The organism is Pseudomonas sp. PDM25 (assembly GCF_019219045.1).
GTDB lineage: Bacteria > Pseudomonadota > Gammaproteobacteria > Pseudomonadales > Pseudomonadaceae > Aquipseudomonas.
In genome coordinates this window covers 397,758-484,854 of record NZ_JAHUWL010000004.1, presented here as the reverse complement: position 1 = coordinate 484,854, position 87,097 = coordinate 397,758, and the positions used below count along the sequence as shown (strand labels likewise).

The 87,097-nt window shown below is 60.0% G+C and carries 76 protein-coding genes and 1 riboswitch (1 of these 77 running past the window's edge); of the genes, 33 read left to right on the top strand and 43 right to left on the bottom strand.

Annotation, left to right across the window (positions count from 1 at the left end; genetic code table 11):
• Window positions 1-156: 156 nt before the first annotated feature.
• Together KW848_RS10395 and KW848_RS10390 are read right to left on the bottom strand one after the other, a co-directional pair.
• Entirely contained in the window at window positions 157-1,260 is a 1,104-nt protein-coding gene (locus tag KW848_RS10395) for a GlxA family transcriptional regulator (protein ID WP_008151925.1), read from the bottom strand.
• A 557-nt stretch (window positions 1,261-1,817) separates the two neighbouring features.
• Entirely contained in the window at window positions 1,818-3,194 is a 1,377-nt protein-coding gene (locus KW848_RS10390; RefSeq protein ID WP_218536741.1) for an L-serine ammonia-lyase, read from the bottom strand.
• A 435-nt stretch (window positions 3,195-3,629) separates the two neighbouring features.
• Between KW848_RS10390 and KW848_RS10385 the strand changes: the two genes are divergently transcribed.
• The 3 genes from KW848_RS10385 to choV all read left to right on the top strand — a co-directional run bounded on the left by KW848_RS10385 (window position 3,630) and on the right by choV (window position 6,664).
• A complete protein-coding gene (locus KW848_RS10385; RefSeq protein ID WP_111448518.1) occupies window positions 3,630-4,577 on the top strand; it encodes a choline ABC transporter substrate-binding protein in 948 nt (315 codons plus the stop codon).
• A 66-nt stretch (window positions 4,578-4,643) separates the two neighbouring features.
• Window positions 4,644-5,489 (top strand): choline ABC transporter permease subunit, encoded by an 846-nt coding sequence (gene choW, locus KW848_RS10380; RefSeq protein ID WP_033060358.1) that lies wholly within the window; start codon window positions 4,644-4,646, stop codon window positions 5,487-5,489.
• Entirely contained in the window at window positions 5,486-6,664 is a 1,179-nt protein-coding gene (gene choV / locus KW848_RS10375; RefSeq protein WP_008151934.1) for a choline ABC transporter ATP-binding protein, read from the top strand. Before choW ends, choV begins: the two co-directional genes overlap by 4 nt.
• A gap of 211 nt (window positions 6,665-6,875) precedes the next feature.
• On the opposite strand, the gene KW848_RS10370 is transcribed toward choV, so the two are convergent.
• Window positions 6,876-8,825 carry a BCCT family transporter gene (locus tag KW848_RS10370; RefSeq protein ID WP_223527611.1) on the bottom strand — a complete coding sequence of 650 codons (1,950 nt, stop codon included), beginning with the start codon at window positions 8,823-8,825 and terminating at the stop codon, window positions 6,876-6,878.
• Between the two features lie 379 nt (window positions 8,826-9,204).
• On the opposite strand from KW848_RS10370, the gene betI reads away from it, so the two are divergent.
• The 9 genes from betI (at window position 9,205) to yccS (ending at window position 23,162) form a co-directional block, all read left to right on the top strand.
• Window positions 9,205-9,798 carry a transcriptional regulator BetI gene (betI, locus tag KW848_RS10365; RefSeq protein WP_018928769.1) on the top strand — a complete coding sequence of 198 codons (594 nt, stop codon included), beginning with the start codon at window positions 9,205-9,207 and terminating at the stop codon, window positions 9,796-9,798.
• Window positions 9,799-9,906: 108 nt separating this feature from the next.
• Window positions 9,907-11,379, top strand: a complete 1,473-nt coding sequence (gene betB / locus KW848_RS10360; RefSeq protein WP_218536740.1) for a betaine-aldehyde dehydrogenase — start codon at window positions 9,907-9,909, stop codon at window positions 11,377-11,379.
• A 218-nt stretch (window positions 11,380-11,597) separates the two neighbouring features.
• Window positions 11,598-13,301 (top strand): choline dehydrogenase, encoded by a 1,704-nt coding sequence (betA, locus tag KW848_RS10355; RefSeq protein ID WP_218536739.1) that lies wholly within the window; start codon window positions 11,598-11,600, stop codon window positions 13,299-13,301.
• Window positions 13,302-13,556: 255 nt separating this feature from the next.
• Entirely contained in the window at window positions 13,557-14,999 is a 1,443-nt protein-coding gene (locus KW848_RS10350; RefSeq protein ID WP_192409219.1) for a TldD/PmbA family protein, read from the top strand.
• Window positions 14,999-16,336 (top strand): TldD/PmbA family protein, encoded by a 1,338-nt coding sequence (locus tag KW848_RS10345; protein ID WP_218536738.1) that lies wholly within the window; start codon window positions 14,999-15,001, stop codon window positions 16,334-16,336. The genes KW848_RS10350 and KW848_RS10345 overlap by 1 nt, the downstream gene beginning before the upstream one ends.
• A gap of 203 nt (window positions 16,337-16,539) precedes the next feature.
• On the top strand, window positions 16,540-17,967 hold the full coding sequence (gene mdtD, locus KW848_RS10340; RefSeq protein ID WP_192409217.1) for a multidrug transporter subunit MdtD: 1,428 nt from the start codon (window positions 16,540-16,542) through the stop codon (window positions 17,965-17,967).
• A 105-nt stretch (window positions 17,968-18,072) separates the two neighbouring features.
• Window positions 18,073-19,410 carry an ATP-dependent RNA helicase DbpA gene (gene dbpA, locus KW848_RS10335; protein ID WP_232252256.1) on the top strand — a complete coding sequence of 446 codons (1,338 nt, stop codon included), beginning with the start codon at window positions 18,073-18,075 and terminating at the stop codon, window positions 19,408-19,410.
• 158 nt (window positions 19,411-19,568) lie between these two features.
• Window positions 19,569-20,747 carry an NAD(P)/FAD-dependent oxidoreductase gene (locus KW848_RS10330; protein WP_192409216.1) on the top strand — a complete coding sequence of 393 codons (1,179 nt, stop codon included), beginning with the start codon at window positions 19,569-19,571 and terminating at the stop codon, window positions 20,745-20,747.
• Between the two features lie 231 nt (window positions 20,748-20,978).
• The gene (yccS, locus tag KW848_RS10325; RefSeq protein WP_111448511.1) at window positions 20,979-23,162 is read left to right on the top strand and encodes a YccS family putative transporter; all 2,184 of its coding nucleotides are present in this window, start codon (window positions 20,979-20,981) and stop codon (window positions 23,160-23,162) included.
• A gap of 143 nt (window positions 23,163-23,305) precedes the next feature.
• Here the strand turns inward: yccS and KW848_RS10320 are convergent, their stop codons facing one another.
• The gene (locus KW848_RS10320; protein ID WP_218536737.1) at window positions 23,306-24,043 is read right to left on the bottom strand and encodes an ABC transporter substrate-binding protein; all 738 of its coding nucleotides are present in this window, start codon (window positions 24,041-24,043) and stop codon (window positions 23,306-23,308) included.
• Between the two features lie 257 nt (window positions 24,044-24,300).
• Between KW848_RS10320 and KW848_RS10315 the strand changes: the two genes are divergently transcribed.
• Window positions 24,301-24,753 (top strand): GNAT family N-acetyltransferase, encoded by a 453-nt coding sequence (locus KW848_RS10315; RefSeq protein ID WP_218536736.1) that lies wholly within the window; start codon window positions 24,301-24,303, stop codon window positions 24,751-24,753.
• Window positions 24,754-24,861: 108 nt separating this feature from the next.
• Here KW848_RS10315 and KW848_RS10310 read toward each other — a convergent pair whose 3' ends face one another.
• Genes KW848_RS10310 through KW848_RS10300 form a run of 3 tightly spaced genes read right to left on the bottom strand, consistent with a single transcriptional unit; the run spans window position 24,862 to window position 27,850 of the window.
• The gene (locus KW848_RS10310; RefSeq protein WP_008151963.1) at window positions 24,862-25,158 is read right to left on the bottom strand and encodes a helix-turn-helix domain-containing protein; all 297 of its coding nucleotides are present in this window, start codon (window positions 25,156-25,158) and stop codon (window positions 24,862-24,864) included.
• 31 nt (window positions 25,159-25,189) lie between these two features.
• Window positions 25,190-25,681 (bottom strand): M48 family metallopeptidase, encoded by a 492-nt coding sequence (locus tag KW848_RS10305; RefSeq protein WP_150658417.1) that lies wholly within the window; start codon window positions 25,679-25,681, stop codon window positions 25,190-25,192.
• Between the two features lie 45 nt (window positions 25,682-25,726).
• Window positions 25,727-27,850, bottom strand: coding sequence for a bifunctional diguanylate cyclase/phosphodiesterase (locus KW848_RS10300; protein WP_218536735.1), 2,124 nt, complete (start codon window positions 27,848-27,850; stop codon window positions 25,727-25,729).
• A 323-nt stretch (window positions 27,851-28,173) separates the two neighbouring features.
• Between KW848_RS10300 and KW848_RS10295 the strand changes: the two genes are divergently transcribed.
• From KW848_RS10295 to KW848_RS10285, 3 genes are all read left to right on the top strand, one after another.
• Window positions 28,174-28,842 carry a polysaccharide lyase family 7 protein gene (locus tag KW848_RS10295; protein ID WP_192409208.1) on the top strand — a complete coding sequence of 223 codons (669 nt, stop codon included), beginning with the start codon at window positions 28,174-28,176 and terminating at the stop codon, window positions 28,840-28,842.
• A 556-nt stretch (window positions 28,843-29,398) separates the two neighbouring features.
• Window positions 29,399-29,692, top strand: a complete 294-nt coding sequence (locus KW848_RS10290) for a fructose-bisphosphate aldolase (protein WP_218536734.1) — start codon at window positions 29,399-29,401, stop codon at window positions 29,690-29,692.
• 241 nt (window positions 29,693-29,933) lie between these two features.
• On the top strand, window positions 29,934-30,248 hold the full coding sequence (locus KW848_RS10285) for a hypothetical protein (protein WP_218536733.1): 315 nt from the start codon (window positions 29,934-29,936) through the stop codon (window positions 30,246-30,248).
• A gap of 208 nt (window positions 30,249-30,456) precedes the next feature.
• Here the strand turns inward: KW848_RS10285 and fba are convergent, their stop codons facing one another.
• From fba to tkt, 6 genes are all read right to left on the bottom strand, one after another.
• Window positions 30,457-31,521, bottom strand: a complete 1,065-nt coding sequence (gene fba / locus KW848_RS10280) for a class II fructose-bisphosphate aldolase (protein ID WP_008151974.1) — start codon at window positions 31,519-31,521, stop codon at window positions 30,457-30,459.
• A gap of 277 nt (window positions 31,522-31,798) precedes the next feature.
• Entirely contained in the window at window positions 31,799-32,131 is a 333-nt protein-coding gene (locus tag KW848_RS10275) for an MliC family protein (RefSeq protein WP_218536732.1), read from the bottom strand.
• Window positions 32,132-32,187: 56 nt separating this feature from the next.
• Window positions 32,188-32,409, bottom strand: coding sequence for a hypothetical protein (locus tag KW848_RS10270; RefSeq protein WP_218536731.1), 222 nt, complete (start codon window positions 32,407-32,409; stop codon window positions 32,188-32,190).
• A gap of 34 nt (window positions 32,410-32,443) precedes the next feature.
• Window positions 32,444-33,607, bottom strand: coding sequence for a phosphoglycerate kinase (locus KW848_RS10265; protein ID WP_218536730.1), 1,164 nt, complete (start codon window positions 33,605-33,607; stop codon window positions 32,444-32,446).
• Between the two features lie 12 nt (window positions 33,608-33,619).
• On the bottom strand, window positions 33,620-34,672 hold the full coding sequence (epd, locus tag KW848_RS10260) for an erythrose-4-phosphate dehydrogenase (protein WP_111448501.1): 1,053 nt from the start codon (window positions 34,670-34,672) through the stop codon (window positions 33,620-33,622).
• A 151-nt stretch (window positions 34,673-34,823) separates the two neighbouring features.
• The gene (tkt, locus tag KW848_RS10255; RefSeq protein WP_218536729.1) at window positions 34,824-36,821 is read right to left on the bottom strand and encodes a transketolase; all 1,998 of its coding nucleotides are present in this window, start codon (window positions 36,819-36,821) and stop codon (window positions 34,824-34,826) included.
• A 273-nt stretch (window positions 36,822-37,094) separates the two neighbouring features.
• Between tkt and KW848_RS10250 the strand changes: the two genes are divergently transcribed.
• The 4 genes from KW848_RS10250 (at window position 37,095) to KW848_RS10235 (ending at window position 41,751) form a co-directional block, all read left to right on the top strand.
• Entirely contained in the window at window positions 37,095-38,090 is a 996-nt protein-coding gene (locus KW848_RS10250; protein WP_218536728.1) for a metalloregulator ArsR/SmtB family transcription factor, read from the top strand.
• 18 nt (window positions 38,091-38,108) lie between these two features.
• Complete coding sequence (gene metK, locus KW848_RS10245) at window positions 38,109-39,299, top strand: methionine adenosyltransferase (RefSeq protein WP_218536727.1); 1,191 nt, start codon at window positions 38,109-38,111, stop codon at window positions 39,297-39,299.
• A gap of 282 nt (window positions 39,300-39,581) precedes the next feature.
• Window positions 39,582-41,255 (top strand): NAD-dependent DNA ligase LigB, encoded by a 1,674-nt coding sequence (gene ligB / locus KW848_RS10240; RefSeq protein WP_218536726.1) that lies wholly within the window; start codon window positions 39,582-39,584, stop codon window positions 41,253-41,255.
• Window positions 41,256-41,355: 100 nt separating this feature from the next.
• A complete protein-coding gene (locus tag KW848_RS10235; RefSeq protein WP_111448497.1) occupies window positions 41,356-41,751 on the top strand; it encodes a DUF1090 domain-containing protein in 396 nt (131 codons plus the stop codon).
• Window positions 41,752-41,754: 3 nt separating this feature from the next.
• On the opposite strand, the gene KW848_RS10230 is transcribed toward KW848_RS10235, so the two are convergent.
• Window positions 41,755-42,204, bottom strand: a complete 450-nt coding sequence (locus tag KW848_RS10230; RefSeq protein WP_218536725.1) for a cytochrome c — start codon at window positions 42,202-42,204, stop codon at window positions 41,755-41,757.
• 127 nt (window positions 42,205-42,331) lie between these two features.
• Between KW848_RS10230 and KW848_RS10225 the strand changes: the two genes are divergently transcribed.
• Window positions 42,332-43,516, top strand: a complete 1,185-nt coding sequence (locus KW848_RS10225; protein ID WP_218536724.1) for a murein transglycosylase A — start codon at window positions 42,332-42,334, stop codon at window positions 43,514-43,516.
• Window positions 43,517-43,662: 146 nt separating this feature from the next.
• Here the strand turns inward: KW848_RS10225 and KW848_RS10220 are convergent, their stop codons facing one another.
• Together KW848_RS10220 and KW848_RS10215 are read right to left on the bottom strand one after the other, a co-directional pair.
• Window positions 43,663-44,046: an MAPEG family protein gene (locus KW848_RS10220; protein WP_111448494.1), complete on the bottom strand. Its 384-nt coding sequence runs from the start codon at window positions 44,044-44,046 to the stop codon at window positions 43,663-43,665.
• Between the two features lie 40 nt (window positions 44,047-44,086).
• Window positions 44,087-44,920 (bottom strand): EamA family transporter, encoded by an 834-nt coding sequence (locus tag KW848_RS10215; RefSeq protein ID WP_008152002.1) that lies wholly within the window; start codon window positions 44,918-44,920, stop codon window positions 44,087-44,089.
• Window positions 44,921-45,206: 286 nt separating this feature from the next.
• On the opposite strand from KW848_RS10215, the gene KW848_RS10210 reads away from it, so the two are divergent.
• Entirely contained in the window at window positions 45,207-46,376 is a 1,170-nt protein-coding gene (locus tag KW848_RS10210) for an MFS transporter (RefSeq protein ID WP_218536723.1), read from the top strand.
• A gap of 111 nt (window positions 46,377-46,487) precedes the next feature.
• Here the strand turns inward: KW848_RS10210 and KW848_RS10205 are convergent, their stop codons facing one another.
• Window positions 46,488-47,372: a formate/nitrite transporter family protein gene (locus KW848_RS10205; RefSeq protein WP_218536722.1), complete on the bottom strand. Its 885-nt coding sequence runs from the start codon at window positions 47,370-47,372 to the stop codon at window positions 46,488-46,490.
• Between the two features lie 205 nt (window positions 47,373-47,577).
• Window positions 47,578-47,982, bottom strand: coding sequence for an acyl-CoA thioesterase (locus KW848_RS10200; RefSeq protein WP_218536721.1), 405 nt, complete (start codon window positions 47,980-47,982; stop codon window positions 47,578-47,580).
• 198 nt (window positions 47,983-48,180) lie between these two features.
• Window positions 48,181-48,283: riboswitch (S-adenosyl-L-homocysteine riboswitch) on the top strand.
• 23 nt (window positions 48,284-48,306) lie between these two features.
• Between KW848_RS10200 and ahcY the strand changes: the two genes are divergently transcribed.
• The 4 genes from ahcY to KW848_RS10180 all read left to right on the top strand — a co-directional run bounded on the left by ahcY (window position 48,307) and on the right by KW848_RS10180 (window position 53,834).
• Complete coding sequence (ahcY, locus tag KW848_RS10195) at window positions 48,307-49,716, top strand: adenosylhomocysteinase (RefSeq protein WP_218536720.1); 1,410 nt, start codon at window positions 48,307-48,309, stop codon at window positions 49,714-49,716.
• A 160-nt stretch (window positions 49,717-49,876) separates the two neighbouring features.
• On the top strand, window positions 49,877-50,722 hold the full coding sequence (gene metF / locus KW848_RS10190; RefSeq protein WP_111448488.1) for a methylenetetrahydrofolate reductase [NAD(P)H]: 846 nt from the start codon (window positions 49,877-49,879) through the stop codon (window positions 50,720-50,722).
• Between the two features lie 193 nt (window positions 50,723-50,915).
• On the top strand, window positions 50,916-51,731 hold the full coding sequence (locus KW848_RS10185; protein ID WP_111448487.1) for an ABC transporter substrate-binding protein: 816 nt from the start codon (window positions 50,916-50,918) through the stop codon (window positions 51,729-51,731).
• Window positions 51,732-51,953: 222 nt separating this feature from the next.
• Entirely contained in the window at window positions 51,954-53,834 is a 1,881-nt protein-coding gene (locus KW848_RS10180) for a DEAD/DEAH box helicase (protein ID WP_218536719.1), read from the top strand.
• Between the two features lie 86 nt (window positions 53,835-53,920).
• Here KW848_RS10180 and KW848_RS10175 read toward each other — a convergent pair whose 3' ends face one another.
• Window positions 53,921-54,292, bottom strand: coding sequence for a nuclear transport factor 2 family protein (locus tag KW848_RS10175; RefSeq protein WP_218536718.1), 372 nt, complete (start codon window positions 54,290-54,292; stop codon window positions 53,921-53,923).
• A 127-nt stretch (window positions 54,293-54,419) separates the two neighbouring features.
• Here KW848_RS10175 and KW848_RS10170 point away from each other — a divergent pair, with 127 nt between their 5' ends.
• A complete protein-coding gene (locus KW848_RS10170) occupies window positions 54,420-55,307 on the top strand; it encodes a LysR substrate-binding domain-containing protein (RefSeq protein WP_218536717.1) in 888 nt (295 codons plus the stop codon).
• Between the two features lie 55 nt (window positions 55,308-55,362).
• Here the strand turns inward: KW848_RS10170 and KW848_RS10165 are convergent, their stop codons facing one another.
• From KW848_RS10165 to KW848_RS10155, 3 genes are all read right to left on the bottom strand, one after another.
• Window positions 55,363-55,956 (bottom strand): YceI family protein, encoded by a 594-nt coding sequence (locus tag KW848_RS10165; RefSeq protein ID WP_223528882.1) that lies wholly within the window; start codon window positions 55,954-55,956, stop codon window positions 55,363-55,365.
• A 32-nt stretch (window positions 55,957-55,988) separates the two neighbouring features.
• A complete protein-coding gene (locus KW848_RS10160) occupies window positions 55,989-56,540 on the bottom strand; it encodes a cytochrome b (RefSeq protein WP_218536715.1) in 552 nt (183 codons plus the stop codon).
• Between the two features lie 263 nt (window positions 56,541-56,803).
• Window positions 56,804-58,561 (bottom strand): flavin monoamine oxidase family protein, encoded by a 1,758-nt coding sequence (locus tag KW848_RS10155; protein ID WP_218536714.1) that lies wholly within the window; start codon window positions 58,559-58,561, stop codon window positions 56,804-56,806.
• 223 nt (window positions 58,562-58,784) lie between these two features.
• Between KW848_RS10155 and KW848_RS10150 the strand changes: the two genes are divergently transcribed.
• A complete protein-coding gene (locus tag KW848_RS10150; protein ID WP_192409178.1) occupies window positions 58,785-60,191 on the top strand; it encodes an adenosylmethionine--8-amino-7-oxononanoate transaminase in 1,407 nt (468 codons plus the stop codon).
• Window positions 60,192-60,337: 146 nt separating this feature from the next.
• Window positions 60,338-61,057, top strand: a complete 720-nt coding sequence (locus KW848_RS10145; RefSeq protein WP_111448480.1) for a 16S rRNA (uracil(1498)-N(3))-methyltransferase — start codon at window positions 60,338-60,340, stop codon at window positions 61,055-61,057.
• A 132-nt stretch (window positions 61,058-61,189) separates the two neighbouring features.
• On the opposite strand, the gene KW848_RS10140 is transcribed toward KW848_RS10145, so the two are convergent.
• From KW848_RS10140 to KW848_RS10130, 3 genes are read right to left on the bottom strand one after another with little or no spacing between them, the layout of a single operon-like run.
• Window positions 61,190-62,092, bottom strand: a complete 903-nt coding sequence (locus KW848_RS10140; RefSeq protein WP_111448479.1) for a transporter substrate-binding domain-containing protein — start codon at window positions 62,090-62,092, stop codon at window positions 61,190-61,192.
• A gap of 28 nt (window positions 62,093-62,120) precedes the next feature.
• Window positions 62,121-62,471 carry a RidA family protein gene (locus KW848_RS10135; protein ID WP_218536713.1) on the bottom strand — a complete coding sequence of 117 codons (351 nt, stop codon included), beginning with the start codon at window positions 62,469-62,471 and terminating at the stop codon, window positions 62,121-62,123.
• A gap of 18 nt (window positions 62,472-62,489) precedes the next feature.
• Window positions 62,490-63,731: a D-amino acid dehydrogenase gene (locus KW848_RS10130; RefSeq protein WP_218536712.1), complete on the bottom strand. Its 1,242-nt coding sequence runs from the start codon at window positions 63,729-63,731 to the stop codon at window positions 62,490-62,492.
• A gap of 107 nt (window positions 63,732-63,838) precedes the next feature.
• On the opposite strand from KW848_RS10130, the gene KW848_RS10125 reads away from it, so the two are divergent.
• Window positions 63,839-64,801, top strand: a complete 963-nt coding sequence (locus tag KW848_RS10125) for a LysR family transcriptional regulator (RefSeq protein ID WP_218536711.1) — start codon at window positions 63,839-63,841, stop codon at window positions 64,799-64,801.
• Between the two features lie 59 nt (window positions 64,802-64,860).
• On the opposite strand, the gene KW848_RS10120 is transcribed toward KW848_RS10125, so the two are convergent.
• Window positions 64,861-65,478 carry a hemolysin III family protein gene (locus tag KW848_RS10120; RefSeq protein WP_111448475.1) on the bottom strand — a complete coding sequence of 206 codons (618 nt, stop codon included), beginning with the start codon at window positions 65,476-65,478 and terminating at the stop codon, window positions 64,861-64,863.
• Between the two features lie 131 nt (window positions 65,479-65,609).
• Here KW848_RS10120 and KW848_RS10115 point away from each other — a divergent pair, with 131 nt between their 5' ends.
• The gene (locus KW848_RS10115) at window positions 65,610-66,524 is read left to right on the top strand and encodes a LysR substrate-binding domain-containing protein (RefSeq protein ID WP_008033325.1); all 915 of its coding nucleotides are present in this window, start codon (window positions 65,610-65,612) and stop codon (window positions 66,522-66,524) included.
• 119 nt (window positions 66,525-66,643) lie between these two features.
• Here the strand turns inward: KW848_RS10115 and madM are convergent, their stop codons facing one another.
• The 11 genes from madM to KW848_RS10060 form a co-directional block, all read right to left on the bottom strand.
• On the bottom strand, window positions 66,644-67,408 hold the full coding sequence (gene madM, locus KW848_RS10110; protein WP_218536710.1) for a malonate transporter subunit MadM: 765 nt from the start codon (window positions 67,406-67,408) through the stop codon (window positions 66,644-66,646).
• A gap of 1 nt (window position 67,409) precedes the next feature.
• On the bottom strand, window positions 67,410-67,826 hold the full coding sequence (madL, locus tag KW848_RS10105) for a malonate transporter subunit MadL (RefSeq protein ID WP_123369130.1): 417 nt from the start codon (window positions 67,824-67,826) through the stop codon (window positions 67,410-67,412).
• A 65-nt stretch (window positions 67,827-67,891) separates the two neighbouring features.
• Complete coding sequence (mdcH, locus tag KW848_RS10100; RefSeq protein WP_218536709.1) at window positions 67,892-68,803, bottom strand: malonate decarboxylase subunit epsilon; 912 nt, start codon at window positions 68,801-68,803, stop codon at window positions 67,892-67,894.
• Complete coding sequence (locus tag KW848_RS10095; RefSeq protein WP_218536708.1) at window positions 68,800-69,420, bottom strand: malonate decarboxylase holo-ACP synthase; 621 nt, start codon at window positions 69,418-69,420, stop codon at window positions 68,800-68,802. The genes mdcH and KW848_RS10095 overlap by 4 nt, the downstream gene beginning before the upstream one ends.
• Entirely contained in the window at window positions 69,414-70,217 is an 804-nt protein-coding gene (gene mdcE / locus KW848_RS10090; RefSeq protein WP_218536707.1) for a biotin-independent malonate decarboxylase subunit gamma, read from the bottom strand. The genes KW848_RS10095 and mdcE overlap by 7 nt, the downstream gene beginning before the upstream one ends.
• Complete coding sequence (locus KW848_RS10085; protein WP_218536706.1) at window positions 70,214-71,056, bottom strand: biotin-independent malonate decarboxylase subunit beta; 843 nt, start codon at window positions 71,054-71,056, stop codon at window positions 70,214-70,216. Before KW848_RS10085 ends, mdcE begins: the two co-directional genes overlap by 4 nt.
• Window positions 71,049-71,348, bottom strand: coding sequence for a malonate decarboxylase subunit delta (locus KW848_RS10080; RefSeq protein ID WP_008026217.1), 300 nt, complete (start codon window positions 71,346-71,348; stop codon window positions 71,049-71,051). Before KW848_RS10080 ends, KW848_RS10085 begins: the two co-directional genes overlap by 8 nt.
• Window positions 71,348-72,205 carry a triphosphoribosyl-dephospho-CoA synthase gene (locus KW848_RS10075; protein ID WP_218536705.1) on the bottom strand — a complete coding sequence of 286 codons (858 nt, stop codon included), beginning with the start codon at window positions 72,203-72,205 and terminating at the stop codon, window positions 71,348-71,350. Before KW848_RS10075 ends, KW848_RS10080 begins: the two co-directional genes overlap by 1 nt.
• Window positions 72,205-73,875, bottom strand: a complete 1,671-nt coding sequence (gene mdcA, locus KW848_RS10070) for a malonate decarboxylase subunit alpha (protein WP_008152587.1) — start codon at window positions 73,873-73,875, stop codon at window positions 72,205-72,207. Before mdcA ends, KW848_RS10075 begins: the two co-directional genes overlap by 1 nt.
• 261 nt (window positions 73,876-74,136) lie before the next feature.
• On the bottom strand, window positions 74,137-74,562 hold the full coding sequence (locus KW848_RS10065; protein WP_076029438.1) for a hypothetical protein: 426 nt from the start codon (window positions 74,560-74,562) through the stop codon (window positions 74,137-74,139).
• Complete coding sequence (locus tag KW848_RS10060; RefSeq protein WP_218536704.1) at window positions 74,525-75,154, bottom strand: nucleotidyltransferase domain-containing protein; 630 nt, start codon at window positions 75,152-75,154, stop codon at window positions 74,525-74,527. Before KW848_RS10060 ends, KW848_RS10065 begins: the two co-directional genes overlap by 38 nt.
• Before the next feature lie 477 nt (window positions 75,155-75,631).
• On the opposite strand from KW848_RS10060, the gene KW848_RS10055 reads away from it, so the two are divergent.
• On the top strand, window positions 75,632-76,006 hold the full coding sequence (locus KW848_RS10055) for a DUF6124 family protein (RefSeq protein ID WP_218536703.1): 375 nt from the start codon (window positions 75,632-75,634) through the stop codon (window positions 76,004-76,006).
• A 114-nt stretch (window positions 76,007-76,120) separates the two neighbouring features.
• Here KW848_RS10055 and KW848_RS10050 read toward each other — a convergent pair whose 3' ends face one another.
• From KW848_RS10050 to pilG, 6 genes are all read right to left on the bottom strand, one after another.
• Entirely contained in the window at window positions 76,121-76,576 is a 456-nt protein-coding gene (locus KW848_RS10050) for a chemotaxis protein CheW (protein ID WP_111448464.1), read from the bottom strand.
• Window positions 76,569-82,580: an Hpt domain-containing protein gene (locus tag KW848_RS10045; RefSeq protein WP_218536702.1), complete on the bottom strand. Its 6,012-nt coding sequence runs from the start codon at window positions 82,578-82,580 to the stop codon at window positions 76,569-76,571. Before KW848_RS10045 ends, KW848_RS10050 begins: the two co-directional genes overlap by 8 nt.
• Before the next feature lie 52 nt (window positions 82,581-82,632).
• A complete protein-coding gene (locus tag KW848_RS10040; protein ID WP_218536701.1) occupies window positions 82,633-84,690 on the bottom strand; it encodes a methyl-accepting chemotaxis protein in 2,058 nt (685 codons plus the stop codon).
• A 156-nt stretch (window positions 84,691-84,846) separates the two neighbouring features.
• Window positions 84,847-85,380 (bottom strand): chemotaxis protein CheW, encoded by a 534-nt coding sequence (locus KW848_RS10035; protein WP_192409141.1) that lies wholly within the window; start codon window positions 85,378-85,380, stop codon window positions 84,847-84,849.
• A 10-nt stretch (window positions 85,381-85,390) separates the two neighbouring features.
• Window positions 85,391-85,756: a twitching motility response regulator PilH gene (gene pilH, locus KW848_RS10030; protein WP_008068134.1), complete on the bottom strand. Its 366-nt coding sequence runs from the start codon at window positions 85,754-85,756 to the stop codon at window positions 85,391-85,393.
• A 57-nt stretch (window positions 85,757-85,813) separates the two neighbouring features.
• Window positions 85,814-86,218, bottom strand: coding sequence for a twitching motility response regulator PilG (gene pilG / locus KW848_RS10025; RefSeq protein WP_008152601.1), 405 nt, complete (start codon window positions 86,216-86,218; stop codon window positions 85,814-85,816).
• Window positions 86,219-86,452: 234 nt separating this feature from the next.
• Here pilG and gshB point away from each other — a divergent pair, with 234 nt between their 5' ends.
• On the top strand, window positions 86,453-87,097 hold the 5' portion of the coding sequence (gene gshB, locus KW848_RS10020) for a glutathione synthase (protein ID WP_056738965.1). Its footprint extends 309 nt past the window's final position; the window shows 645 of its 954 coding nt (coding positions 1-645); the start codon lies at window positions 86,453-86,455; its stop codon lies off the right edge, out of view.

The following is an 87,097-nucleotide window of genomic DNA, read 5'->3' as shown; positions in this document are numbered from 1 at the left end:
CAGATGCATTCTTTATCGGCGCTTGGGTGAAAGGAGGAGGGGCGAAATCTCCCACGGTCTGTACTGCGTCAACAGTCGGAATCGAGCCTTGTCCCTCCTCCTCCCTTCAAGTCCTACCATACAAGCGAGCCTGCTCGCGAATGAAGGCGCCGCGGTTTAGAGCCTTACGCTAGCGAACGTCGACTCATTGCGCGCCTGGCTCAACGCCGACAGCGGCCCGGACAACGGTGACAACACCAGCGCTTGCGGTAGCGGCATCATCGCCACTTGTTGGGTGGTGTTGGAACCTACGCGTTCGTCACGCGGCGGAATGCCGAAGTATTCGCGGTAGCACTTGGAGAAGTGCGGCGTAGACACGAAGCCACACACCGACGCCACTTCGATGATCGACATCGGCGTTTGCTTGAGCAACTGCCGGGCGCGGATCAAGCGCAGTTTCAGGTAGTAACGCGATGGCGAGCAGTGCAGGTATTTCTGGAACAGGCGCTCCAGCTGACGACGCGACACGGCGACGTACACCGCCAGCTCGTCGAGGTCGATCGGCTCTTCCAGGTTGGCCTCCATCAGCGCGACGATTTCCTGCAATTTCGGCTGGTTGGTGCCAAGCATGTGCTTGAGCGGCACACGCTGGTGATCCTGCTCGTTGCGGATGCGTTCGTAGACAAACATCTCCGAGATCGCGGCGGACAGTTCACGACCATGATCGCGGCTGATCAGGTGCAGCATCATGTCCAGCGGCGCGGTGCCGCCGGAACTGGTGAAACGGTTACGGTCGAGGGTGAACAGACGCGTACTCATGGCCACACGTGGAAACGCTTCTTGCATAGCGGCCAGGCATTCCCAGTGCACGCTGCAATCGAAACCGTCCAGCAAACCGGCGCAGGCCAGGGCCCAGCTACCGGTGCAGACCGCGCCCAGACGCTTGGACTGACGCGCCTGGCTTTGCAGCCATGACACGTGTTCACGGGTAACAGTGCGCTGGATGCCGATACCGCCGCAGACAATGATGGTGTCCAGGGCCGGTGCTTTGTGCATGGAGCAGTCGGGGGTGATCTGCAGACCGTCACTGGCCCAGACCTGACCACCGTCGACAGTCATTGTGGTCCAGCGATACAGCTCGCGGCCGGACAGTTGGTTAGCCATGCGCAGGGGTTCTACTGCAGAGGCCAGAGAAATAAGCGTGAAATTGTCCAGCAGCAGAAAGCCGATGGATTGAGGCGCACGGTTCTGGGGTTGGGCCCCGGAGTTGAACGTCGTCATCGCGGTATCTCCTCACACAAAGCGGATGATGGCCTCAGGCGGAGGCTCTTGTTATTGCCATCGTTCTCGCGTGGGAGACGGGCTTTGTAATGACAGAGCAAATGCCATGCCTAAAGTTGAATGGCTGTTCAATAACTCCTGAAAACGACGTCGCGCCGCGTCTAAATAAGCCGCGCCGGGAGTGGGGGTTATAAGTGCCATTATCGGCAGGAGGCGCTCTACCCCGTTGGGCTTGAGCAAATCGGTAGCACTTGTGGGAACAGGGCTACAGCGACCTGGTGAAGAGTGTCACCGCAAGCACAGGTGACAGGCGGTAATGGCCAACCTGGATCCCGGATCTGGGGCAAGGGGCTTATCTGTAAGCGACGCGCCAAAACGTGGCGCGTTTTGATTTCGGTGTTCACTTTGTGCGCAGTTTTGACTGGTCTTCTCTGGCAAATGACCTTTCTGTGGCGAGGGAGCTTGCTCCCGCTGGGGCGCGAAGCGGCCCTAAAATCTTTACGACTGCTACGCAGCCGAGCGGGAGCAAGCTCCCTCACCACAAGATCAACTCGGTCTCAGCACTCAACCGCGCTAACCGCCAACCCACCGCGCGAGGTCTCTTTATATTTGTCATGCATATCGGCACCGGTATCACGCATCGTGCGGATCACCCGATCCAGCGAGATAAAGTGCTGGCCGTCGCCACGCAGCGCCATCTGCGCCGCGTTGATGGCTTTCACCGCAGCAATCGCATTGCGCTCGATGCACGGTACTTGCACCAGCCCGCCCACCGGGTCGCAGGTCAGGCCGAGGTTGTGTTCCAGACCGATTTCCGCCGCGTTACACAGCTGCTCCGGTGTCGCCCCCAGAATCTCCGCCAGCCCGGCCGCCGCCATCGCGCAGGCCGAACCGACTTCGCCCTGGCAACCGACTTCGGCACCGGAAATCGAAGCGTTCTTCTTGCACAGAATCCCGACCGCCGCCGCACTGAGGAAATAGTCGACTACGTTGGCTTCAGTCACCACTTCGCTGAACTTCATAAAGTAGTGCAGCACCGCCGGAATGATCCCCGCCGCGCCATTGGTCGGCGCCGTAACCATGCGTCCGCCAGCGGCGTTTTCTTCATTGACCGCCAGGGCGAACAGGTTGACCCATTCCATGGCGCTCAAGGTCGAGCCGATCACATTGGGCTTGTTCAATTCTTGCAGGCTGCGGTGCAATTTGGCCGCGCGACGGCGCACATTCAGGCCGCCGGGCAAGATGCCTTCGTGCTTGAGGCCTTGCTCCACGCAATCCTGCATGGCGCGCCAGAGTGTCATCAGGCCGGCGCGAATTTCCTCTTCGCTGCGCCAGACCTTCTCGTTGGCCAACATCAATTCGGCAACGCGCAGGTTGTGCTGCTTGCAGAGGCTGAGCAACTCGACGGCACTGGAGAAATCGTACGGCAACACGGTGCGATCCAGATCGACCACGCCGCTGGAAGCCTGTGCCTCATCGACGACAAAACCGCCGCCAATGGAATAGTAGGTATCGCGATGCAGCTCACCGTCATCACCTTCGACAATCAGCGTCATGGCGTTGGGGTGGAACGGCAGGTTCTCGTCGATCAGGCGCATATCCCGGGCCCAGATGAACGGGACCGACAAGCGACCGTCGAGCAATAGCGTGTGGGTTTCGCGCAGGGTTTCAATGCGGATGCCGATTTGCGACGGATCGATCGCGTCCGGCCACTCGCCCATCAGGCCCATGATCACCGCGTTGTCGCTGCCGTGACCGATGCCGGTGGCCGACAACGAACCATAAAGCTGAACTTCGACGCGCCGTACTTGTTCCAAAACTCCCCGCTCACGCAAACCTTGCACGAACAACGCCGCGGCGCGCATCGGCCCCACGGTGTGCGAACTGGAAGGACCGATGCCGATTTTGAACAGGTCGAAAACACTGATAGCCATTACTGCCGAACTCCTGGATGTGCCAACTCCAGACGCAAAAGCGCCCAGTGACGGAGCTGCTACGCTCAAGCTGCAATCCGCCGAGATGGCCGCATCATCAGGCTTTTGTCATGTCGTTCGACGTCTCACACCGACGCACTCATGCCCACCAACGCCGCGAGGCTTTGACGCTGCGTTTTCGCCGTTTTTTTGCAGATCAGAGGGGCAAAAGGGGCTGAAAAAAGCTGTAAACGACGTCACCGACACTGGATGCGACCATCCCTGTACTGGTTACGACGCACCCTGTAGGCGTCAGATTTTCACTGGTACATGATCGTATCGACTCGATTGCAAGGCGCCGTGGTAGAGATGTCTCCAAAACGCCATCCAACCGCAACCTATAAGTGCGGTGGTCCAGTCGGAACACTGCCAAAAAAAACACCAAGGAGTCCATCCATGAAAGGTTCCCCGTCGTTGTTGTTGGCCGCCATGCTGAGTCTGCCGTTTCTGGCTCAAGCCGCAGAACCGGCTCAGTGCAACACCGTAAACTTCTCCGATGTCGGCTGGACTGACATTACCGTCACCACAGCCACCACCAGCGTCGTTCTCGATGCCCTCGGCTACAAGACCAAAACCACGATGATTTCCGTGCCGGTGACCTACAAGTCCCTGGCCGACGGCAAGAACATGGACGTATTCCTCGGTAACTGGATGCCGACCATGGAAAACGACATCAAGGCTTATCGCGATGCCGGCACCGTGGACGTCGTGCGCACCAACCTCACCGGCGCCAAGTACACCCTCGCCGTACCTCAAGCGCTGTATGACAAAGGTCTTCACGACTTCTCTGATATTCCGAAATTCAAGAAAGAGCTCGACGGCAAGATCTACGGCATCGAGCCGGGTAACGATGGCAACCGTCTGATTCAGAGTATGATCGACAAGAACGCCTTCGGCTTGAAAGACGCCGGATTCAAGATCGTCGAGTCCAGCGAAGCGGGCATGTTGTCGCAAGTCGACCGCGCCCAGAAACGCGACACCGCCGTAGTGTTCCTCGGCTGGGCGCCGCATCCGATGAACAAGCGCTTCAAGATCCAATATCTCACCGGTGGTGACGATTTCTTCGGCCCGGACTTCGGTGCCGCCACCGTGGCGACCAACACCCGCAAGGGTTATGTCCAGGAATGCAGCAACGTCGGTCAGTTGCTGAAAAACCTGGAGTTCACCGTCGACATGGAAAGCACCCTGATGGGCAACGTCCTGGACGACAAAATGAAGCCTGACGCGGCCGCCAAGGCCTGGCTGAAAAAGAATCCACAGGTCCTCGATACCTGGCTCGCTGGCGTGACCACCATTGACGGTAAACCAGGCCTGGAGGCCGTGAAAGCCAAGCTCGCGCAGTAATCGCTTACGCCGGGCGAGTTCGCTCGCCCGGGCTGTTTATTTCCTTGCATGCGGACGTTCACTACCATGCTGATTGATCAGAAAATACCCTTAGGCCAGTACATCGCGGGCTTCGTTGAATGGTTGACGCAACACGGCGCCAGCACCTTCGACGCAATCGCCGTGTCACTGGAAACGATGATCCACGGCGTGACTTTTGCGCTGACCTGGTTCAACCCGCTGGCATTGATCGGCCTTATCGCGCTACTGGCACATTTCATTCAACGAAAGTGGGGCCTGACCGTTTTTGTCATCGCCTCCTTCCTGCTGATCCTCAATCTGGGGTACTGGCAGGAAACCATGGAAACCCTTGCCCAGGTGTTGTTCGCCACCCTGGTCTGCGTGGTCATCGGCGTGCCGTTGGGCATCGTCGCCGCGCATAAACCGATGTTTTACACACTGATGCGTCCGGTGCTCGATCTGATGCAGACCGTACCGACCTTCGTGTACCTCATTCCTACCCTGACCCTCTTCGGTCTGGGTGTGGTCCCGGGTCTGATTTCTACGGTGGTGTTCGCGATTGCCGCACCTATCCGCCTGACTTACCTGGGTATTCGCGATGTCCCGGAAGAATTGATGGACGCTGGCAAGGCCTTTGGCTGCTCGCGACGTCAGCTGCTCTCGCGAATCGAACTGCCCCACGCCATGCCAAGCATCGCGGCCGGTATCACCCAGTGCATCATGCTGTCGCTGTCGATGGTGGTGATCGCGGCACTGGTGGGCGCCGATGGCCTGGGCAAACCCGTGGTCAACGCACTGAACACTGCTGATATCGCCCTGGGCTTCGAAGCAGGCCTGGCGATCGTACTGCTGGCGATCATGCTCGACCGTATCTGCAAACAACCCGAAGCTAAAGTAGGGGGTGACGCATGAGCATTATTCGCTTCGAAGACGTCGACGTAATCTTCTCCAAGGATCCACGCGAGGCACTCAAGCTGCTGGATCAAGGCATGACCCGTAACGAGATCCTGAAAAAGACCGGGCAGATCGTTGGGGTCGAAAAGGCCAGCCTGGACGTCGAAAAAGGTGAAATCTGCGTACTGATGGGCCTTTCCGGCTCCGGCAAGTCCAGTCTGCTGCGCTGCATCAACGGCCTTAACACAGTCAGCCGCGGCAAGCTGTTCGTCGAGCACGAAGGCAAGCAGATCGACATCGCCTCCTGCACTCCGGCAGAACTGAAAATGATGCGCACCAAGCGCATTGCGATGGTGTTCCAGAAGTTCGCCCTGATGCCTTGGTTGACGGTGCGCGAGAACATCAGTTTCGGTCTGGAAATGCAGGGTCGCCCTGAGAAAGAACGCCGCAAACTGGTGGATGAAAAGCTTGAGCTGGTGGGCCTGACCCAATGGCGCAACAAGAAACCCAACGAGCTGTCCGGTGGTATGCAACAACGCGTGGGCCTGGCCCGTGCCCTGGCGATGGACGCCGACATCCTGCTGATGGACGAACCGTTCTCGGCACTCGACCCACTGATCCGCCAAGGCCTGCAAGACGAACTGCTGGAACTGCAACGCAAGCTGAGCAAGACCATCGTTTTCGTGAGCCACGACCTCGATGAAGCCCTGAAGCTCGGCAGCCGTATTGCAATCATGAAAGACGGTCGGATCATTCAGTACAGCAAACCTGAAGAGATCGTGTTGAACCCTGCGGACGATTACGTGCGGACCTTCGTCGCCCACACCAATCCGCTGAACGTGCTGTGCGGTCGCAGCCTGATGCGCACCCTGGACAACTGCAAACGCATCAACGGTTCGGTATGCCTCGATCCGGGCGGTGATTCCTGGCTGGACCTGGCCGAAGGCAACACCATCAAAGGCGCACGCCAGAATGGCGCGAGCCTGGACCTGCAGAACTGGATCCCTGGGCAAGCAGTTGAAGGTTTGGGTCGTCGGCCGACGCTGGTGGACTCGAACATCGGCATGCGCGACGCGCTGCAGATTCGATATCAGACAGGCAACAAGCTGGTATTGCACGACAACAACAAGGTGGTCGGGATTCTGGGTGACAGCGAGCTGTATCACGCACTGCTCGGCAAGAACCTGGGGTAAGGCAACACACACAAAAACGCCGCGAGAGATCGCGGCGTTTTTGTTTAAGGGGATATCAGGTCACGCAGCTTTGCGGTTGATGACCTCTTCGCGAGCAAGCCCGCTCCCACATTCGACCGCATGTCCCTGATAGAACTCGGTTACCTGTGGGAGCGGGCTTGCTCGCGAAGAATACAACGCGATGTCACTGGAACATCGCGCTACTCACAACTCAGCTATAGACCCGGCCAAGGAGCTGCCGATGGCTTTCAAACTGATCGAGCACGTCACGGGTGATCTGATCCTGAGTGAAGCCCATCAAATCGTAGTCCTGGCTGCCGTTGTGCAGGTACACCTCGGCGCGGTAATAACGTGCACGCGGTTCATCAGCACTTTCAGCCGACACCGTGTCGCTCGCCGCTGCCAGATAGCCGTCCAGGCTTACTTCGTAGACAAAAGGGTTGCCCTCTTCCATCTCGATCCGCAGGCCCATGCAGCGTTTCGATTTGCCCAGCAACGTCTGCACATCCAGACCCTGAGCGCGCAATTGCACTGCCGCATCTTCCAGCGCCGGGCTGACTTGCTTGTCCATGAAACGCTGAACAATCGACTGATTCGGCTGCAAGTCCAGCTGCGTCAAACGCTCGCTGAAACCACGACGACCACGGGCTGCTAGCTCCGCTTGCTCCTGTTCGATCTGCACGTCCTGGCGCATCGCCTTGTGCAAGCCGAACATGAAGAACACCAGCACCACCGAGAACGGCAGACCGGCCAGCACCACCATGGTTTGCATGGCTTCGAAGTTACCGGCGAACAGCAGGCCGATGGTCACCAGCGTGATCACCGCCGACCAGAAGATCCGCAGCCAGTGCGGGGCGTCTTCGTCGACGTTGCCGCCCTTGCAGGAAAGGTTGGCCATCATCACCGCGCCGGAGTCCGCCGGGGTCAGGAACAGCACGAAACCAACAAAGATCGACACGCCGATTACGATTTTCGACGCTGGGTAGTGCTCAAGCAGTTGGTAAATCGCCATCGACGGCTGTTCCAGCGCCGTCTTGCCAAGTTCCACCGCCCCATGGTTCATCACCAGGTCCAGGGCCGAGTTACCGAAGATCGACAACCATGCCAGGGTGAACCCCAGTGGAATCAGCAGCACGCCAGCGACCAGTTCACGCACCGTGCGGCCACGGGAAATACGCGCGATGAACATGCCGACGAATGGGGCCCAGGAAATCCACCAGGCCCAGTAGAACAGGGTCCACAGGCCCAACCAGCGGTCAGACTTCTCGCTGTCGCCTTCGTACACATAGAGGTCGAAGGTCTTCAGCACCACGCCGTTCAGGTAGTCGCCGATGTTTTGCACGAAGCCGTTGAGCAGGTGCAGGGTCGGGCCGAACAGCAGCACGAAAATCAGCAGGCCACTGAACAGCACGATGTTCAGGTTGGACAGACGGCGGATACCGTTTTCCACACCCGAGACAGCCGCGATGGTCGCCACGGTGCTCATCACGATGATCACGATCAGCAGGTTGGTGTTGCTGTGTTCCATGCCGAACAGGTTTTCAAGCCCCGACGACACTTGCAGCGAACCAATCCCCAGGTTCGTCACCAGACCCAGCAGGGTCACGAACATGCCGAAGCCGTCCACTGCATGACCGGCCGCGCCTTTGACCCAACGCTCACCCACCAGCGGATACAGCGCCGAACGCAACGCCAGCGGCTGGTTATGACGGTAAGCAAAATAAGCAACGGCCAGGCCGACCAAGGCGTAGATCGCCCAGCCGTGCAGGCCCCAGTGCAGGAATGTCAGCTGCACTGCCTGACGGGCGGCCATGTTGCTGGCGGCCACGCCTTCCGGCGGATTGAAGTAGTGGTCCAGCGGTTCGGAAGCACCAAAGTACAGCAGCGAGATGCCGATACCCGACGAGAACAACATCCCCGCCCAGGCGCCGTAGCTGAAGTCCGGGGTGTCGTCCTTGCTGCCCAGCTTGAGCTTGCCGTAGGACGAAAACGCCAGGCCGACCACGAACACCAGGTAAGCGGCGATCACCACCATGTAGTACCAGCCGAAGCTGCGGGACAACCACGCCTGGGCAATACCGAGCAATCTGCCGGCCTCTTGCGGGGCGACGATCAGAATGGCGGTCAACAACAGGATCAACGCGGTAGAGGTGTAGAACACCCAACCGTTGACCGTCACCTTCTCGGGTGGGGTCTTTATTAGAGAGGCAGAACTCATGGCACAGATGCTCCAGGCAGTGCGAGAGAAAAACACAAGGCAACGCGTTACCCGACCATTCGGTTAGTTGGCAGCCGACCAGCGGGTGATATAAAGACAGCCCGAAAAAAGCCCGAAACCCCTGAACGCCTGAGCGTGTGGGTTTCGAGCATTTTCAGATGTCGTTTTTCCGCCAACTACATGTAGGAAAAACCTGTAGGTAGCGACGAATTGTCGCAGATCTTATTCTTTGTTGATTGAACGTTCAATCAAAACAAAATAGACTGGCCCTCAATCCGCTAGACGTTTTACGTCCGCCGGAAGGCCTAAGGAGATATGCACGATGCCCAAGGTCGGTATGCAACCCATCCGCCGTCAGCAGTTGATCGAAGCCACATTGCAGGCGGTAGATCAGGTCGGAATGGGGGACGCCAGCATTGCGCTGATCGCCCGTTTGGCCGGTGTCTCGAATGGCATCATCAGTCACTATTTTCAGGACAAGAATGGCCTGATCGCCGCCACGATGCGGTATCTGATGAGCGTCCTCAGCGAGAACGTCACCGCGCGCCGTCAGGCGATGGCAGATGACAGCCCACGGGCGCATCTGCAGGTGATTATCGAAGGCAACTTCGACGCCAGCCAGGTCAATGGCCCGGCAATGAAAACCTGGTTGGCCTTCTGGGCCACCAGCATGCACCAGCCGTCTTTGCACAGGTTGCAGCGGATCAACGATCACCGTCTGTATTCCAACCTGTGCTGCCAGTTCCGTCGTGCGTTGCCGCTTGATCAAGCGCGCAGCGCCGCCCGTGGCCTGGCAGCCCTCATTGACGGTTTGTGGTTGCGCGGCGCGCTGTCGGGAGATGCTTTCGACACCGAGCAGGCGCAACGAATCGCTTACGAATACATGGATATCCAACTGGCCAAGCAGGTGAGTTAGAGCACACAGAACCGCTCAGCACCTGAACCGCCACTGACCAGCGTTGCCAAGGCTTTACGGCACGCCCGGTGGTTAACGCCAACTAACTTATGCACTTGCGAGGACTTTATGGCCCGTTTCGAACTGCAAAAACTCTACATCGACGGCGGTTACACCGACGCCAGCAGCGACGCCACCTTCGAAGCCATCAACCCGGCTAACGGTGAAGTCCTCGCAACCGTACAACGTGCGACCAAGGAAGACGTCGAGCGCGCTGTAGTCAGCGCCGAAAAGGGCCAGAAAATCTGGGCTGCGATGACCGCCATGGAGCGTTCGCGCATCCTGCGTCGTGCCGTCGACATCCTGCGCGAGCGCAACGATGAACTGGCCGCCCTGGAAACCCTGGACACCGGTAAGTCGTTCTCCGAAACCAAGTACGTCGACATCGTCACCGGCGCTGATGTGCTGGAGTACTACGCAGGCCTGGTGCCGGCCATCGAAGGCGAGCAGATTCCACTGCGCACCACTTCCTTCGTCTACACCCGTCGCGAGCCGCTGGGCATCGTGGCCGGTATCGGCGCGTGGAACTACCCGATCCAGATCGCCCTGTGGAAATCCGCACCTGCCCTGGCGGCCGGCAACGCGATGATCTTCAAGCCAAGCGAAGTCACTTCCCTGACCACGCTGAAACTGGCCGAGATCTACACCGAAGCCGGCGTTCCGGCTGGCGTGTTCAACGTGCTGACCGGCAGCGGCCGTGAAGTCGGTACCTGGCTGACCGAGCACCCACGCATCGAAAAAATCTCCTTCACCGGTGGCACCGACACCGGCAAGAAAGTCATGGCCAGCGCTTCCGCCTCGTCGCTGAAAGACGTGACCATGGAACTGGGCGGCAAATCCCCGCTGATCATTTTCGACGACGCCGACCTCGACCGCGCCGCCGACACCGCCATGATGGCCAACTTCTACAGCTCCGGTCAGGTCTGCACCAACGGCACTCGCGTGTTCGTACCGAGCCACCTGAAAGCCGCTTTCGAAGCCAAGATCGTTGAACGCGTTGCGCGCATCCGCGTCGGCAACCCGCAAGACGAGAACACCAACTTCGGCCCGCTGGTCAGCTTCGCACACATGGAAAGCGTGCTGGGTTACATCGCCAAAGGTAAGGAAGAAGGCGCTCGCGTTCTGTGCGGCGGCAGCCGTCTGACCGAAGGCGAATTCGCCAAAGGCGCGTTCGTGGCACCGACCGTGTTCACCGACTGCACCGACGAGATGACCATCGTTCGCGAAGAAATCTTCGGCCCGGTGATGAGCATCCTGACCTACGAAACCGAAGAAGAAGTGATCCGTCGTGCCAACGACACCGAGTTCGGCCTGGCCGCTGGCGTCGTCACCAAGGACCTGAACCGCGCTCACCGTGTGATTCATCAACTGGAAGCCGGTATCTGCTGGATCAACGCCTGGGGCGAGTCCGACGCCAAGATGCCAGTCGGCGGCTACAAGCAGTCGGGTGTGGGCCGTGAGAACGGCATCAGCTCGCTGAACAACTTCACACGCATCAAATCGGTACAGGTCGAACTGGGCGATTACGCCTCGGTTTTCTGATCTGACGCGGAACCTGAGGCTGGGGCCTTTTGTGGCGAGGGAGCTTGCTCCCGCTGGGCTGCGAAGCGGCCCCAACTTCAGACACCGCGCTCATTCAGACAGAACACGGTCGCTGCCTTGCGACTGCTGCGCAGCCGAGCGGGAGCAAGCTCCCTCGCCACAAATCAAGTGGTGCATCGGCGACCGCGACCTGACCAACTTCAAAGAGGGTGCATTCAATGTCCCAAGAATTCGATTACATCATCATCGGTGCCGGCTCGGCCGGTAACACCCTGGCGACCCGTCTGACTGAAGACGAAGGCGTCACCGTCCTGCTGCTCGAAGCAGGCGGCCCGGACTACCGTTTAGACTTCCGTACGCAAATGCCGGCCGCTTTGGCGTTCCCGCTGCAAGGTCGTCGCTACAACTGGGCCTACGAAACCGATCCAGAACCACACATGAACGGTCGCCGGATGGAATGCGGTCGCGGCAAGGGCCTGGGTGGTTCTTCGCTGATCAACGGCATGTGCTACATCCGCGGCAACGCGATGGACTACGACAACTGGGCCAAACTGCCAGGTCTGGAAGACTGGGACTACCTGAACTGCCTGCCGTATTTCCGCAAGGCTGAAACCCGTGACATCGGCCCGAACGACTACCACGGTGGCGACGGTCCGGTCAGCGTGACCACGCCAAAAGCCGGCAATAACCCGCTGTTCAACGCGATGGTTGAAGCCGGTGTGCAAGCCGGTTACCCGCGCACCGAAGACCTGAACGGCTACCAGCAAGAAGGCTTCGGTCCGATGGACCGCACCGTGACGCCGAACGGCCGTCGCGCCAGCACCGCTCGCGGTTACCTGGACATCGCCAAGAAGCGCTCGACCCTGACCATCGTCACCCACGCCCTGACCGACAAGATTCTGTTTGAAGGCAAGCGTGCGGTCGGCGTGCGTTACCTGATCGGCGCAGCTGAAGAGCGCGTTGAAGCCCGTGCCCGCAAAGAAGTGCTGCTGTGCTCCGGCGCCATCGCTTCGCCGCAGATTCTGCAACGCTCCGGCGTCGGCCCGGCCGAACTGCTGAAAAAACTCGACATCCCGGTGGTCCACGACCTGCCGGGCGTGGGTGAAAACCTGCAGGATCACCTCGAGCTGTACCTGCAATACGCGTGCACCCAACCGGTCTCGCTGTACCCGTCGCTGCTGCTGCACAACCAGCCGGCCATCGGTGCCGAGTGGCTGTTCAAAGGCACCGGCATCGGCGCCAGCAACCAGTTCGAAGCCGGCGGTTTCATTCGTACCCGTCCGGAATTCGATTGGCCGAACATCCAGTACCACTTCCTGCCGGTCGCGATTAACTACAACGGCAGCAACGGTGTGAAAGAGCACGGTTTCCAGGCGCACATGGGTTCCATGCGTTCGCCGAGCCGTGGTCGCATCCAGGCCAAGTCGAAGGATCCGCGCGAGTACCCGAGCATCCTGTTCAACTACATGGCCACCGAGCAGGACTGGCAGGAATTCCGCGACGGCATCCGCCTGACCCGTGAAATCATGCAACAGCCTGCACTGGACGCTTTCCGTGGCCGCGAAATCAGCCCGGGCATCGACGTGCAAACCGATGAGCAGCTCGACAAGTTCATCCGCGAACACGCCGAAACCGCGTTCCACCCGTCCTGCTCGTGCAAGATGGGCACCGACGACATGGCCGTGGTTGACGCTGAAGGTCGTGTGCACGGCATGCAGAGCCTGCGTGTGGTCGATGCCTCGATCATGCCGATCATCACCACCGGCAACCTGAACGCGCCGACGATCATGATCGCCGAGAAAATCGCCGACAAGATCCGTGGTCGCAAGCCGTTGCCGCGTAGCAAGGCTGCCTATTTCGTGGCTGGCGATGCGCCGGTGCGTGGCAAGCCGTTGCGGGATGTGAGCCTGACCGCTCAGTAAGTCGTAACACCGCGGTGCTGCCTTCGCGAGCAAGCCCGCTCCCACATTGGATTTGTGAACGACACAGATCCAATGTGGGAGCGGGCTTGCTCGCGAAGGGGCCCGACCAAACACTACACCTCTCCTGGTAAACCTTTCCTACACCTCTCCAAGCTTGATCCTACCCCCCACGCAGGCCTAATCTAGCGCCACGCAAACGTTTCACCCCCCTCGCGACATCGATACACCGCCACTCCATACCAAGGAGGTTCCCGAATGTTCGATTTCCATCCCCAGCTCAAGCAGCGCTTCGCTGCCTTGCGCACGGGCGCTGAATTCTTTTCGCTGCGTTATGTGCGCGAGTCCGGCCAGTACCTGTCAGTGCGCAAGAATGTCGCCGAACCTCCGAGCCTGAGCCGTGACGAAGGCGCGATGCTGACCGTTCGGGTCAACGGCGTCGAAGCCTACGCCGCGACCAACGACCTGTCGCAACAAGGCCTGCAAGCCGCACTGGAGAAGGCCGAGCAACAAGCCCGCCGACTCAAGCCCCACGCCCTGCTCGACCTGAGCGCGCAAGGGGTCTCCAGCGACCGCGCCGACTACTTTTCGCCGAACCTCGACCAGCCCTTCCCGTCCTTGAGCGATTGCTACCAACTGCTCGGCGCTGAATCCGCCGCCGTGCCCAAGGACGAGCGACTGGTGAACTGGGAAGTGAGCATCGGCATCACTAACGTCGAACAGATCTACCTCAGCAACGCCGGCGCCGAACTGCGCCAGGCTCAGCGGTTCGTCTACCCGAGCCTGGAAGTCACCGCCTACGACGGCAACGACAGCCAGACCCGAACCCTGGGCCGCGAGAACTTCGGTCAACAGGGCGGTTTTGATGTGATCAGCCGCTGTGGCCTGGTCGGCGCTGGTCCGAAAATCGCCGATCAGGCGCTGCAATTGCTGCTGGCGCCGAACACCCCGAAAGGCCCGCGTGACCTGCTGTTGATGCCGGACCAGATGATGCTGCAGATCCACGAGTCCATCGGTCACCCGCTGGAACTGGACCGCATCCTCGGTGACGAGCGCAATTACGCCGGCACCAGTTTCGTCAAGGCCGAAGACTTTGGCAGCCTGCAATACGGCTCCAAACTGCTCAACGTGACCTTCGATCCGGACATCCCCGAGCAGCTCGCCAGCTATGGCCATGACGACGACGGTACTGCCGCGAGCAAACAATTCCTGATTAAAGAAGGCCTGCTGCTGCGCCCATTGGGCGGCGCGCTGTCGCAGTTTCGCGCGGGCATGGAGGGCGTGGCCAACAGCCGCGCCTGCAGCTGGAACCGTCCGCCGATCGATCGCATGGCCAACCTGAACATCGAGGCCGGCGATCAACCGCTGGAGCAGATGATCGGCAACATCGAGCACGGCATCTTGATGAGCACCAACCGGTCCTGGTCCATCGACGATGCCCGCAACAAGTTCCAGTTCGGCTGTGAATGGGGCCAGTTGATCGAAAACGGCGAACTCAAAGGCGTGGTCAAGAACCCGAACTACCGGGCGATTTCCGCGCAGTTCTGGAAAAGCCTCAGCGCCGTTGGCGATGCCAACTCCGTCAAGGTACTGGGCACGCCGAACTGCGGCAAAGGCGAACCGAACCAGGTGATCCGCGTCGGCCATGCCTCGCCGGCCTGTGTGTTCAGCAACGTTGATGTGTTTGGGGGAGATGCCTGATGAGTACGTCGAAAAATCAGGCCGAGTCATTCAAAGTCTTGGTCAACTGGCTGCGCGATGCGATTCGCGAGCCGGAACAATTCACCCTCAGCTACGCCGCCGAATCCTCGGCCTTCGTGCGCTTCAACCATGCCAAGGTCCGTCAGGCCGGGCAGGTGCAGCAGGCGAGCGTCGGCTTCAAACTGATCAACGAGGGGCGCCACGCCGACCTGAACATCACGCTGTCGGGTGATGCCGCCGTCGATATGCAGCGCCTGGCCGAAGGTCTGCAACAGCTGCGCGAAACCTTGCCGTTGCTGCCGCAGGATCCGTACCTGCTGCTCAACCACAACGGCTGGCAGAGCAAGAATGTGCAGGAGCATCCGCTGCCGGACACCGAGCAAGTGGTCGCCGAAATCACCCAGGCCGCCGAAGGGCTGGACCTGGTGGGTTTCTACGCCGCCGGCCCGATCAGTCGCGGTTTCGCCAGTTCTTCGGGCGCGTTCGGCTGGCACCAGGCCAACAGCTTCAACTTTGATTTCAGTCTGGTCCATGAAAACGGCCAGGCGGTGAAAGCCAGTTACGCCGGGCACGACTGGAACAGCGAAGGGTTTGCCAAGCGCTTTGCGCAGGCACGCGAGCAGTTGGCGTTTCTGGGCAGACCGCAACACACCCTGGCGCCGGGTCAGTACCGCGCCTATCTCGCACCGGCAGCCCTGGGAGAAATCATGGACATGCTGGGCTGGGGCGGTTTCTCGGCGCAGTCGATTGCCAGCAAAAACAGCCCGCTGCAGAAGCTTTACGCGGGCGACAGTGCGTTCAGCCCGCTGGTGTCGGTGGATGAAAAGGTCAGTGGTTCGTTGAGCCCGGCATTCTCCGGCGAAGGTTATCCGCGCAGCGATCTGGGGTTGATCGTCAACGGCAAGGCCGGCGCGCAGATGGTCAGCTCACGCAGTGCGGCCGAGTACGGCCTGACCGCCAACGGCGCCAGCGGCGGTGAAATGCCAAGCGCAGTGAACATGGCCGCCGGTACGTTGCCTGATGCAGAGATTCTCAAGCAATTGGGCACGGGCTTGTACATCAGCAACCTGTGGTACCTGAACTACTCCGATCAGCCGGCGGCACGCCTGACCGGCATGACGCGGTTTGCGACCTTCTGGGTCGAGAACGGCGAGATTCAGGCGCCGGTGAGCACCATGCGGTTTGATGACAGTGCCTACAGTTTGTTGGGATCGCAGCTGGAAGCATTGACCGAGGAGCGCGAGTTGCTGCTGTCGGCGAGCACTTACAGCCAGCGGGCCACAGCGTCAGCGTTGTTGCCGGGGGCGCTGATCAGCCGCCTTACGTTGACGCTGTAGAAAGTTTCGTCGGAACGCCGCCCGGAGCCGGCTCGCGCCCCCCAGGATGATCGCCGTCCATGTGGGAGCGGGCTTGCTCGCGAAGAGGTCATTACATTCAACATCAATGCTGACTGATCGAACGCTTTCGCGAGCAAGCCCGCTCCCACATGAATTGCGACCCACCATGACATTGCATTAACACTTCTCCCACAAGAGGTCCCATGCCCAACCGCCCGCCTCTCGACGCTGTCACCGCCCGCTGGGTGCCGTGGGTTGTCGCCATCGCGTTCTTCATGCAATCCCTCGACGGGACCATCCTCAACACCGCCCTGCCCGCCATGGCCCGAGACCTGGCCGAAGACCCCTTGCGCATGCAGGGCGTGATCATCGCCTACATGCTCACCGTCGCCTTGCTGATCCCTGCCTCAGGCTGGATCGCCGACCGTTTCGGTACCAGGAAAATCTTCTTCAGCGCGATTCTGTTGTTCAGCCTCGGCTCGTTGCTCTGCGCACTGTCGAACACCCTGAGCCTGCTGATTGGCGCACGGGTGATCCAGGGCCTGGGCGGTGCGCTGATGTTGCCGGTCGGGCGACTTGTGGTATTGCGCGCCTACCCGCGTTCGGAGCTGGTGCGAATCATGGGTTTCATTACCATTCCCGGCCTGCTCGGCCCGTTGATCGGCCCGACCATGGGCGGCTGGATGGTGGAATACCTGACCTGGCACTGGATCTTCCTGATCAACCTGCCGGTCGGCGCCGTCGGTTGTTACGCCGTGTGGAAATTCATCCCCGACCTGCGTGGCACCGAGCGCACCCGCTTCGACAGCCTGGGCTTTTTACTGTTCGGCGCGGCGATGGTGCTGATCACGATCGCCATGGAAGGCCTCGGCGAACTGCACCTGCCGCACTTGCGGGTGATGTTGCTGCTGTTCGCCGGCATGGCCTGTCTGGCGGCGTATTGGTTGCGGGCCGGGCACATCGATAATCCGCTGTTCGCGCCGTCATTGTTCAAGACCCGGACGTTTGCCGTGGGCATCCTCGGCAACCTGTTCGCCCGACTGGGCAGCGGCGCCCTGCCGTTTCTCGTGCCGTTGCTGCTGCAAGTGGCGCTGGGTTACTCGCCGTCCCAGGCCGGGATGAGCATGCTGCCGTTGGCGGCGGCAGCGATGGTCGCCAAGTCGGTGGCGCGACCGCTGATCGAACGTTTGGGCTATCGCATCGTGCTCACCGGCAATACGTTAGCGCTGGGGCTGATGTTGGCGAGCATGGGGCTGGTCAGCGAGCAAACGCCGTACTGGTTGCTGTTGGTGATGCTATCGATACTGGGGGCGATCAACTCCTTGCAGTTCACCGCAATGAACACCGTCACCCTGATCGACCTCGACGACGCCAGCGCCAGTAGCGGCAACAGCCTGCTGTCGGTGGTCGCGCAATTGTCCCTGAGCCTTGGCGTTGCCTGTGCCGGCGCCTTGCTCGGCGGGTTCACCGCGGAGATCGGCAACGATGGCGTGGACACGGTTTTGGGCGCGTTCCAGCTGACCTTCGTGACGGTCGGGATCATGGCGATGCTGGCCGCAACGATCTTTTCTCAGCTCTCAAAGGAAGACGGACGGCGCGTCAAGCGTCCGGAAGAGCACATAGAGCCTTAGGGCGAATGGCCACCGGGCTGGTACACTGCGCGACATTTTGTTTTGCAGGCCAGTCCCGTGACCACCATCGCCACCGCTTTTAATACTTTGCCGCTGTCCGCCGCCATGCTGGCTAACCTCGACTCTTTGGGTTATGCCGAGATGACGCCGATCCAGGCGCAAAGCTTGCCGGTGATCCTCAAGGGGATGGACCTGATCGCCCAGGCCAAGACCGGCAGCGGCAAGACCGCCGCCTTCGGTATCGGCCTGCTGAACCCGATCAATCCGCGCTTCTTCGGTTGCCAGGCGCTGGTCATCTGCCCGACTCGCGAACTGGCCGACCAGGTCGCCAAGGAAATCCGTCGCCTGGCCCGTGCCGAAGACAACATCAAGGTCCTGACCCTGTGTGGCGGCGTGTCCTTCGGCCCGCAGATCGGTTCTCTGGAGCATGGCGCGCACATCATCGTCGGCACCCCGGGCCGCCTTCAGCAGCATTTGCGCAAAGGTTCGCTGGTGCTCCATGGCCTGAACACGCTGATCCTCGACGAAGCCGACCGCATGCTCGACATGGGTTTCTACGACTCCATCGAAGAAATCATTGCCCAGACCCCAGCGCGTCGCCAGACCCTGCTGTTCTCCGCCACGTACCCGACGGGTATCAAGCAGTTGGCGGCGAAATTCATGCGCACGCCTCAGATCGTGAAGGCCGAGGCGTTCCACGACGACACGCAGATCGAGCAGCGCTTCTACGAGATTTCCCCGGAAGAGCGCATGGACGCCGTGGTCAAAGTCCTCGCGCATCATCGTCCGGCATCGTGTGTCGCCTTCTGCTTCACCAAGCAGCAGGTTCAGGAAACCGTCGATCACCTGACCTCCAAAGGCATCTCCGCCGTCGGCCTGCACGGCGATCTGGAACAGCGTGACCGCGACCAGGTGCTCGCCATGTTCGCCAACCGCAGTACCTCGGTGCTGGTTGCTACCGACGTCGCCGCTCGCGGTCTGGACATCGATGCGCTGGACATGGTGATCAACGTCGAACTGGCCCGTGATTCGGAAATCCACATCCACCGTGTTGGCCGTACCGGTCGCGCCGGTGAGAAAGGGATTGCGATCAGCCTGGTCGCACCGTCCGAAGCGCACCGCGCCCAAGCCATCGAGCTACTGCAGAAGTCGCCGTTGAGCTGGGATCAGCTGGACAACCTCAAATCCCAGGGCGGCGCACCGCTGCTGCCGGTGATGAGCACGCTGGTCATTGGCGCTGGCCGTAAAGACAAGGTGCGTCCGGGTGACATTCTGGGCGCGCTGACTGGCGATGCAGGTATTCCGGGCGCTCAGGTTGGCAAGATCGCGATTTTCGACTTCCAGGCCTATGTGGCGGTGGAACGAGGGATCGCCAAGCAAGCCTTGCAGCGCCTGAATGACGGCAAGATCAAAGGCCGTTCGCTGCGCGTGCGTATCCTGTAAGAGATCTTCTGGCTGGCAGAGATCAAATGTGGGAGCGGGCTTGCTCGCGAAGAGGGAGTGTCAGTTGGCATTAAGCTGCCTGACACACCGCTTTCGCGAGCAAGCCCGCTCCCACATTGGTTTATCAGTGAATTTGAATTTTGTATGAGGACACCGTTTTGCGCTCTACCGAAGTCGTGATCATTGGCGCTGGCGCCGCAGGTTTGATGTGTGCGCTGACCGCCGCCGGGCGCGGGCGCAAGGTGATGTTGCTCGACCATGCGAACAAGGCCGGCAAGAAAATCCTGATGTCGGGCGGTGGCCGCTGTAATTTCACCAACATGTACACCGAACCGAGCAATTTCCTCTCGCAGAACGAACACTTCTGCAAATCCGCCCTGGCGCGCTACACCCAGTGGGATTTCATCGGCATGGTCGCCAAACACGGCGTGCCGTACCACGAGAAGAAACTCGGCCAGCTGTTCTGCGATAACAAATCCAGCGACATCCTTGAGATGCTGCTCGAGGAGTGCAATCAGGTCGGCGTCAGCCTGCACCTGGACACCTCGATCCAGCACATCGAGAAAATGGAAAGCGGCTACCTGCTGCAAACCACCCTCGATCAGATCACCTGCGAATCCCTGGTGATCGCCACGGGCGGCTTGTCGATCCCGACACTGGGCGCCACCGGTTTCGGCTATCAGGTGGCCAAGCAGTTCGGCCACGACTTGCTGCCGACCCGCGCCGGACTGGTGCCGTTCACCATCACCGATCAGCTCAAAGAGCTGTGCACCGAGCTGTCCGGTACGTCGGTGGATTGCCTGGTGAGCTGCAACGACCAGAGTTTCCGCGAGAACATCCTGTTCACTCACCGCGGCCTCAGTGGTCCGGCGATTTTGCAGATTTCTTCGTTCTGGGAATCCGGCGATACGGTTGAGATCAATCTGATGCCGGACCACGACGTGCCGAGCTGGCTGCAACAGCAGCAAGCCGAACGTCCGAACAGCGAGCTGAAAACCCTGCTGGGGGAAATCTTCACCAAGAAGATGGCCAACCTGCTGGCGGATAACTGGTTCGTCTCCAAACCAATGAAGCAGTACACCCACGCGGAAATCGCCGACATCGCCGAAAAACTGGCGAGCTGGAAAGTGGTGCCGGCCGGCACTGAAGGCTATCGCACCGCTGAAGTGACATTGGGCGGCGTCGATACCAACGAGGTGTCATCCAAGACCATGGAATCGCTGAAAAGCCCCGGCCTGTATTTCATCGGCGAAGTGCTCGACGTCACCGGGCATCTGGGCGGTTTCAACTTCCAGTGGGCCTGGGCCTCCGGCTACGCTGCTGCGCAATACGCCTGACCCAAGGGTGTACACAAATAAAATGTGGGAGCGGGCTTGCTCGCGAAGGGGCCATAACATTCAACATCTCTGTTGACTGATACACCGCCTTCGCGAGCAAGCCCGCTCCCACATGGGTGATGTGGTGATCTTTAAGGAACAGATTTTGCTGTCAGATGTGATCGGCGCCATTGCGTCGACGTCATTACTGGCTCAATTTAGCGTCATCGCCTCGGAAGGCCCTCGCACTTCATGTCATCGACCCCCTTTAGTCAGTCTCTGCGTCGCCTCTGGGCGCTGGATAAATTCAGCTACAGCGTACGGGTGTTCATCGCCCTGACCGGCAGCATGGCGCTGTGTTGGTACAAGGATGAAATGGGGCTGCTGATCCCGCTGTTCCTCGGGATCATCGCCAGCGCCCTGGCCGAGACCGACGACAGTTGGCAAGGCCGCCTTAACGCACTGGCCGTGACGCTGGTGTGCTTCAGCGTCGCCGCCCTCTCCGTCGAACTGCTCTTCCCCTACCCCGTCGTTTTTGTCATCGCCCTGGCCCTGGCCAGTTTCGGCCTGACCATGCTCGGCGCCTTGGGTGAACGCTATGGCGCGATTGCCTCGGCGACGTTGATTCTGTCGGTCTACACCATGATCGGCGTGGACCAGCGCGGCGGCGAAGTCATCGATTTCTGGCACGAGCCGATGCTGCTGGTGGCCGGTGCAGCGTGGTACGGTTTGCTCTCAGTGCTGTGGCAGGCGATGTTTTCCAATCAGCCGGTGCAACAAAGCCTGGCGCGATTGTTCCGCGAACTGGGTTTTTACCTGAAGCTGAAATCGTCGCTGTTCGAGCCGATCCGCCAGATGGACGTGGAAGCGCGTCGACTGGAACTGGCGCAGCAAAACGGTCGTGTCGTGGCCGCACTGAACGCCGCCAAGGAAATCATCCTGCACCGGGTCGGCAACGGTCGGCCGGGCTCGAAACTCAGCCGTTACCTGAAGCTGTACTTCCTCGCTCAGGACATTCACGAGCGCGCCAGTTCCTCGCACTACCCTTACAACGCTCTCGCCGATGCCTTCTTTCACAGCGACGTGATGTTCCGCTGCCAGCGCCTGCTGCGCCAGCAAGGCAAGGCCTGCCGGGCGCTGGCCGAGTCGATCCAGATGCGCCAGCCGTTCATCTATGACGCCAGCTTCGCTGAAGCCCTGAGCGACCTGCACGCCTCCCTCGAACACCTGCGCATTCAGAGCAACCCGGCGTGGCGCGGACTGTTGCGGTCATTGCGGGCACTGGCGGCCAACCTCGGCACGCTCGATCGTTTGCTCAGCGACGCCAGCAACCCCGATGCCCTGGCCGACGCCACCGACAGCAGCCTGCTCGACCGTTCGCCACGCAACCTCAAAGATGTTTGGATACGCTTGCGCACCCAGTTGACGCCGACCTCGCTACTGTTCCGTCACGCACTGCGTTTGCCCCTGGCTTTGAGCATCGGCTACGGGATGGTGCATTTGATCCACCCGTCCCAGGGTTACTGGATCATCCTCACCACGCTGTTTGTCTGCCAACCGAACTACGGCGCCACCCGCCGCAAACTCGGCCAGCGGATCATCGGCACCGCCATCGGCCTGACCTTGGCCTGGGCGCTGTTCGATCTGTTTCCGAACCCCTTGATCCAATCCTGCTTCGCGATCGCCGCCGGGGTGGTGTTCTTTATCAACCGCACCACCCGCTACACCCTGGCGACAGCCGCGATCACCTTGATGGTGCTCTTCTGCTTCAACCAGGTCGGGGATGGTTACGGGCTGTTCCTGCCACGGCTGTTCGATACCTTGCTGGGCAGCCTGATCGCCGGACTCGCCGTGTTCCTGTTCCTGCCGGACTGGCAGGGCCGACGCCTGAACAAAGTGCTGGCCAACACCCTCACGTGCAACAGCATTTACCTGCGCCAGATCATGCAGCAATACGCCGCCGGCAAAAGCGACGACCTGGCGTATCGCCTGGCCCGACGCAATGCGCACAACGCCGACGCGGCACTGTCGACGACGCTCGCCAACATGCTGATGGAACCGGGGCATTTTCGTAAGGAAGCGGATGTCGGGTTCCGCTTCCTGGTGCTGTCACACACCTTGCTCAGTTATTTGTCCGGACTGGGCGCACACCGGGAAACCCAGCTACCGCCCGACGTGCGCGAGCATTTGATCGACGGTGCCGGGGTGAGACTGGCCGCCAGCATCGATGAAATTGCCCAAGGGTTGGCGAGCAAACTGCCGATTGCGATTCAGAGCGATGAGGAAGAGGCACTGGCCAATGAGCTTGAGCAGATGCCGGATGAAATCGATGAAGGGCAGCGGTTGGTGCAGACGCAGTTGGCGTTGATCTGCCGTCAGCTTGGGCCATTGCGCACGTTGGCGGCGCACCTCATCAAGGAAACGAGCGAGGATTGAGATCTGCGGTGGCTGAGCCGGCCTCATCGCGAGCAGGCTCGCTCCCACATTTGATCTGCTGTGGGTACAGATTTTGTGTACGACAGAGATCTAATGTGGGAGCGGGCTTGCTCGCGAAGGGGCCATCAGCCACACCACAAAACTCACATCCCATGCTGCTTCATCAACCGCTGATAACTCCCATCCACTTTCATCGCCGCGATCTCGCGGTCGAAACCGGCGACGATCTGTTCATGCCTGGGGTTCTTCAGGCTGACCAGGATGTGCAGGCTGTTCTCGCTCAATGCCTTGGGCAAAAACTCCACGGCATTGCGCACCTTGGTTGACTCCCGGGCCAGGAAGTAACGCGCGACGTATTCGTCTTCCAGCGTCAACTTGACCCGGTCGGCGGCGACCATGCGCACAGCCATGGAGAAGTTGTGCACCGGGACTTTCTGCAGCGATACGTCGTCATCGAACGCTGGCGAGTAGGCGTAACCACGAACCACCGCTATCGGGTAGGTATGCAGTTGTTGCAGGTTGTCGTATTCGATTGGTGTGTCTTTGCGCTTGAGAAAGCGCACCCGGTTGAGCAGGTATTCGCCAGAAAACTGGCCAAGCTTCGTACGATCGTCGGTGTACCAGGCGTTGACCAGCACGTCGTATCGACCCTCGCCAACCCCCAGCAAGGCCCGCGCCCATGGCACTTGTTCAAAGTCACTGGCATAACCGGCCCGGGCCAGCGCTGTGCTGACGATGTCCGTGGCCAACCCACCGTTGACCAGCGTGGAGTCAGTAAAGGGCGGCCAGGCATCGGCTACCAAGCGCAGCTTTTCCGCTGCCGCGCTTTGAGTCAGCAACAGCAATCCAATCAAAGCAAAAGCTCGATGCAATCGCGGCATGCTAGAAAATCCTTAGCGGGCGAGACGCCCGACGTGTTTTCAGCCAAAACTCCAAGGCCCCCATACTGCCAAACCCAAGTACTCACATTAGCTCATCGAAGCCACTGCACAGCGCTTCATCCCAGATTACACAAACAAGACAAGGCCGCGCGAAATGAATGATGGCATTTTGGCCCTTGTCACAGATTTCTCTGCCATAAAGACATCTTTCGCCTGGGCGCTTAGTATCGGAGCGACGATGTTCAAGGAGTGTGAAGATGACAATCGATTGGGTCTGCAAACACCACAGCGATCTGGGTAAAGAACAGCTGTATGCCATTCTGCAGCTGCGTGCAGAGGTGTTTGTCGTTGAGCAGAAATGCGTCTATCAGGACGTCGACGGCCAGGATCTGGAAGGTGACACCTGCCATTTAATGGCGTGGGACGGGGATCGGCTGGTGGCGTACCTGCGGTTGCTCGACCCGGAGTTACAGGGTGGTGACGTGGTCATCGGGCGAGTGATCATTGCCCCTCAAGCGCGCGGCATCGGGCTTGGGCATGAGTTGATGGCACAGGCGTTGAAACAGGCTGAAAAGCGCTGGCCTGAAGTACCGATCTATCTCTCCGCCCAGGCGCATTTACAGGGGTATTACGGGCGGTACGGTTTTGTAGTGGCGGGCGAGGAATTTCTCGAGGATGACATTCCGCATATCGGGATGCGCCGTCAGTAAGGGCCCCTTCGCGAGCAAGCCCGCTCCCACATTGATCTGCGGCGGCAATGAGATCTAATGTGGGAGCGGGCTTGCTCGCGAAGGCGTCAGTTCATTCACCGCAAAACCTCAGGGATACTCCAGCACCGCTTTGATCTGCCGAAGATTGCGCTCGATCCACCCCCGATCTATCGCCCCCCACTCGCGAATCCGATAACGCCCGGCATGATTGCGCGCGCCTTCTTCCTGCTGGAACTCGCACACAATGTCCAGATCCGCCAATGCCGCGATAGTGTCCTGAGCCGTGCGCCGGGGCATGCCGGTCACTTCGGTCAGCGCCGGGACACTACTGGCCAACCCGCTATCAATCAGGTACGCCACGTACAACCGACGATAGAAGCTGCTCTTGGTCTTGCTTACATCCATCTAAACACTCCCGGCTGCGATATTTTGATTTCTACTGCATATCCCGCCACGTCAGGTACACCCGCACATCGAACTCCACCTGGTGATACCCCGGCAACATGTGTTCGCAAAGCTTGTAGAACGCCTTGTTGTGATCCGACTCTTTGAAGTGTGCCAGTTCATGCACCACGATCATTTTCAGAAACCCGGCAGGTGCATCCTTGAACAATGAAGCGACACGAATTTCTTTCTTGGCCTTGAGCTTGCCGCCTTGCACCCGGGATATCGCGGTGTGCAATCCGAGGGCGCGGTGAGTCAGGTCCAGGCGGTTGTCGAACAACACCTTATCGATGGCCGGGGCGTTACGCAGGTATTCCTGCTTGAGGTCCAGCGTATAGGTGTACAACGCCTTGTCGCTCTGTACCCGGTGTTTTTCCGGGTAACGCTGGCTCAGGTAGTCGCCCAGCCGACCGTCGGCGATCAGCTGGCGCACTTGGTCCTGCAGTGCTGCAGGATAGGCCTGGAGGTATTTCAACGCGGTCATTGGGGCGGCAACACGATTCACGAAAAGGTCGCCAGTGTAGCGAATTCAGCCGGTCAGCGTGTTCCAGTCGAACGGCCGCACAAAGTCGCCGACATCCTCGGCCATCATCGGCCGTGCGACCAGAAACCCTTGCACGTACTCGCAACCATTGGCTTGCAGCCACCGATACTGCGCAGCGGTTTCCACCCCCTCGGCAATCACCAGCATCCCGTACTCCTTGCACAGCTCGATCACATTGCGCACCAGCGCCGCATCGCGTGAGGACTCCAGAAGCCGGGCAATCAAATGCCGGTCGAACTTGAGCGTGTCCAACTCCAGATCCCGCAGGTGAGACAGCGAACACGGCCCGCAACCAAAGTCATCCAGGGCCACTCGCACACCCAGGTTACGCAGCAGGCGCAGCTGTTTACGGGTTTCCTCGGGGTTTTGCATCAGGGCCTCTTCAGTGACCTCGACTTCCAGATGGTGCGCCTGTAAACCATGGCGCTCCAGTAACTGGCGCAACTCGGTGACCAGATTGGGCATGCCGAATTGTGTATTGCTCAAACTGACGCCCAGCACCAGATCGTCGGCAAACAAGGTTTCCCAGGCTTTTCGCTGGCTCGCCCCTTGTTGATAGATCCAGCTGCCCAGGCGGCTGATCAACCGCGCCTCTTCCAGCAATGGCAAAAACAGCCCCGGTGGTACATCGCCGACGCTCGGGTGCTGCCAGCGGATCAGCGCTTCGAACCCGCGAATCTGCCCGCTGGCAATGGCCACCTGAGGTTGATACACCAAATTGAAATCACGGTTCTCGATCGCCGCGTGCACACTTTCTTCGAGCATCCGCCGCGAGCGTGCCCGGCCGTTCATTTCGTGATCGTAGAAACGATATTGCTGACGACCGGCGCGCTTGGCTTCGTACATGGCGATGTCCGACGCACGCAGCAAGCCGTCCAGATTGGAACCGCAATCGGGGTACGTCGCAATGCCGATGCTGGCGCCCAACGCGATATCCAGACCATCGATCTGCTGACAGATCGACACCCGCTCAATCAGCTTCTCGGCAATCTTTGCCGCTTGCTCGGGGAATTCCAGATCCAGCAACGCCGTGAACTCATCACCGCCCATGCGCGCCAGAATGTCGAAGGGCCGCAAACAGGCCTTCAACTGCTCGGACACCCACCGCAGCACCCGGTCGCCGGCATCGTGACCGAGGGAATCATTAACCCGTTTGAAGCCGTCGAGGTCCAGATACAGCAGCACCCAGGCGCTGTCGGAGCGGTCGCCACGCAACAACAGGTTTTCCGCCGTCTGGTAAAAACCGCGGCGATTGAGCAGCCCGGTCAAGGGGTCAGTGACGGCCTGGAACTCCAGTTGCTGATGCAGATGGCGCACCACCGACATGTCCAGCACCGTCACCACCATTGCATGTTGTTCGCTGGGCAACGGTGCGCAGGACAGCGCCACGGGCACCTGCTGACCGGGCGCCGTACGCAGCAGTGCATCGTGCAGGCGCAGGGTTTCACCGCGTTTGTAACCGGCGAACAACTCGGAGTCGGCCCAGATCGGAATGTGCGGCTTTTGCAGGAAATCCAGAAACTCTTTGCCTTGCAGGTCTTGCACCGTGGCATTGAGCAGTCGCGACATCGCCGGATTGGCAAAGCGGATCAGACCGTCCTCACCGACCACCAGGATGCCTTCGGCGGCATTGTCGAGCACCGAGGCATTAAATGCGCGTGCGACCTCCAGATCGTGGCTCAGGCGCTGCAACGCACGGCGATTGCGCTGATGCTCGAGCAGGGCCTGGACTTTGGGCTTGAGAATTTGCGGGTCGAACGGTTTGAACAGGTAATCCACCGCACCGCTGGCATAGCCCTTGATCACGGCGTCCTGGGACTGTTCGTTGGCGGTAAGGAAAATGATCGGCGTGAGGCGGGTTCGTTGGCTGCCGCGCATCAGGCGCGCCACTTCAAAACCGTCCATGCCCGGCATCTGCACATCCAGCAGCACCAGGTCGACATCGTGTTCGAGTAACAGACTGAGCGCCTCGAAGCCCGAGGCGGCGGTCATGACCTGCCAGTCCTGGCGCTGCAACAACGCGCGCATGCTGATCAGGTTTTCAGGGTAATCATCGACGATTAAAAGAATTGAGTTGCCTTCAGCTGGCGTGGGTTGCGCGCATTCCATGCTGCTTCTCTTATGCGGGACGTCAGGCCGGTTTCTCGTGAAAACCGGACAAATACTAAGCCTTCACTCTAGACCGGGTTCCGCAAAAGCAGAAGCTATCAGTACGCCATCATTTAACTAAAGCGTCCATTTGCCGACTAACGGTCGGCGCCACAGCCCCCTGAAACCGGGAAAGATGGCCTTTTAACAGGATTTTGACGCCACCCGTTTGTCATTTACGCATTAACAAATTGAACTTCTGCGATTATAAGGATGGCCCCCAAGGCGCGTGCCAGAGCTTCTGGAACGTACGTGCAGTAAAAAAACCGTGGAAGCTTTTGTCTATGATCGATCTTGCAACCTGGAACCTCAGCGTTCCCGTCGGCAGTCCGCCGTACACCGTTGAAACGTCAAAACTGGTGGATGGCTTCAAGGACCAATACTTCCACTCCGACACCGGCACGCTGTTTTTCTGGTCCCCGGTCACCGGTTCTACAACTGATAATGCAAAGTATCCCCGCACCGAACTTCGCGAAACCTACAGCAATGGCACGCTGAAAAACTGGCTCTACCCGGACGCCGACAATACCCTGCGCGCCACCCTGGCGGTGAATCAGGTACCGAGTTCGGGGAAGATCGTCATTGGCCAGATCCACGCCTATGAAAGCCAGAAACCGATGGTGAAGCTCGAGTATCAGTACTCGACCAGCACTCAGTCGGGCAACCTCGTCGCCAAGGTTCGTATGCACCCTGATGACGATACTGCCCGGATAATCACCATCGCTACCGGAGTGAAACTGGATCGGGAGTTTTCCTACCTCATCCACCTGAGCCCGGGCGGCGCGCTGGGCATCAGTGCGGCGGGCTACCAGTGGGACACCGACATCAGCAAGACCTGGAGCGTCAAGCCGCTGTACTTCAAGGCCGGGGTTTATGTGCAGGACAACACCGGGTACACCAGCGAAGGCGGGCAAGTGACGTTCAGCAAGCTGGATATTGATCACGATAGGTAATCTCCCTCACCCTGATCGTTTCCCACGCGCAGCAAAGGAATGCAGCTCGGGACGCTCCGAAGAACAACTCCATCTCGGCAGCGGCTACAAATCCCAGCGTCCGCAAAATTCGTAGGACTCCTCCGACCGTGGCGAGGGAGCTTGCTCCCGCCGGGATGCGAAGAGCCCCAAACCCTGCTACGCAATTTCCTCAGACACACCGTAGTGCTCGGTTTTACGACAGCTGCGCTGCCGAACGGGAGCAAGCTCCCTCGCCACAATGCCCGTGCGCGCTCCTACACCCCGGTTGCAGCCACCCAAGTCGCCGCTTATAGTTCGCCCCGTCGCTGACAGCAGTCGGCGATAGGGTTTCGCAGCCCTACCGAGTTAGAACCACAACAGTCAAAATACGACACGGGCAGCGTTTGCCCGTACTCGTTCTTTATGGCGGCTGTGCGTGGGAGACTTTCGGGTCTGCCGGGTCTTAACTCCTCGGTCTGCGAACCCGCGCACAGCTGCCACCCCATTTGTTTCGCAGCAAACGGTGGCGAATTCTTTCTTGAGTTAAGGATTTTCCATGAGCAATCAACAACCGCCTCGCCGCTTCACCCCCATGTCCCAATTCGCCACCGACTACCCCGTCCTGCTCATCGACAGTGACGCTCCACTCCGCGAACTCCACAACTGCGTCAGCGAACGCCTCAACGCCGTTCTCAAATACCTCAACCTTATGGCCTGCACCAGCCTGCCGGACTACGCCGAGAACGACATCAACACCGTCACCAACATCGCCCGGATAATGGTCCAGGATGTAAGCGATGTGTTTCGGGTAATTGAGCAACGCGGGTTTGATATACCAACAAATAGCTAAGCTCTTTGAGAAAAAGGGGGGCGATTAAATAAATCTGCCCCCCTCCCCTCACGTTCCCCGCAATAAACCTGTCTTCCTATAGCAAAAAGATATTAAAAACTGTCACTTATTACAGGTGACCGCGCACACTCACAGAACTAGCCTTATCTACGAAACACAAAAAAACAAGAACAGGACACATAAACAAATACCCCCTGTTCTTTTTTAATTTTTTATCTTCAACATCATAAGGATATAAAGTATGGGCGCTTTAGTAGGAACTTTTTATGGTGCATTTGCCGAGTATCACGTCTATTTGACGGTCCATAGCAGTGATGACTATGCAGGTCCTGTTAATGCGACCGTCAATGTTAATGGAAAAACCGGAACAATCAACGGGACGCAGAGCATCTGGGCAAATTACACAAATATTACGCTCAGCGGGATGGTGGGTGGAAACACAGAAAACTGGACACTTACAACTTCCGACTTTAACACTCTGAATGGGACCCGAAGTTTCACTGAAGCTACCGGAATTTCGTACTCTCAACAAGTAGGGCTTGGTCGGATTGGGTGAGCGCAAAACATATAAAACAGGGAATATCAGCCATAAACACTTGGGATAAAGATGTCACCTATTACGGACTTTTTCCAGATTGAGTAGAAACATGTCCGCTATAGGTTACATTCCATCCGCCTTATGTCGGCGCATTTCATGCAAAACGTCCCACCCACAAAAAACCCGCCTCACGGCGGGTTTTTAATGCAACTCAAACGCTTACGGCTTAGTTAACCTTAGCGTTCAACTCACCCTTCAAATAACGCTGATACATCCCTTCCAACGAGATCGGCTTGATCTTCGAAGCATTACCTGCAGTACCAAACGCTTCATAACGTGCGATACACACATCACGCATGGCAGTCACAGTCGCGCCGAAGAATTTACGCGGATCAAACTCGCTCGGGTTGGTGGCCATCAGGCGACGCATCGCACCGGTGGATGCCAGGCGCAGGTCGGTGTCGATGTTGACCTTGCGCACGCCGTGCTTGATGCCTTCGACGATTTCTTCAACCGGTACGCCGTAGGTTTCTTTGATGTCGCCGCCGTACTGGTTGATGATCGCCAGCCAGTCTTGCGGAACCGACGACGAACCGTGCATCACCAGGTGGGTGTTCGGGATGCGTTTGTGGATTTCTTTGATGCGGTCGATGGCCAGCACGTCGCCGGTAGGCGGCTTGGTGAACTTGTACGCGCCGTGGCTGGTGCCGATGGCGATGGCCAGGGCGTCGACCTGGGTGCGTTTGACGAAGTCAGCGGCTTCTTCCGGGTCGGTCAGCATTTGGCTGTGATCCAGAACGCCTTCGGCGCCGATGCCGTCTTCTTCACCGGCCATGCCGGTTTCCAGCGAACCCAGGCAGCCCAACTCGCCTTCTACCGATACGCCGCAGGCGTGAGCCATGGCCACGGTTTGTTGGGTAACACGGATGTTGTAGTCGTAGTCGGTCGGGGTCTTGCCGTCTTCGCCCAGGGAACCGTCCATCATCACCGAGCTGAAGCCCAGTTGGATGGAGCGCTGGCAGACGTCAGGGCTGGTGCCGTGGTCCTGGTGCATGCACACCGGGATGTGCGGGAATTCTTCGATGGCGGCGAGGATCAGGTGACGCAGGAACGGTGCGCCGGCGTATTTGCGAGCACCGGCCGAAGCCTGGACGATCACCGGGGAGTCAGTCTTGTCAGCGGCTTCCATGATGGCGCGCATCTGCTCAAGGTTGTTGACGTTGAAGGCTGGAACGCCGTAGCCGAACTCGGCTGCGTGGTCCAGCATCTGGCGCATGCTGATAAGTGCCATTGTGTGTGTATCTCCCGGTTGAGGGTCGTTAATCGTGCCAGCCTGCCGTAGCGGCGGCGGCTATTCAAGTTATTGCAGATCGGGGGTTGCCCCGGCCTGCCAATTCGGTGTTGAAAAATCTCAAGAACCTACAGAGAACCACTGTGGGAGCGAGCTTGCTCGCGAATGCGGTTATACATTCAACATCTATGCAAGCTGATCCACCGCCTTCGCGAGCAAGTCGGATCGCCGCACCGCCGCTCCCACATTTGGATCTCTGTGAATCAAATCAATCGTCTTACTCGGCTTTACAACCGCGGCCGATCAAATCATTGGTGGCGACCCAGTACACCAGGCCTTCCTCACCTTTTATGTGAAACGCCAGCATGTCGTTGCTGTACAGCGAACCTTCGGCGCCCGGCTCATGCTTCAAGCGGTAGACCTGATCAGCACCGCCCAGGCGAACGTCGACTTCCTTGCGGCTGTCGTCGGCGTAGCGCCAGAGCACTTTGGCCTGACTGTCGCAGGTCCAGGTGGTCCAGCTGTCCGTCGATTCGGCAGGCTTGAACAGGTTCAAATTGGAGCAACCTGCCAGCAGAGCCAGCGCCGTAACGGCGATAAAACCTTTCATCCATGTTCCTCGACTGACGGCGCACGCCGCCAGCCCTGAGTAAAGTGTCAGACCCTTCAAGGGCAACCATGTTCCTTGGCCGGGGTCTGTGTCTCGTATTTGTCCAGGCCATCAGGCCCGGAACGCTTGTTGATCACCGGGTTGGTTTCGGCCTGCCAGTCGGCCTGGTAGCAGCCTTTATCCTGTTCAGGCGTCTCGGGCACCTTGGGGGCTTTCGGGTTACTCCCGCAAGCCGCCAGCGACCCCGCGATAACCAACAGCGCTAATGTTTTGACCATCTGAACACTCCTTTGCCTGGTCAAATGGGCGGCCTCAGGCCTTCGCCCGGCTTTCCAGGACTTCAACGGCCGGCAGCACCTTGCCTTCGACGAACTCGAGAAACGCGCCGCCACCGGTAGAAATGTAGGAGATCTGATCGGCAACGCCATATTTATCGATGGCGGCCAGGGTGTCGCCGCCGCCAGCGATGGAGAATGCCGAGCTTTCTGCGATGGCCTGGGCCAGGACTTTGGTGCCGTTACCGAACTGGTCGAATTCGAACACGCCCACCGGGCCGTTCCACAGAATGGTTTTGGACGACTTCAACAGCTCGGCGAAATTCGCCGCGGTCTGTGGGCCGATGTCCAGAATCATGTCGTCGGCGGCCACATCAGCGATCAGCTTCACGGTAGCAGTGGCGCTTTCAGCGAACTCCTTGGCAACCACGACGTCGACCGGCAGCGGCACGCTGACCTTGGCGGCGATGGCGCGAGCGGTGTCCAGCAAGTCTGGCTCGTACAGGGACTTGCCGACCGGGTAACCGGCAGCAGCCAGGAAGGTGTTGGCAATGCCGCCGCCGACGATCAGCTGGTTGCAGATCTGGCTCAGGCTGTTCAGCACGTCGAGTTTGGTCGAGACCTTGGAGCCAGCAACAATCGCCGCCATTGGCTGGGCCGGGGCACCAAGGGCTTTGCCCAGTGCGTCCAGTTCAGCGGCCAGCAACGGGCCAGCAGCGGCGACTTTGGCGAACTTGGCCACGCCATGGGTCGAACCCTCGGCGCGGTGAGCGGTGCCGAAGGCGTCCATCACGAACACGTCGCACAAGGCGGCGTATTGCTGGGCCAGTTCGTCAGCGTTCTTTTTCTCGCCTTTGTTGAAGCGCACGTTTTCGAACAGCACGATGTCGCCGGCCTTCACGTCAACGCCGCCCAGGTAATCGGCCACCAGCGGCACTTCACGCCCCAGAGCCTTGCTCAGGTAGTCAGCGACTGGCTTGAGGCTGTTCTCGGCCGAGAACTCGCCTTCGGTCGGACGGCCAAGGTGCGAGCAGACCATCACGGCCGCGCCTTTTTCCAGGGCCAGCTTGATGGTCGGCAGCGAGGCCAGGATTCGCGCATCGCTGGTGACTACACCGTCCTTGACTGGGACGTTGAGGTCTTCGCGGATCAGTACGCGCTTACCTTGCAGATCGAGGTCGGTCATCTTCAACACGGTCATGGGTCGCATTTCCTACTGTTTTGGAGAGGCAGATGTATGCAGATAGTGTTCCGCAACATCCAGCATTCGATTGGCAAAACCCCATTCGTTGTCGAACCAGGCCAGGATGTTCACCAGCCGCGGGCCGGAAACTCGAGTCTGACTGGCATCGACGATGGCCGAATGTGGGTCATGGTTGAAATCACAACTGGCGTGAGGCAACTCGGTGTAGGCCAGAAGGCCTTTGAGCGGGCCATGGGTGGCGGCCTCGCGCAAAATCCGGTTGACCTCGGTGGCGTCGGTGTCGCTCACGGTCTGCATCGTAATGTCGAGGCAAGACACGTTAACCGTCGGCACCCGCACGGCTTTGGCCTGAATTCTCCCGGCAAGTTCCGGCAGCAGGCGTTCAATGCCTCGCGCCAGACCAGTGGACACCGGAATCACCGACTGAAACGCCGAACGGGTGCGGCGCAAGTCTTCGTGATGGTAGGCGTCGATCACTGGCTGATCGTTCATCGCCGAGTGAATGGTGGTGATCGACACGTATTCCAGACCAATGGCCTGATCCAGCAGGCGCAACAGCGGCACGCCGCAGTTGGTGGTGCAGGACGCGTTGGACACCAGCAGCTCATCACCGGTCAGGCAATCCTGGTTCACGCCGTAGACGATGGTGGCGTCGACATCCGCTTCGCTGGCCATCGGCTGGGAAAACAGCACGCGCGGCGCACCGGCGTCGAGGAAACGCTGGCCGTCTTCACGAGTGTGGTAAGCGCCGGAGCACTCCAGCACCAGATCGACGCCCAGCGACGCCCAATCGATGCCTTCGGGGGTGGCACTGCGCAGGACCTTCACGCAGTCGCCATTAATATGCAGACAATCGCCCTCGACCCTCACTTCTCCGGGAAACCGCCCGTGAGTGGAATCGAAACGTGTCAGGTATTCGATGCTGGCCATGTCCGCCAGATCGTTGATCGCAACAATTTCAAACCCGGCCTTATCGCCTCGCTCAAACAACGCACGCAAGACGCAACGACCAATCCGGCCGTAGCCGTTGAGTGCAACTTTGTAAGGACGCGGTTGAGGCATGGGGTTCTCGATTACCGTGGTGAATCCGTCATTGCAGCGTTGAATGCTCCATCGTCATCGCGAGCAGGCTCGCTCCCACATGGACGGTGTAGATCCCTGTGGGAGCGAGCCTGCTCGCGATAGCGTCAGATCAGACGATACATTTTCTGGATCAGTCTTCCAGCAGCTCTTCAGCCTGACCCAGGATGTTTTCCAGGGTGAAGCCGAACTCTTCGAACAAGGCTGGCGCAGGCGCCGACTCGCCATAGGTGGTCATGCCGATCACGCGGCCTTCCAGGCCCACGTATTTGTACCAGTAGTCCGCGTGGGCGGCTTCGATGGCGATACGGGCGCTGACCTGCAACGGCAGAACGGCTTGCTTGTAACCGGCGTCCTGAGCATCGAACACGCTGGTGCAAGGCATCGAAACAACCCGCACTTTGCGACCTTGTTCGGTCAGCTTGTCGTAGGCCTGAACGGCCAGACCGACTTCCGAACCGGTAGAGATCAGGATCAGCTCAGGCTCGCCGTCGCAATCCTTCAGCACGTAACCGCCACGGGCGATGTCGGCGATCTGGAATGCATTGCGGGTTTGGTGCTGCAGGTTCTGACGCGAGAAGATCAGCGCCGAAGGGCCGTCCTTGCGTTCCAGAGCCATTTTCCAGCACACCGCCGATTCAACGGCATCGGCTGGGCGCCAGGTGTCGAGGTTCGGCGTGCTGCGCAAGCTGGTCAGTTGCTCGATCGGCTGGTGAGTCGGGCCGTCTTCGCCCAGACCGATGGAGTCGTGGGTGTAGACGAACACGACACGCTGCTTCATCAGCGAGGCCATGCGCACGGCGTTGCGGGCGTATTCCATGAACATCAGGAAGGTCGCGCCGTAAGGCACCAGACCGCCGTGCAGGGTCACGCCGTTCATGATCGCGCTCATGCCGAACTCGCGAACGCCGTAGTACATGTAGTTGCCGCTGGCGTCTTCAGCCGTAACACCTTTGCAACCTTTCCACAGGGTCAGGTTGGAACCGGCCAGGTCAGCGGAGCCGCCCAGCAGTTCAGGCAGTAGCGGGCCGTAGGCATTCAATGCGTTCTGGCTGGCTTTACGGCTGGCGATGGTTTCGCCCTTGGCGGCGACTTCAGCAATATAAGCAGAGGCTTTTTCAGCGAAATCTTCCGGCAGTTCGCCGCTCAGACGACGAATCAGCTCGTTGGCCAACTCAGGGAAGGCAGCAGAGTAGGCAGCGAAACGCTGATCCCATTCGGCTTCAGCCGCGCGACCGGTTTCCTTGGCGTCCCACTCGGCGTAGATGTCGGCCGGGATTTCGAACGGACCGTGATTCCATTTCAGCGCAGCACGGGTCAGAGCGATTTCCGCGTCACCCAGTGGGGCGCCGTGGCAGTCTTCCTTGCCTTGCTTGTTCGGCGAACCGAAACCGATGGTGGTCTTGCAGCAGATCAGGGTTGGCTGATCGCTTTTGCGCGCAGTTTCGATCGCGATCTTGATCTCTTCAGGATCGTGACCGTCGACGTTGCGGATCACCAGCCAGTTATAGGCTTCGAAACGCTTAGGCGTGTCATCGGTGAACCAGCCTTCGACTTCGCCGTCGATGGAGATGCCGTTGTCGTCGTAGAAGGCGATCAGCTTGTTCAGGCCCAAAGTACCGGCCAGGGAGCCGACTTCGTGGGAAATGCCTTCCATCATGCAGCCATCACCCAGGAACACATAGGTGTGGTGGTCGACAATGTTATGGCCCGGACGGTTGAACTGCGCCGCCAGGACTTTTTCTGCCAGGGCAAAACCAACGGCGTTGGCCAGGCCTTGGCCCAGTGGACCGGTGGTGGTTTCAACGCCCGGTGTGTAGCCGAATTCCGGGTGACCCGGGGTACGGCTGTGCAGCTGGCGGAAGTTCTTCAGGTCTTCGATCGACAGATCGTAGCCGGTCAGGTGCAGCAGCGAGTAGATCAACATCGAGCCGTGACCGTTGGACAGCACGAAGCGGTCACGGTCAGCGAACGATGGATTGCTCGGGTTGTGCTTCAGGTAGTCACGCCAAAGTACTTCGGCGATATCCGCCATACCCATAGGGGCACCGGGATGGCCGCTGTTGGCTTTTTGCACGGCATCCATGCTGAGGGCACGAATGGCGTTGGCACGCTCACGACGGCTGGGCATCGCTGTTCTCCTGCGGATATTGAATCGAGAGTGAATAAAACGAAACGGAAAAAAGGCGAGCATTTTCCCTCACCCACCCGCCTCGGGGCAATGACAGATAGTCATCTGAAGGCGTTTTTCCGGTGGATAAAGTCGCATTCGCCTGGTGAAACCTTTCCGCTGACGATTTGTAGAGTGACCCTTTCCCCGAGAAGTGCCATCTATCGAGCAATATCAAAACTTTTTGATATTGCTCTTGCGGTGTTTTCTGACCGTCACTAGACTGCTGGCCTTATGAATTTACGTGCGCCTTCCATTCGACCTGACGATTGCGATGAGCTGGCGGCCCTGTGCAAGGCCGGCGGCGATCCTCTGCGACTGAATGTATTGCGCGCGCTGGCCAACGATTCGTTTGGCGTACTGGAGCTGGCGCAGATCTTTGGCATCGGCCAGTCCGGCATGAGTCATCACCTCAAGGTATTGGCCCAGGCCGATCTGGTGGCGACGCGCCGTGAAGGCAATGCGATTTTCTACCGTCGCGCCCTGCCCCACACCGACCTGCTGGGCGGCAAGTTGCATGCAGCCTTGCTGGAAGAAGTGGACAACCTGACTCTGCCTGCCGAGGTGCAGTCGCGGATCGGTCAGGTCCATGGGCAACGAGCGGCGGCCAGCCAGGACTTTTTCTCACGGGTCGCGGAGAAGTTTCGCGCCCAGCAAGACTTGATCGCCGGCCTGCCGCAGTACCGCGAAAGCGTGGTGGCATTGCTCGACAAGCTGAGTTTCAGCGAAGGCGCCACAGCCATCGAAGTCGGCCCCGGAGATGGCGCATTTCTGCCGGAACTGGCGCGCCGCTTCACCCAGGTCACGGCGCTGGACAACAGCCCGGCGATGCTCGAACTGGCGCGCCAGGTTTGCGAACGTGAAACGCTGGCTAACGTCAGCCTGCAACTGGCCGATGCATTGAACGGTGTCCGCCTCAAGGCTGACTGCGTTGTACTGAACATGGTGCTGCACCATTTCGCCGCGCCGGCCGAAGCACTCAAGCACATGGCCGGCTTGCTGCAACCGGGCGGCAGCCTGCTCGTGACAGAGTTATGTAGCCACAACCAGAGTTGGGCCAGGGAGGCCTGCGGTGATCTATGGTTGGGGTTTGAACAGGACGATTTGGCCCGTTGGGCCACCGCTGCGGGACTCGTTCCCGGGGAAAGCCTCTATGTAGGCTTACGTAATGGTTTCCAGATCCAGGTCCGCCATTTTCAGCGACCGGCTGGCGACACTCACCATCGGTAAATTCAGGAAAAAATCGAGATGAGCGAATACTCCCTCTTCACCTCCGAGTCCGTGTCCGAAGGGCATCCGGACAAAATCGCCGACCAGATTTCCGATGCGGTGCTGGACGCCATCATTGCTGAAGACAAGTTCGCCCGTGTAGCGGTCGAGACCCTGGTAAAAACCGGCGTTGCCATCATCGCAGGTGAAGTCACCACGTCGGCCTGGGTCGACCTGGAAGAGATCGTGCGTAACGTGATTCTGGACATCGGCTACAACAGCTCCGATGTCGGCTTCGACGGCGCCACTTGCGGCGTGATGAACATCATTGGCAAGCAGTCTCCTGACATCAACCAGGGTGTCGACCGTGCCAAGCCTGAAGATCAAGGCGCCGGCGATCAGGGCCTGATGTTCGGCTACGCCAGCAACGAAACCGACGTGCTGATGCCAGCACCGATCACCTTCTCGCACCAGCTGGTTCAGCGTCAGGCCGAAGCCCGTAAATCCGGCCTGCTGCCTTGGCTGCGCCCGGACGCCAAGTCGCAAGTGACTTGCCGTTACGAAGGCGGCAAGGTTGTCGGTATCGACGCCGTTGTACTGTCGACTCAGCACAACCCTGACGTGTCCTACAAAGACCTGCGCGAAGGCGTGATGGAGCTGATCGTCAAGCACGTACTGCCTGCCGAGCTGCTGTCCAAGGACACCCAGTTCCACATCAACCCGACTGGCCAGTTCATCATCGGTGGCCCGGTTGGCGATTGCGGCCTGACCGGTCGCAAGATCATCGTTGACAGCTACGGCGGCATGGCCCGTCACGGCGGCGGTGCGTTCTCCGGTAAAGATCCATCGAAGGTTGACCGTTCGGCCGCCTACGCCGGTCGTTACGTGGCCAAGAACATCGTGGCGGCCGGCCTGGCCGAGCGTTGCGAGATTCAGGTTTCCTACGCGATCGGTGTTGCTCAGCCGACGTCGATCTCGTTGAACACCTTCGGCACCGGCAAAATCAGCGACGACAAAATCGTCAAACTGGTTCGCGAAGTGTTCGACCTGCGTCCATACGCAATCACCACCATGCTCGACCTGCTGCACCCGATGTACCAGGAAACCGCTGCGTACGGCCACTTCGGTCGCACTCCGGCTACCAAGACTGTGGGCGATGACACTTTCACCACCTTCACTTGGGAAAAGACCGACCGCGCCGAATCCTTGCGCGCTGCTGCCGGCCTGTAAGATTTCCCGGCGGTACCAAAAGCCCTGCACGGTTTGCCGTGCGGGGCTTTTTATTGCCTTGCCCTTGGGACCGTGTCGCAGCCTTCGCGAGCAAGCCCGCTCCCACACTGGATCTCCAGTGAACACACTATTTGTGAACGTTGTAGATCTAGATGTGGGAGCGGGCTTGCTCGCGAAGGTGCCAGACCAGCCACCATCGGAAACACCAGGCAAAACACCCACCTGTCTCGCCCGTAAATACTGACTAGCCTTGAAGCATCTCCCCGAGCAAGGACGCTCACGATGCTTCTGCGCCTGTTTTTCTGTTTTCTCCTGACCTTTGTTTGCCTGAGTTCAAACGCAACCGAGTGCCCCGACTGGTCACCCGCACGCGCCCTGGACGAAATCACGTCACTGCAGAAACAAATCGACCTCTGGGACGACAGCTATCACCGGCGCGGCCGCTCATTGGTCGCCGATGAACTCTACGATCAGTCCCGCGCACGACTGACCGAATGGCGCACGTGTTTCGACCTGGCCCAATCCGCGGAGCCGCTACGTACCGCGGGCGGCACGATGCCTCATCCCATCGCCCACACCGGCCTTGAAAAACTTCACGATGGTCGCGCCGTTGAAGCCTGGCTAAAAGGACGGAGCGATGTCTGGATTCAGCCCAAGATCGACGGCGTGGCGGTGACGCTGATCTACCGCAAAGGCCTGCTGACTCAAGCTATCAGCCGCGGTGACGGAGTAAATGGCCAGGACTGGACAGCTTCGGCGCGCCAGATCGCCGCTATCCCACAACAATTGCCAGAGCCGCTGGACCTGCTGCTGCAAGGTGAACTCTATTGGCGCCTGACCGACCACGTACAGGCCCGGGCCGGCAGCCTCAATGCACGCGCCACAGTGGCCGGCTTGATGGCCCGCAAAAAGTTAAGCACTGAGCAAGCCGCGGGGATCGGCCTATTTATCTGGGACTGGCCCCAAGGCCCGGCCAGTTTGCCCGCGCGCGTCGCAGCCCTGGATGAGTTGGGCTTTCCGAGCACCGCCCCTTACAGCCACTCGATCGAAGTATTTGCCGACGCTGAACGCTGGCGCGATCACTGGTATCGCTCGCCCCTGCCCTTCGCCAGTGATGGCATCGTCCTGCGCCAGGATCAGCGCCCACCCGCCGAGCGCTGGCAGGCTAAACCGCCTTATTGGAGCGTCGCCTGGAAGTACCCTTTTGCCCAGGCCCTGGCCGAGGTGCGCAAGGTCCACTTCAAGATTGGACGGACCGGACGGATCACCCCGGTACTGGAACTGACACCGGTCATGCTCGATGACCGGCAGATCAAGCGAGTCAGTGTGAGTTCACTGCAACGCTGGGAAACACTGGATATCCGCCCCGGAGATCAGGTCGCCATCAGTCTGGCGGGCCTGACCATTCCCCGGCTTGACGGGGTCATGCTGCGCAGCACCCAACGCACTGAATTGAGCGTACCGCTGGCGGAGGACTTTCATCATTTGAGCTGCTGGCAGCCGACACCGGGGTGCGAAAGCCAATTCCTCGCCCGACTGTCCTGGCTCAGCGGCAAGCAGGGCCTGGCGTTGCCGCATGTCGGTCCTGGCACATGGGAGAAACTTTTAGAAACAGGCCGTCTGAATGGCCTGCTGGATTGGTTGACCCTCGATGCTCAAGAGCTTGCTAACATTGACGGCTTCGGCGAACGCAGCAGCGCTCGTCTTTTGAACAGTTTCAACAGTGCCCGACAGCGCCCTTTCGCTCGTTGGCTCAAAGCCCTGGGTTTACCGCCGACCGGCCAGGCGCGGCTTGCCAATTCATGGCAGGAACTGGCACAACGAAATATCGAACAATGGCAGGCAGAAGCCGGCATCGGCCCGGGACGCGCAGCGCAATTGAGCGCATTTTTCCGCGACCCGCAGGTCCTCGCCTTGAGTGAAACATTACGTGTTGCGGGAATTGACGGTTTTTAGCGGCCGGCGATGCCGGCCAATCCGGGAACCCAATGGTGCCGCGCGGGCTCAAACACCCCATCGCCACCTCGACCCGATCGCTTTTTCACATGGAGCTTTTATGAAACTTCTTTCACCGCTCGCCCTGTTGACCCTTTGCAGCGTGCTGGCCGCTCCACTGATGGCCGCCGAAGAAGCTCCAGGCCTGACCGGCTGCGCCGCAAAGAAGCAGGGCATCATCAATCAGATTGAACTGGCCAAGTCTCACGGTAACGCCGATCAGCAAGCAGGCCTTGAAACGGCCCTGAGCGAAGTCACTGCTCATTGCACCGATGCTTCCCTGAAAAAAGAACGGGAGAACAAGGTGCTCGACGCCAAGCACGAAGTCAGTCAGCGTCAGGCTGACCTCGACAAGGCCATGAAGAAAGGCGATGCCGAGAAGATCAACAAGCGCAAAGACAAACTCGCCGAGTCCCGCAAGGAATTGCAGGACGCACTCGATGAGCTGGATAAGTAAGGATCAGTGATCCCGAAACTCTTTATGGCAAGCACTGCAGGCATCTTCGACCTTCTGCACTGCCGGCCCAAGGTTACTGACCTTGTAAGGCTGAACCTTGCTGGCAATCACCAATTCACCAGTGGCGGCTTCAAGGGTGCGCGCCATGTCCTGGAAGTGTTCCTGTTTCTGCCAGACATCGCTCTTGGCGCTGGTGTGATCTTCTTCGCGCACCTGCGGAAAATGTTTCCAGGGTTCACGGGACAACGCATCGAGCTTCACGGCACCGTCAGCGAATGTCGGACCGTCAAACGGGATGCGACCACGCAACATGCCGCCCAGGTCTTCGCCGGTCTTGAGCATTTGCTTGAAGATCGCCTTGCGCTGGCCCAGCGGTGAATTGGGGTCGACACCACCGCAGGCGGACAACGTCAGGCAGGCCAGCAATACAACAGAAAGTCTTTTAAGAGTCATGGTGGCTTCAGGTCACGGGAACGGCGGCCAGTATCCTCGCGTCAACGGCAAAGACCAATAGCCCTATTATCAATACGGGTTGCTTGAGCGCATGGAGCACTCAGGCAACCGACAAAGGAATTACTCCATGAACAGCCGTTTCAAGGCATGGCGTCACAACCTCGCCTGGACCCTTCCGATGGTGGCCGTGCTTGCGGGCTGCACCGGTGGCGACAACAACACACCGAAAACCCACGCCCTGGCGACCTACTCCAGCGCCACGTGGGAAGCACTTCCAACAGTGTCCGACAACGACCTGGTCGCCGGCTTCGGTTCGTGGCGCAGCGCCTGCACCCGACTCAAAGCCGACCCGGTATGGGGCTCGACGTGTGCGGCTGCCGCCAACGTGCCGCAAACCGCCAGCGACATTCGTGGCTTCCTCAAGCAGAACCTCGACGTCTACGGCCTGCGCGCCGCCAATGACAATCCCAACGGCTTGATCACCGGCTATTACGAGCCGGTCTACCCCGGCAGCCTGACCCAGACCGAAGTGGCAAGCATCCCGGTGTACGGTGTGCCCGAGGACATGATCATCGTCTCTCTGGACAGCATTTACCCGGAACTCAAAGGCAAACGCCTGCGCGGACGACTCGAAGGTCGCGTGCTCAAGCCTTACGACGATGCGGCCACCATTGAAACCAAAGGGGTCAAGGCACCGGTTGTTGCCTGGCTGACCGATCCGATGAACCTGCAATTCCTGCAAATCCAGGGTTCGGGTCGTATCCAGCTCGATGATGGCCGCCAGTTGCGCATTGCGTATGCCGACCAGAACGGTCACCCGTATCGGCCGATTGGCCGCTGGCTGGTGGACCAGGGCGAGCTGAAAAAAGAAGAAGTGACCATGGGCGCCATCAGCCATTGGGCCAAGGCCAATCCGACGCGCATTCCGGAACTGCTGGGCAGCAACCCCAGCTACGTATTCTTCACCCGCAATCCGGACAGCAACGAAGGACCTCGCGGCTCGTTGAACGTACCGCTGACCGCCGGCTACAGCGCGGCGGTGGATCGCAAAGTGATTCCGCTGGGCAGTCTGTTGTGGTTATCGACCACTAAACCGGACGGCACCGCACTGGTACGCCCGGTTGCCGCTCAGGACACCGGCGGCGCAATTGCCGGCGAAGTCCGTGCAGACCTGTTCTGGGGCACCGGCGAGGCGGCCGGGCAATTGGCCGGCGACATGAAACAGCAGGGGCAGATCTGGATGCTCTGGCCTAAAGGCGCAGCGTTGCCGCAAGTGCCGCAGGTGGCTGATGCGGTGAAGACCAGCCCCTGATATCTGTATCGGCGGTTAAATAGCAATCGCGAGCCGCCTCGCTCCCACATTTGGATCTCCAGTGAACACAGCATACGTGTACGACCGAGATTCAATGTGGGAGCGAGCCTGCTCGCGATGAGGCCCTCACGAACACCAATGTATTTTCAGACAGACACCACAAAGAAACTGACGATCAACCCCAGCCCCACCAACCACATCAGCGACCGCAAAATCGCCCAGTCCGCCAAGTAGCAAATGATGTACAGCAGCCGACTGGTGATGAACAACACCGCCAGCACATTGATCGTCACCAGTTCGGCATTGCCGGCCAGGTGCGCAACGATCACCGCCGCCGCGAACGCGGGAGTCACTTCAAAACTGTTCAGGTGCGCCGCATACGCGCGTCGGCCCAAACCATTCAGCGACTCGAGAAAGTCACGGGGGTCATGGTTGTCTTTCAGCCGGAACCCGCCACAGGCCCTGGCGATGCCCGTGCAGATATAGGGCAGGATAATCGCGATCAAAATGCACCACAGAGCAACCGTCATAACGCAATCCCTTCTTCAGGTTTCAAGAGTCGAGTTCCAGTCAAAACTTCATCACCAGCATGCCGATCAGCACCAGCCCACAGGCTAAGAGCCGGGGCCTGCCGAAAGGTTCTTTCAGGTAACGCATGCCGAACAGCACCACCAGAATCACGCTGATCTCGCGCAATGCCGCCGCTTCGGCAATCGAGCCCAGCTGCATGGCCCACAGCACCAGAGCGTAGCTGAACAACACGCAAAACCCGACCGCCAACCCCAGTCGCCACTGTTCACGCCAGAACAACATGAAGGCCGGTCGTTTACGCACCAGCGCCAGCAACGGGAACGGCCAGGCGCTGAGCAACGTGACCCACACCAGGTAATCCAGCGGATGCGACCAACGCCGCAACGCCTGGCCATCGATAAAGGTGTAGCAGCCGATGCACAGGCCGATCAACGCCACCACCGGCAGCATCGACCACGGCAATCGCGCACCGCCGCCGCCCTGCCAGAGCAGGCAAAGCATGCCGAACGGGATCAGCAGAATCCCGAAGATCTGCTGGTTCGTCAGCACTTCTCCGGCAAAAATCAGCGTCAGTGCCAGCACCACCAGCGGCGACAAGCCACGCATCAGTGGGTAGACCAACCCCAGATCGCCGACCCGATAGGCCTGGATCAGCAAATAGCGATAGAGCAATTCAAACGCCGCCGACGCCAGAATCCACGGCCAGATGTCCAGGGGCGGCAACGCCACGAACGGCAGCATCAGCGCGACAAACAGCATTGCCACGCTGTCCATGCAGGCCACCACCAGCAGCCGTTCCGCACTGAATTTGATCAGGGTATTCCACGCTGCATGCAACAGCGCCGCTACCAACACCAGTGCTGTTGCAAGCACGGCACACTCCTTTTTTGACCGCCCCCTCCCCTGTAGGAGCACGGCTTGCCGGCGATGGCGTACCTGAGATCGCCATCGCCGGCAAGCCGTGCTCCTACAGGAAGCGGGGGAGATAATTGATTCGCCATATGTCAGCAGCTGTTTATACTGCAAGCGACCACGCCGCACTCAGTTGCGCACAGACTAATTCCAATAAATTTTTGCCACCGCCCGCTCTCGTCGAGAACGGGCGTCGGCATGCGTATGCCTGATCACAGCGTCAAGACTACCGACAGAGACCTTGCGCATGCCCCTCGCCTTGCTTGCCCTCGCTGTTGCCGCGTTCGGCATCGGCACCACTGAATTCGTCATCATGGGTTTGTTGCCCGACGTCGCCCGCGACCTCGCCGTGAGCATCCCCCACGCCGGCCTGCTGATCACCGGCTACGCCCTCGGCGTGGTGTTCGGTGCGCCGATCCTCGCGGTCGGCACCGCCAACATGCCGCGCAAAGCCACGCTGCTGGGCATGACCCTGATGTTCATCCTCGGCAACATTCTCTGCGCCCTGGCGCCGAACTACGCCACGCTGATGGCCGCACGCGTGGTCACCGCGCTCTGCCACGGTGCGTTCTTCGGCATCGGTTCGGTGGTTGCCGCCGGTTTGGTGGCACCGAACAAACGCGCCCAGGCGATTGCGATGATGTTCACCGGCCTGACCCTGGCCAACGTGCTGGGCGTGCCTTTGGGCACCGCGCTCGGGCAATACGCCGGCTGGCGCTCGACGTTCTGGGCGGTGTCGGTGATCGGCGTGATCGCGGCTATCGCGCAATGGGTCTGGTTGCCGAAGGACATTGCGATGGACAAGGCCAACCTCGCCAGCGAGTTCAAAGTGCTGGGCAAAGTCAACGTGTTGCTGGCGCTGGGCATGAGCGTGCTGGCGTCGACCAGCCTGTTCAGCGTCTTCACTTACATTGCCCCTATCCTGCAAGACATCACCGGCGTCAGCCCCCATGGCGTGACCATCATGCTGCTGCTATTCGGGGTCGGTTTGACTGCAGGCAGCATGCTCGGCGGCCGTCTGGCTGACAGTCGATTGCTGCCGTCGCTGGTGGGCATGGCGCTGGCCGTGCTGGTCGTGCTGGCCGCGTTCACACAGACCAGCCACTCGGTGATTCCAGCCGCAATCACCCTGGTGTTGTGGGGCATCTTCGCCTTTGCCCTGTGCCCGATTTTGCAATTGCTGATCATCGATCAGGCCCATGAAGCGCCGAATCTGGGTTCAACGTTGAACCAGAGCGCGTTCAACCTCGGCAACGCGGCCGGTGCGTGGATTGGTGGGCTCGTCGTCGCCAGTGGTGCGGATCTGGCGGACTTACCGTGGACCGGCGCGCTGGTCAGCGGTCTGACGGTACTGACCGCGTTGTTCTTTATTTACCTGCAGCGTCGCAGTTCGGCTGCGGTCAACGTGTCCGGTTGAATAGCTGCATCGCCCATGACATTGCTTTCGCGAGCAGGCTCCCACATGAACCGCGCCCCTCACTGTAGGAGTGAGCCTGCTCGCGATGAAGTTGATACGGTGCACCTGTCTTTACTTCTCTTCGCGCTTGCGTGAATCCGACGCCTGATCCGCACTCTTCTTCGGCGGGCCACTCTCGCTGCGAATTTGTGCATGGCTGATCAGCGCGAAGATGAAGCTGCCGCCGACGATGTTCCCCGCCAGCGTCGGCCCGGCGAACACCAGCCAGAAATCCTTCCACGGCAACTCGCCGGCAAACACCAGATACGAGACCTCGGCGGACCCGACCACGATGTGGGTGAAATCCCCCAGCGCCATGAGGTAGGTGATAAGGATGATGATCCACATCTTTGCGCTCTCCATGGACGGAATCATCCAGACCATGGTGGCGATCATCCAGCCCGACACAATGCCTTTGGCGAACATCTGGCTGGCGTCGTTCTCCATGATTTTGCGCCCGATATCAAGGAAGGCCAGGTCGGTCTTGCTGTCGAAAATCGGCAGATTCAGCATCACATACGCCACCAGCAATGTGCCGCAGAGGTTGCCCACCAGCACCACCGACCACAGGCGTAGCAATCGACCGAAATTGCTCAGCGTGGGTTTGGTCATGATCGGCAGCACCGCCGTCAGGGTGTTCTCGGTGAACAATTGCTGACGGGCGAGGATCACCGCGAGAAAGCCTGCGCAGTAACCGAAACTGGCGATCACCTTGAAGCCTTCGCCGTCCGGCAGACGGGAATTGAGCAGCCCCATGGCCATCAGCGACAGGCCCATGGTCAGGCCGGCGGCCAGTGCCGACCACCACAAGGCGGCGACACTGCGCTCGAGTTCCTGATCTCCCTGGGTGCGGATGATCTCGTGCAGCACCGCCGCCCGCGGTGGCTGGCTCTTGTCGACGTCGTGCTGTTCTTCAGGGGAGAGGTTCGGGGTCTTGCCGTCTTTTTGCGCGTCCATAAAGCTCCGGAACCCGTGGTGTGTGATGTAGGTACGACACGCAGGGTTCGGAGCTGTTCACTGCCCCGCTAAATCATCGCTGACCGGTACACCGCCTTCGCGAGCAAGCCCGCTCCCACATTAGATCTTCAGCGAACACAGCTTCTGTGAACGACTTAGATTTAGTGTGGGAGCGGGCTTGCTCGCGAAGGGCGCACCGCCGGCTTCACACGTTGACGACATCATCCTTGAACTGGTCTTTGACGTACGTGATCTCGGTCCGGCCGTGCGGTGCAGGCAAGCCGTCTTCACCCAGATTGACGAAAACAATCTTCTCCACCGTCAGGATGCTTTTGCGGGTGATCTTGTTACGCACTTCACACTTGAGGGTGATGGAGGTGCGACCGAATTCGGTGGCGGTGATGCCCAGTTCAATGATGTCGCCCTGGCGCGAGGCGCTGACGAAGTTGATCTCGGAAATGTACTTGGTGACCACACGCTGATTGCCCAGCTGGACGATGGCGTAGATCGCCGCTTCTTCGTCGAGCCAGCGCAACAGGCTGCCGCCGAACAGCGTGCCGTTGGGGTTGAGGTCTTCGGGTTTTACCCATTTGCGGGTGTGGAAATTCATATTCACTCCTGAGCGTCTTGCCGAATGATGGTGGGCATCATGGCAGAGCCCGACCTGGAGCTCTATCAAGCATCGACTATGGTCTCGATTACCGTTCAGACATTGACCAACAGAAACGCTTTGGAAGTATCGCTCACACGGCTATAATCGCCACCGTTTCAAAACGGTAACGTTCCATTGATACCGTTTTCCCGCCACCTGTCCGAGGGGCGCTGCAGCAGGTTCGACCTGTCAGGCTCGGATGGGGCGTTGCTTGACCGTTATCGGTCAGACACTAAACGCACAACGGCGCCCATTCGCATACATTACGAATGGAGGCTCATCATGAGCGCTGTTATCACGCCTGCAGATTTTAACGATTACAAAGTTGCCGACATGTCCCTGGCTGCCTGGGGCCGTCGCGAAACCATCATCGCCGAATCCGAAATGCCTGCCCTGATGGGTCTGCGCCGCAAGTACGCCGGTGAGCAGCCGCTCAAAGGCGCGAAAATCCTCGGCTGCATCCACATGACCATTCAGACTGCCGTGCTGATCGAAACCCTGGTTGCCCTGGGTGCCGAAGTACGCTGGTCGTCCTGCAACATTTTCTCGACTCAGGACCAGGCCGCTGCCGCTATCGCCGCTGCCGGTATCCCGGTTTTCGCCTGGAAAGGCGAAACTGAAGAAGAGTACGAGTGGTGCCTGGAGCAAACCATCCTTAAAGATGGCGCGCCTTGGGATGCCAACATGATCCTCGACGACGGCGGCGACCTGACCGAGCTGCTGCACAAGAAATACCCGGCGATCCTGGACCGCGTCCACGGCGTTACCGAAGAAACCACCACTGGCGTTCACCGCCTGCTGGACATGCTGGCCAAGGGCGAGCTGAAAATCCCGGCCATCAACGTCAATGACTCGGTCACCAAGAGCAAGAACGACAACAAGTACGGCTGCCGTCACAGCCTGAACGATGCGATCAAGCGCGGTACCGACCACCTGCTGTCCGGCAAGCAAGCGCTGGTCATCGGTTACGGTGACGTGGGCAAGGGCTCCGCTCAGTCCCTGCGTCAGGAAGGCATGATCGTTAAAGTCTCCGAAGTTGACCCGATCTGCGCCATGCAAGCCTGCATGGACGGTTACGAGCTGGTTTCGCCGTTCATCGACGGTATCAACAACGGTACTGAAGCAAGCATCGACAAAGCGCTGCTGGGCAAGATCGACCTGATCGTGACCACCACCGGTAACGTCAACGTTTGCGACTCGAACATGCTCAAAGCCCTGAAGAAGCGCGCTGTTGTCTGCAACATCGGCCACTTCGACAACGAAATCGACACCGCTTTCATGCGCAAGAGCTGGGCATGGGAAGAAGTGAAGCCACAGGTTCACAAGATCCACCGTACCGGCCCTGGCGCATTCGACGCGCAGAACGACGACTACCTGATCCTGCTGGCCGAAGGCCGTCTGGTTAACCTGGGCAACGCCACCGGCCACCCAAGCCGCATCATGGACGGTTCGTTCGCCAACCAGGTTCTGGCTCAGATCTTCCTGTTCGGCCAGAAGTACGCCGACCTGTCGCCAGCCCAGAAAGCCGAGCGCCTGACTGTTGAAGTACTGCCGAAGAAACTCGACGAAGAAGTGGCCCTGGAAATGGTCCGCGGTTTCGGCGGCGTTGTGACCCAACTGACCAAGACCCAGGCCGACTACATCGGCGTGACCGTTGAAGGTCCGTTCAAGCCGCACGCTTACCGCTACTGATTGGTTCTGCTGGCTGCTCTCCCTGTGGGAGCGGGCTTGCTCGCGAATGCGGTTTAACATTCAACATTAATGTTGACTGATCCACCGCTTTCGCGAGCAAGCCCGCTCCCACATGGGTTGTGCAAGCCTCACAGGCTCTCGTGCTTCCAAGGATATGACCATGTCCCAAGAACGTCGCTACAGCTTCGAGTTCTTCCCTACGAAGACCGACGCTGGGCATGAAAAACTGATCGCCACTGCCCGTCATCTGGCGACCTACAATCCTGACTTCTTCTCCTGCACCTACGGCGCTGGCGGTTCGACCCGTGATCGCACCCTCAACACCGTGTTGCAGCTCGAAAGCGAAGTCAAAGTCCCTGCCGCACCGCATTTGTCCTGCGTTGGCGACAGCAAGGACGACTTGCGCGGCCTGCTGGCCCAATACAAGGCAGCCGGTATCACCCGTATCGTTGCCCTGCGCGGTGACCTGCCTTCCGGCATGGGCATGGCCAGTGGTGAAATGCGCCACGCCAATGACCTGGTTGAATTCATTCGTGAAGAAACCGGCGATCATTTCCACATCGAAGTCGCCGCCTACCCGGAAATGCACCCGCAAGCGCGCAATTTCGAAGACGATCTGACCAACTTCGTGCGCAAGGCCAACGCTGGCGCCAACAGTGCAATCACCCAGTACTTCTTCAACGCCGACAGCTACTTCTACTTCGTCGAGCGTGTACGGGCGAAGGGCGTGAACATCCCGATCGTTCCGGGAATCATGCCGATCACCAACTACAGCAAGCTGGCGCGTTTCTCTGATGCCTGTGGCGCGGAAATCCCGCGCTGGATCCGCAAGCAGCTGGAAGCCTACGGCGACGACACCCAGAGCATTCAAGGCTTTGGTGAGCAAGTCATCACCGAGATGTGCGAACGCCTGCTGCAAGGTGGCGCGCCAGGGCTGCACTTCTACACGCTGAACCAGGCCGAACCGAGCCTGGCGGTGTGGAACAATCTGAAGTTGCCGCGCTAAAAGCCGTCAAAGCAAGATCAAGAGATCGCAGCCTGCGGCAGCTCCTACATCGGGCGTGTTTAATCCCTGTAGGAACTGCCGCAGGCTGCGATCTTTTGCTTTTAACGCCCTTTTTTTGTGCAACAACACTCTGAGTTAGAGCTTCTGGATCCCGTTTCTGGCTCTTTCCGGTTTCTCGTCGTAATCTCAAGCCATGCCTCTGATCGCGCAATTACTGACCGTGTTTCTTTTTACTTGCCTGAGCTTCGCCGCTCGGGGCGAGAAACTGCGCATTGTCACTGAACCCTGGGCGCCGTACGTGTACGAAGAAAACGGCAAATCCCTGGGGCTGGACTACGAAACCACCGCCATCGTCTTCAAACGCCTGGGCATCGAAGTGGAATGGCAGTTCCTGCCGTGGAAACGCTGCCTGTCGATGCTCGAAACGGGCCAGGCAGACGGCGCGCTGGACATCTTTCACAGCGATGAGCGCGACGCCACCCTGCTCTACCCCGGCGAGCCGCTCTCGGAAGTGGAGTTCGTGATGTTCTACGCCAATGAGCGGCCCCACCCTTTCCACACCCTGGCCGACCTGAAAGGGCTGACCATCGGCACTTCCCCGGGCTATCTGTACAGCCAGGACTTCAGCGAATCGACCCTGTTCACTCGCGAACCGGCGCCCACCCATGAAGCCAACTTCGGCAAACTGGTGCGCGGGCGGATCGACCTGCTGATCACTGATCGCAGGGTTGGCCAGCACTTGCTCGACCAATTGGGCATCCGCGACAAGATTACCGAGAACCCGACCGTCATCAGTCACCAGAGCCAATTCCTGGCCGTACGCCGCAACGCCGGCATGGACTTGTTGGTGCAGCGTTTCGGCGCCGAACTCAAACGCTTCAAGCGCGAGCCTGCGTACGCTGAATTGAGCGCCCGTTATGGCGCCGAACCGGCGGCCGAGGTCAAAGCCACCAGAGCCACCGCCGCCAGCGGAAAAACCGTTGAGCAGCAGGAAAGCGGCGCGCAGTGATTGCTCTGTTATACTCCGGCCTTCCCGCCAGGCTCACGCCCGGACGCTCGGACTTGTTCAAGGCATCTCGATCCCGCTACAGCGCAGCTTTTCAGCCCGCGCGAGCACTCCAGATGAGCCTTCTTGGCCCAGCAGGACCGGACGGGATTGCGTTCCTCTAAACGCCATTCGCGCCAGGCAAGACTCCCATTGGGCCAAGCCCTAACTAAAACAGGATTACTCATGTCCTTTGCTTCCCTCGGTCTCTCCGAGGCTTTAGTCCGCGCCATCGAGGCAGCGGGCTATACCGAGCCTACTCCGGTGCAACAGCGGGCCATTCCCGCCGTGTTGCAAGGTCGCGACCTGATGGTCGCGGCTCAGACAGGTACTGGTAAAACCGGCGGCTTCGCCCTTCCGATTCTGGAGCGGTTGTTCCCCAACGGTCACCCGGACAAATCCCAGCGTCACGGCCCGCGCCAACCGCGCGTACTGGTCCTGACCCCTACCCGCGAACTCGCGGCTCAAGTACACGAGAGCTTCAAGGTCTATGCCCGTGACCTGAAGTTCGTCAGCGCCTGCATCTTCGGCGGCGTCGGCATGAACCCGCAGGTTCAGGCCATGTCCCGCGGTGTTGACGTGCTGGTGGCCTGCCCCGGCCGCCTGCTCGACCTCGCCGGTCAAGGCAGCGTCGATTTGTCCCACGTGGAAATCCTCGTGCTGGACGAAGCCGACCGCATGCTCGACATGGGCTTTGTCCATGACGTGAAAAAGGTCCTGGCCCGTCTGCCGAGCAAACGTCAGAACCTGCTGTTCTCGGCGACCTTCTCCAAAGACATCACCGACCTCGCCGGCAAGCTGCTGCACAACCCGGAACGCATCGAAGTCACGCCGCCGAACACCACGGTCGAGCGCATCGAACAGCGTGTTTTCCGTCTGCCAGCCAACCACAAGCGTTCGCTGCTGGCGCACTTGATCACCGCAGGCGCCTGGGAACAGGTGCTGGTGTTCACCCGCACCAAGCACGGCGCCAACCGCCTGGCCGAGTACCTGGACAAACACGGCCTCAGCGCCGTTGCGATCCACGGTAACAAGAGCCAGAACGCTCGCACCAAAGCCCTGGCCGACTTCAAGGCCGGCGAAGTGCGCATCCTCGTCGCCACCGACATCGCCGCTCGCGGCCTGGACATCGACCAGTTGCCACACGTGGTCAACTTCGAACTGCCGAACGTCGACGAAGATTACGTTCACCGTATCGGCCGTACTGGCCGTGCCGGTCGTTCGGGCGAAGCGATCTCGCTGGTCGCTCCGGACGAAGAAAAGCTGCTGAAAAGCATCGAGCGCATGACCAAGCAGAAGATTGCCGACGGCAACCTGATGGGCTTCGATTCCAGCGCTGTAGAAGCCGAGAAACCCGAAGTTCGCGAGCGTCCGGATGTGCGTAACCCGCGTAACCCACGTGGCCCGCGCGGCGACGGTCCGAACGGCACCGGTGGTGGTGGCGGTCGTAAAGACAAAGGCAAGGACAAGGGCGGCAAGGAAAAACCTGCAGCCACTGGCCGTGGTGATCGCCCGGCGCGTGAACACAAGCCACGCGAAGGCACTCCGGCTCGCGAACAACAGCGTCCGGCGCCACGCGCTGCTGCTGCAGACCGTGCTCCGGACGAGTTCCTGGACGACGACATCGATAACTTCGGTAACCGCGTCGACTACGTTCCTCAAGCCAAACCGGCCCAGGGCCGTGGTCGTCGTCCGGGTGCTCCGGCACAAGGCGCCGCAGCTGGCGCAGGTGCTCCGCGCACTGGCGGCAAGCCTCAGGGTCGTCAAAGTGGCCCACGCAGCAGTGACGGCGCGACCACCGGCACGCCGCCGGCCAAGCGCAGCGGCCCACGCAACGGTGCTCCACGTGACGGTCAGGCCCGTCGCGAAGAGTCCCGCAACCGTCGCCCGGCTCGCACCGACGACCAGCCGCGTTCGGAACCGGCCGTGCAAAACCCGCGCGGCCCGGCACCGAAGATCATCCATAAAGAGTCGAAAACCGATCGGTTCCCGACTCCTGAGCAACTGGATCAACTGCCAGGCCGTCCGCGCGGCGAGAAACCAGCGTTGCTGACCCGCAATCGCTGAGTGTCACTCACAAAAACGCCCCGACTGGTTCGGGGCGTTTTTATTTGTACCGATCATCACGATCGTTTTTGGTCAAACCGCCGCACTCACACAACGCTTCCTTCTTTATGAAAGAGTTTGGCAACGATCATCCAGCGGCCATCGACTTTCATCACGTTCAGATAATCAACCATGACATTGTCGAACAGTCGCAGACGCACCTTGACCATTGCCATTTCCGGAGACATGACGTCAATCATCAAAATCTCATCCAGGCTCGCAAACCCGCGCTCCTGCGGCGACTGACGTCCTTGTACGATGGCACGGTATTCTGCGTAAGGACGCACCGTTACCGCCCCGTCCTGAGCGCTATAGAGGACACAGCCGGGATGGAAAACCTCGTCAAACCGGTTCAAATCCTGGTTTTGCAACACGCTGAAGTAGTTCTCCAACATTCTCTGAATTTCATTGATTAGCATGTACGAATCCTTGTCGAGCGGAAATGAAGTCACCAACGCTCACTGAGCGTGAGACGGATTATCCGTAGCCTCGTCAATTCATGTATAGCGGCGATTTCTGCCCGGTTCAGTGAATGGAATTCACCTATTGAAACTACCTCCGCTAGCGGCTCTCCGGGCCTTTGAAGCCTTGGCACGATTGGGCAAGGTCAACCTCGCGGCATTGGAACTGCACGTCACCCACAGCGCTGTCAGCCACCAGATACGCTCGCTGGAGGAATACCTGGACGTTAGACTGACTGAACGTAATGGCCGCGGTGTGGTGCTGACAGAAGAGGGGCGTGTGTACGCCTATCAGATCCGGCAAACCCTGGGTGAAATTGCCGGGGTAACGGAAAGATTCCTGTCCAAAACCCGACACCCGCAACTCACCCTTTCGGTGCTGCCATCCTTTGGAATGTTTTGGCTATTGCCACGCTTGCAAGGGTTTATCGACGCGCAGCCCGGATTGCGCCTCAAGCTGGCAGCCAGTATGGAGTTTTCAAGTTTCGAGGGCGGCCTGATCGATGCGGCGATCCGGTTCGGCCACGGACAATGGCCAGATGTGCACTGTGAGCCGTTGATGCAGGACTCCTTGTTGGTCGTCGCCGCGCCAGGATTCAATCTAGGATGCTTGCCTGTCGATGCCGAGTCCGTTCTGGGACATCCATTACTCCACGCCAGTGAAAGCTGGTCGACCTGGCTTGCTGCCGCTGGCGTTGAACAGATGCGTCCACTCGCGGCACTAGAGTTCACTGACTCGACTTTGATGCTTGAAGCGGCGCGCCTGGGTTATGGAATCGCGCTAACCCGTCGCTCGATTGCTCACGCCATGATCCAGTGCGGGCAACTGGTTAAACTGACCGACGTTGAACCGCTGCACGCATCCCGTTATTTCATGCTTTGGCCGACCCACACACAACGCTCGGCGCAGTTGGCGAGCCTGCTGACTTGGCTACGCAATGAAATCGCCGACTACCAAAGCAGCCTCTCCTGAACACCAGGCAGCAAAACGCCGACCCTGAGGTCGGCGTTTTGATGACGCAAACAGCTTACTTCGCTTTCACACCTTCAAACGTTACATACAACTCAACCGCGTCGGACGCTGGGCCCAGGTCTTTCTGCTTGCCGAAATCGGAACGCTTGATGCTGGTGGTGCCTTCGAAGCCGGCACGGTAGCCGCCCCATGGGTCCTTGCCTTCACCCAGGAAAGTAGCCTTGACCACGACTGGCTTGGTCACGCCTGCAATGGTCAGGTCGCCGGTCACATCAGCAGTGTCTTTGCCAGCGGCGTTTTTGCCGGTGGATTTGACGCTGGTGGAAACAAACGTCGCTTTAGCGAATTTGCTCACATTCAGGAAGTCAGCGCTGGCGATGTGCTTGTCGCGCTCGGCATGGTTGGTGAACACGCTGGCGGTGTTCACGTTGAACTCGATCTTGCTGGCTTCAGGCTTGGCAGCGTCGAAGCTGAACTTGCCGTCGATGTCCTTGAAGGTACCGGTGATGAAGCTGTAGCCCAGGTGGCTGATCTTGAAGTCAACGAAGGCGTGCTGGCCTTCCTTGTCGACAACATAGTCAGCTGCCATCACGTTGGCGGACAGCAAGGCAGAACCGATTGCCAGAGCAGCGAGCGTCTTTTTCAACATACTTTCTATTCCTTTGGAGTCGAGATTGAACATCAGGCTTTGCGTCCCAGCATTCGCGTCAGGGTCGCATCACGATCAATAAAGTGGTGTTTCAGTGCTGCCAACGCATGGAGACCGGAAAAAATGACCAGCGCCCAGGCCAGGTACAAATGAATCACACCGGCTGTATCTGCCTGATCCGGTAGTCCGGATATCAGTGCAGGAACTTCAAACAGGCCAAACACCGGAATCCCGACACCGTCTGCGGTGGAAATCAGGTAACCGGCAATCATCACAGCAAACAGACTGAGGTACAGGAACGAATGGCCGAACGTGGCGCCGATACGCGTCATGCGGCTATAGCTTTGGAGTGCGGGTGGTGGCGGACTGATAAAACGCCACAGCACCCGTACAACCATAACGGCCAACAACACCAGGCCAATGCTCTTGTGCAAGTCCGGCGCGTCTTTGCGCCAGGTGCTGTAGTAGTCGAGACCGACCATCCACAAGCCCAACGCAAACAGACCGAAGACTGCCAACGCCACGCCCCAGTGCATGAAAATGCTGACCCAACCGTAGCGCGAAGAAGAATTACGTAGCTGCATTGCCCAAATCCTGTGAGAACTGCGACCAAGACTATCGAGTTATCTATCGAGTAAAAGCGGAAAATTTCGCTTTGAAATATCGAGAAATACGATCAAGAGTCTGAAATGGGTGAGTTAAGGAAAGATTAAAGATCCGCATGTAAGAAAAAATGCAGTCCAACTAAAGAACACCTGCGCCCTGATATTTATTCGATTCTTTATGTTGGTTTTCTTCAGGCATAAAAAAACGCGGCATTTCTGCCGCGTTTTTTTAATCCCAAAGCTTACTGCGCTTTGGTATCCGCCACCGGAGTCGCAGCGGGCTTGGCCGCTACTTTCTTCGCCGGTTCAGCTTTCTTCACCGGGGCCTTTTTGGCCTCGGCTTTGGCCGCAGGTTTTTTCGCTGCAGCTTTGGCCGGGGCTTTTTTGGCCGGTTCGGCTTTCACCGGGGCCACTGCTTTCGGCGCTTCGACCGGTGCTGGCGCTGGGGCCGGCGCAGGTGTTGGGGCCGGTGCCGGAGCAACCGGAGCCACTGGCTCTGGCGCCTTGACGGGTGCCGGTTTGTCGTCAGAACCACCGAACAGGTTGGTGAAGAAGTTACCTTTCTTCGCCGCCACCGCGCCGGCCGCTGCAACGGTCGCTGCCGGAACAACTTTCGCCGGTTCAAACGACTTGCCGGCCGCCAGGTCTTCTACCTGACTGGCTGCACGTTGACCGGTGCGAAGTGCGCCTTCCAGAGTGCCCGGGTACAAGGTGTCAGTGTGTTCGCCGGCAAAGGCTACACGCTGAATCGGACGTTCCCACAGGCGCCAGTACTTGCTGATCTGGCCAGGGCCAAAGGCCAGGTAAGCGCCGCCCATCGATGGATCGGTGCTGTAGCGGCGGATTTCGTAACCAGTGAACGAACCGCGTGCCTGTGGATAAAAGGCGTGCAGACGGATCAGCACCTGATCGACCATCTGCTTGTCGCCGAAGACCTGCATGACGCGCGCGTTGTCGCCGGACAGGTTGATCACCACGTTGGCGCCGCCCTTCAGTGCCGGCTCAACCCACAACATGCCCAGACCGGCGTTGCTGTAGATCTCACCGGTCATCCGCGCCTTGCTTTCCCACACGGGCGTCTTGAACTTCAGCATGATCTGGTCGCGCCAACCGTAGTTGGTGCCTTTGATCGCGCCCATGTGCTGGGCATCCAGCGACGGAGTCATCTGGATCTTGTTCAGGGCGCGCAATGGCACGGCCACAACGACGTAGTCAGCCTGATAGCCAACGCTGCCGACCTTGACGGTCACGCCGTCCTTGTCCTGGGTGATCGCCGAGACCGGGGAGCTGGTCTTGATGGTTTTCAGTTGTTTGACGAACGCCTGGGCCAGCACCGGGCTACCGCCGGGCAGGCGTGAAGCGCGCAGGTCACGGTCAGCAACGCCACGATAAACGCGGCTTTGCTGTGCGAAGTACAGCAGCGACAGGCGCGACGGTTCGTCATAACGGGTACGAATCTGCTGATTCACCAACTGACGTGCCGTGGTCGGCAGATTCAGACGGTCGAGCCAGTTGGACACGTTGATCTGGTCCAGGGCGAACAGTGTGCTGTTGGCCGCCGGGTTCTGCGGGTCTTCGATCGAGCGCGCCAGATCGTCCAGGGTCTTTTCGTAACGCTTGAGCGCGTCGCTGGTGGCCGGTTGCTTGGTGGCCAGATCGGCGGCAGTGAAATACTCACCGTCAATCAGGTAGCCCGGGGTCCGCACGAACTCAGGGGCTGGCGTGGTGCTCAGCTTGAAGGTCGATACGTATTTGTTCAGAACCGGCTGGGTCTTGTCGTTGCCGATCCACTCACTGGTGGCCATGCCCGAGCGACCGCCCAGGCTCGGTTTGGCTTCCAGCAGGGTGACCTGCCAGCCCTTGTTTTGCAGTTCGTAAGCCGCGGTGAGGCCAGACAGCCCTCCGCCGATCACGATCGCCGTTTTATCCTTGGCCAGCGCAGACACGCTGAACAGCCCCAACATCACCAGCGCACAGGCGCGCAGCCAACCAGCAGACATTCAGCGAACTCCGGAAATACACGTAGGAAATAGCGGTTTTACGAGCCAGACGGCTCAAAGAACCGCGAAGAATACGTCAGCCATCAAAAGGCCGCCAGCGACGTCTATCCACCTATACAAAGTAGCTCAATTGAGACAATGGGTTGTCCCCACGTCACGCATTGCATAGGCTTGCGCGATTGTTTGCCCGCGCACGTCGCGAGCCGCCTCGAGGAGACTGAAAATGGGCCTGAATAATCAGTGGATGCAACGCGATCTCGCGGTGTTGTGGCATCCCTGCACCCAGATGAAAGACCACGAACAACTGCCACTGATCCCGATCAAACGCGGTGAAGGCGTCTGGCTGGAAGACTTCGAAGGCAAACGCTACCTCGATGCCGTCAGCTCCTGGTGGGTCAACGTGTTTGGTCACGCCAACCCACGGATCAACCAACGCATCAAGGATCAGGTCGATCAGCTGGAGCACGTCATCCTTGCCGGTTTCAGTCATCAACCAGTGATCGAGTTGTCCGAGCGCCTGGTAAAAATGACGCCGGAAGGCCTGACCCGGTGCTTCTACGCCGATAACGGTTCGTCCTGCATCGAAGTCGCGCTGAAAATGAGCTTTCACTATTGGCTCAACCGCGGCCAGCCGAACAAGAAGCGCTTCGTCACCCTGACCAACAGCTACCACGGCGAGACCATGGCGGCGATGTCGGTGGGCGACGTGCCGCTGTTCACCGAAACCTACAAGGCGCTGTTGCTGGACACCATCAAGGTGCCGAGCCCCGATTGCTACCATCGCCCCGAGGGTATGAGCTGGGAAGAACACTCGCGCAACCTGTTCGCTGCCATGGAACAGACCCTGGCCGAAAACCACGACACCGTCGCGGCCGTCATCGTCGAGCCGCTGATCCAGGGCGCCGGCGGCATGCGCATGTACCACCCGGTGTACCTGAAACTGCTGCGCGAAGCCTGCGACCGCTATGGCGTGCACCTGATCCATGACGAAATCGCCGTCGGCTTCGGCCGCACCGGGACGATGTTCGCCTGTGAACAGGCCGGCATCCGCCCGGACTTCCTCTGCCTGTCCAAGGCCCTGACCGGCGGTTACCTGCCGTTGGCGGCCTGCGTGACCACCGAAGATGTCTACAGCGCTTTCTACGACGACTACCCGACCCTGCGCGCCTTCCTGCATTCCCACAGCTACACCGGCAATCCGCTGGCGTGCGCGGCGGCATTGGCGACGCTGGATATCTTCGAAGAAGACAACGTCATCGAGAACAACAAGGCGCTGGCTCAGCGCATGGCGAGCGCCACCGCGCACCTGGCCGATCACCCGAACGTTTCGGAAGTACGCCAGACCGGCATGGTGCTGGCCATCGAGATGGTCAAGGACAAGGCCACCAAGGAAGCTTATCCATGGCAGGAACGTCGCGGCTTGAAAGTGTTCCAGCATGCGTTGGAGCGTGGTGCTTTACTTCGACCGTTGGGCAGCGTGGTGTACTTCCTGCCGCCGTACGTGATCACGCCTGAACAGATCGACTTTCTGGCTGAAGTGGCAAGTGAAGGCATCGACATCGCGACCCGCGACAGCGTCAGTGTTTCGGTGCCGAAAGACTTCCACCCGGGCTTCCGCGATCCGGGCTAGGTTATTTGGGATTCTGTGGTGTCCGGGCCGCCGCCTTCGCGAGCAAGCCCGCTCCCACAGTTGACCGTATTCCAATGTGGGAGCGGGCTTGCTCGCGAATGAAGTCGACACCGATTCAGATGATTAATACTTTCCAGAGACCCAGCATGAGACTGTCCCGCTTCTTTATCGACGCCCCCTTGAGCACCGGCGAACACGAGTTGCCCGAGGCCCAGGCCCATTACATCAGCCGCGTGCTGCGCATGGCCGAGGGTGATGCGCTGCAACTGTTCGACGGCTCGGGCCACGAGTTTCGCGCCACGCTGGTGGAGGTCGGCAAGAAGCGCGTTGTCGTGCAGATCGATGAAAGCTTCGCCGGGCAGGTCGAGTCGCCCTTGTCGATCCATCTCGGCCAGGGCTTGTCCCGTGGCGAGCGGATGGATTGGGCGATTCAGAAAGCCACCGAGCTGGGCGTCACGGAAATCACCCCGATTTTTAGCGACCGCTGTGAAGTCCGGTTGAAAGATGAGCGCGCCGACAAACGCCTGATGCACTGGCGCCAGGTTGCGATCAGCGCGTGCGAGCAATGCGGGCGTTCACGGGTGCCGGTGATTCATCCGCCGCTGCTGTTGGCCGATTGGCTGAAGCAGACGCAGGCCGAATTGAAACTGGTCCTGCATCCGGTGGCTGAGCCGTTGGTGAGCCATGCGAAACCGGCGACGCTGGCGTTTTTGATTGGCCCGGAAGGTGGGTTGTCCGATGCGGAAGTCGAGCAGGCCAAGGCTGGCGGTTTTCACGCCGCCCGCCTCGGCCCCCGCGTGTTGCGCACCGAAACCGCGCCCGTCGTGGCGTTGGCGGTGGCGCAACAACTGTGGGGCGACTTCTAGGGCCTCTTCGCGAGCAAGCCCGCTCCCACATTTGATCTCTGAACGACACAGATCAAATGTGGGAGCGGGCTTGCTCGCGAAGGCCGGCGACGCGATCTACAAGACACAAAACAGAATCTGATCGTTCAGGAACTACTGCACCGGATCACTCACCGGCTTGGCGATAATCGCTTTCAACTCGCTGGTCATCGGGAATTCAAGGTTCAGGCCTTTGGGTGGAATCGGTTGCTGGAACCAGCGTTGGTAGATGCCGTTGATCTCGCCCGAGCTGTACAGATCAGCGAGGGTCGAGTTCACCAATTCGAGAAACTGCGGGTCGCCCTTGCGCACCATGCAGCTGTAGATTTCCCGCGACTGCTCCTCGCCCACCACCACCCAATTATGCGGATCGCGGGCCTTGGCGCGTTCGCCGTAAAGCAACGCGTCATCCATATAGAACGCCGCCGCCCGACCGGACTGCAACATCTGGAACGCTTCGCCGTGGTCCTTGGCGCTGATCACGAACATATCGATCTTGTGATCGACGTTGTAGCTCTTCAGAAACCGCTCGTTGGTGGTGCCGGCGGTGGTCACGACGTTCTTGCCGCGCAGGTCGGCGAAGCTTTTGATGCCGCTGTCCTTCGCCGTGAGCAACTGCCCCTTCACGTAGATAAACCCGTAGGAAAACGCCACTTGCTGCATGCGCTCGGCGGTCACGCCGGTGGAGCCGCACTCAAGGTCGACCGTGCCGTTCTGCACCAGTGGTATGCGCGTTTGCGAGGTCACCAGGTTGTACTTCACCTGCAGATCCGGCAGTTCAAGCTTTTGCTTGATGCGCTCGACAATCTTGCTCGCCAGGTCTACCGAATAGCCCATCGGCTGCCCGGTGTGATCGCCCACGTAGGAGAACGGCACCGACGCGTCGCGATAGCCCAGCGTGATGCTCTTGGCATTGGCGACCTTGTTCAGCGTGCCGGTCAGTGGCGCTTCGTTGGCCTGGACCTGACTGGCGAGCAGCAGGCCGAGGGTGCAGCCGATCAACGTGATTTTTTGCATTGTTATTCTCCGTTGTGGGTTTAAACGATTAGCGGCGGGCGGCGATCACGGTGATTTCCACCAGGACCTCTGGACGAGCCAGTTGCGCCTGCAAAGTCGTGCGGGTCGGCGCCATGCCCGGCGACAACCACTGCGACCAGACCTCGTTCATGGCGGCGAAATCGCGGCCAATGTCGTTCAGGTAAATGGTCGCGTTGAGCAGATGATCCTTGTCGCTGCCAGCCTCGGCCAGCAACGCGTCGATCTTCGCCAGCACCTCGGCGGTTTGGCCGGTGACGTCGGTGCTGTCACCCGGGACCTGTCCCGAGAGAAACACCAGATCGCCAAAGGTCACCGCGCCAGAGAGTCGGCTGTTGCTGTGGATACGGTTGATGCTCATCGGTTTTTCCTTTTCAAGTCAGGCGACGCGGGGGGCGAGGCCCTGCATTTCGATTGAAGGTGCGCGCCGGGCGATCAACTCGCTGAGCAACTGGGCGCTGCCACAGGCCAGGGTAAAACCCAGGGCGCCATGGCCGAGGTTGAGCCACAGGTTGCGGTACGCCGTGGCCCCGATCAACGGCACGCCGCTGGGGGTGGCCGGGCGCATACCGGCCCACTCGATGGCGGCGTCGTAATCACCGGCGTTGGGCAAGGTTTCCTGTGCCTGGCGCTTGATCAGCGCCAGGCGTTTGGGGTCGAGCGCCGGGTCGAAACCGACAATGTCGACCATCGCCGCCACGCGCAATTGGTCACCGAGGCGGGCGTAAACGATCTTGCGGTTGTAATCGGTGATGCTCAGCTCCGGCGCACGATGTTCGGCGCGGATGGGCAAGGTCAGGCTGTAACCCTTGAGCGGATACAGCGGCAGGTTCATGCCGGGCAGCGCCAGCGCCGGACTGCGATGGCCGGCGGCAATCACCAGTTGCTCGACCGGCAGCACCTGCGAACCCATTTCGACGGCCTGTACCGCGCCGTCCATGTGGCGAATGCCAGTGACCTTGCGCCCGAGCAAAAACTCGCAACGCCCCGAGGCCTGGAGCCGAGCCATCAATCGCTGGCAGAACGCATGGCAATCGGCGACCTCTTCGTCGGGGGTATAAATCGCGCCCACAAACGGCGCCTCGGCGAGTGCTGGCTCCAGTTGGGCGCATTCGGCCCGCGACAGCACGTGCTGCTGTTGCGGATCGGCCAGGCCATGGCGCGCATGCTCAAAACTGGCGGCTTCACGGAACGTCACCAGTTTGCCGTTGCGCCGCCAGTCGAAACCGTCGAGGCGGTCTTCTTCGCGCCAGGCTTGCAGCGTGGACTGGCTCAGCAGCGCCAGACGCAGCAGGTGCGCGCCGTTACGCTGATTCACCGAACGACGGCAGGCCGCCAGGAAGGACGCCATCCAGCGCCATTGCGCCGGGTCCAGGCGCGGACGCAGCTTCAACGGCGAGTCACCGCGCAGCATCCAGCCAAGCGCCTGAAGCGGTACGCCGGCATCGGCCAGCGGCGCGACGTAACGGTAGGACAACTGGCCGCCGTTGGCGAAACTGGTCTCGCTGCCCAGCGAGTCCCGGGCCTCGATCAACGTCACGTCGATGCCGTCGCGCACCAGTGCGTATGCCGTCGTCAGCCCGATGACGCCGCCACCGATAATGCAAACCCGCTGAGCCATGTCTGTCCTTAACCGTTGTTGAAACAGGCTTCAGATTAGGACCAGGTGACAGGCGTTGAACAATGCATAAAGATGCCTGACCCATAAACAAAGGTTATGGACTTGCCATGCGACTGCGACACATCGAGATTTTCCAGGCCATTCGCCAGACCGGCTCGGTCAGTGGCGCCGCGCAGTTGCTGCACGTGTCGCAGCCAGCGGTGAGCAAAGTGCTGCAACACGCCGAGCAGCAACTGGGCTTCCCGTTATTCCTGCGGGTGCGCGGTAAATTGCAGGCCACGCCCGAAGCGCTAGAGCTTGAGCGCGAAGTCGACAAGGTCACCGAAAGCCTGCAAGGCGTGCGACGCCTGGCCCAGAGCCTGCGGCGCGAGCCGGGTCACAGCGTACGGATCGGCGCGATTCCTGCGCTGGCCCTGTCGCTGCTGCCGCCAGCCATCAACGAGTGGACGCAACGCTACCCGGACATCGTCTGCGAACTGTCCAGCGCCCACAGCCGTGAGCTGATGCAGAACTTGTTGATGCGCGAAGTGGATGTCGCGCTGACCTTACAGCCGCCGGATCACCCGGGCCTGAAGGCGCAGGTGTTGGCCTGCGGGGTTTTAGTGGCGCTGGCGCCGTTGGGTTATTGGGCCGACGACGCCTTGGGCCAACCGTTGCCATTGATCGAACTGGCCGGTGCGCCGCTGATCGGCCTGTCCAGCGCCGACCCGCTGGCGGCCAGGCTCGACAGCTACCTTGAGGCGGTCGAGCCGCCGCCACGGGTTCGCATCGCCGTGCAGACCTATTCGCTGGCGCGGGCGATGGTTGAATCCGGTGCCGGGCTGGCGGTGATCGACCCGTTTACCGCGCTCGGCGCGTCCCCCGCCACCACAGCGATTCGACCTTTGGCGCCAGCGTTACCGATCACCCTGTACGCGGTGACCCGCGCCGACGAACCGCCGCCCCACACCCTGAGCGACTTGTTGCAGGTGTTCAGCCGACGAGCGCAGGCGCAGCTGGATCACCTGTATCCCTGTGGGAGCGGGCTTGCTCGCGAATGCGGTGGATCAGTCAGCGATGATGTCGACTGACCTGACGCTTTCGCGAGCAAGCCCGCTCCCACAGGTTTTGCAGGTAGCAGCAGTGCGGTCTACACGACGTAAAACATAATCGCCACGAAGTGCAGCAGACTCCCGGCGATCACGAACAGATGCCAGATCCCGTGGGCATGGCGCAGACGATGATCGAGGGCAAAAAAGATAATGCCCACGGTGTACAACACCCCGCCCGACGCCAACCAGGTAAAACCGACAGGGCCCAACGCTGCCAGTAACGGCTTGACTGCCACCAGCACGATCCAGCCCATCACCGCGTAGATCACGATCGACAAAATCCGCGCTTCGGAACGCGGTTTAATCTCTTGCAGGATGCCGATCAGCGCCAATCCCCAGACAATTCCGAACAGGGTCCAGCCCCACGGCCCGCGTAGCGTCACGAGACAGAATGGCGTATAGCTGCCGGCAATCAACAGGTAGATCGAAAAGTGATCGACCTTCTGCATGATCGCTTTCTTGCGCCCACGCACGCTGTGGTAAACGGTCGACGCGCTGTAAAGCACCAACAAGGTGAACCCGTAAATCGCCACGCTGACGATCTTCCACGGGCTGCCGTCCATACTGGCGATCACCAGCATCCACACCACCCCGACAACCGCTGCCACCGCCCCGACCAGATGCGTCCAGGCGTTCAATCTTTCCCCGTGATACATGTATTGCTCACCTCAAGATGTAGGAGCTGTGCAGGAGCTGTCGAGTGAAACGAGGCTGCGCCTACAAAAGCCATCGAGCCAAACGTTAGCCAATTGGGCACAATCGAGCGATTCGAATAAGAGTCTGGCCCATGCTGATCGATGAAGAGTTGACCCTGAAAAAACTCGAGGTGTTCCTGGCCTTCATGCGCACCGGCAACCTGGCCCGCGCCGCTGCCGAGTTGCAAACCAGCAACGTCAGCGTGCACCGCGCCATTCACTCCCTGGAAAGCGCCCTGCGTTGCCCGCTATTCAAACACGAAGGTCGCAACCTGACCCCACTCGAAAGCGCTTATGTACTGGAAGAACGGGCGCAGAAGCTGATTCAGGACGTGGTCGAAACCGTGCGCCTGACCCGCGAAGCCGCCGGGTTCTCCGCTGAGCGCTTCAAGCTTGGTTCGCTGTATTCGCTGACGGTGAAAACCGTGCCGCAGCTGATCATGGGCCTGAAGATCCGCCGCAGCGAACTCAACATCGACCTGATCCTCGGCTCGAACTTTGACCTGCTGTACAAGCTCAAGAACATGGAAGTCGACGCGATCCTGGTGTCGCTGGACGAGAGCGTCAACGACCCTGACTGCGAGCAGATCCCGCTGTTTTCCGACGACATCTTTCTCGCCACACCGGCGGATTCAAAGTTTGCCCAACGGACCGAAGTCGACCTTGCAGAAGTGCGCGACGAGACATTCATTACCCTGACCCAGGGCTTTGCCACGCACCAGGACGGTAATCGGGTGTTCAAGCAGGCGGGGTTCGAACCGAAGGTGGCGATGCAGGTCAACGACATCTTCACCTTGCTGAGTATGGTCAGCTCGGGCGTGGGGTATGCGTTGCTGCCGGGACGGATTGCGGCGGTGTATGAGAACCGGGTGAAGCTGATTCCGTTGCAGGAAAAGTATCGGTTGCAGCAGCACATTGGCGTGGTGTTCTTGAAGGCCAAGGAGCGGGATCCGAATCTGTTGGCGTTGCTGGCGGAGTGTCGGATGTATGCGAACCGCCAGGCTTGAGACCGAGTTGGCATCAATCGCCAGCAGGCTGGCTCCCACAGTGGAAGTGCAAACCTTATTCCCCTGTGGGAGCTAGCCTGCTAGCGATGGCGTCAATCCAGACAACTCAGAATCTGAAGTCAGCCGACAATCCCGCGAACAATGAAGTACAACAACGAAGGCCCCAGCAAGCACCCAAGCCCGGTGTGGAACGTCGCCGTCAACGCGCCATAAGGCACCAACCGCCGATCCGTCGCCGCCAACCCGGCTGTCACACCGCTGACGGTGCCAGCCAGCCCACCAAACACCATCGCCGAGCGTGGGTTATCCAGCCCCATCCAGCGTGCGGCCATCGGTGTGCCAACCATCACAAAAATCGCCTTGATCAACCCGGTGGCAATCGACAACGCCACCACATCGGAACTGGCGCCAATCGCCGCCCCGGTCACCGGCCCGACGATGTAGGTCACCGCACCCGCGCCGATGGTGGTCATGCTGATCGCATCGCGATAACCGAACACCCAGGCCATGCTTGCGCCAACAATGAATGGCAGGATCGTGCCCAGCAACAGCGCAATCACGCCGATCAAACCGGCCTTTTTCGCTTCGGTGGCTTGCACTTCGAACGCCGTGGCGACGATCGCAAAGTCCCGCAGCATCGCGCCACCCATCAGGCCGATGCCGGAAAACAGCGTCAGGTCCGCCAGGCCTTTTTGCCCGCCCGTCAGCGTACCGCCGACCCAGGCCAGAACAAGCCCGATGACGATGGCAATCGCCGAACCGTGAATCCGTCCGAACGTCAGGCGCTTGGACAGCACCACCGACACCCACATGATCACGCCGACGAACGCGAACGCCGTCACCAGACTGTTATTGGTCAGCCCCTTCTCAATGAGTTCCCACATATCAGCGACCTCCTACTGGCGTGCCGACCGGCGTTACTTGCGCCGGTTCATCGGGCAACGGTTCGCCTTTGTGAGTCCGGCTGATCAGGGCAATGGTGCAACCGCAGATCACCACTGAACCGATCGCCGCCAGCACCGCCACCGGGCCGCCGTGCAGGGCGGTGACGACGTTTTGTTGCGCAGCCATCGCGACCACCACCGGAATGTACATGGCGCCCCAGAAGCCGACGCCCATCTCGCAATCCTTGGTCATGCCGCCGCGTTTTTGCATCCACAACCGCGCGCAGATCAACAGGATCATCGCGATCCCGACGCCGCCGACGTTGGATTTCACGCCCAGCAACACGCCGAGCATGTCGCCTACGATCACCCCTGCCAGCGTACAAATCGCTAACAGCGCCACACCGTAAATAATCATTGTTGTTGTCCTCAAAGTGCATCGTCGAATGTTGTTTTTGTTGTTCGAAGGCCTGAGTCGGTGTTCTAGGGTTGGCGGCTTCCCTCCTCACGCAACAGCGCCTGCAAGGTATCGAGCCGCGCACCGTCGAAGGCAATCACGGTGCCCTGCTCGAACACCCGGCGCGCCAGCCCGGTCAGCACCGCACCGGGCGGCAGTTCGATCTGTAGACGTACGCCGCGCTCGTAGGCGCTTTGTACCGTGCCGCGCCAATCGACGACGCGGCACATGTTGAACGCCAGGTCGTCGCGCAAGGCGTCGGCGTTGATGATGGGCCGGGCGCGACTGCCGCTCAGGTAGCCCAGCGTCGGTGTTTTCAGCCGCACCTTGGCGAAGGCGTCGGCCAGGGTTTTCGCAGGTGTGTCCAGCAGTGGGCAGTGGGACGGCACGCTGACGGCCAGGCGTTTGGCCAGGCCAGCACCGCGACCTTTGGCCAACTCGGCGACGGCCTTCATCGCGCCATCGCTGCCAGCAATCACCACTTGGTTATCAGCGTTGATGTTGGCCAGGTAAACCGGCGTGTCGACGCTGTGAACCTGCGCCAGCAACTCTTCCACCGTGGCCAGGTCCAGACCGATGATCGCGGTCATGCCATAGCCCTGCGGATAAGCCTGTTGCATCAGTTCACCGCGCAGGCTCACCAGATGCAGCGCATCGCTGAAGCTCAGGGCACCGGCGACCACCGCTGCCGGGTAGGCGCCGATGGACAATCCCGCCACGTAATCCGCCGTCATTAACAACTGGCGGGAAGCCGCGACGCCAGCGATCAACAGGCAGAGCTGAACCGCTCTTGTCGACTTCAGCGCTTCGGCAGAATCCAGAAGAAAAGCGTCTTCCCCGAGGACTTCACTTGCCTCGTTCACTGTTTCCCGAGGCAAACGATGCAGCATGCCCGGCTGCTGCGCGCCCTGGCCAGGGAACACCAGCAAACTGCTCACGCTGCTTGCTCCTGCGGGTTCCAAGGGTTAATCACCAGAACAGCCTGACTCGCATTTTTCAGCAAAACCCGACGTGCAGAGCCGGCCCATTCACGCAAGGCGACTGCACCGAATGGAGTCTGCAACTGCATGTCCACCGGGCAGACAGCAACATCGAGAAGCTTCACCAGTGCCTGCGCCTGCACACGATCCAACGGCTGCGGTGTACGCAGGATCAAGTCGAGATCGCTGCCCTCGTGCAACGCCTGAAAACCGCTGGCCAATTCAAACCCGGCGCTGCCACTGACACCCCACACCCACTCACAGGAATCGAGCATCGGCCGCAGTTGATTGAGGGCGCGCACTGCCGGTAAATCCCGATCAATCGCGACATGACAAAGCGCTTCCGGCCGGACTTGACGCTGGATTGCATCGACCGACATCACCGTTGCATAACGCTGCTCACGCAAGCGCCCACGCACGCCGACCGCGATGTGATCCGCCGCGCTCAACGCACGCCGAACCACCACCGGTTGACCCGCACTGATCGACTCGATCGCCCACGAAGGCGCATCCGCAGGCAACTGCTCCGGGGTCAGCCCCCAGAGCAGGTCGTGGGCCAGAAGCGTGTTCACCACTGCGCTCTCAGCAATTGGCGAACCTGGCTCGACGCCGCACGGTTGCTCGCGCCCAAGCGGCTGCTCAGGTCTCGGCCACTGGTGGCGACATCGCCAATCGCCTGGTTCAGGCATTCAGTCACCCGCGTCAGATCCGCCGCCGTCGGCTGCTCGATCTGTTCCACTGACAAGGTTTCCCAAAGCAGTCCAAGGCTCGCGTAACTGTCGATGTCGTACGCCATCGGCGGCACGCTGGCGGCCAGTGCTTCGAGTTCTTCGACGCTGCGCAACGTCACCCGCGCCGCCGAAGCCTTGCCCATCGCATGCACCATCACGCCCGGATCGCGCAGGGCGATCAGCCGATTGGCCTGATACCCATGCGCCAGAAACGCCCCGGACATCGCCTTGCCCACCAGCAAACCGATCACGGCATGGCCGGCCAGTCGGGCGCGGGCATAACTGTCTGCGGCACCGGCCAAGGCCTGATGAATGCCGAGCGCTTCTTCGCGCCGACCGTAGGCCTGACTCGGCACGTCGACGATGGCGATCAAGGCGCGTTTCTGCGGTTTATCCAGATCCGCTGCGATGACGTCATCCACGGCTTTGGCCAGTCCCCAACCTTCCAGCAGCCCGACCTCGCCATTGCGGGCGCGGACGAAACGGTTGTCGGGATCAGCCACCACCGCGATAAAGCGAACGGGTTGGTCACCCAATACACCGTCGGCAACCTTCAACGAAGCGGGCAAACCATCAACCGGTTTGGCGCCTGCACTCAAGGCGTTGAACCAGTTCAAACCTCTCAGGGAATACGAACTCATGAGCGCTCTCCTTGATACAGATCGCGAACCGTCGACGGCTCGATTTGCGGCTCGGCGTCCAGACGAGCCAGTCGTTGCAGGAACCATTCGGCCTGACGGCTGCGTTGCTGTTCCGGCAAACCTTGCTTGAGCAATTCACTGACCTGCTGTTGAACCTGCGCCACGTCGTCAACGACAAAACGATCCACCAAACCACTGGCAAAACGTTGCTCGCCACCGGTCAGGCTCCAGATGAAAGGACGATCACGGGAGTCGTATTCCTCAAGCCCCGCTTCCTGTTCGATCACTTGCGGACCGTTCAGGCCAAGCCGCGCTTCCTGGGTCACCAGCAGATAACTGCACAACCCGGCGGCAATCGACATCCCGCCAAAGCAACCGACGCTGCCGGCCACCACACCCACAACAGGCTGGTATTGGCGCAGGTCGACAATCGCCGCATGAATATCGGCAATCGCCGCCAGCCCGAGGTTGGCCTCCTGCAAACGCACGCCACCGGTTTCCAGCAGCAATACGGCGCGGGTCGCAATGCCATTGCGGTTGTCTTCGGCGGCGAGTTCCAGCGCACCGGCAATCTTCGCCCCACCGACTTCACCGAGGCTGCCGCCCTGGAATGCGCCTTCGATGGCAGCGATCACCACCGGCAAACCGCCGATGCTGCCCTTGGCGATCACCACGCCGTCATCCGCTTGCGGCACCACGCCCTGGCGCAACAGCCATGGCGACATGACACGCTGAAACGGGTCGAGCAATTCGCGGAAGGTGCCGGCGTCGAGCAAGGCTTTCGCTCGTTGTCGGGCGCCGAGTTCGACGAAGCTATGTTTGCGTAGGAGATCAGTCATGGCCGATCTCCTCAAAGCCTTGTTCCAGACGCAAGCGCACCACACCCGGCGTCGCGCCGAAATCGTGGATATCGATGGCCATTGCCGGCGGTGTCTGACCATCGAACATCCGCGCAAACAGATGCTGCCAGCGTTGTTCGGCGCCGTTGACCGAGGTCTGCACCTTGATCGTCAGTTTGCCGGCCTGGCCGGGTTCGATCAGCACTTCCAGATCGCCCGAGCCGACACAGCCCACCAGCGTCCGGCCGCGTGGCGGCTGCCCGGCGGGGAATTCAAAAGATAGGGTTTCCATCAGAAAGCTCCGGATTCGATGCGGTCGATGAACAAGCAAGCGGCGAGCAAGTCAGCAGCGCCGCCAGGCGAGGCGTTCAACGCGATCAGTTGTTCATCCAAGTCATGCAAACGACGGCGGCCGGCGAGGCTGGCACTGCCGCCCGCATCGAGCACGGCCTGGGCGCCGAGTTGCATGGTCTGCAGGCCTTGTTCGCCGGCACGGTAGAGCACGCAGGTGTCGGCCAGATTCGTCATGATCGCCAGCAAGGCATCGAGCCGGGCGTTCTGCTCGCCATGACCGGCGGCGCGGCTGTGTTTGAGTTGCGGCAGCGCCCGTTGAATCACTGCCGGGAAACCGAGCTGCGCTTCTTCACGGGCACCGCGTGCGCCATAACGCTGGGCGACTTGCGCGCCGTGGCTCAGAGGACGCGGCGCGTAACGGTCGTCGAGCAAGGCCAGACGTGCGGCGCGCACAGTCACAGCGCTTGCCTTGGTATTCGTGGATTCCAACGCGGCAGCAGCGACCAACAGGCCCAAGGCCCAAATCGCCCCGCGATGAGTGTTCACGCCGCCCGTGGTGGCGAGCATCACTTCTTCGCCCTCACGACCGATCAGGCCAATCGCTTCGCGCAGCGGCAAACCGACTTCGCCGAACTCGATGGCCGCTTCCGCCATTTCCTTGAACGCAGGCCACAGGGCCAGCGCCGAAGCGTGCATCAGGCCGAGGTGCAAATCGGTGTGAGCGCCATTACCACGACGGTCGACCAGCGCCGGTTTCGGCGACAGGTCCGCTTCGTCGATCAGTGCGTCCACGGCCAGATCCGCCAGCCGCTCAGCCAGGGACAGGGTTTTCGGTTGCAGGTTAAATGCGTGCATTACCAGCTCCTGAACTTGGCGGGCGGGTTGTAGAGGCCACCGGACCACTCGACCAGATCGGCCACGCTTTTGGCGGCGAGCAATTCGCGGGTGGCGTCGGTGCGGCGGATGCCGAGGTCTTCGGGCAAGGCGATCAGGCCTTCGCGGCGCATGCGCGCGGTGTCTTTCGGATTGTGGCGCAGGCCGATGACGGTGACCCCGGCCACGGCCGCGATCATCGCCTGACGTTCTTCCAGCGAACGCGCTTTGTACAAATAGGCGATGCCTTCTTCGGTCAGCAGGTGGGTGACGTCGTCGCCGTAGATCATGATCGGCGCCAGCGGCATGCCGCTTTTTCTCGCCACTTCTACCGCGTCGAGGGTTTCGACGAAGGTCGGTTTGCCGCCCTCCTGGAAAGTCTCGACCATTTGCACCACGAGTTTTTTGCCGCGTTCGAGCAGCGCTTCGGGCGCATCGTCATGGCGCATGTCGAGCCAGGCCGGGGTGCCGTGACGACGACCGCGTGGGTCATGGCCCATGTTCGGCGCCCCACCGAAACCGGCCAGGCGGCCGCGCGTCACGGTGGAGGAATGGCCGTCGCCATCGACTTGCAGCGTGGCGCCGATGAACAGGTCCACCGCGTATTGCCCGGCCAGTTGGCAGAACATCCGGTTGGAACGCAGGGAGCCGTCGCGGCCGGTAAAGAACACGTCGGGCCGGGCGGCGATGTAGTTTTCCATGCCCAATTCGGTGCCGAAGCAATGCACGCTTTCGACCCAACCACTTTCGATGGCCGGGATCAAGGTTGGGTGCGGATTAAGGGTCCAGTTGCGGCAAATCTTGCCCTTCAGGCCGAGGGATTCGCCGTAGGTCGGCAGGATCAGTTCGATGGCAGCAGTGTTGAAACCGATGCCGTGGTTCAAGGACTGGACGTTGTGTTTTTCGTAGATCCCGCGGATCGCCATCATCGCCATCAACACATGCACAGGCTTGATGTGGCGTGGGTCGCGGGTGAACAGCGGTTCGATGTAGAACGGCTTGTCGGCCACCACCACGAAATCGACCCAGGAGGCCGGGATGTCGACGCGAGGCAAGTCGCTGACATCGTCCACCAGTTGATTGACCTGAACAATGACGATGCCGTCGCTGAAAGCGGCCGGTTCGATCAATGCGGGGGTGTCTTCGGTGCTTGGGCCGGTGTAGATGTTGCCGGCACGGTCGGCCATGAAACCGGCCGAGAGCACGACGTTGGGAATCAGGTCGACCACCAGTCGCGCATAGAGCTCGATGTAGGTATGGATCGCGCCGATTTCCAGCAGGCCGTCTTCCAGCAGCTGGCTGATGCGCAGGCTCTGGGTGCCGGCGAAGGAGAAGTCGAGCTTGCGGGCGATGCCGCGCTCGAACAGGTCCAGGTGCTCGGAACGGCCGACACTGGGCATGATCATGTGCAGGTCATGCAGCTTCGCGGGATCGGCCTTGGCCAGGGAGCGGGACAGGAAGTCCGCCTGCTTCTGGTTGTTGCCCTCCAGCACCACACGGTCGCCGGGCAAGATCAAAGCCTCCAGCGCCGCAACGATTTTGTCGGTGGGCAGGACCACACCGTCGGCGAGACCCCGTACCAGCTCGAGACGCCGCTGCTTTTCGCTGCGCCGCCGCGTCCATCGCGAGTCGGGGGATATTGTTGTTGTCATGACCACTCCACGGGTTCGCTGTCGTGGGAGTCACCTTAGGAGCGTTGAGTGGGGGCATCAATCAAGCGGAGTGTTGGATTGTTACGGTCAGGGTAATGGTTGACGGGCGGGATTCGTTGCCCGCGCTGACGCCTTCGCGAGCAAGCCCGCTCCCACCGGTATTGTGGACGACTCAGGACTTGAGCACGACACGGACACTGTGGGAGCGGGCTTGCTCGCGAAGAGGCCGGAACAATCCCCGCAGTTTTCAATGACGGAGCATTACAGTCCGGTCATCTGCTGCTGCACACGAATCTGCAACTGCTCGGCACTTTCCAATAGCTGCGCCAACAACGCCGGATCTTCATCCATATAGCCTTCGTACTCCGCCAGGTTTCGTCGCTCATGACACAGGGCGAATAGCCGAACCTGTACTTTGCCAATATCAGCGGTATGAACCAGGCACTGAAACACCAGATATCGCTTGTCTGAACGGTAGCCGCACAAGCGAAGAGCCGTCAGTGCAAGGGCATGGGCAGCGTTGTAAGCCAGGTCGAAACGACTCGCGAAGGAAAGCGAAGACGTTTGCGCGTCTTTCAATCGATCCACAGCTGAACGCATCAATCCTTCGCATTCCTTGCGATCCGGCGGCTCAGCTTTCAGTCCACCGCTACGTAACAGATTCTCCAGGTTCTCGTTGCTGCCCATCCTTGGACTCCAAAGGGTTTCCCCCCATCAGATTGATCTTGTCCTGCTGCGCTACCCGCACGACAAAACTATTTTCAGCCGCCAGTTTCGCGGCCCAGTCGTCGGGGGTGTAGAGCGTCGGGTTAAGGGGGCGGCCCAGTTGCTCTTCCATCGGCATGAGCCGCTCCATCACTTCACTGTAGTGCAGGCCCTCGCCGATCAGCATGAGATCAATGTCACTGGATGCGTTTGCCTGATCCTTGGCGATCGAGCCGTACACAAATGCCCAGGTGATCTGTTCGGCAAAGGGTTGGAGCGCCTGACGCAAAGGCTCGGCAATACCAAAGGTTTTACGGGCAATGCCCAGCAGTTCGGCATAGATCGGGCAGTCGGGATTGGCTTGATAGTGGGTCTGGTTGCCCTGACGGGTCATGGTCAGCACGCCTGCCCGCTGCAACCGATCCAGCTCGCGCATGAGGCTGCCTTTACCCACTTGAGCCCAGCGGGCGATCTCGTTGGCGTAAAAACTTCGGTCGGGTTTACCGAACAATAGGCCCAGCACTTTTTGCTGGGTGGTGGTGAACAAGGCTTCGCTCAATGACAGGTTTTTCACGGCAACGACCGATAAGTCCCAAAAAGGGAACGATAGGTCCCTTTTTGGGAATCTTCAACCTGAACGCAGAAACCTTTGTGGATAGGAGGTTTGCAGGAAGGTCCGACAGCTTGGGTTTTGTGTTTAAAAGTTTGTCCGCAGGAGTGGTGTGAGGCTACACAGCCTGGCGTCGCTGCCTACAGCAATGCCGGAACCCGCTGACTGGTGCGGTTTTGCGTTGGTCTTTATCGTTTGTGTGTCGCTGCCAACCTCAGCGACCGGGATTGGAACCCCGTGGTGTTAACGAGGCAATAGCGCCTTTCATAACGTATGCTTGCGCACCTTTAATGTGTGCACTCCGTTATGGCGGCTGTGCGCGGGAGACCTTAGTGTCTGTCGGGTTTTGTCCGTTTGCCCGGGTTCCAACCCGCGTACAGCTGCCACCCCTTCGATTGGAACCCGATGGAGCAGCTGAAACTCATTAAATGGAGCTTCACTATGTTCAAGCCAACTCCCAATCCCCCGGAAACCGATACCGGTTCCGAAGCCTCCCTCGAAGCCGAAAAACTCAAGGAAGCCGCCGACCGCGTCTTTTCCTACTATTTCCCACCCCCTGAAAAACCGGGCAAGCGCCGCAAACATCACCTCTTCACCGTCTCCCCCGATATCGACACCGAAGCCCTTCTGACCAATGCCTCCGAAGACCTGCTGTCCATCAGCGCCATTGCGGCCGATCTGGCGGACGATGTGGAAGGCTCACGCCGCTCTGTAGCCTTGGCGCTCAGCCGCATGGCGGAGGGGGTGCAGTTGTTGGTGGAGCGGGCGCTGGATCATCATGAGGAATCTCAACTGAAGGCTCAGGCCAGCGCTTAGCAGTCAGGGCTGTGGTGAATTGAAGGCCGCCTTCGCGGGCAAGCCCGCTCCCACAGGGGGTTTGTGTACGACGCAGATCCAATGTGGGAGCGGGCTTGCCCGCGAAGGGGCCAGTCAGGTCAACCCGGCATTCACCAGCAACGCCTCCAACGCCAGCAAATTCGGCACCTTGGCCACTTGTTCCCCCACCTGCACCGCCGCCTGTTCCAGCGAGCACAACGGTACATCCACATAGCTCAACTGACTATCAAGCTTGTAAGACCGCGGAATCCCCTGCACCAGCAAGGCGATGAATTTCAGATCGGGCCGCCCACCGAGCGCATTGAGGATGACGATCCGCGCCCGCTCACCAATGACGATTTTCTGCCCACACGCCGACTCGAAACTGATCAACGGAATCTGTCGATCCCGCCACTTCACCAACCCCAGGTACCACGGCGGTGTGTCGAGGTCGAAGGCGCTGGGTTGGTAATCGATAAGCTCCGCCACAGCGACGTTGGGCAAGATCAGGTTGCGGTCAGCCAAGGGCAGCAGCAGGCCGGTGAGGTTGCTGGTGCGGTGCTCAAGCATGGGTTTTGCTCCACAGGTGGATGCTGTCGAGCAGCACCGATTCCTGGTACGGCTTGCCGAGGTAGTCGTTGACGCCGATGGCCATGGCGCGGTCGCGGTGTTTCTGCCCGGTGCGGGAGGTGATCATGATGATCGGCAGGTGCTGCAGACGTTCGTCGGCGCGGACCTGGGTCGCGACTTCAAAACCGTCCATGCGCGGCATTTCGATGTCCAGCAGCATCAGGTCAGGCATGTGGTCTTCAAGCAGCAGCATGGCGTCGACACCGTCCTTGGCGGTCAGCACGTTCATGCCGTGGCGTTCCAGCAGACGGCTGGTGACCTTGCGCACGGTGACCGAGTCATCGACCACCAACACCAGCAGCGGTTTATGCGGCTCGACCTCTGCGTCCTGAGTCACTGGCTGTTGCGGCAAACGGGCTTGCATCGCGCGGATCGGCGCCAGCAAATCAAGAATCAGCACCACCCGCCCATCGCCGAGAATTGTCGCCCCGGATAAACCCTGCACCGCCGCAAATTGCGGGCCGAGGCTTTTGACCACGATCTCGCGAGTGCCGGCCATGGAGTCGACTTGCACCGCGATATGCCGTTCGTTGCACTGCACCAGCAACACCGGCAACGGCAGGCTCTGGCCCAGCAGTTTCGGGCGATGGCTGGTTTTCAGCAGTTCGCCGAGGTAGCACAGTTCATAGTCTTGTCCGGCGTATTGGTAGGTCGGCGGATCGAGCCGGTAATGCCCTTCAAGTTCGTTGGGCAGCACGCGAACGATGCCGTCGATGGTGTTCAGCGGGATCGCGTACTGATCATCAAAACACTGCACCATCAGCGCCCGGTTGACCGACACGGTGAACGGCAGGCGAATGCGAAAGTGCACGCCCTGCCCCGGCACAGAGTCGATGCTCATGCTGCCGCCGAGCTGCCGGACCTCTTCATGCACCACGTCCATGCCGACGCCGCGTCCGGAAATCTGGGTGATTTTCTCGGCGGTGGAGAACCCTGGTTGCAGGATGAATTGCAGGACATCGCGGTCGCTGATGTCGCTGTCCGGGGCCAGCAACCCGCGTTTGATCGCCTTATTCCGCACCGCGTCCAGCGGCACGCCGGCACCGTCGTCGCGGATGTCGAAAATGATGTCGCCGCCCTCTCGCGACAGGTCGAGGGTGATACGGCCCTGAGCCGGTTTACCCGCGGCGATACGCACCTCGGCGGATTCCAGGCCATGATCCACGGCGTTGCGCAGCATGTGTTCCAACGGCGCGGCCATGCGTTCGAGGACGTTGCGGTCCATCTCGCCTTCGGCATTGCCGACGATGAAGTCCACGTCCTTGCCCAGTTCGCTGGAGACCTGACGGACGATCCGCTTCAAGCGCGGCAGCATCCGCTCGAACGGCACCATGCGCGTGCGCATCAGGCCTTCCTGCAATTCGGTGTTGATGCGGCCCTGTTGTTGCAGCAGGTTTTCCGCGTCCTGATTGCGTCGGTCGAGGGTTTCCTTGAGGTCGAGCAGGTCGGAGGCGGATTCGAACAGCGCCCGCGACAGTTGCTGCAACTGCGAGTGGCGGTCCATTTCCAGCGGATCGAATTCTTCGTAGCCCAGGCGTTCGGCGTCGACTTGCTGACGGCTGAGAATCCGCCCCTGGGTTTCAGTATCGAGACGACGCAACTGGTCGCGCATCCGCTCAATGGTGGTTTCCATCTCGCTCAGGGTCACGCGCGCATCGTTGACCTGTTGTTCGATCCGCCCACGAAAAATCGAGGTTTCGCCGGCCAGGTTGACCAGATCGTCGAGCAGTTCTGCCGAGACCTTGACCATGTCCGCGCCGACATCGGGTTGCGGTGCCGGCGTTTCGATTTTCGGCGTTGCAGGCACCTGGACCGGTGCCGGTGTTTCGGGCACCGCCGGATGACTGAAATTCTTGATCTCATCGATCAGTTGATCGGCGGGCGGCAATGGCTGACCGGCACGGGTCGCGTCGAGCATCTGCGCCAGTCGGTCGTGGCTGCTTTGCAGCAAGCCGAACAACGCGGCGGTGGGTTGCAACACGCCGGCGGACAGGCCTTCGTAGAGGAATTCCAGCTCATGGGCGAGGTCGCCGATCGGCGCGATTTCCACCATCCGCGCGCCCCCCTTGAGGGTGTGCAAATCACGCAGCAGGGTTTCCACTTCCTGACGATTCGACGGCTCGGCCTGCCAGCGCACCAGCGCCGCGCCGGAGTTTTCGATGATGTCGAAACCTTCCTCGAGGAAGATCTCCAGCAGCTCCGGATCATGCCCCGGTGAATCCTCGGCCCGTGCCGGTTCGACCGTTTCAACAGCGCTGGCGTTGCCTTGGCGAAACTCGCGAATGGCCTCGATCACCTCACCCGGATCACCCAAGGGGCGCTGGTTCTGCAACTGTTCAAGCAGCTGCGCGAGCCGCTCATGACTGTGTTGCAGCAGGTGCGCCAAGGCTTCGCTGTAGGCGTAACGGCGGTCCACCAGACCTTCGTAAAGGTTTTCCAGTTCATGGGCCAACTCACCGACCGGCTCGACCTCGGCCATCCGCGCCCCCCCCTTGAGGGTGTGCAAATCTCGCTGCAACGACAACAATGGCGCAGCGTTGTCCGGGTCGCTCAGCCAGCGCTGCAAAGCCTGGCCGGCGCTCTCGAGGATATCCACCGCCTCTTCGAGGAAGATCGAAACGATCTCATCGTCCAGCTCATGATCCTTTGTGGGAGCGAGCCTGCTCGCGATGGATTCATAGGCGCCGCGTTTATCCTGCAACGATGCGTCATCGTTGACGTCCATCGCGAGCAGGCTCGCTCCCACAGGGGGTAGTGTGTTTTCAAGTTCGGCGGTGGCGTCGCCCAGTTCCCGGATGCTCAGGGTGCGGCTGCCATCGCTGCGAATCAGCCCCATCGCCGACGGATCCAGGCTCTCATCGAGCAACCTGCGCAAGGCCCGAATGCGTTCCGGTTGCGGGCTGACTTCCTGGCCGGCGGCCAGTTCGTCGAGCATGTTGATCAGCGCTTCATGGGCACTTTGTGCCTCATGGAAAAACGCCTCGCTGACCGCCAGGCTGCTTTCTTCCACCGCACCGTAGAGGTCGAGCAAGGCTTCGCAGAGTTCATCCACCGGATGCAGATCCGCCAGGTGCGCGCCTTCGCCGAGGGTGGTCAATTCGTCCAGCAATGCGCTGAGTTCCTGACGCTCGCCGGGATGTTGCTGCCAGCGTTTCAACAGGCTCTCGGCGTCCAGCAGGATGTCCATGCCTTGGGCGAGGAAGTTGTTGATCAGTTGCGGATCACGCTTGATGCGCAACCCGGAATTCGGTGCACTCAGGAGCATTTCCAACCGCTCGGCCAGCAACGCCTGGGTTCGTTCGATCAATGAGCGGGCGCCGGGAATCTCCGCCAGCGGATCAGTCTTGAGCTGTCGCAAGCCGAGACGGAACAGTCCTTCGGCTTCGAGCAGCAGTTCGACTTCGTCCAGGTCGAGGGCGAGCAGGTGCGCCTTGTACTCCCGGGTCAGATGATCCAGCGGTTTTGCCAGCTCGGCGATCGGCAATACGCCCGCCATGTAGGCACTGCCCTTGAGGGTGTGCAGCGCCCGCTGCAACTCGTCACTGGCCTGCAATGGCACGTGCTCGGCGGCTTTATCGAGGAAACGGTTGAGGCTGGCGAGATGGGTCTCGGCTTCCTTGCGGAAGATCTCCAGCAACAGCGGATCGAGGGCCGCCACATCCTGGGTATCTTCATCGCTGACAGGCGTATCGCCCTTGGCGAGGCCATGGGCGCGAGCGGCCAATTGGTCAACGTCGTTGCGCTGGCGCTGAGCATGGCTGGCAAACTCGGCCACCAGTTCCGGCAGCAGATTCACTGCATCGCCCAGCAGTTGTTGCACCGCCGACCCCGGCGCAACGCTGCGTTCCAGCACGCGGTTGAGCAGGTTTTCCACCGCCCAGGCCAGTTCACCCAACACCAACGCGCGGACCATCCGGCCACTGCCTTTCAAGGTGTGGAATGCCCGGCGCAATTCACTCAAGGCAGGTTTATCGTCGGGGTTTGCCGTCCAGCGCGGCAGGTACTCCCTGAGGATTTCCAGGACTTCATCGGTTTCTTCGAGGAACACTTCCCGCAGCTCATCGTCCACCGGCTCTTCACCGGTGGGCGGCGGCAACAGGCTTCCCGGGATCGTCAGGGCGGGCGGATTGACGGAGGACACAGGGCTGGCCAATACATCGGCCAGTGACTTGACGGTCTCAGGGTCGTCCAGTTCCTGCAGATCCTGCATAACCTGCGCTTCACTCGGGCTGAGCACATCGTCAAGCACCGGCACCTGCTGCTCGCTGGGGAAAAAGCCGAGTGAAGCCAGGCTTTTTTCCGCAACGTCGAGCAACTGTTCGCTCGGCGCTTCGGGGTCGTCGCTGAGGCGCTCCAGGTAATACTCGATGCTGGTGATGACGTCGGCCAGGCTGTCCAGTTCCTGCCAGCCGGGATGATCCGGATCCAGCAGCAGGTGCTCGCGGATGAAGTGGTTGCACGTTTCGATCAGGCTCGCCGCACGGCTCAACGGAATCATCGCCAGCGCACCGCGCACCTGGGTCAGCAAGGCCGGCAGTGGCTGCAAGTGCTGGCGGTCCCAGTCGGCGTCGATGTAGTCGACGATCATGTCCTTGGCCTGTTGCAGGCAGATGCGCGCTTCCTTGATCACGATCTGATGGATCTGGGTCAGGTCGGTGGTCGGCAGGCGGCTTTCTTCCTGGCTTTCCGGCTCGACGGTGCCGACCATGCCGGCCAGCGTCGCTTCGACGTAGAGCAAGGCACCGGCGACGTCCATCAGGATCGCGTCGTTGGGCTCACGCTGGCCCTGGGCCAGGCTCAGCACCACCGCCAGCTGATCGATGATGACCTTGCGTGGCTGGCCAAAACCGAGCACCGCCAGGGTGTCGGCGATTTGCCGCAGGGGCGCCAGCAGGCTTTCGAGGTCCGAGGTGTGTTGGCGGTCGCTGCGCACGAACAGGTCAAGGCGTTCCTTGACCCGCACCAGCTCTTCACACAAAGCGGCCAACACCGAGCGCATGGCATCGCGGTCGGGACCGGCCAGCCGTGCGCGTTCTTCGTCGACCATTGCGCTGTCAGGCAGCGCGTCGTCCAGTCCGTAGCGATCTTTCATGGTCAGCATCTGCCCGGTGGGATGTTCGGCCTTGGCAATGTAGAACAGCAAACTCTTGAGTAACTCTAGCGGCGCCGGCTGATTGATGCCCGGCATGCCCTGTTCGAGCAGGCGCTTGAGTTCTTTGTCGGCCTCCTTGAACAGGCTGCGCAACGCCGGACTGTTGGCAATCGAGCCGTCGCGCATGCCTTCGACCAGCGCCGAGGCGACTTGCCACAACGGGCTCAAGGGCGCGTTGCCGCACAGCCCTTCGAGGCGCGCAAAAACCTTGGTCAGGTAACCGAGATTGGTTTCGCCGTCCTGTTCACGCAGTAACCCGACCAGGGCCATCTGCAACATCTGCCGCCACTTGCGCAGCATGTTCGGTAAATCCGCCGGCTCCAGCAGCGCCAGCGCTTTTTCGTCCAGGGGCGGCAGGTCCGGCAGTTGCGGGCTGAACAGGCTGGTTTCCGACAACAGGCTTTCGCCACGGGCGCTGCGCAGATCGTTGATCAGTGGCAACACCACCAGCGGCAGGTCGCGGCGCGCACCTTGCACCCGGTCGAGGTAAATCGGCAGCTGCCCAAGGGCTTGCAGCAACAGGTGGAGCGTCTCATCGCGATGACTGACGCGGTTCTGTTGCAATGCGCTGGTCAGATGTTCCATCTCTTCAGCGAGCAGCGCCGCGCCGTAGAATTCGACCATCTGCAAACTGCCGTGAACCTGATGGAGGCACGCCAGGCATTCGCTGAGGGCGTGCGTCGCCTGCGGGTCATCAAGCAACGTTTCAATCGCCTGGTGAGCCACTTTCAGCGTTTCGGCAATCTCGCCTTTGACCCACTCGAGGGCCACATAGTCGTGCCGATCACCCATAACCACTCCAAATCACTGCTCTACTCAAAAAATGCATTCGCTCGCAGGCGTTTCACACTTTATCTGCAGCCTCAGCCTTGGCGGCCGGCAAGGTGAAACCGGACACCGAACGCCGCAGCTGGCTGGCCATTTTCGCCAGGTTGCCAATGCTCTCGGCGGTGGCGGTGGAGCCGGACGAGGTCTGCGTGGTGATCTGCTGGATCACGTTCATCGTCAGGGAAATCTGACCGGCCGAGGACGTCTGTTGCTGCGCGGCGTTGGAAATACTCTGGATCAACGCGGCGAGGGTCTTCGACACGCCTTCGATTTCTTCCAGGGCCACTCCGGCATCCTGCGCCAGACGCGCGCCACGCACCACTTCGGTGGTGGTCTGCTCCATGGAAATCACCGCTTCGTTGGTGTCGGTCTGAATCGCCCGCACCAGGGTTTCGATCTGCCGGGTGGCGGCGGACGAGCGCTCGGCCAGCCGCTGGACTTCATCGGCGACCACCGCAAAACCGCGCCCGGCATCACCGGCCATGGAAGCCTGGATCGCTGCGTTGAGCGCAAGGATGTTGGTCTGGTCGGCAATGTCATCGATCAGGCTGACAATGTCGCCGATTTCCTGAGAAGACTCGCCGAGGCGTTTGATACGCTTGGCGGTGTCTTGAATCTGCTCGCGAATATTGTCCATGCCGTGGATGGTGTTGTGCACCACCTCGTTGCCCTTGTTGGCGATTTCCACCGAACGCTCGGCCACCGCCGAGGACTCAGCGGCGTTGGCCGAGACCTGATCGATGGACTCAGCCATGTCGTTGATCGCGGTGGAGGCTTCGGCAATCTGCTGCGCCTGATGCTCCGAAGCCTGGGCCAGGTGCATGGCGGTGGCCTGGGTTTCCTGCACGGCGGCAGCGACCTGGCCAGCGGTAAGGTTGATGGTCGCCACCAGATCGCGCAATTGGTCCACGGAGTAGTTGATCGAGTCGGCGATGGTCCCGGTGAAGTCTTCGGTCACCGAGGCGGTCACGGTCAGGTCGCCGTCCGCCAGGTCTTCGATCTCGTCGAGCAGGCGCATGATCGCGTTCTGGTTACGCTCGTTCTTCTCGGCCGTTTCGCGCAGCTGACGGTTGGTTTCACGGACCATCACCAGACCAATGAGGATGATCGACATCAGCGCCAACAGGCCCAGCACGTAGCCGCCAATGGTGTCGGTGTTGCGCCCGCCGGCCAGGTTTTCGAAACCGCCGGCCAGGTGCGAGGCTTCCTCGAGCAGGGTCTGCGACAGGGTAAAGATACTGGTGGCCGATTCACGGACCTTGAACAGCTCCGGCGAGGTTTCGAGGATTTCATCCACCGAACCCGAGACAAATTCAAACAGCTCGGAAATCTCGATCAACCGCGCGCGCGCATCGCGGTCTTCAACCTGGCTGACTTTCAGTGACGGATTGCCCTGGAGCATGCCGTTGAGTACCTGGCCGAATCGCGCCGCATCGCGACCGAAGGCGTCGGCGGCCTGCTGCGAATTTTCATCACCGGACAGCACGGTGTTCACTGCACCGAGAATCCGCTCAGCCAATAGCGACTGGCGCTGGGCCATGGCCACCTGCGCGGCCGGGGCGCCGCGCTGGAGGAGCGTTTCGACGACCTTTTCGTACTCGACCTGCAACTGCGGCACGGTTTCGGCCAGGGTTGCAGCGACTTGATGCAGCGACAGCACGGTCTGCTCGCTGGAGAGGATCGCGTCGGTGTTTTTCAGCAAGCGTTCCCAGTCCAGTTGCACGGCGCGCATTTCCGGGCGCACGGTGGACGGCGCCGGCGGCAGGCCGGTGGCGGGGTCGCCTTTCTTCAGATAGCCCCAGCGTTGGGCAAAGTCATTGCGCGCATCGCTCAGCAGCTTGAACGCCGCCGCCTTGCCGGCCGCCGCTTCGGTGGCGTTCTTGGCAATGCGCTGGGACAGCACGCGCAGCTCACCGGCGTGGCCGATGTACTGTTTGTCGTACGTGGCCTGGGTGTTGAGGTACGCGAAGTTGGCGAACAGCAGCATGATGAAGACGATCAGCGCGATGAACAGCGCGATGATCTGTGACCGGCTACGCGACCCTTCTGGCTTGCCTGTTTTTGCTTTTATCATCGGTCCTCGCCTGTTATCGCACCTTTAGAACCCGCCATAGATCCCCTGTGGGAGCGGGCTTGCTCGCGAATGCGGTCATTCATTCAACATTGATGCTGACTGACCCGCCGCCTTCGCGAGCAAGCCCGCTCCCACATTGGATCTGCGTCATTGCGGTTACAGCGCTACGTGCATAAAGCTTTGGGACTGCACCAACGCAAACGGGCTGAACACCTGCCAGGTCTGCTCACGCTGAAACCGGCCTTTGATGAACGGTGCAATCGGGCCGCTCAAGGTATCTACCGCCTCAAGGCTGTCCTGGGCAAAGTGCTGGAGGCCGACGACTTCATCGACCATCAACCCGGCAAACACGTCGTTATGCTCCACCACCAATACCCGGCGCTGCTTGCGCACAGCTGACAGCTCATACCCGAAGAAGCCGCACAAATCGATGATCGGCAACAGACGCCCGCGCAGGTTGGCCACGCCCTTGACCCAGGGTCTGACCCCTGGCAGTTGGGTGAACCGAGGCTCGTGCAACACTTCGCTGACCTCGCCCATCGGCGCGACGTACCAGTGTTCGCCCAGACGGAAGCCGATGCCGCTCCAACTGTCTTGTCGGGTCGGCTGGGACGGCAAGTCCGCCGCCAGCAGACGACAACGCTGGTCGATCTGCAGCAGCAGTTCGAAAGCCGTCAACGACTCGGTCATGGCCGGACGATCAACCGGCCAGCACGTTGTTCAGGGTCTTGATCAGGGTCTCTTCGTCGACCGGTTTGGTCAGGTAGTCCTTGGCGCCCTGGCGCGTGCCCCAGACCTTGTCGGTTTCCTGATCCTTGGTGGTGATGATGATCACTGGAATGTGCCCGGTTTCCGGGTCTTTGGTCAGCTGACGGGTCGCCTGGAAACCGTTGAGGCCAGGCATGACGATGTCCATCAGAACGGCGTCGGGTTTTTCCTGACGGGCCAGGGCCACGCCGTCGGCGCCGTTTTCGGCTTTCAACACTTCATGACCGTGCTTTTCCAGCATGCCGGTCAGTTTGTACATTTCGGTCGGCGAATCATCGACGATCAGAATACGTGCCATGGTTTTCCCCATTCTTGTCGACGCCGGGCCCGCTGGCCGAGCGTCACTGTGCGTGTCCTACTGCGGCAAAACGGCGGCGAAGCCCGGAACATGGGCCTGGATCGCGTTCAGCAATTCTTCCTTGCTGAAAGGCTTGGTCAAAAACTGGTCGGAGCCGACGATGCGCCCCTTGGCCTTGTCGAACAACCCGTCCTTGGACGACAGCATAATCACTGGCGTGGACTTGAACGCACTGTTGTTCTTGATTAAAGCGCAGGTCTGATAACCATCCAGACGCGGCATCATGATGTCTACAAAGATGATGCCGGGGTGATTGTCGGCAATCTTGGCCAGGGCATCGAAACCATCGATGGCGGTGATCACTTCACACCCCACGTTCTTCAACAGCGTTTCGGCGGTGCGGCGAATCGTCTTCGAATCGTCGATCACCATGACCTTCAAGGCGCTGGAATGCTGTTCCATAAATGCTCTGCCGTCGCCTTTGCGAATCAAATTGTCCATTTCCGATAACCGGAGGCTCGAAACCCTTGATGTTTAAGGGCCGGAACGATATGGCAGCCTTTTTAGCACAGTCTCCAAATGCAATCTATCGGGGGACCGGCGCGGTGGTTTTTCCTTGACCGGGAACACACTGAGCGCCAATCTGACGCCACTTTTTCGTGTCCAATCGGACCACCCAAATTCGAGGAAAAACCCATGAGCGTTCGCGTCGGGATTGTCATGGATCCTATTGCCAGCATTTCCTATAAAAAGGATAGCTCGCTGGCCATGTTGCTGGCCGCACAGAAGCGCGGCTGGGAACTGTTCTATATGGAACAGGGCGATTTGTACCAGGCCGAAGGCGAAGCGCGGGCGCGGATGCGTCCGTTGAAAGTCTTCGCCAACCCGGAAAAATGGTTCGAGCTCGAAGCCGAGACCGACGCGCTGCTGAGCGATCTGGACGTGATCCTGATGCGCAAGGATCCGCCGTTCGACATGGAATTCGTCTACTCCACTTACCTGCTGGAGCAAGCCGAACGCGCTGGCGTGCTGGTGGTCAACAAGCCGCAAAGCCTGCGCGACTGCAACGAGAAACTGTTCGCCACGCTGTTCCCGCAGTGCACGCCGCCGACCATCGTCAGCCGTCGCCCGGATGTACTGCGTGAATTCGCCGACCATCACGGCGACGTGATCCTCAAGCCGCTGGACGGTATGGGCGGTTCTTCGATCTTCCGTCACACCGCCGGCCACCCGAACCTGTCGGTGATCCTCGAAACCCTGACCCTGCATGGCAAACAGCAGATCATGATCCAGGGTTACCTGCCGGCGATCATCGATGGCGACAAGCGCATCCTGATGATC

What these genes read in the sequence shown, in the direction of transcription:
- KW848_RS10395 (WP_008151925.1), bottom strand. Translation starts at nt 1,260, where the DNA reads ATGACGACGTTCAACTCCGGGGCCCAACCCCAGAACCGTGCGCCTCAA.
- KW848_RS10390 (WP_218536741.1), bottom strand. Translation starts at nt 3,194, where the DNA reads ATGGCTATCAGTGTTTTCGACCTGTTCAAAATCGGCATCGGTCCTTCC.
- KW848_RS10385 (WP_111448518.1), top strand. Translation starts at nt 3,630, where the DNA reads ATGAAAGGTTCCCCGTCGTTGTTGTTGGCCGCCATGCTGAGTCTGCCG.
- choW (WP_033060358.1), top strand. Translation starts at nt 4,644, where the DNA reads ATGCTGATTGATCAGAAAATACCCTTAGGCCAGTACATCGCGGGCTTC.
- choV (WP_008151934.1), top strand. Translation starts at nt 5,486, where the DNA reads ATGAGCATTATTCGCTTCGAAGACGTCGACGTAATCTTCTCCAAGGAT.
- betI (WP_018928769.1), top strand. Translation starts at nt 9,205, where the DNA reads ATGCCCAAGGTCGGTATGCAACCCATCCGCCGTCAGCAGTTGATCGAA.
- betB (WP_218536740.1), top strand. Translation starts at nt 9,907, where the DNA reads ATGGCCCGTTTCGAACTGCAAAAACTCTACATCGACGGCGGTTACACC.
- betA (WP_218536739.1), top strand. Translation starts at nt 11,598, where the DNA reads ATGTCCCAAGAATTCGATTACATCATCATCGGTGCCGGCTCGGCCGGT.
- KW848_RS10350 (WP_192409219.1), top strand. Translation starts at nt 13,557, where the DNA reads ATGTTCGATTTCCATCCCCAGCTCAAGCAGCGCTTCGCTGCCTTGCGC.
- KW848_RS10345 (WP_218536738.1), top strand. Translation starts at nt 14,999, where the DNA reads ATGAGTACGTCGAAAAATCAGGCCGAGTCATTCAAAGTCTTGGTCAAC.
- mdtD (WP_192409217.1), top strand. Translation starts at nt 16,540, where the DNA reads ATGCCCAACCGCCCGCCTCTCGACGCTGTCACCGCCCGCTGGGTGCCG.
- dbpA (WP_232252256.1), top strand. Translation starts at nt 18,073, where the DNA reads ATGCTGGCTAACCTCGACTCTTTGGGTTATGCCGAGATGACGCCGATC.
- yccS (WP_111448511.1), top strand. Translation starts at nt 20,979, where the DNA reads ATGTCATCGACCCCCTTTAGTCAGTCTCTGCGTCGCCTCTGGGCGCTG.
- KW848_RS10320 (WP_218536737.1), bottom strand. Translation starts at nt 24,043, where the DNA reads ATGCCGCGATTGCATCGAGCTTTTGCTTTGATTGGATTGCTGTTGCTG.
- KW848_RS10315 (WP_218536736.1), top strand. Translation starts at nt 24,301, where the DNA reads ATGACAATCGATTGGGTCTGCAAACACCACAGCGATCTGGGTAAAGAA.
- KW848_RS10310 (WP_008151963.1), bottom strand. Translation starts at nt 25,158, where the DNA reads ATGGATGTAAGCAAGACCAAGAGCAGCTTCTATCGTCGGTTGTACGTG.
- KW848_RS10305 (WP_150658417.1), bottom strand. Translation starts at nt 25,681, where the DNA reads ATGACCGCGTTGAAATACCTCCAGGCCTATCCTGCAGCACTGCAGGAC.
- KW848_RS10300 (WP_218536735.1), bottom strand. Translation starts at nt 27,850, where the DNA reads ATGGAATGCGCGCAACCCACGCCAGCTGAAGGCAACTCAATTCTTTTA.
- KW848_RS10295 (WP_192409208.1), top strand. Translation starts at nt 28,174, where the DNA reads ATGATCGATCTTGCAACCTGGAACCTCAGCGTTCCCGTCGGCAGTCCG.
- KW848_RS10290 (WP_218536734.1), top strand. Translation starts at nt 29,399, where the DNA reads ATGAGCAATCAACAACCGCCTCGCCGCTTCACCCCCATGTCCCAATTC.
- KW848_RS10285 (WP_218536733.1), top strand. Translation starts at nt 29,934, where the DNA reads ATGGGCGCTTTAGTAGGAACTTTTTATGGTGCATTTGCCGAGTATCAC.
- fba (WP_008151974.1), bottom strand. Translation starts at nt 31,521, where the DNA reads ATGGCACTTATCAGCATGCGCCAGATGCTGGACCACGCAGCCGAGTTC.
- KW848_RS10275 (WP_218536732.1), bottom strand. Translation starts at nt 32,131, where the DNA reads ATGAAAGGTTTTATCGCCGTTACGGCGCTGGCTCTGCTGGCAGGTTGC.
- KW848_RS10270 (WP_218536731.1), bottom strand. Translation starts at nt 32,409, where the DNA reads ATGGTCAAAACATTAGCGCTGTTGGTTATCGCGGGGTCGCTGGCGGCT.
- KW848_RS10265 (WP_218536730.1), bottom strand. Translation starts at nt 33,607, where the DNA reads ATGACCGTGTTGAAGATGACCGACCTCGATCTGCAAGGTAAGCGCGTA.
- epd (WP_111448501.1), bottom strand. Translation starts at nt 34,672, where the DNA reads ATGCCTCAACCGCGTCCTTACAAAGTTGCACTCAACGGCTACGGCCGG.
- tkt (WP_218536729.1), bottom strand. Translation starts at nt 36,821, where the DNA reads ATGCCCAGCCGTCGTGAGCGTGCCAACGCCATTCGTGCCCTCAGCATG.
- KW848_RS10250 (WP_218536728.1), top strand. Translation starts at nt 37,095, where the DNA reads ATGAATTTACGTGCGCCTTCCATTCGACCTGACGATTGCGATGAGCTG.
- metK (WP_218536727.1), top strand. Translation starts at nt 38,109, where the DNA reads ATGAGCGAATACTCCCTCTTCACCTCCGAGTCCGTGTCCGAAGGGCAT.
- ligB (WP_218536726.1), top strand. Translation starts at nt 39,582, where the DNA reads ATGCTTCTGCGCCTGTTTTTCTGTTTTCTCCTGACCTTTGTTTGCCTG.
- KW848_RS10235 (WP_111448497.1), top strand. Translation starts at nt 41,356, where the DNA reads ATGAAACTTCTTTCACCGCTCGCCCTGTTGACCCTTTGCAGCGTGCTG.
- KW848_RS10230 (WP_218536725.1), bottom strand. Translation starts at nt 42,204, where the DNA reads ATGACTCTTAAAAGACTTTCTGTTGTATTGCTGGCCTGCCTGACGTTG.
- KW848_RS10225 (WP_218536724.1), top strand. Translation starts at nt 42,332, where the DNA reads ATGAACAGCCGTTTCAAGGCATGGCGTCACAACCTCGCCTGGACCCTT.
- KW848_RS10220 (WP_111448494.1), bottom strand. Translation starts at nt 44,046, where the DNA reads ATGACGGTTGCTCTGTGGTGCATTTTGATCGCGATTATCCTGCCCTAT.
- KW848_RS10210 (WP_218536723.1), top strand. Translation starts at nt 45,207, where the DNA reads ATGCCCCTCGCCTTGCTTGCCCTCGCTGTTGCCGCGTTCGGCATCGGC.
- KW848_RS10205 (WP_218536722.1), bottom strand. Translation starts at nt 47,372, where the DNA reads ATGGACGCGCAAAAAGACGGCAAGACCCCGAACCTCTCCCCTGAAGAA.
- KW848_RS10200 (WP_218536721.1), bottom strand. Translation starts at nt 47,982, where the DNA reads ATGAATTTCCACACCCGCAAATGGGTAAAACCCGAAGACCTCAACCCC.
- ahcY (WP_218536720.1), top strand. Translation starts at nt 48,307, where the DNA reads ATGAGCGCTGTTATCACGCCTGCAGATTTTAACGATTACAAAGTTGCC.
- metF (WP_111448488.1), top strand. Translation starts at nt 49,877, where the DNA reads ATGTCCCAAGAACGTCGCTACAGCTTCGAGTTCTTCCCTACGAAGACC.
- KW848_RS10185 (WP_111448487.1), top strand. Translation starts at nt 50,916, where the DNA reads ATGCCTCTGATCGCGCAATTACTGACCGTGTTTCTTTTTACTTGCCTG.
- KW848_RS10180 (WP_218536719.1), top strand. Translation starts at nt 51,954, where the DNA reads ATGTCCTTTGCTTCCCTCGGTCTCTCCGAGGCTTTAGTCCGCGCCATC.
- KW848_RS10175 (WP_218536718.1), bottom strand. Translation starts at nt 54,292, where the DNA reads ATGCTAATCAATGAAATTCAGAGAATGTTGGAGAACTACTTCAGCGTG.
- KW848_RS10165 (WP_223528882.1), bottom strand. Translation starts at nt 55,956, where the DNA reads ATGTTGAAAAAGACGCTCGCTGCTCTGGCAATCGGTTCTGCCTTGCTG.
- KW848_RS10160 (WP_218536715.1), bottom strand. Translation starts at nt 56,540, where the DNA reads ATGCAGCTACGTAATTCTTCTTCGCGCTACGGTTGGGTCAGCATTTTC.
- KW848_RS10155 (WP_218536714.1), bottom strand. Translation starts at nt 58,561, where the DNA reads ATGTCTGCTGGTTGGCTGCGCGCCTGTGCGCTGGTGATGTTGGGGCTG.
- KW848_RS10150 (WP_192409178.1), top strand. Translation starts at nt 58,785, where the DNA reads ATGGGCCTGAATAATCAGTGGATGCAACGCGATCTCGCGGTGTTGTGG.
- KW848_RS10145 (WP_111448480.1), top strand. Translation starts at nt 60,338, where the DNA reads ATGAGACTGTCCCGCTTCTTTATCGACGCCCCCTTGAGCACCGGCGAA.
- KW848_RS10140 (WP_111448479.1), bottom strand. Translation starts at nt 62,092, where the DNA reads ATGCAAAAAATCACGTTGATCGGCTGCACCCTCGGCCTGCTGCTCGCC.
- KW848_RS10135 (WP_218536713.1), bottom strand. Translation starts at nt 62,471, where the DNA reads ATGAGCATCAACCGTATCCACAGCAACAGCCGACTCTCTGGCGCGGTG.
- KW848_RS10130 (WP_218536712.1), bottom strand. Translation starts at nt 63,731, where the DNA reads ATGGCTCAGCGGGTTTGCATTATCGGTGGCGGCGTCATCGGGCTGACG.
- KW848_RS10125 (WP_218536711.1), top strand. Translation starts at nt 63,839, where the DNA reads ATGCGACTGCGACACATCGAGATTTTCCAGGCCATTCGCCAGACCGGC.
- KW848_RS10120 (WP_111448475.1), bottom strand. Translation starts at nt 65,478, where the DNA reads ATGTATCACGGGGAAAGATTGAACGCCTGGACGCATCTGGTCGGGGCG.
- KW848_RS10115 (WP_008033325.1), top strand. Translation starts at nt 65,610, where the DNA reads ATGCTGATCGATGAAGAGTTGACCCTGAAAAAACTCGAGGTGTTCCTG.
- madM (WP_218536710.1), bottom strand. Translation starts at nt 67,408, where the DNA reads ATGTGGGAACTCATTGAGAAGGGGCTGACCAATAACAGTCTGGTGACG.
- madL (WP_123369130.1), bottom strand. Translation starts at nt 67,826, where the DNA reads ATGATTATTTACGGTGTGGCGCTGTTAGCGATTTGTACGCTGGCAGGG.
- mdcE (WP_218536707.1), bottom strand. Translation starts at nt 70,217, where the DNA reads ATGAGTTCGTATTCCCTGAGAGGTTTGAACTGGTTCAACGCCTTGAGT.
- KW848_RS10085 (WP_218536706.1), bottom strand. Translation starts at nt 71,056, where the DNA reads ATGACTGATCTCCTACGCAAACATAGCTTCGTCGAACTCGGCGCCCGA.
- KW848_RS10080 (WP_008026217.1), bottom strand. Translation starts at nt 71,348, where the DNA reads ATGGAAACCCTATCTTTTGAATTCCCCGCCGGGCAGCCGCCACGCGGC.
- KW848_RS10075 (WP_218536705.1), bottom strand. Translation starts at nt 72,205, where the DNA reads ATGCACGCATTTAACCTGCAACCGAAAACCCTGTCCCTGGCTGAGCGG.
- mdcA (WP_008152587.1), bottom strand. Translation starts at nt 73,875, where the DNA reads ATGACAACAACAATATCCCCCGACTCGCGATGGACGCGGCGGCGCAGC.
- KW848_RS10065 (WP_076029438.1), bottom strand. Translation starts at nt 74,562, where the DNA reads ATGGGCAGCAACGAGAACCTGGAGAATCTGTTACGTAGCGGTGGACTG.
- KW848_RS10055 (WP_218536703.1), top strand. Translation starts at nt 75,632, where the DNA reads ATGTTCAAGCCAACTCCCAATCCCCCGGAAACCGATACCGGTTCCGAA.
- KW848_RS10050 (WP_111448464.1), bottom strand. Translation starts at nt 76,576, where the DNA reads ATGCTTGAGCACCGCACCAGCAACCTCACCGGCCTGCTGCTGCCCTTG.
- KW848_RS10045 (WP_218536702.1), bottom strand. Translation starts at nt 82,580, where the DNA reads ATGGGTGATCGGCACGACTATGTGGCCCTCGAGTGGGTCAAAGGCGAG.
- KW848_RS10040 (WP_218536701.1), bottom strand. Translation starts at nt 84,690, where the DNA reads ATGATAAAAGCAAAAACAGGCAAGCCAGAAGGGTCGCGTAGCCGGTCA.
- KW848_RS10035 (WP_192409141.1), bottom strand. Translation starts at nt 85,380, where the DNA reads ATGACCGAGTCGTTGACGGCTTTCGAACTGCTGCTGCAGATCGACCAG.
- pilH (WP_008068134.1), bottom strand. Translation starts at nt 85,756, where the DNA reads ATGGCACGTATTCTGATCGTCGATGATTCGCCGACCGAAATGTACAAA.
- pilG (WP_008152601.1), bottom strand. Translation starts at nt 86,218, where the DNA reads ATGGAACAGCATTCCAGCGCCTTGAAGGTCATGGTGATCGACGATTCG.